Below are 83,098 nucleotides of genomic sequence, written 5' to 3'. Positions count from 1 at the left end.
GAGAAGAGCCCGTTACGTAAGTGACGGGCTTTTTGCTATCTGGAATTTGATAAAATACATATAGCGAAATGGCCCCACATGATCCCATTCCGAACTCAGAAGTGACCGCTCTTAGACATCCTGTCTTCGCGGAATTAGTGCATCCATGCACTTCAACGTGTTAGCGCCGGTGGTAAAGAGCGTGTGGGTGTTCTTCTCTTTTATGTGAGAGTAGGACACCGTTCCTGCACATCCATGTGCTCACGGCATTAGTGCATCCATGCACGTCATTGCTAGGCTTCTATTTAGAGAAACCCGTAGCTAACGCTACGGGTTTTTTGCTTTCTGTCGTTTGAAAAACAAAAATATAGCTATCAGTTTTGAGCTGTCAGCTGTCAGCTGTCAGTTTCAAGACTAAAGTCACTTATAGATCTTTACTGAAAGCTGACAGCTTATAACTTACAGCTTTGACTAAAGTCACTTATAGATCTTTACTGACAGCTTAGAACTTACAGCTTTGACTAAAGTCACTTATAGACCTTTACTGAAAGCTGACAGCTTAGAACTTACAGCTTTGACTAAAGTCACTTATAGATCTTTACTGAAAGCTGACAGCTTATAACTTACAGCTAACGTCTCCCTTCTACCTCTTTCAGATATTAATAATGTATAAAATTGTATTTTATCTTATTTAAACCTACGCAAATGGTGTCTGGCGAAGTAAAATAAGAAAAACAAAGTATTATATTTAAATTTATATGATAAACAGCCAACTTACTCAAGCACCTTTGATTAACTCCGATATAAAAATTGCCATTATTGGTGGTGGAGTTGCAGGCTCAACTATTGCCTTGCGTTTCGCAGAGTTAGGGATAGACACTACGTTAATTGAGAAAGGACAAAGTTTGGTTAACGGACCTCCATTTTGTCATTTACATGCTGGTGGCAATTTATATCGTGAAATTTCAGATCAACAGTGCTTAACACTTTTAGAGCAGTCGATAGATTCAATCAAGGTTTACCCACATAGTATTAATTATCGTCCTACTATAATTGCTTTACCAAAAAATGATCACGGTGAAGTTGCTGATCTTTTACCACGCTTACAAAAAATTAGTCAACATTATGCTAAATTAATAGCCGAAGATCTCAGTAACAAAGTCTTGGGTGAACCAGAAAATTATTTCTTATCATTTGACCGTAATACATTAGAGGGTCTTAAAAATGAAAAACTGCCTAAGCAGGCTAAATGTTTTCAAGACTGGTTGGTCGCATTTGCTCAACAAGTTGACTTAGATAAGTTGAAATATCCCGTACTTTTAGTTCAAGAGTATGGTTGGTCAGCTTTTCGTTTAGCCGCCATTGCAGCAATTGCGATTGAGAAGCTTCCTCGCTGTCATCTAAAGCTCGATAGTAAAGTATTTAATATTACTCAATTGCTTGAAAATGAGAAATGGCAGGTAAGTTATGTGGATAATAAAAGTGGCAGTAAAATTAGCTCTGATTTTGATTACATTATTAATGCCTGCGGTTTTAAAAGTGGTGAAATCGATGACATGCTTCAAGCTAAACGACAACGTATGGTCGAATTTAAAGCCGCGTATGTAGCTCATTGGCCTCAGTGTGAAGGACTATGGCCAGAAGTTGTTTTCTACGGTGAACGCGGCACACCTAATGGTATGGCTCAGTTGACCCCATATCAAAATGGTTACTTTCAACTACATGGCATGACACAAGATATTACTTTGTTTGAGAAAGGCCTTGTGGCAAGTAACGACGAAAGTGCACAACCATTATTAGCTAAGCGTTTTATTAATAAAATTGATCAAGATTGGCCTTTAGCATTAATAAACGACAGAACACTAGGTTCTATTGAGCACCTTGCTCGTTATATTACTAATTTTAGCCAAGCAAGTGTTGCCGCTAAACCTATGTTCGGTGCTCAACAAATTCCTGGAGATGACGCTACTTTGCGTGCTGCCGATGTTTCGTTTCACGGCAAACACTATGCGCGAACTGAAATAGTAAAAGCCTCTTCGGCGCTAGCTGCAGCAGATGCTATTTTACAAAACTTACAAGATGTTGGTTTAGTGAGCAAACAACCGTTAGGGGAATACCTACAAAAACATTATTTCCCCGTTACTTTAGAATGTACTGAAACCGAAGTCACTAACCTTGCTGTAAAACTTGCTTGTCAAAGGAACTACCCAGAAGAGTTAGCAAAAAACTTTATGTAATAATGGCAGTAGTTCAGGGAATGTGTCTAAACACCAGTCAGGCTTAAAAACGCTAATATCTTCTCCATAGTTATAACCATAAGTTAAACCTATACTTTGCATATTTGCGGCTCTAGCTGCAATAATATCGTTTTTAGAATCACCAATCATTATGCATTGGTCTACTGTTACGTCTAATACTTTGCAAGCATGTAGCAATGGAAGCGGGTGTGGTTTGCGCTCGGTTAAACTGTTACCACCCACTAATAATTCGAATAGCCCAGTTAGATCGTACCCAGCAATAATAGGTGTAATAAATTCGGCGGGTTTATTGGTAATAATTGCTAATCGATAGCCTTTGCCTTTTAACGCAATGAGTGTTTCTTTGACGCCTTTATATAATAAAGACTCACTACAAAGGTTGCGTTCGTAATACTTTAAAAATGTCGCTAATGCGCTACTTATTTCCGCTTCACTGAATGTTTTATTAAGAACATTATGCTTAATGGAATGCTGTAAAGCACGCTCAACTAAGGTTCTAGCACCATTACCTACCCAGCCGCGAATAACTTCCTGTGAGAACTCTTTTAAATTGAGTGTTACTAACATATGGTTTACTGCTTTTGCTAGATCTGGTGCGCTGTCAAGCAATGTTCCATCTAGATCGAATAACAGTACAGTTTTATTGTTTTGTTTCATCTGTACATTCCTGGAATTTTATAAGGTGTTGTATGTGTGTAATAAATTTATGTGGATTGAGTTCGAGCTTTTAGATTACTTTCTTTTATTGCCAAAACAGACACTTAAAAAGTGAAAGGGTAGTAAATACCTGCTCAGCTTAATACTTTAAAAACTATATTAACACTTTGGCGAAACCTTGAAGTAATTTTTTTTAGAGTGGGGCAAGTTAATCACGAAGAATGAAGTTTCTTAGTTCGTTTGTACTTATTCTATAACGCATTATAAGCACGGGTTCATTATCTTAGCCGGTATGAGGATAAAGATATAGCAAGTTGCTTTTTAATTTTGCCCAGGAAATTTGGTGCTATTAATGCTGATAACAGTATATCAAGAGGACAATTCATATTTCATTTAAGCTTTTGTATATAAACCTAAAGGTGAAGTAGATAAGCTTTGTTGTTATAAAGTTATATATTTAAATTTAAGCCAAAAAAAGGGAAAGCACAAAGTACTTTCCCTAATTACTACACTAGTTGGGTTCTAGTTATATCCCACTTATGGGTTATAAGTTACATCTAAGCTAACGCCGCTTGCAGCAGAATAGCCATAAATACCTATATGCCATGTATCAGCTGCTGGGTTAGTAAATGCACAAGCCTCTGTGTTGCCACTTTTATATGGGCGACAATCATAAGTTGATGTTGTTGGTTTAGCACCGCGACGAATATACAAGTCAGCATCTCCTGAACCACCACTCATATTAAAATCAAGTGTCGACATACCCGCTGGGATATCAACTGTATAGTAAGTCCAAGCACGACGTGCAACTGTAATGTCTGTTACAGATGCACTACCACCTGTAGCTGTGCCACCACCCGTTGAAGGCTCAGTAAAACTACCTGTTAAGTTAACACCAGAAAACGCGGAATAACCGATAACTTTTACGTGGTATGTTCCTGCTTGTGCCGTTGCAATTGGACAAGATTCAGCATTACCACCTTTGTATGGACGACAGTCATAACTTGATGTTGTAGGAGCAGAACCAAACTTAACATAAAGGTCAGCATCACCAGTACCACCAGCCATATCAAAGTTTAATGCTGTGGCACCTGCTGGTACTTCCATTGTAAAACTTAATTGTTGTGAAGCTGAGCCTGCTAAATTTGTTTTAGCCACGCCGTTGGCTAACACATTACCATTTGATGGTGGCGGTGTTGTTCCACCACAACTTGAAGCTAACGAGTCTGATGCAGCTTTTGCTTGAACTAAACCAAAACCAGTTTTATCGTCACGGCCAGCTGTACCTAAATCAATCGCGGTAGATTTTAATGCATTACGAACTTCTGTCGCAGTACAGCTTGGATTATTACTCCAAACAATTGCCGCTACACCCGCAACATGAGGGGTCGCCATTGATGTACCGTTGTAATAAGCATAATCCTGATCACCTACAACGTTCAAGTTAGCATTTGTACCAAGCTGTCCCATAAGTTGTAAACCTAAGTCACGATTTACTGATACAGTAGGAACAGTTACGTCAGTATTTGCATCAACTAAGAATGGGTTTTGAAGACCAGGACGAGCACTGTTACTGTAAACAATTACCCCAGAGGCACCAGCATCAGCACAAGCTTTTGCAGGGTTTATTTCCGGGTAGTTACTCCCTTTTTGGTTATCATTACGCTCAGCTAGACAAATGTTACCTGATACGTTTGAACAGCTATAGCTGCTACCTGAAAGTGTACAAGCGGCTAAAACGCCATTGGCTGAGCTATTAACGTTACTTACCGTAAAGCTACCACCACTTTGAATATAATGAGTTTGTGGTACAACTTCATCATTACCATATGTTGTAGAGCCTAGTGTGATGTAACCTAAACGGCCATCACCCGCAACGGTAGATAGAATTGCTTCACCGGGAGCTGAAATTTCAACTTGAGAGGTATACTGAGAGAACTCTGCATGTTGACGACCTTGGTCAAGTGCGCCTACCGCCATTACTGAATCGTAAGAAGCAGGGTAAGACAATGTAGCATCACCGTCGTTACCTGATGCTGCAATTAATAAAACACCCGCATCAGCTGCTGCCTGTAATGAATTACGTTCAGCGTTACTTGAACCTGCACCACCTAAACTCATATTGATAACTTTGGCGCCGTTATCTACACAAGTATCAACCGCATCAACTAATTCACCCGTGTAACCCCAGCCTGCAGCGTTAAATACTTTAACAATATGCAAGTTAACATTAGTGTTAGGCATAATACCCACAACACCTTCTGAGTTATTTACAGCTGCAATAGTACCAGCAACATGCGTACCGTGAGAGCCCCCATTTTGGTACCAGTTTCCTGTACCTGAATTGTTAGTACCTGATGCATTGTTAGCATTTAAATCTGGATTAGCACGTTCGTAACCTGAATCGATAACACAAACTGTCATGTTGGCAGCATCATCATCAGACAACAGGTCTGATTGCGTGTCAGCAATACCCCAAGGTTGATTTTGCGCCATTAAGTAACGTTTTAAATCTGGTTCAGCAAACTCAACATCTGCATGGCTGTTCAGCTCAAGCACCATAGCTTTTACATCATTAATATGTTTTTGTTTACCTAAGGAAATAATATGGCGGCCATTTTTAAGTTTCTTTAAATGCTTTAGGCTATGGCCAGCTTTTTTCGCTAAACCTTTTGGTAATACTTTTTCTGATGCAAAGCCACTTAATGCTTGTGCTTCGAAACCATTTTTATATTTAACAATTATGCGATCAGTGAAATTATGGTTTTGATATTTTTGATCTTCACGCCATTGGCTAAAATCTGCGTTTACGGCTGTTAGGGTGTTAACAGCACTTACAGGTGTAAGGTGTATTTCTTCTGCTTGAAAAGTTTGCGCGTTGCTCGTTGCAGCAATTATAGAAAGTGATAAAACACTTAACCCTAATATTTTGTTATTTCTCATCTAAAGGTAACTCCCATTATTTTTACGCTGAATCTAGTAACTAAATACCACATCGGACGTATTGTTTTTTTCGTAGGATGATTAATCATCGAAATTAAGCATGGCTTTTTCAAAGTAATGAAAATAGCAATTAAAAGACTTTTTTTGATAAATTTACGACAAGCGCTAATATTGATTATTTTTTTAGTTTACTGTTTTATATGGTTTAAATTTTTATTTGTCGTCTTTATGTGAAAAAAAGTCGTATTTTTGCTAGAGGCATTTTGAGTTGCTGATAGTATCGAGGAAAGTTTAAAGCGAACATTTTAAACCTTAAAAGTAACCAGTGTTAGTTAGCATGATATATAGCCGGATGAACTTAAAATACATATAAATTCAACCTCTATTATCGTAATGCCAAGCGCTACTGGTTTTATGATTAAGAAAATATCCAACTTTTTAGTTAGGATGGATATTTTTGTTTACTCAACATGAAAAACAAATACATATATCTAGTTAAAAGTTATTAAGTGGTGTGATAATGTTTACAAATCGCTTTATATGAAGCGATTAAATAGAGTGATATCGACATAACTTCAGTCGTTGTTAGTTATTGTAAATAAATATAGTTATTCACCTTACTGTTTTTAAATAAAGCTTTATAAGATGTAACGGGCAAAGGGGATTAAAATGTCGTTCACTTCGAACCAAAATAAGATAAGAAATTTTTCAATTGTTGCAGGTGTGTTTACCTTAGCAATGGTCATAGGTTTTAAATCGGTAGCTAATACCGATGAAACATCAAAATCATATATCATCAGTGCAAAGAATTTTTCTGTATTAAAAGGTAATTTAAAAGCATTAGGTGTGATACCAACACATGAGTTAAAAATTATTGACTCTGTGGCTGTTGATTTAACTGATGAACAACTAAGTAGCTTACAACAAAAGCAAACGGTAACAATAAATACTAACCATAAAGTTAAGTTAAATGGACAAACTTATGGTCAACGTAGATGGCAACCTAAGTCGGTTGTAACTGAACAAGTAGATGCTACCTATGTTCATCAAACTGGTAACTTTGGAGAAGGCGTAACCATAGGCTTTTTAGATACTGGCCTTGAGCATTTATCTGGTTTATCAACTGACTTATATGGTCGAGATAAAGCGTGGGGCACATATGATGCGATAAATGATACGGTCAGTAACCATGGTATTGAAGAAAGTGGGCACGGTACACATGTCGCTAGTATTGCAGTAAATAGTGATTACGATAGTTACGGACAAATATATGGTGTTGCGCCAAATGCTGCTCATGTTGGCATAAAAGCTTTTGACGCTGAAGGTAAAGCAACATATGCAGACGTTATACGTGGCATTAGTTGGGCATTGGATGTTAAAGAGCAAATAAATTTACGTATCTTAAATATGTCATTTAGTGGCCCTGTTCGTTCGAATTACTGGGAAGATCCATTAAACAAAGCGGTAATGAAAGCTTGGCAAGCTGGCGTAGTTGTTGTTGCATCAGCCGGCAATAAAGGCTCTGCACCAATGACAATAGGTGTTCCAGGGAATGTACCTTATATCATTACTGTTGGTGCAATGACAGATAACTATACTGCTTTTAATTATAATGATGATAAAGTAGCTACATTTAGTTCTGCTGGCCCAACTCCAGAGGGGTTTGTTAAGCCAGATATTATAGCTCCTGGTGGTCATGTTTCAGGGTTAATGGCTTTTGACTCACAAATTGTTAGCGAACATCCTGAATATCATGATGGTGGGCGTTATTTTGAAATGTCGGGAACGTCACAAGCTGCGGCTGTAGTTTCAGGTGTTGTTGCTTTAATGTTAACTGATAACCCTGAATTAACGCCAGATCAAGTTAAATGTAAGTTAATGGATAGTGCTTATAGCGCAGATAATCAAGACGGCAGTATGCGTTATAGTGTATTTCAGCAAGGTGCAGGCTTAGTAAGTGCTTATTATGCAATAGAGAGCTCAGCATTAAACTGTGCTAATAATACGCTAGATATTGCAAAAGACTTAAGTGATGAAGAGCATTTTTATGGTCCGGTAAATATTAACCAAGATGGTGACTTTTATGTTGAAGGGTTAGGACCTGACTTTATTTGGAAACTTGACCAAGAACAACTTAATGGTGATGCGTTAATTTGGAAAATGGGTTTTAATGATCCTAATATGGCAGCTCAATCAAATGCTTCCACAAGCGCGTTAATCTGGAAGATGGACTTTGAAACAGACGCTTTAATTTGGAAGATGAGTCTTGAATCAGATGCATTAATTTGGAAGATGAACTTTGATACTAACCAAGTAACGACAATCAACGTTAATAATTGGGTAGAGCCTCAATAATTCTATAACTTAAAAGACCATTATTCTCTAAGATAGTGGTCTTTATGCTTCAATATCAAAATCACTCCCCCATTTCATATTTTAAATTAGGTAGCTTATCTCATTGTGAAAAATATATTTTTGTTTCTTTATATGCTCTGCTTCAGCTGCTTAGTTGCCTCACAAGACATTAAGATGTTTAAAGGCTTTGGTGTTGATAACCCAATGTCATATAAGTTTGTCCGTACTATTGCTCAAGATAAAAATGGCTTTATGTGGTTTGGATCTTCTGAAGGACTATCTCGGTTCGATGGCCATAACTTTATAAGCTTTCATCATGATAATGACTTATCAAACTCATTAAGTTCAGATGTTGTTAGTCGAATTATCATAGATAAAGAAGAAAAATTATGGGTAGCAACATTTGGCGGAGGCTTAAATCTTTACCGTGAAAGTAGCCAAGATTTTCTTAGGTTCGATACAAAAACTAAAGCAACACCATTAACTAATGATACTGTAAATGCATTGTTTGATGATAGTGAAGGAAAAATTTGGATTGGTACTGAGAATGGTTTAAATATTTTATCAAATAATAACAATGTATGGTCAATAAAGCATATAAAGAAGGATTTGGGAAATACCAAGAGCCTCACTCATAATACTATTCATGCAATAATTGAAACCAAAGAACAAGAGGTATGGGTTGGGACAAATGGCGGTGGAGTTTCAATTTTTGATATTAATGGCAACTTTATAAAGTCACTAGAAAGTACTAAACCTAATGTAAAGTCAAATTCTATTCAATTTATAAATTCACTCTTTTATGATGAGGCAGGGGCTGTTTGGATTGGTACAGTAGAAAGTGGGGTATTGAAATTTAATTTAAATTTAAATACATACCAACACTATATGTTTGATGAATCTGATCTTAATTCTGTGCTAAGTAATACGATTGAAAAAATTTATCGAGATAGCCAAGGTAATATTTGGATAGCAACAGATAAAGGGCTATTAATATATGATGAAAATAATGATAACTTTCAAAGGTATAGACACTCTGCAAGTAATCCGCATAGTTTAAGTAATGATTTTGTTTTTACGCTGTTTGAGGATAGTAACAATATTATGTGGATTGGAACTTTCACTGGCGTAAATCGGTGGGATCCTAATATGACAACATTCAGTCAATTCAGTACTCAGACTTCAAGTGAGCTGAAAAATAATAACATCACAAGCTTTGCGCAACTTGATCAAGCTACTATATATTTTAGTACTTATAGCGGAGGTATTTATCAATTATCAATCAATAATAATAAAATAACACCAGCCTCATTTAATGACGATTTTACTAACTTTCGCGTGATGACCCTTTTTGAAGATGAAGGCACGTTATGGGTAGGAACGCGTTCTTCAGGTCTCTTTTCAGTTGATGTAAAAAACAATACTATAAAATCGTATCTACATGATGCAAAAAATCCATCTTCAATATCTGCAAATAGCATTACAGATATAATAAAAGATAGCGCGGGTAACTTATGGATATCAACATTCCATCGAGGAGTAAATAGACTGAACTCTAACGGCTCATTTACACGTTTTGAGTTAAATATTGATGAGCCTAAAAAGGGACCAAGTAGTAATCATGTTCTACAACTTTTAGAAGATGTTAGAGGAGATATTTGGTTAGCTACATTTGGTGGCGGTTTAAGTTTATATAGTCCTGATCAAGACTCGTTTACTCATATTAAACATGATGACAACAATCCAAATAGCATATCGAGTGATCTAGCTTGGATTATATTTGAAGATAGAGAGCTTAATATTTGGGTGGGTACTCAAGCGTCTGGTATGAATATAATATCGAGTCAAAACTTAAACTCTAAAAATTATACATTTAGACAATTAAATGCCAAGCATGGCATGAAAAGCATGGCTGTTTACGGTATTACCCAAGATCTTTCCGATAATATTTGGTTTAGTACAAGTAAAGGTATATCACGATACTCTTTAGCTGAGGAGAGTTTTAAACATTTTGATTTAACGCATGGTTTAGTTGATCTTGAATATACCCATTCATCAGTTTTATTAGGTCAGGATAACACTTTATATTTTGGTGCTGGAAAAGGAATTAGTGCTGTAAACCCAAATAAAATAAATATAAGTCAGGCAGCCCCTAAAGTTCATCTGACTAATATTTTAAACTTAAATGAGCCAATTAGCGTTGAAGGATCTATTTCTAATTTATCTGAATTAACTTTAGAGTATTACGATCGACTAATTTCCTTTGAATATGTTGGGCTTAATTACTCTAACCCTGAATCCACAAAATATAAATATCGATTACTTGGCTTCGATCAGGAATGGATAGACGCAGGAAAATCACGGCGTGTTACCTATACAAACTTACCTGCAGGTATTTTTCAATTACAAATAATTGCAGGTAATAGTGATAATGTCTGGAGCAATCCGGGCTATTCATTGGATATAACAGTAAAACCTGCACCTTGGAACACCTGGTGGGCTTATATTCTATACACTTCAATTGTTGCTTTAGCGTTACTGCTTTACTCTCGAATGTTAAATCGTAAGCTAGTTGTAGAGCAACAACAAAAACTTTACTTAGAGCAACAAGTGCACGAAAAAACTGAGAAATTCACCTCTAAAAACTTAGAGTTAGCGCAGGCGAATAAACAGTTAGAAAAAGCGGCTATTGTCGATAAAGTTACGGGTGTAAAGAGTCGTCGCTATTTAGATATCTATATTGAACAGACTAGCCAGCTTATGCACCAGATGCATCAAAATCTATTACCTGTGCAAAGAGAAATGCTGCCAAGACTTTATATTCTAATGGTACGAATTAAAAGTGATGAAGCTGTGAATAATAGTCAATTAATTAATTTAACGGATTTATTACATTACAGTAGAAACAATGATGATCTCGTTATTCGTTGGTCGAGCGATACTTTTGCGGTAATTGGATACGAAAAAGGGAATAATGCTAATGAACTCGCTGCACGTTTATCTGTTAGGTTAAATAGCGTGGTTAATATAGATGGGATTACAACTTTTAATATGGCTTATTCGTTCTTTCCATTTAGTCGAGAAAACCCGCTGCATTTGTCTTGGGATCAAATTAGCGTGATGATTGAACAAGCTTTAAATTATACAGATGAGAATAAACAGCTTTCATGGTTAGGCTTATGTGGGCCTAAATCAAAGTCTTTAGATTATCTACAATTAATGCAGCAAAGTAGTTTTGAAAACTTAAAAGAACAGATAATAATTAAGTCAGGCTTAACTTGATAAAGGTGGTTCTGTTTTCTGACTTTGTTGATATTGCTTAGGCGTACAGTTAAACATCTCTTTAAAACAACGGCCGAAGTAAGTTTGTGATGAAAAGCCAACATCAAGTGCTATACGGCCAATTTGAGAGCCATTTTTTAATAGCACTTTTGCTCTTTTAAGTCGAAACTCTTTAATATAATTATTAGGAGTTATACCTATTAAGGCTTTGATTTTACGTTGTAGCTGGCGCTCACTCATTGCCATTTTGGCGGAGAGTTTTATGATATCTAAGTCAGTGTCAGTATAAACTACAGCAGTGATAGCTTCTAATTTTTCTAAAAACTTACGATCAAGCGTAATGTCTTCTTCGCTTGTTTGCGCCAACTCAGCTGCATTTTCAAAGCTATTAACTTTCCTATTTTTTTGCAGATCTTTATTAAAATGTTGTAAATAACTTTTTTGAAGTTTATCTCTGCCAGTAATTAAATTGCCAATGCGAGTTAACAACTCTTGATGGTTAAATGGCTTACTTAAATATTCATCGGCTTGTAGGTTTAAACCAAGTAATCTACTGTCTAAATCAGAGCGAGCTGTTAATAATATAACAGGTATATGTGAAGTTAATTCGTGACTTTTTAGTTGCTTTAACACAGCAAAACCGTCAATGCCTGTAAGCATAATATCGCAGACAATTACATCGGGTATGTATTCTTGGGCAAGTGTTAGTCCTAACTCTCCGCTGCCGGCGAGTAAGGTGTGATGCTGTTGTTCAATAACTTGTTTTATATGACTTTGCATGTCTAAGTTATCTTCAATTACCAATACCACTTTCTGACTATGCTTTCGAGTATTATTAAGAGGCGTACTAGACTCTACAAGTAAAGCTGCTACCTCTGTTTGCGATATACTCACAGGCGCCGACATTTCTTGTTTAATTGGCGTTGCACATGGAATAGTTAACGAAAACTTGCTGCCTTTACCATAATCACTAACAACGCTTATTTGCCAATTATGTGCTTTTACTAACTCGTTTACTAATGATAAGCCAATACCTACACCAAAGACGCCTTGATTTTTTTCGTCATCGGCTCTATGAAAACGTTCAAAAATTTTGTCTTGTGATTTAATATCAATACCTATGCCGGTATCAATAATATCGAGAGTAAAGTTATCGCTATTACGATGAGCAATAACTTGAATGTTGCCTCCGCTAGGGGTGTATTTAATGGCATTGGTAATCAAGTTAAAAATAATTTTTTCAAACGCCTGCGCATCACAATCAAGCCATATATTTTCAGGAATATCACAGTGTAAATGCAAGTTTTTTTGTGTAGCTAAGCGACTGAATGAATCGGCGGGCATAGACATAAGAGTATGCAAACGGTATGTGGCAAGTGTTAGTTGCGGATTATCAGACAATCTAGACAACTCAAGAAGTTGCTCAACCATACGAACTAAACGCAGGCCGTTTCTTTTTGCCGCTTTTAACTCTTGTCCCTCCTCTTCAGAATGTGACTTCATTAAGTAGCGGTCTAAAATACCATTAATAATGGTTAACGGTGTTCTAAATTCATGCGAAATGTTTGCGATGAATTTATCTTTTAAATCTAAAGCTTGTTGTTCAGCAAGCTTACGAGCCGTGAGGTTGATGAATGTAATAACGACTAAGGGCTGCTCTTCTCTTTCTGCCCATTGTAACTCTGCTTGCACAGGAAATTGTGTATTATCTTTTCGTGTTGCCATGCACTCAACTGAAATACCGCTATCCTTGCGCTGTAAGGTATAAACATTACTTTTGAAGTCAAAAAAGTAATGCATTTGGTCGTCTGCTGAGAAAAATTCATTTACCCGAGTACCAATAATTTCTCGCTCTAAACACTGAAATAATTGCACTGCTGCCGGATTGGCAGATAATATCTTACCTTCAGTTGTCGTCGTTAAAATAGCATTACTAGATACATTAACAATCGCTTTATCTTCGCTATTAAGTAAGCTTTTAGTGAGTTGTTGGTTAAGGTTTACTAATGACTGCTGCACAGTATTTTGAAAAACAATTTGTTGTTGTTGTTTTTTATTTAAACGATGATTTCGATAATTTATTGAGCTTAGTAACACCAAGGCTATGGTTAACCAAATACCAATTAATAGTGATTGCAGATATGAATCAATATGGTAGTGCAAGTTTAATTCTATGCCGGCTAAATGCATCAAAATAGCACAGGCAATCAATAATATAAGATATAACTCAGATAAAGACGCTGGGCTTGTTTCAGATGGCGGCTCTGTTAACGCTAGAGAGTTATTAGCAGCAAAAATTAGAGCACAATAAGGCAGTAGAATGAGAAGTGTATGGAGATATAAAGGGAAGTATGCTGGTTCCCAATAAGTCATGTAATGAGCACAATGTTCAAGCAGCATGGCTCCTGCACCTATACTCAACACACTATAGATTTTGCGCCAAAATTTACTTTTGCACTGATAACTGTTTACAACTAATCGAATAAATATAAGGGCAGCGATTAATAAATGAAACAATTCAGCAGAAGCCGTTTTATCCGAGGTGCTAGCGGCAAACTCAATGGGTAGTAAAACCAAGTAACTAAAGCAAATAAGTGTGAAAAGTATTGCGGCAACCCGGCTACTGATATTCTTTGATACCTTAGCTTCGGTGATATGAGGGGTAGTTTCAATCGCAAGTAAAACAAAAAAATAGCAGAATAAAGTAAATAACTCACGCAAAAGCAAGTTGTTTTCTACAAGGTAAAAACTAAATAATAAATTTGAGGCTAATGATGATACAAGTGCGAGTGTAATAAATTGCCAAAACAGTTTAAGTGCTTTGGTTTTAATTTTTATATAACTAAAAATAACAAAACCGACACTGAGTACTTGAAGTAAAAGCAAAGGTCCTTTTTCTAGCCATGTATGACTATTAGGAATAACATCATGCATTAAGAAATAGGGCAATGAAAAAACAATGAGGCATAATGTTAAAAGTAATTTTCTTTTTTTTATTCGCAAATTTATAACCTAATGGCTTTTGTTACCATGTCAAAAATATGATGGGTATTTAATATACCTTCTTACAAATAGTATACCTTATGTTAATTTTTTGTGAATCATTGTGATTGAATCAAACGAAATAAGCGTTTATTAAAGACATCAGTAGCTTTTAGGCTTACTAAATGTGTTACTTTATTGCGCTGTTTAACGACTTATATTGTTTGCCGTTAGGCAGAGTAGGCGCAAAAATATAATGCTTAGGAATGTGCATTTGAGATCAACGTATATTAAAGTTTTTCACTTGTGATATCGGTTCAGCGTTTATTAGTGCGCTCGAACCTAATTGCGCGTAAAGCAAAGCAGCCGTTGAAATATAATCCCCAGAGACACGTTTAAATAAAATAACGCGCTAAGAAAATTAAATATTTATATTTAACGTGAGTAAAATTCAATATATGCACACTTTGAAAAGCCGCTCAATTTGGCGAAACGACGATGAATTAACACGCCAACATCGACCATAAGAGCACTGTTTACAACAAGCCTTATTGTAGTTTTGCAGGTTATGGCGTGCTACCCGTGTTTAAAAGCGTTGGCAAAACACCGCTTTGAAAAGAATTAAAATACCATTTTTTCGTTACGAGTCTTTTCGTTAGGAGTATATGTTGCCATTGTTTTCAAGTTCGGTTAAATAAATTCGTGTCATTAACTCAAGTTGATGATAATTAGGCAACATGTGTTCGCACAGCTTATAAAAAGCCTTGTTGTGTTGTTTTTCTTTAATGTGAGCTAACTCATGCACTAGGATCATTTGCAATAATGCTTCTGGTGCTTTCTTAAATACACTACCAATTCTGATTTCGTTTTTACTTTTTAGTTTATTGCCTTGCACTCGCGAAACATAAGTATGTAGACCAAGAGCATTATTAATAATATGAATTTTATCATCGTATTTAACTTGGCTCAGTGGTGCTGATTGTTTTAAATACTGCTGTTTATATGTTAAACAATATTGTCGTAAAGCCTTGTCAGTAGTAACACTATGTGGCTTAGGGAAGTGATTAAGTAAATAAGTTTTGAGCTTGTTTTCAACAATCAGCGTACGCACTTGCTGTTGTATGTCTTGTGAGTAATGAGAAAGGTACTTTAATGAAGTGGTCATTTTGTTTTTCTGTTTCATTAGCTTGCTGAGCAGTATATGGATAAACAAGTATTAATTTAATACGCAATTACTCGCAAATTATAAATGAAAATAGCGATAGTGATAATCGCTATTTTCATTTTTGGCTAAGTATATACATTAAAAGCTTGGTCGATTAACTTTTTCTCTTTAAATACCTTTATTCTGATGAATGGGTATATTTCTGATAAAAATTAATTAAGCCAGATGTTGAACTATCATGTTCTGCGCTAATATTGCCCGAGGATAATTCTTCTTGAATATTATTGGCTAAACCTTTTCCTAATTCTACACCCCACTGATCGAACGAACATATTTGTAAAATAATGCCTTGGACAAAAATTTTATGCTCGTACATAGCGATTAAACTGCCTAATGAATGAGGAGATATACGTTTCATTAAAATGGTATTGGTGGGGCGGTTACCTTTGTGCACTTTGTGTGGGGCAACTTTATCAATGTAGTCTTGCGAACGGCCTTTAGCTTTTAAATCTGCTCTAACTTGAGTCTCGTTAACCCCTTGCATAAGAGCCTGGGTTTGCGCAAAAAAGTTTGCCATTAAGGTTTCGTGATGACCCTGTACCGGTGTAACGCTTTCAACAGAGCCAATAAAATCTGCAGGTACAACATTATTACTTTGATGTAAGTATTGGTAAAAAGCATGTTGACCATTAATACCTAGTTCACCCCAAATAGACGGTACAGTAGGGTATGAAATAGAGTCCCCATCCCAAGAAACAGATTTACCGTTACTTTCCATTTCCGCCTGTTGTAAATAGGCTGACAACATATGTAAAGATTGATCATAAGGCAAAATTGCTTGGGATTGCGCACCTAAAAAAGTACAGTTCCACACACTTAATAATGCCAAAATAACCGGTGCATTTTCTGCTAAGGGCTTATTACAAAAATGTTGATCAATCTCATGTGCACCTTCAAGTAACTCTATGAAACGCTCAAAGCCTAAATCAATGGCAATAGGTAAACCAATAGCTGACCAAAGTGAGAAACGACCACCAACCCAGTCCCACATATCAAATATGTTTTCTTGTGCAATACCAAACTCAGTGGCATTTTTTTTATTCGAAGATACTGCGACAAAGTGCTGTGCAATGGCTGATTGATCGAAAGAAGATGATACTAACCACTTCATTGCGGTTCTAGCGTTGGTCATTGTTTCGGTGGTAGTAAAAGTTTTACTTGAAACAATAAAGAGCGTTTTTTCTGGGCTTAAAGGCCTGAGTACATTAGCGATTTGTGTGCCATCAACGTTAGAAATATAATGTACATTTACGCTGTTATCACTGTATTGATCGAGTGCTTCAGTGACCATTTGCGGGCCTAAGTTTGAACCGCCAACGCCAATATTTACCACATCAGTAATACGTTTACCTGAATAACCACTCCATAAACCTTGGCGAACTTTTTCACTAAAGATTTTCATTTTATCTAGCGCTGCTCGCACATCGATATTAATGTCTTCACCATCAAGCATTATCGGTTTATTGCTGCGATTTCGTAACGCTGTATGCAATACTGCGCGATCTTCAGTGCGATTAATGCGTTCACCACTAAACATTTTTTCTCGCCAAGCTTCCACATCACATTCTTTGGCTAAATCAAACAGCATATCCATTGTAGATGTCGATATAAGATTTTTTGAATAATCTAAGAGAAAAGGTGCAAGTTGAATAGAGAATTGCTCAAACCGGTTTGGGTTTTGTTTAAATAACTCACTCATATGTTGAGATTTCATCTCAAGTGCGTGATTTTGAAGTTTCTGCCAGCTAGGTAATGAGGTTCTGTCGTGCATTAGATATCCATTGTAATTAAGTTAATTATTATTGTTTGCTTAACGGCTATATTGAGCTAAATATAGTTTAGTAAAATTTTATAGCGCTGTTAAATAATAGAAGGTTAAGCTCGATAACATACTCGTACTATAACTCACTATTTACTATATTTAGCTCACTGGCTAATAATTAATTAGTATAGATAACTAGATAATGGTTATGTAAAGATGTAGATTTAAGTTACTGTATTAAAACAGGTAAATTTTATTGTGAAATTATAATGAAAATGTTTTTATCATGAAATGTTACAGTCAGGGTTACAAAAATCTACTCATAGGTTTTTTAGAGAAATACTTTTATTTTGAAAAAGTGATGAGTGAAAATGATTACTAATTTAATGGCATGAATAGCTGTTTTGAATAATATTAACACTATCATTATTTTCTATAACGATAATGTCATTAATCGGTTGAAGTCGCCGCTTTAAATACAGCCATTAAATTATCAACAAAAGCAATATTGTTTTGATTTGATGCCGCTATTGTTATACCAAATGGTGCGTAATGAAGAGTGTTAGCTAATTCATCTGATGTTAATCCGACTTTGCGTAATGATAAACGATTGGCCAATATTTCTTTTTCAATGCGAAAGCGAATGCTATTTTTAATAGAAATCTCTTCTTCTTGGATCAGATCTTTACAAAATGCTTGACCCGCATGTAGTAAATTTGATCTAACTAAGCTACTAGATACATCATTAAAAAGGCCCTCGCAAAGTTGAATAGTAAGTTCTTTTGTTTCCTGCCAAAAATTAGTTTCTGATTTTTTGTATTCTTCTACTAAAACGTTGTGCTGTTGAAAGTGTTGCTCTACAACGGCTCTAAATAATAACTCTTTCGACTGAAATTGTTTATGAATTGTCACTCGAGATATGCCAGCGTAGCGACTCACCATAGATATATTTGCAGTGTCATAGCCATGTTGAAAAAAACATTCCATTGCAGTATTTAATATTTTCTCAGTCGTACTTGGCAAAACTTATGCTCTTTCTAAATAATTTTTCCTATACTAACGTTAGTGGTGAGATTAAACAACAGGTTTACACTAGTTGTTAATGTGTAAACCTGTGCTATGATATGTTCACTTTTTTTAAATTAATTTATATTTTGAGGTTAACGTGAATCGAATTTTTATACTTGCCGCCGTTTTTGTACTGCAAGCTTGTTCTGAGTCAACGGAAGTAAAGCAAGAAGTTGCACCTGTTGTAGTACAACTTTCGAGCGCTCAAGTAACAAGTTTAGCTAATAATTATGAGTTTCCTGCGTTTGTTTCTGCAGTAAAAAACGTAGATTTAAAATTTGAGGTTTCAGGGCGTTTAATCTTTGAAAACTTAATTGAAGGAAGCAAAGTTAAAAAAGGACAAATTCTAGCTAAAATTGACCCTAAACCTTTTCAGCGTAAAGTAGAAGAGAGTAGGATTCGACATGAAGATGCTCAGCGAAATTTAAAACGAATTAAAGATGTTTTTGAAAAAAATGTTGCTTCTCAACAAGATTATGATGACGCAAAGTCACAATTTTCAATTACTAAAATTGCACTTGAAAATGCAGAGCAAGACTTAAGCTATTGCACCATTAGAGCACCGTTCGATGCTGTTGTAGGTGCTAGGTATATTGAAAATGACAGCTTAATTCGTTCTGGCGACTCGCTTGCTAATTTACAAGACAGGTCGGAACTCTACTTTACTTTTGAAGTGCCTGAACGAATTATGACCGCTAATGTTGGTAATCGAGATGTTAAAGCCTCTGCACACATAATTGGCCAAGAAGACAATGTTTACGATATACACTATGTTGAACATAAAACCACGCCTGATCCTATAACACAAACTTACGGTGTAACCTTTGCGTTAAAAGGAGAAGTGGCTAACGCTTTCTATCCTGGTTCGCGCGCTATTGTGAATATTATGCCTAACAACAACTCAGAAAGTGCCTTGCTTGTGCCATTAAGTGCTTTAGTGGGGAATAGCGATGCTGGTTTTAGTGTATGGCGCCTAAATGAACAAGACAGTAAACTAACGCAAGTGAAAGTAAAAGTTTCTAAATTACACGGTGAGTATGCTTTACTCTCCTCTGGTATTAAAGCTGGTGATAAAGTTGTTTCTGCTGCGGTAGGTCAAATGCGTGAAGGGTTATTAGTCAGAGAATATAAGGCGACGTATTAAGATGGATATAGCACGTTATTCTTTAACTAAACCAATTAATATTTGGCTCATGTCAATTTGTTTTATTATTGGTGGCATTGTTGCCATGAGTAAAATAGGACGTTTAGAAGATCCCGCATTTACCATAAAGCAGGCGGTTATTTTTACCTATTATCCCGGGGCAAGTGCTGAACAAGTTGAGAAGGAAGTTACAGAGCAGCTTGAAATCGCTCTACAACAAATGTGGCAGTTAGATATTTTAACATCGGTGAGTAAGCCGGGTTTTTCTCGAATTACTATGGAAATTCAACCTTATATTGACGGGCCATTGTTACCTCAAATATGGGATGAATTACGTAAGCGATTAAGAGATATTGAACGAGATTTACCGCTTGGGGCTAGTCCACCTGTAGTTATAGACGACTTCGGTGACGTTTACGGTATTTATTATGCTTTATCGGCGCCTGACTTTAGCGAAGATCAAATGCGAGAGTTTTCTCGTATAATTCGTCGAGAAGTTTTAACGGTCGATGGTGTAGCTAAAGTACAAGTGGGGGGCATTTTAGAAGAAGAAATTGTCGCTACTATTGATAGCTATCAAATATCAGGGCTAGGTATATCCTTTCCTGAGCTTCAGCAAGTTCTCGCCAGTAACCTGAAACCTTTTAGCGGTGGTAGGCTATATGTTGGTGACAAACAAATTAGAATACCGATTGAAAGCTCAACCAATAAAATAGAAGAAATCGAAAATTTATCCATTGTTGTACCCGGTAAAAATGCCTCGATAAAAATTAAAGATATTGCCACCTTAACCTTACAGCCAGTGGAAATTCCAAGTGGTTTAAAACGTTTTAATGGTGATAGTGCGGTTACACTTGCCATCTCTGCGCAAAATGATATCAACATTGTAGATGTTGGTCATAAAATTGATGATAAGTTAGCTGAAGTCTTAGCAAAACTTCCTACAGGTATTAATGTTTCAACAATCTATAACCAAGCAAAGATTGTAGATGAGTCTGTCGACGGCTTTATATTGAATCTTGAAGTATCCGTTGTGGTTGTAACTCTCGCCCTGTGTTTATTTATGGGCTGGCGTTCAGGTGTTGTTGTTGGTGGAACATTGCTCATTACCGTTTTAGGCACAGTATTAATTATGTGGCTATACAACCTTCAACTGGAGCGAATTTCTTTAGGGGCAATGGTTATCGCTATGGGTATGCTGGTTGATAACGCTATTGTTGTCGCAGAAGGGATGATGCTGAGAATGGAGAAAGGTAAGTCAGCCATGGAGTCTGCTAGCTTTATTGTTAAGCGTACTCAGTGGCCACTGCTTGGCGCTACTATCATCGGTATTGCTGCATTTTCTGGCATTGGTTTATCTGATGATGCGACTGGTGAGTTCTTATTCTCATTATTTGCAGTGGTACTTATTTCTTTAATGCTTAGTTGGATCCTTGCTGTAACGTTAACGCCATTACTGGGTAAGTATTTTTATAAAGTTGGAGATAAAGAAGGTGCAGAAGAATCACATTCTTTATTCCATAAAGCTTATTTAGTGGTTTTACGTAATGCATTACATTGGCGCGGAGTTACCTTAGCTCTTTTGGTTATTATTACTATTGGTGCTTACGCGAGTTTTGGGTTTATTAAACAAGGCTTTTTCCCACCTTCGAATACACCAATATTTTTTATTCACTATTGGGGACCACAAGACTCAGATATTCGGGCAACCGAAACTCATATGAAGGCTGCTGAGCAGTTAATCCTCGACACGCAAGGCATTGAATCTTTAGCCACGTTTATAGGTGAAAGTTCAGAGCGCTTTACGCTGGTATTTGCTCCTGAGTTACCTAACGAAAGTTATGGTTTGTTTTTAGTTCGTGCAGAAAATGCAGCTGATATACCTCAGTTAGCGCAAGGAATCTCAGCTAAATTACAACAAGCTAATCCCAAGGTTAACTTTTACGCTGAAATTATGCAGTTCGGTCCTGGTGCTGGCGCCAAAATACAGGCGAGATTTTCAGGTGAAGACCCCGCTATTTTAAGAGAGATCGCAGAGCAAGCAAAAGCAATATACTTTGACGATGGAAAAATCAGGGATATTCGCGATGATTGGCGCGATAAAGGCATTGTTTTAGCACCAGAATATGATGATATCGCAGCGGGTATTGCGGGGGTTTCTAGAAGCGACTTTAGTCAGGCAATAAAGTTCTATACCGATGGCTTACAAATTGGGCAATTACAAGATGGCGATTACCTTTATCCTATCATTGCTCGAAATAGCAATACAAGCTCAGATCAACTAGTTGCTTTGGAAAACAGCTTAGTGTGGAGTAGTAGTCAAAGAACTTATATACCTTTTAAACAAGTCAGTGGGAAAATGAATTTTTCAAGTGAAGAACTACTGATAAATCGACGAGATCGGGTGCGTACTATAACGGTTAAAGCTGAAGCTGGCTTCAATGAAACAACCGGGGAAGCCTTTAATCGTACACAAGTAAAAATTGAAGCGATTCCTTTGCCAACAGGTTACAAACTTGAATGGGGTGGAGAATTTGAATCGGCAGGTAAAGCACAAGCTGCTTTAGGGCAAGGTTTACCGCTTGGCTTTTTAGTAATGTTTATTATCAGTGTGTTACTGTTCGGTAGAGCAAGACAACCTATTATTATTTGGTTAATTGTTCCTATGGCTGTCGTCGGTGTTGTAGCCGGATTATTAATCGCAGACTTACCATTTGGCTTTATGTCTTTACTTGGGTTTTTAAGCTTGTTTGGCATGTTGATTAAAAATGCCATTGTATTACTCGAAGAAATAGACTTACAAATTCAAGAAGGTAAAGATAAGGCCGTTGCTATTGTTGAAGCAAGTCTCAGTCGTTTAAGGCCGGTTTCATTGGCTGCTATTACCACTATTTTAGGGGTAATGCCTTTAATACTTGACCCATTTTTTGCTGATATGTCAGTAACCATAATGGGAGGCTTAGCTTTTGCGACCGTTTTAACTATGATTGCGGTACCTGTGCTGTATAGTATTTTCTATAAAATCAGAGTTGAGAAAGTTTAATTTTATTGATTTATCATCATTAAATAACTCTACACTCTCTAAATCAATAAACGAGCCATGTTAAGGCTCGTTTTTTTATCCCAAAAAAGTATTTTCGTCTGTGTTAATGAATTAAGGGAATTCCTACTCAAGCCTAATTTAATTTTGATAATGTTATTCGTTTCAATACACTTACCGTTTTTAATTGGTCAAAATTGACAGGGTAGAATGGATGCTCTACTCTATGGGTAGAGCATCCATTCTACCATTGGGTTTATATGTTAAAAGAGCAAATTACTATTAGTCTTGAACACACATTTAGTCAGTATGGTTTTGCAGAACCGAGTGTTGCTGAGCTTAAAAATGCCTGTAATGTTAGTTTACGAACGTTATACAAATATTACCCATCAAAAGAGGCGATGGTTGTTGGTGCTTTAGCGTATCGCCATCAACGTTATCTTACTTTTCTACGAAATGAATCACCATTACCGGGTGTTGAAGCGGTGCTGCATATTTTTGATAAACTGGAGTGTTGGATGGAAAAGTTTGCGCCGCATGGCTGTTTATCAATGAACGCAATTTCTGCTTTTCCTGAGAACCTTTTAATCAATCAAGCTGTTGTAAAGCATAAAAAGGATGTACTCGAGTTTCTTGGTCAACAGAGCCAAAGAATTGATATGGCTAACACTATCTTTTTAATACACGAGGGTGTTTCAAATGCTTGGCCAACAATGAGAGAACAAGCGGTTATATCAGCTAAAAAGGCATTATTAACATTATTAACGGAAGGTAAATCATGAGTATTATCCCTAAAACTATGTCAGGAATACAACTTACAGGTCATGGCGGGCCTGAGGTACTTCAGTACAATAATAGCATTCCCGTTCCTACACCAACGCCAAATGATGTACTGATCAAAGTTTATGCCGCTGGAGTGAATAACACCGATATAAACACTCGTACAGCATGGTATTCGAAAAACAACAGCAATAGTGAAGATGCAGGATGGGCAGGTACGGCTTTAACGTTTCCTCGAATTCAAGGTGCAGATGTTTGTGGTGTTATCGTCGCTGTTGGTAATAATGTAAGCGAAAATCGTATTGGTGAACGGGTTATAATCGAGCCATGTCTTAGTGAAGCAAACAGCCAAGAACTAGAGTCTCCTTGGTATTACGGCTCTGAATGTGATGGTGGTTTTGCTGAATATACTGTTGTAGCAGCGAGACATGCTTATAAGGTGAATAGTTCGCTTTCGAATATAGAATTAGCATCTTTTCCGTGTTCGTATTCAACGGCTGAAAATATGTTAAGCCGAGCGAATGTTAGCGCGGAAGATATAGTCTTAATTTCGGGGGCTTCCGGTGGTGTTGGCTCTGCTGCTATTCAGTTAGCTAAAGCGCGAGGGGCATACGTTATTGCCATTACTAGCGCCAGTAAAAAACAGCAGGTTTTAGCGCTGGGGGCTGATAGAGTATTATCACGAGATATGGATCTAATTCAGGCGTTAGGCGAAAACAGTATCAATGTTGTTATAGATCTTGTTGCAGGAGAGCAATGGCCACAATTTTTAACATTGCTAAAGCCTGGGAGTCGATACGCAGTGGCTGGTGCCATTGGTGGAGCTTCAGTTGAATTAGATATTAGAACATTGTATTTAAAAGACTTAAGCTTTTATGGCTGTACTGTGCTTGCACCGAATATATTTCAAAATTTGGTTGATTATATTTCACAAGGAAAAATTAAGCCGATTGTTGCGCATACTTTTCCTTTAGAAGAAATTAACACAGCACAAGAAACCTTCTTACAAAAGCAACACGCAGGTAAAATTGTTCTTAAGGTTTCATCGTAATGTTGTAGTCACTTATTTGAAGAGCCATTGCTGAAATCGCGACTAAAAAACCTGTACAAACAATGGTGCAGGCTTTATTTTTTAGGCGTTTAGCGCAAGTAATAGCAGTAAAAATTAAGCTAAAGCTAAAATTAAAGTCAATTTATTAGGCTACTAAGTTAATAGATAGCCTAATGCATCAGTCAATCTCAAGTGCCTTTTTTAACGGGCCTAAATACGGCTCGAAATTACGCCATTGTTCTACCGCGCTTTTATAAATAGGTTGTCGAACCTGTTCAGAGCTTGGCGTTTTAATATTACGTTTGGTTTTATGAAAATCGACGCATGTTTGCTCAAACTCTAATCCGATAAAATTAAGCATTCTTCTTACCTGTGTTTCTAGGTCATTAACAACATCTTCATGATTTACTGTTAATACGAAGCCGGGCAATACATCTTCCCAATGTGCCATAAGTTTTAAATAAGCTTGGTAATAACGGCCAATGTCTTCAAGGTTATAACTAAAGTCTTGTCCTTCAGCAAATAGCTGTTTAAAGCCACTGAAACAACACGCCATGGGCGAGCGTCTAGCATCTATAATTTTAGCATTGGGCAGAATCAGCCTAATTAAGCCAATGTGTAGGAAGTTATTCGGCATTTTGTCGATAAACAGTGGCGCCTTATCTCGAAATACCTGAGTTTCATCTATAAACTGTTGACCAAAACGCTTGAAATAATCGGGGTTTATTTCCGCTAAATTTTTAGGGTATTGGGCTTCTTCATCACCTTGAATCTTGCTTCGGCCACGTAACCTTGATGCTAAACCTAAAATATTATGTAGCTCCATCGTGCCGTCGACTTGGCTATGAGAAGCCAATATTTGCTCAAGCAAAGTTGAGCCAGCACGAGGCAAACCGACAATAAAGATAGGATCAGGAGCGTTTAGCCCTAACTTACCGCGCAGGTCGAATAGCTCACGGGTACAATATTTAATTTGCTCTGCAACTTGTTGTTCTATTTTTGTGATATCAAAGCCACTATGCGCATGCTGTAATTCATTGCCTTGTTGGTATGATTTAAATGCTTGATCGTATTCTTTTCTGTCTTCAAAGGCTTTACCTGTAGCAAAATGAAGTTGAATTCTATCTACTAGCGCGAGATCTTCATTTTGTTGTTGCGTTTGCATTTGAGCAATTTCGTTATCACTAAAACGATAGGTTTTAGTATTGGCTAAACTCCAATAAGCATCGCCATACGTTGGGCTCAATTGATAAGCTTTTTGATAAGACAAAATAGCTTTCTCAATTTCACCTTTGGTTTTTAACGCATGCCCCAACTGTAAATGAAAACCCGGTACTTGATCGTTTTCTGCAACAACTTGTTCAAACAATTTTATCGCTGCTTCTATTTCACCTAAACCTGTTAAAGCACTTGCTTTGGCAATTTTAAAGCTTAAATTTTCAGGTTGTGCTTCAAGTAAGGTTTCAACTTGTTGTGCGGCAGTTTTGTACTTTCCTAAACGAATAAGTAAATTAAGGTACAGCGAACGTGCATGAATATGACTTGGCTGCAATTCCAGTGCACTCGCTAATAAAAACTCAGCATCGTCATAGATCTTTAGCTCTATGCCTATTTCAGCCAACATACACATACCGTCAACATGGCGTTGATTATTTTGTAAAAAATGTCGACATAATTGCTCTGCTTTTAAGAGCTTACCTTCGTGCATAAACTCAGTAACGGCAAGAAGTGCTGGCGGTAATTTTTTTAGACCTTCTAGATGATTCGCGGATTTTTGAACATCTGCTTGTTGTTTATCGTCACGATATAGGTGAATTAAAGCCTGCCAACTGGCGACTAAACTTGGGTTAAGCTTTACGGCTACCTCAAAAGATTGTTTTGCTAGCTTTGGCTCTTTCATTGCTAAATAGATAAAGCCTTTTTCTTGATTTGCGCGACTGTGTTTACTGTCAATGTTAAGTAGTTCATTAATACTGCTTAGTGCAAGTGTTAATGTTTTTGCATAGCGCTGAGCTACAGCAATTAAATACCATAGTTCAATGTTATCTTGCGAGTTCTCACTTTGAGCTAGTAACTGTTTAGATTGTTGAACAGCGTCTTCGAATTTTGTCGTTTGGATTAATTTCTGAATTGATTTTAATTGGCTTTCAATTGAAGGCTGAGATGTATTGTCCAATGACTTAGCTCCGAAGCAAATGAGAGGATTGATAGATTTTTGAATACTTTACAATAAAAAACCGTTTGATACAGATACCAAACGGTTTTTATTTCGATCATATTAACTTTTTAGATTTATATTACGGCTTAATAAAAGTCGTAAGAGAATCTAAAGCCAATGGTGCGAGGTCTATTCGATACAACTTTTGGCGTATATTGTTGAGTATCAACATACAAGATTGCACTTTTATCGGTTAAGTTATCGATGAAAACTTCAGCCTTCCATTCGTCGTTTGTCACACCAAAGCTAATGTTAGCCAAAACATAACTGTCTTGAACATAACGCCCACCAGCAAAGGTTTGGCCATTACTGCCTTGGTAATTTACCCCAGAAAAAACATCAGACTCTTTTTCGATACTTAAGCCCGAGCCTGTGCCATAAATTAAGTTGGTAGCATCTTCAATCATATAAGCATCCATCACCATGCCAGCAAGTCTTTCGCCAGTATAACTGATAGAACCGTTTACATAGCCAGTCATATCTCCCTTAATAGGGTAGAAGTACTGTGCTTGTAGGTTACCTGAAAACTTAGCTGAGTAAGGTAATCTACTACCTTCTGGTGGTGCAATACCATCTAACTGAGCATTAATTGAGGTTAACTCAGTATCCAAAAAGCTAAAGGCACCTGATATAACTAAGTTGTCTGTGGCTACCCAACTAAAGTCACCGTCAATACCTTTAATTTCAGCGTCACCTACGTTATCAGTAAATACTAAAAAGCTGATGTTGGTAGGGTCATAACGCGACGTTTGTAGATCCGATATTTTTGAGTAATAAGCGGTTGCATTAAAACGTAAACTTTGATCGAGTAGTGTTGATTTAAATCCTAACTCTATATTGTCTAAGCTATCTGTTGTTGAGTAAACAGGAATACGGAAACCTTCAAAAGCACCTTCTTGGTTAGCAGCAGAGCCGCCACCAACACGGTTAGTCACCGGCGGTCTAAAACCTTCTGAATATGATGCAAATACCATGACATCGTCATTAATTTTCCAATCAACTGAGGCTTTGATAATAGTGTCATCAACTGTTAATTTACCGCTACTATCAAGTAAATCAGTTTCTAATTGACCACTAGCTATAGCAGCTTGAATAGCCGCGGCTTCATCAGCACCAAAAAACTCAGTTAACGCTTCATCACTGCCGTCACCAAATGCACGTAATCGACCACTTACATCAGCGGTAGTTGTAGCACCTTTATAAATGTCGTCAATTTGATACCAACGGGCACCAAAGCTTGCAGTAACGGTATCAGTAATATCGTACTCTAATTGCCCAAATAGCGCGATTTGATCAATAGTATGTGTTACATCGTTAACAAAGCTGACTTCAGAAGAGAAAGGGCCGCCATTACTATTAATACCTTCACTACCGGCTAATTCTCTCGCTAAGTTAGGGAAAAGCTCTGTGTTGGCTATTTTAAATTGGCCGACAGTTGACAGCTCTTGTGTATCATAAAAAACACCAGCCGTAACACGCCAGCGATTTTCAGCTGAAGTATTCATGCGTAATTCGTGCGTAGTACGTGAGCTACTTGTTTCTTCTTTATAAAACTTAGTTGGGTCAAAACATTCTTGTGCATCGGGTGCACTTGCATAGTTACAAACGTAATAAGCAGAGAATTGACCACCGTTAGTGTAACCGGTGTAATCAATAGTTGAATTGATATCACGGTCTAAATAACCACCCGTATAAACAACGGTAAGGTGCTCAAGGCGGCCTTCTAAAGTCCAAGTCGTTAAACCAAAGTCATCATTGTTGTTTTCAGGCGTGAAACGGTTAGTTGAAGTTTCACCTTCAAGGTTAGGGTCGTAAGCAAATACACCTTCAGTGTCTAGAGACTGTTGAGTATGCTGAACTAGTAGATCCCATTCATTATTAATAATGTAAGATAAACCAAAACGTGCACCTGAGTAATCTGCCGTGTTGAAGTCATCTTCTACTAACGCATCATTTTGAGGAATTTGAACCGGTGTATTGGCTGGATCAGCTAATTTAGCAAAATTAGCTGAGATTCTATCAATAACAACAGCGCTACCCGTGTAACCACCATTGTTAGGATCATTTTGAATATTATCAATCCAACCACCTTGGTGATCATTATAAGCAGCAACACGTACAGCAAGGCTGTCAGTTAAAGACATATTAAAATATGCTTCAACCGAGTTACTCATGTCGCCGCCTTTAGTGGTGCTAGTGCTAGTATCAAAACCCGCAGCAAAACCATCATGTGTTGGCTTATTCGTTATTAAGCGTACCGTACCTGATTGCGAGCTAGCGCCAAAAAGCGTGCCTTGTGGCCCCGGAAGTACTTCTATACGTTCAACATCTGTTGCATAAATGTCTAGGTTACGACCTTGCATTGAAACCGGTTGCTCATCTAAATAAAATGCAACAGAAGGCTGTAAAGCTTGTACTGATGAAACAGAAATATTCGTTTGAGTTGTTGCTGCGCCACGAATATAAATTTCGTTTTGTCCTGGGCCTGTGCCCTGAAAAACAACGTTTGGCAAAAACTCAACATATTGGTCAAAATTAGAAACACCAAGGGTTTCTAAGCTGTTACCGGTTAACGCGGTAACCGTAACGGGTACATCTTGAATTGATTCAGAACGTTTAGTAGCGGTAACTTCAATAGTTTCTATTGATGCTTTCTTCTGAACTTCTTCTGCGTAGATATTACCTGACGCTGCTAGTGCTGTTAACACCGCACAGTGCAGTTTATTAAATTTCATATAGATATTCCCTAGGTATTTTTTTATAGATAAGTAGTTAGATATAGTTAGTGCTCTAATTATTAATATACTTAGAGTACTAACTATATTTAAACTGACGTAATGTTAACAAAAGATACATTTGTTTACAAAAAAACATAACTATTGTTGAATTACTTAATAAAACTAAAGCAATATTGTTTACATAGAAGGCTATTTACACCTTGATTAACAAGATATAATATCAATACAAATTAAAATAAGGGGAAGGTTTTGTCTCTAGCCGCTCGTAGTCAATTAAATAAAAAAGTATTCGTTAGCGCATCCGCTATTATTATTGCCCTTTTGCTATTCGCCGCAGCATTACCTAACCAGGCGCAAAGTTTATTCACGATTGTACAATCAAGTATTATCGATAATGGCAGCTGGTTTTACGTGCTTACGGTTGCATTTATATTCTTTTTTGTAATTTTCTTAGGATTTTCTCGATATGGAGACATTCGTTTAGGGCCAGATCACGCCACGCCTGATTACTCAATGTTGACTTGGCTTTCAATGCTATTTGCGGCCGGAATGGGCATAGGCTTGATGTTTTTTGGCGTAGCAGAGCCCTTAATGCATTACTTGTCGCCACCAACAGCAGATAAAGGCTCTGTTGCTGCGGTGCAAGAGGCAATGAAGATGACTTTTTTCCATTGGGGACTTCATGCGTGGGCAATTTACGCCATTGTTGCTTTAGTTCTTGCCTATTTTAGTTATCGTCATAGTTTACCGTTAACGTTACGCTCTGCGCTTTATCCATTAATTGGAGATAAAATTTATCAATGGCCAGGGCATATGGTTGATGTTTTTGCTGTTGTAAGTACCGTATTCGGTGTTGCTACTTCTTTAGGGCTTGGTGCCTCGCAAGTTAATGCTGGTTTTAATTATTTATTTGGCATTGATGTTTCTGTGACTAATCAAATACTCATTATGACAGGAGTTATCGGACTTGCTGTTATATCGGTGACTACAGGGCTTGATAAAGGCATTAAAATACTGTCTGAAACTAATATGATTTTAGCTGTTATTTTATTAATATTTATTTTTGTACTAGGCCCAACGGTATTTTTATTACAGGCTTATTTACAAAATATTGGCGATTACTTAGCAGATATTGTGCATAACACCTTTAACTTATTCGCTTATAAGAAAACCGATTGGATCGGCGGTTGGACAATATTTTATTGGGGCTGGTGGCTAGCTTGGGCACCTTTTGTTGGTTTATTTATCGCTAGAATTTCTCGTGGCAGAACGATTAAAGAATTTATTATTGGTGTTATGTTAATCCCAACATGTTTTACCTTGTTTTGGATGACAATTTTTGGCAATAGCGCCATTGATTTGGTGCATAACCAAGGTGTTGCAGAGCTCGGAGAAATGGTCAGTAAAGACTCATCAGTAGCATTATTTGTTTTCTTAGAGAACTTCCCAATATCAACATTACTGTCTTTTTTTAGCGTGTTAATGATCGTAATATTTTTTGTTACCTCGTGTGATTCTGGCGCTATGGTGGTTGATATGCTTTGTTCACATGGTAGTAATGACACGCCATTATGGCAACGTGTTTATTGGGCTATTGGTATTGGCTTAGTGGCGGGTATTTTATTGCTTGCAGGCGGACTTAACGCCTTGCAAACCATGACTATTGCCAGTGCTTTACCGTTTGCTGTGGTGTTGTTGCTCGCCATAGTTGGCTTAATTAAAGCCTTAAGGGTTGAGGCATTTAAACAAGAGAGCCAGTTAATATCAGCAGTTCCTCACGCTGGTAATGAAAGCAATGACAGCTGGCAGGTACGGTTAAAAAATATTGTTGATTACCCGAACAAAACTAATGTTAATAAATTTATTAATCAAATTATTGCTCCGGCGTTTGAAACTGTTGCGACAGAGTTGAAGAAGAATCAAGTCAATGTTGTAGTGTCGTATGAAGATGGGCTGAGCCTGACTGTTGATCATGGCGAAGAGCAAGCGTTTGTTTATCGTGTACTCGCTCGAAAGCACTCTCAACCCGATTTTGTCGTTGAAATTGACGAAGACGAAGATGAACAAAGTTACTACCGAGCTGAAGTGCATTTAGGTGAGGGCGGGCAAGATTACGACATTATGGGCTGGTCAAAAACGGCAGTGATCAATAATGTTATTGATCAATACCATAAGCATTTACACTTTTTACATTTACTACGTTAACTTTTAGGGGCGTCAGCTTTACTTATACTGCTGGCGCTCATTGCTTGTAATTCTAAAAGTGGTGCGGCATCTATTTCATCCGCATTCATCATTTCAGACAATCGTTCCATTGAAGAAAGTAATTGTGATTGTTCCCACTGGGCTAAGCTAGAGAACTTATTAATAAAGTGTTCTTGCAGTGCTTGTGGGGCACTCAATAATAATGCTTTACCGTCGTTAGTTAAAAATAAACCTACTTTACGCTTATCTTGTGTGTCACGTACTCTTGAAATTAAGCTTTTGTTTTCTAGTCTATCAAGAATATTAGTCACTGTTGCAGCACTTAAGTTAACGTTTTTCGCTACTTGGCTTGAGTTAATACCAGAGGCTTTATCAAGCTCTAACATAATTAATAATTGCGGGCTGGTTAAGCCAGATGTTTTATTAAGGTGTTTAGAATGCAAATCAATCGCGCGGATTACTTTTCTTAAAGCGATTAATAGTTCCTGATGTTTTTCCATAACAATAGGCTTATATGAGTTAATTGTGGTAGTTTAATCAAAATTATCAGATGCGACTAGAGTAAATGTATATTTAAGCGCTATTGTGAGAGCACTTGCGATAGCTGTGATACTGATACCATAGCTTTTCGTGGAATTTGGTTGTTTAGCTATGAAAGAAACAAGTGAATAAATTAGTTTTATTCTGGCAGTACTTGTAAATTCAGTAGAAACTTAAAAATAATAAAAAGGGTGTAAATATGAGGTTTCCAAAAATAGGGCCTGCATTTTTAGTCACAGCAGCGTTTATTGGGCCAGGTACCATAATCACTGCATCCATGGCTGGCGCTAACTATGGTCTTTCATTGGTTTGGACCTTGTTGTTTGCAATGGTGGCGACTATCGTTTTACAAGAGATGGCGGCAAGATTAGGTATTGTTAGCCAGCAAGGTTTAGGCGAAAACATTCGCCATGCGATTAAACAACCCGTAATTAAAGCCTTGGTTTTAATGCTTGTGGTTAGTGCTATTGTTGTGGGTAACGGCGCTTATCAAAGTGGCAATATTTCAGGTGCAAGTTTAGGTTTAGTCAGTGTTGTGGGGCAGCTAGGCTGGGAAGTTAATAATGCACACTACTTATTTCCTATCATTATTGGATTAATAGCTTTTTATTTATTAAGTACAGGTAGTTATAAGATTATTGAGCGAGCATTAATTGTTTTAGTTGGCTTAATGAGTGTTGCTTTTCTAGTCACTTTCTTTTTGAGTGAACCCAAATGGCATGAATTAATAACGAGCTTTGCTGCTTTTGAACTGCCCAATGGCGCAACGTTAACTGTAATCGCGCTGATTGGTACCACCGTAGTCCCTTATAACTTATTTTTACATGCTTCTACTGCCAGTCAAAAATGGCATTCAATTGATGATATATCAACTGCAAGAAAAGACCTATTTATTTCCATTCCGCTTGGTGCGTTAATTTCAGTTGCTGTACTCTCAACAGCTGCTTCAGCATTCTTCGGTAAACAGATAAGTTTGCAAAGTGCAGCAGATATAGCGCCGGCTCTACAACCTTTATTTGGTGATTCTGCAAGCATATTCCTTGGTTTTGGTTTGTTTGCGGCAGGTATATCTTCAGCAATTACTGCGCCTCTAGCAGCCGCTTTCGCACTTAGTGGTATTTTAAATTTAGATAAAAACTTGAACGCTTTTGGCTTCAAGCTGACATGGATGATTATTTTAATTATTGGTGTCGTTATCAGCAGTATAGGCTTTAAGCCCGTGTCAGTTATTTGGTTTGCTCAGGTAGCGAATGGTATTCTTTTGCCCTTAGTCAGTATCTTTTTGTTATGGATAATGAACACTAAGGTGTTAGGGGAACATAAAAATAATGTTTGGCAAAATATTGCAGCTGCAGCTGTTATTTTTGTTACCTTAATATTAGGCGGACGTAGCTTAATGTCAGCGTTTGGTTTGCTATAACCGCTGTAGGCTAACAGTAAGATTATACAAATAAGAGTAAAAGGTTAATGGTTTAGTTTTTGTTTTAATTTAACGTTTACTCTTATTAAAGTGCTGTTAAGTTGCTTATAGAAAATTAGATGGTTACTTCCTTATTAAAACAGCTTGTTTTCATTGTCAAAAGCGGCTTTCATGTTATTAGCAAAGGCGATAAATTTTTCTTTAATGGTTCTTTTAACCGCAATAGTTAATGATCCTAAAACCACATTACCCTCAATAGTAATTATAGGCGCTTGCTTATTTGCCATTGAAGGAGCTTTATTCTCAATATTACTAATAACACCAAAAGACTTACAAACAACATTAATATTTTCAGGTACGTAAATTTTGTTACTGCCTAATATGCAATTTAATTTAATTGTTACATGTTGATGCTGAAAAATAGCGTCAGTAAAGTCGAGTACTGCTTCGCCTAATATACTATGTATGATGATAGTTTTTGGTACATTCCATTGGCCACTGCGTTCAAGGTTACCTAAAATATTTTTCAGACTTAAATTTTCATCACTTTCTGCATGACTATAGCTAGGGGTAAATTGGTGTACTTTATTATCATTATATTGTGTGTCAGCTTTTAAGGTTAAGTCAGCAACGAGAGCAATAATTTCTTGGTGCTTATTGCTGTTCATCGCGTCATCTAAACGACGTTCAAACGCTTCTGCTGAAATAACACCGTGACTATAGTTAAATATTAACTGATCGATTGTTTCTTCGCGTACTTGTTCAATTGGTCGGTCTTCCAGAATTACTGACATGTTCCACTCCATTATTTATATTTTATTTTGTACTAATGTTTATGTAATAAATAATAGCAAAGATAACGCCAAAATTTAAAATGCATAAAATACAGTTAGTTATGAAATAAAGCTATGTTAGTTACTGTGAAATACGCCATTATTTAGTACAAAAGTTAATACTCATCGTGTTTGTGGTTAAATCTTTAGGCACCTTAGAATTGTAATTTAATCAGTAGCAATTTAATCAGTAGCAATTTAATTCTTTAGGTTATTCAGCCTGAATTTACTTAGCGTGCTAACTAATGTTATAATTTTATGTATTAGTTAGCACGCTAAGTAGTTGGAGGGGGTTATGACCACACAAGTTCCTTATTATGAATCTCTAAATTTAACACTGTGCGGTAATATGGGCCGTGTACATCGTCTATGTCGAGATGTAGTCACAATTGCTGTTGAGCCGCTAGGTTTAACACAATCTCGCTGGACAGCTTTAATACATATTCATATGCTAAAAGAAGGCGTTACACAGCATCAATTAGCTCAAAGTCTAGGAATAGAAATGCCTTCACTTACTCGTACAATAAAGCAATTAGAAGCGCAGTTACTCATTACCCGTTGTGTGGACGAACATGATAAACGCAGTAAGAATATTTATTTTACTGCGCAAGGTCACAAAACATTGCATACACTGAAAGAAAAAATAGCTGAAGTTAAAAGCCAACTCTATCAGGGGTTTACTGCTACTCAATTAGATGAAATGGCACAGGGCTTAATCAAAATGGAAAATAATGCTCAAAGCTTTATTGAAAATAGTCTCGCAAATAAGGTAAGTAAATGACACCAGATGAAAAGTTCACACGTTATGTAAGATTTTCCCTCATAGGGTTTGTGATCGTATTTATTTATTATTTAGTCGCCGATATTTACTTGCCAGTAACACCACAAGCACGGGTTTATCACCCGGTAGTGCAAATATCACCACAAATTAACGGGCGGGTAACTAAAGTGTTGGTTAGTAATAACCAAAGGGTAAAAGCTGGCGACGTACTATTTAACATAGACCAAGGCCCATATACCTTAGCACTTGAGCAAGCACAGTTAATGCTTGATGATGCCAAGCTTCAGAATAAACGTTTAGATACTAATGTTAAAGCGATTGAAGCGAACGTTAGCGCTGCAAAAGCTAAACAGCATGAGCAACAATTGTTAAAAGATAGAGGGGAAAAGCTTTATAAAAACAACTCAATATCTGAACAGTCATTTGAAACTATTCGAGCTGATTTCGAGGCCAGTAAAGCCAATGAAACAGCATTAACTGCACAATTAGTTGAAGCAGTTTTAGCGCGTGGTGAATTAGGTGAACATAACTTAGCAATCAGACATGCTGCTAATACACTTGCTCAAGCTGAGCTAAACTTATCTTATACGCAAGTTCGTTCGTTAAGTGATGGGGTAGTAACTAATTTACAATTACTCGATGGTGCTTATGCAGTAGCAGGAAAACCTTTACTGGCCATTGTGGCAAAAAAAGCCGACTTAGTGGCTGATTTTAGAGAAAAGTCACTAATGAATATGAAAGCCGGCGGCTTAGCTAGAGTGGTTTTTGATAGTCGACCAGGCGAAGTGTACGAAGCTAAAATATTGACTTTTGAAGCCGGTGTTAGCGATGGCCAACTTAGTGCGAATGGTATGTTAAGTACAACAGAAACCAGTAACCGTTGGGTACGCGATGCACAACGTCAACGAATTCACCTTAAATTATTAAATAATGAAGAAATGATCTCAAATATGCCAAGCGGCTCGCGAGCAACGGTGCAATTATTACCTGAATCAAGTTTTGGGCAATGGTTTGGCGCCGCACAAATTAGGCTTATTAGCTGGTTACATTACATTTATTAATAAGGGCATTATGAGTCAAGTTAAAAGTGGTGCGCCAGAGTTAAATGCTAATGGTTTGCGACAAGCGTTGCGAATTGCGGGAGGCTGCACTATAGGTTTTACCTTAAGTAAACTGATGAATTGGCCTAATGGTATATTTTTTACCGTTTACCCTATGCTGCTTTTAGGTATGGTGCCGACGCTAAACCGCAGCATTATTCGGCAATTCATTGCTTCAGCGGGGTTTAGTGCCTTTATGGTACTGATAATCCAAGGACTATTTTCTCATTTACCGGTAGTAATAACATTATTTACCTTTGGTGCATTTTGTTTTTTATTCCATAAAATGAGCAATGGTAGTGCATTTTTATTTGGTGCGTTAGGCGTTGTTAGCTTATCGATACAATTGAATTTTTCTAGCTATATTGATCAAAACAGCACTATTTATCCGATTATTTTAAGTAATGGTCTGGCCATTTTTATCACTGTGATTATTGCCGCTGCCATGCATGGTATATTCCCTGATGTTAGCGCACGAATACTGCCTAAAATGCCCACTAAAGCAAAAGAGAGTATTCGCCATGAAGTGTTACTTTGTGCGACTGTTGCTACGCTTTCTTTTGTTGTTTTTCAGGTGCTAGATTTAAAAGATTCTATTTCAGCGCAAGCTGCATCAGTGTTGATTTTGTTTTCTTTATGCTGGAAGGCAGCTGGCATGGCTGGTTGGCAACGCGCTATTGGCACATTAATAGGTTGTAATGCCGCGCTTTTATCGCAATTATTTTTATATAATCATAGCGATTTTTTATTATTTCCAGTTGTTATTTTATGGATATTGTCTTTTGTATTTTCTCGCTTTCATATCTTAGGGGGCGGTGCACCAGGTATAGGATTTGGCGTGTTAACGACCTTTGGAATTTTATTTGGGCAATCGTTAGGGCCAGGACAAGACTTAATATACAGTGCGCTATACCGTTTTTCATCAGTATCTGTAGCAATTGTTTTAAGCTTGTGTGCTATTTATATTATGCACCATTTTCTTAATCGCTTTAGCGTAACGCGCCACCATACTTTTGAATAAACTTGTTTCGCTTTGAAAATGTTGAAGGTTGTCGTTATTATTTTTTAAGTTTAAAAAAGCCGTTAAATCATAAGATGTAACGGCTTTTTATTCGCATTAGCTAAAGATTAAAAACCACACTGTTTACCTTGATTTTTCTCTTTCAACCAAGTTTGTAATGGCGCGAAATAGTCAAGAATAGCGGTTGCATCCATTTGTTCATTACCTGTTAACACTTTATAGGCTTCTTGCCATGGCTGGCTTGAGCCCATTTCAAGTACTTTGTTTAAAGCAGTACCGGCATCTTTGTTGTTATAAATAGAACAACGATGAATAGGATCTGTGTTACCTGAAATTTCACATAATGCACGATGAAATTCAAATTGTTGAATATGTGCTAAGAAGTAGCGCGAATAAGGTACGCCGCCGGGTACATGATACTTAGCACCAGGATCGAAGGCATTTGATTCGCGATCAATAGGCGCTCTAACGCCTTGGTATTTTTCACGTAGCTCCCACCAAGCCGTATTATAGTTTTCAGGCGTTACTTCGCCCGAGTAAACCTTCCAACGCCATTGATCGACCATTAAACCAAAAGGTATAAAGGCCACTTTATCTAACGCCATTTTCATCAGTAAGCCAATGTCTTTAGATTCGTCTGGAATAGTATCAATTAGGCCAATTTCTTTTAAGTACTTAGGTGTTACCGACAGCGCTATAGTGTCGCCAATGGCTTCGTGGAAACCATCGTTAGCACTGTTTTGATAATAAACCGGTTGGTTTTGGTATGCACGTTGATAAAAGTTATGACCTAATTCGTGATGAATAACAGAAAAATCTTCGCCAGTTTTTTGAATACACATTTTTATACGTATATCGTCTTTAGCATCTAAATCCCAAGCCGATGCATGACAAACAACATCTCTGTCTGCTGGCTTAGTAAATAGAGAACGCTGCCAAAATGTTTCTGGTAGAGCTTCAAAACCAAGTGAAGTGAAAAATGTTTCTGCCCCTTTAACCATTTTAATTTCATCGTAATTATTGGCGGCTAACTGTTTAGTAAGATCGTAACCAGGATCAGCATTCTCTGGCGCAACAACGTCGTAAATATTTCCCCAAGATTGTGCCCACATATTGCCCAGTAAATGCGCAGGAATTGGTTGATCTTGTGGCACTTTATCTTCACCATAAGTTTTACCTAACTCTGTGCGTACATAACAATGTAAATCATCGTACAAAGGTTTAACTTGTCCCCATAAACGGTCAAGCTCTTTGGCAAACTCATCTGCCGACATATCGTAGTTAGAGCGCCACATAGCGCCTAAATCTGCATAACCTAAACCTTGGGCACCTTCGTTAGCAAGTTCTGCTTGGCGTATATATAATGGTTTCATGTCAGGGCTAATAGTGCGCCAACCTTGCCACATTTCTAGTAATTCATCGTAGTTACGTGAGCTTGCCATTTTAGCCGTCATTTGGCCTAAACTCAGGGTTTCACCTGATTCAGTGGTGTAGTTTCCTTTACCATACATGCTATTTAATTCAGCGCCAATTTTTGCTAACTCGGCTGATTTAGCCGGATCTTGAGGCGCAGGCATTACTAAACTTTGCTTTAGAATATTAAGCTTACGTCGTTGGTCGGCGCTTACATCAACCGTGTCAAACTTAGCGGCCTGCATGGCAAACCTAACACCGGCTTCTGTTGATTTTTGGTCGGCAATTGCGGCAAGTGCAGATGTATCATCTGTAATAAAGTTAGAATTTATCCAGGCAGCACGACTACCTTCAATATTGAGTTGTACTAGCTCTTTCTCGGTAGCAGTTAAAAATGTATCAACATCTTGAGCAGTTAATGCCGTGTTGGCTTTGCTGACAGGCTTAACGTCATTATTTGTTGTTTTGTCTCCATTACAAGCACTAAGGCTTGTGGCAACGATAAGTGCTGCGGCGGTTAATTTAAACGTTGGTTTCATAAGTATCCATTTTTGTTATTTGTTAGCGATTTTTTCGCGTATTAGTCAACTTAATATAAGATCATAGCTAGTGTAAATTGAGATGAGTATATTGGCAACAGAATTGCTTTTATGGCAATTTTAATGGTGCTAAGTTTAACCGATGCTAAATTTTAGGCAAAAAAAAGCTCAGCGAAAGGGGTGCTGAGCCATTATATAAATATACTAGGGAAAGTATGAAATTTGCGTTTCACAAAGTTCTTCGTAGAACGCCAAAATATAATAGCGATTTCAGGTGTTTTTTACTGTGTTATTTGTGTAAAACTTTGTAATCATTTTATGGCTCAAGTACTATAAATAGGGCAGGTGCGGGCTAAACAAAATAAAGTTCATGAAAATAATTTAATTTTATTAATGGGCTCAATATTGTTACTTATATTTTATCATTGGGCGAGTAACATTTTGTAAATTCATTATGTTTAATTTAAATTTTTTAATACTTTATTCACCTTTAATTTTATCAGCTCTTTATTCTGAGTTGCGTTATTTAAAACGCTTGTTTAAACTGCCTGTATTAATTGTTTATTAAACCAGAGTTACGGCGCTATTTATTTATGAGTACGAAGAATAAAATACTAGATGCAGCAGAGAGCCTGTTTGCAGATAAAGGTTTTAATGGCACTTCTCTGCGTGAAATTACCAGTCAAGCTGAAGTTAACTTAGCTGCGGTTAATTATCACTTTGGTTCGAAAAAAGAATTGATTAAAGCTGTTATGTCACGTTACATGAATGAGCTATCTCCACGTTTAGAGTTGGCTTTAATTGCAGTGTGCGAGCAAGATTCACCCAGTTTAATTGAAGTATTCTCTGCTTTTATTGAACCCTTATTATCACTAAATGAGTTTAAAAATAATGGCACTAGTAATTTTTTACAGTTACTTGGGCGAGGTTATACTGATAGCCAAGGCTTTTTACGCTGGTTTTTAACTACTCAATACCCAGGTGTAATTGACAATTTTGTGATTGCCGTACAAAAAGCTTACCCAGCGCTTGGTGCTGAAGAAATGTTTTGGCGATTGCACTTTACTATGGGTACTGTTGTTTTCACTATGTCATCAAGTGATGCCTTAATCGACATTGCAAAAAGTGATTTCGAACGTGAATTACAAATATCAGATGTGATCAAAAATGTGATCCCTTATGTAGCTGCTGGTGTTGGCGCACCTATATCGGTAAATCACTCTCTATAGCTTTTTTGAACAGAGTTGTTTTCTTAATAGGGTTGTTTTGTATAAGTTAATACCAAGCTAAAGTAATAAAACAATGTTTGATAGCTGATATATTTAGCTAACCAACTTTGTTTATTGATTTTATTTAGGTAGAGTAGCGACATATTTACTTTTTAAAGTGTTGTTATGGGTCCAGTCATGCTTGATGTGCAAGGCACATCATTGTCTCAAGAAGATAAAGAAATTCTCCAACATCCATTAGTGGGTGGCTTAATATTCTTTACTCGCAATTATCATTCGCCTGAACAAATTGCTGACTTAAGTCAGCAAATTCGACAGGCAGCTAAAAGGCCATTATTAATTGCTGTTGATCATGAAGGTGGTCGAGTACAGCGTTTTAGAGACGGTTTTTCATTAATCCCTGCGATGGGAAAGCTATGGGAAATGTCGGAACACAGCCTTAGCTTAGCGAAAGAGTTGGCTAAACAAAGTGCAGTTTTAATGGCTTTAGAAGTACAAGCTGTAGGGATTGATATTAGTTTTGCACCCGTGTTAGATATTAATAATATTAGTGACGTTATCGGCGATCGATCTTTTCATCAACAGCCTGACTTCGTTACTGATTTAGCTGAAGCTTTTATTAATGGTTTACATCAAGTGGGTATGAAGGCGACAGGAAAGCACTTTCCAGGACATGGCAGTGTCAAAGCTGACTCACATATTGACTTACCGGTTGATACCCGACCAAAAGCCGATATTTTCCAACAAGATTTATTACCATTTAAGCAACTTATTGCGCGTGGTAAAGTTGATGCTTTAATGCCAGCACACGTTATTTTTCCTGATGTCGATAACCAAGCTGTTGGATTTTCTCGTTATTGGCTGCAAGATATTCTACGCGAAAATCTTGGCTTCAAAGGCGTGATTTTTAGTGATGATTTATCGATGCAAGGTGCGGCAAGTGCTGGTGGTTATGTTGAGCGCGCTGAAGCTGCACAAGATGCTGGCTGCGATATGCTATTACTATGTAATAACCGAGAAGGGTGTGTTGATGTATTAGATAATGCTAATATTGCGCATTCATCAACCAGTAATCAAAGACTGATGCAGTTATTGAAAAATAGCGATAACAACTGGCCATCACTTAAAAATAATTCAAGGTGGCAACACGCTAGCAAGTACTTGAAAAATTATTGTTAACTTCGCTGGTAGAAGCTTAACAAGTTAATTGCTAGCGCTATAAAAACTTTTTATTAAATAATATATTTTACCAAATAATAATAAAAACATTGGATAAATTTATGAAACTAACTCGACAGTTATTCATTCCGTTAGGCCCAATTTTAGCAATATGCTTTTACTTTTTATTGCAATCTTTGGGCATGGAAAGCAAAGCATCTATTGCCGCAGCTATCACGCTGCTAACAGTAATTTGGTGGGTAACTGAAGCACTGCCTATTCCTGCTACGTCATTAGTGCCTTTCGCCTTGTTACCACTCTTTGGTGTTGTTGATCATAAAACAGTCGCATCAGCCTTGGGGAGTCACGTAATACTGTTGCTAATGGGAGCATTTATGCTTTCCAAAGCTATAGAAAAAAGTGGTGCACACGAACGTTTAGCTGTTTATATGGTGAGAATGGTTGGTGTAGATAGTGGCAGGCGCATGGTACTTGGTTTTATGATCGCCAGCGCATTTTTGAGTATGTGGATATCTAACACAGCAACAACGTTAATTATGCTGCCTATAGCGTTGGCTATTCTTAAACATATTGATAACCAAAACCTTAAAGTCGCTTTAATACTTGGTATTGCTTATGCCGCAAACGTGGGCGGTGTGGGCACACCAATTGGTACGCCGCCTAATGTTATTTTTATGGGAATTTACGAAGAGCAAACTGGCATTGAATTTGGATTTCTAGAATGGATGAAAGTAGGCGTGCCGATAGTGGTTTTAGCTGTGCCGATTATGGCTTTTTGGCTAACTAGAAACGTAAAGCTTGAACAAGAAGTGCATTTACCTACATTAGGGGCATGGCGCGCCGAAGAAACTCGTACTTTATGGGTATTTGGCTTAACAGCATTAGCATGGATAACACGCTCTGAGCCTTTTGGTGGCTGGAGCGGAGTCTTTGGTGTTGAAATAGCTGGCGATAGTACCATTGCATTATTTGCTGTGGTATTAATGTTTATAGTGCCAAACGGTAAAGGTTCTAGATTATTAGACTGGGACAGTGCCAAAACTATTCCTTGGGGCATGTTATTACTTTTTGCCGGTGGCATAGCTTTAGCGAAAGGTTTTGTTGCTTCAGGTTTAAGTGATTTATTAGGACAATGGCTGGCAACATTCTCAAATTTACCTGCAATTATTATGATTTTAACCATTTGCTTAGTGGTTACTTATTTAACCGAAATAACCAGTAACACGGCAACGGCAACATTACTCATGCCTATTTTAGCGGCTGCGGCAATTGCCTCAGGTTATGATCCCAAAGTATTAATGGTACCAGCGGCGATATGTGCTAGTTGTGCTTTTATGCTTCCTGTAGCAACCGCGCCAAACGCAATAGCTTATGGTACCGGTGAAATAGAGATTCAAAACATGGTTAAAGAAGGGGCGGTACTTAGCTTTATTATTGCCTGCTTAGTGGGAATTACTTGTTATTTGTTGTTACTTTAAAAACAATGTATCGCTCATGTGACAAGCATTGTTTAAGTGGGAATACTTATATTTAAATCAAGAGCTACATTTGACGTATGAATAGAAAAGGTTAGGTTGGGATTATTTAAAGAATACATCAGCGTTTTTCCTCATGTTATAGTGACCAATACGTTTAAGTATTGGTCATTTTTTTCACATACCAAGTTAAATAATCAAATTGGTATAACTTAAAGCATTTTCTCTTTCAATAAACGAGCAAGCAAAACGATAGCGAACACCGCACTGTATACACCAAATATAGCCAGCATAACTTGTGGCATAGTAAAGCCTAAAAACTGCCACTTAATATCACCACAATCGCCACTCGCCTCAAATAAGGCCGGTAGCCATTCGTGTAAAGGTGCCCAAGTAGGAAAGTTTGGCACAAACTCACAGCTAAATAGAAATGACATAGTTGATGACTGCATATCAACATGTTCTAAAGCAATAATAAAGCCCCAAATTGCGCCTGTAGCCCACAATCCATAAGCGATGAACCGCATGATAAGGTTTTGACAACCTAAGGCACCAATAACGCCGGCTAAAAATATTCCCCATACGGCTGTGCGCTGATAAATACACATAATACAAGGTTCAAGCCCCATGAAATATTGAAAATATAATGCGATTAATTCGAAGCATAAAGCGCTAGCTGCGAGTAATTGCCATGCTCTTTGATTTAAAGGTAATTGGCTTAAAAAATTCACGAAATGATTCCTACTGCTGGGTTGTTGTTAATCCCAATTGGATTAAGGTTTAAGAAATGCTACGGCATGCTAGCAATAAACAAAAAGCGCCACAAGGGCGCTTTATTAGATAGATATTTCTTTATTATGATTTACAAATATTAGTGTCCACCGGGTGCTTTAGTCGCTGGCCCCGCAGTGTGATGCTGAATAATATTATTTTCATAAAATATTTCAGTATATTTTGACAGTTGGCCGGTAGAAATTGCAAGTAAACCAACAATGGTTAATACAATAGTATAAGGCAATGCCATAATAACCATACGTCCATAAGACAAGCGAATTAATGGTGCTAAAGCCGAGGTTAGTAAGAATAAGAAAGCAGCTTGGCCGTTTGGTGTAGCAACACTTGGTAAGTTAGTACCTGTGTTAATTGCAACAGCTAATAGATCAAATTGGTCACGAGTAATCTGTCCAGCAGCTAATGCTTTTGTGATCTCTGTTATGTATACCGTACCAACGAAAACGTTATCACTGACCATTGATAAGAAGCCATTTGCTAGATAGAACATAACAAGCTGCATGTTGCCTTCGTAGGTTAATACCCAAGTAATAACAGGCGTAAATAAGTTTTGATCAACAATTACCGCAACGACAGCAAAAAAAACTGCGAGTAAGGCAGTAAAAGGCAGCGCTTCTTCAAAAGCATGACCAATTTGATGTTCTTCTGTTACGCCAGTAAACGCGGTTGCTAAAATAATTACTGATAAACCTATGATACCAACAGGTGCTAAATGTAATGCTAAGCCAACAATTAACCAAATAGCGATAACGCCTTGAATAACTAGTTTTGCATTATCAAGGGTATTACGTTTTTCACTTTCAGCAATATCAAACTCATTTAAGATATTGTAAACATTTTCGGGTAAAGCAACACCGTAACCGAACCATTTGAATTTTTCTAAAAGCACACATGTCAACATACCAGCAAAAAATACAGGAATTGTTACAGGTGACATACGAATGGCAAATTCAACAAATTCCCAACCTGCTTGTTGGCCAATAACTAAATTTTGTGGCTCACCAACAATAGTACAAACACCACCTAAAGCAGTACCAACACCAGCATGCATCATTAGATTACGTAAATAACCACGAAATTGCTCTAAATCGTTACGAGAGTATTCAGCTAATTCGTTGTCACTGGTGTGGTCATGTTCAATTAACACATCTTTGCCTGAAGCAACTTTGTGGTAAACAGAATAAAAGCCAATAGCAACACTGATGATAACCGCGATTACCGTTAAGGCATCTAAAAAGGCTGATAAGAACGCACCAGAAAAACAGAAGAGTAATGAAACCATTACTTTGGAGCGTACTTTAGTGACTATTTTTGTAAATAAAAACAGCAACAAGCTCTTCATAAAGTAAATGCCGGCAACCATGAAGATTAATAATAATATTACTTCAAAGTTTAAAATCATCTCGTGCATTACTTGCCCAGGGGTTGTCATACCCATCGCAACAGCCTCAATAGCTAATAAGCCACCGGGTTGGAGTGGGTAACATTTTAGTGCCATGGCTAAAGTGAAAATAAACTCAATAACCAACGCCCAGCCGGCAATATAAGGGTCGACGACGAAAAATAAAACGGGGTTAATGACTAGAAATGAAATTATTGCGAGTTTGTACCATTCTGGCGAATTGCCGAGAAAGTTTTTGTAAAACGCATTCATGAATGATTGCTGCATATTGAACCTTTTGAAAAAGTAAGAGCCTGGGTTAGTGTAACTGTGCTTTTTTAATTATTTTATATAAATTTAATGCGTTTATGAGTTTAAGCGTAAAATTACCGCTTGTAAATATATGTGATTCACCAGTTTTAATGTGTAATGCATGAGAGAGCTTAGATTTAACTGAAAATATAGGCTTATAGTAAGTAAAGGTGTCAAATAAGGGTAGGTAATAGTAGGTATGAAAATAACTGGAGCTTGTATCAAACTTATTTATGGTGCTCAAAAATGTATTAGTCAACTTTAAGCTTTTAGAATTAACTAACGTTGAGATTAGAAAAATATTAATGAGCATCATCTTAAATAGCCTTTAACTGCAAGTTATTGATATTTAAATATACTATGGCTGTTGTGGCGATTAAGAGTTAGGTTCTACAGTACTGCTCTAGCGTTTAGTGTGAGTATTCTCTCAGCTATTATTTCAACACTTATTTTAAATTATTTTTACAACGCGCTTCATTTAACTTTACTTTTTTTAACTGAACTCCTTTATATATTAAGATATGTATATATAATATTTTGCATATATTGTTTTTCGTATGTAAAGTTTGGTTATCTAATGACTCATCTAAAAAAACAGAAAGTTCTTTTTCTTTGTACTGGCAACTCAGCAAGATCACAACTGGCTGAAGCACTATTAAGGCATAAAGCTGCTGACAAATTTGACGTGTTCAGTGCTGGTACTTCACCAGAAGGTATAGATTCACGAACGATTGAAGCTTTAAAAAGGTTTGGTTTACAGACTGAAAATTTAACGTCTAAAAATATAACGCTATTTGAAGGGCAAGTATTTGATTATGTGATTACCCTTTGTGATAAAGCCAATAGCGAATGCAGAAATTATCCTCATGCAGGTAAACAATTTGCGTGGGATTTCCCCGATCCCAAAACACGTACTGATAGCAACCCATTTTCAGCAACATTAAACGAATTAAACACTCGTTTAGCCATGTTTCTTTTAGTAGAAGCAAAATCTAATAGTGTAGATAATACTTCGCCAAAAAGCCTAGGTAATGATACAGCAGAATCACCATCCGATTTTTCTCCTATTACCTTCTATAAAAGTTTGACTGACGATATTCGATTAAAGTCATTGATGCTAACCCATTATCACGGCGAACTTTGTGTTTGCGAGTTAATGGCTGCGCTTGATGAAGACAGCCAACCTAAGGTATCACGCAACCTTGCCGTATTAAAAAAATCTAAAGTGATTACTGACCGAAAACATGGCCAATGGGTGTTCTATCGCATAAACCCTGAGCTACCGTTATGGGCAAAGACCGTAATTGCGCAAACAACTGAAAATAATGTTTTGTTGATTAATCAAGAACTTCAACGTTTAAGTAGTATGCAAAACAGACCAGATAAATCGAGTTTTTGTAAGTAGAGAAGTAAAGGACTGAATGATGGGAATTTTTGAGCGTTATTTATCGGTTTGGGTAGCTTTAAGTATTACCCTTGGGGTGATTTTAGGCTTATGGCAACCGGATGTTTTTCAGGTTATTGCTAACTTTGAAATAGCCCATGTTAACATTATTGTTGCAATGTTCATTTGGGTGATGATTTACCCTATGATGGTTCAAATTGATTTTTCAGCAATAAAAAATGTTGGCAAAAACCCTAAGGGGTTAGTGTTAACTATCATCATTAATTGGCTAGTTAAACCTTTTACTATGGCAGCGTTAGGTTGGCTGTTCTTCAACTATCTTTTTGTTGATTGGGTTGATCCCGCTTCTGCTCAAGAATATATTGCCGGCATGATTTTATTGGGTGTAGCACCTTGTACAGCCATGGTTTTTGTTTGGTCGCAGTTAACAAAAGGTGATGCTAATTATACCTTAGTGCAAGTTTCTGTTAATAACGTCATTATGATATTCGCCTTTGCCCCCATTTCAGCTCTATTGCTTGGGGTGAGTGATATTGAAGTCCCTTGGGAAACCTTAATTATTTCGGTGCTACTATATGTGTTACTGCCTTTAATGGCAGGTGTGATTACGCGTAAATTTTTAAATAATGGTAACAATACGCAATCATTGAATCATCTATTAGCACGATTAAAGCCTTGGTCGGTTGTTGGTTTGCTAGCAACCGTTGTTCTATTGTTTGGCTTTCAAGCTGAAACTATTATCGATGATCCCAAAACTATTGGCTTAATTGCCATCCCTTTGATGATACAAACTTACGGCATTTTCCTTATTGCTTATTTGGCCGCAAAGTGGATGAAATTGTCACATAATATTGCTGCACCTGCTTGTTTAATTGGCACCTCAAACTTCTTTGAATTAGCTGTTGCTGTCGCTATTTCACTATTTGGCCTACATTCAGGTGCCGCTTTAGCAACCGTTGTTGGTGTGCTGGTTGAAGTGCCGGTTATGTTGTCTTTAGTCTATTTTATTAACCGAACAAAAAACTGGTTTTGAGACCGTAATATTAAATTTTTAATGATAAAACCACATAGATAGTTATTGAGTAATTTAGCTTTTAAGATAGCGACGCTAATTTATAAGCCATATTTTTAAATTATTTTGAAAAAAATTAAGGATAAGTACATGACGATTAAAATTGGTATTAACGGCTTTGGCCGTATGGGACGTTTATCAATGCGAGCAGCATTTGATTGGGACGATATTGAAATTGTTCACATTAACGATCCCGCAGGTAATGCAGAAACTCTCGCCCACTTAATGACTTTTGATTCGGTACATGGCCGTTGGCATCACAACGCCTCGCATGACGGTGAGTCGATGGTTATTAATGGCAAAGCTATTCCTTGCACGCAAAATAAAGCGACTCAAGATACTGATTGGTCTCAGTGTGACGTGGTAATAGAAGCTTCCGGTAAAATTAAAACCAAAGCTTTATTACAAGCCTATTTAGAGCAAGGGGTAAAGCGTGTTGTTGTTACCGCGCCAGTTAAAGAAGCAGGCGTTTTAAATATCGTTATGGGGGTAAATGATGGGTTATACGATAAAGCCTTACATCGTATTGTCACTGCAGCGTCATGTACTACTAACTGCCTAGCGCCAGTTGTGAAAGTTATGCACGAAAAAATAGGTATTAAGCATGGATCTATGACCACGATTCATAACATTACTAATACGCAAACAATATTAGATGCTCCACATAAAGATTTACGCCGAGCACGTGCTTGTGGTGTGAGTTTAATTCCAACCACAACGGGTTCTGCAACCGCGATTACGCATATTTTTCCTGAGCTACAAGGTAAATTAAATGGTCATGCCATACGAGTTCCTCTAGCTAACGCATCAATTACAGACTGTGTATTTGAAGTGGAACGTGGAACATCAGTTGAGGAAGTTAATCAATTACTTAAAGCCGCGGCCGACAATGAACTCAAGGGGATTATGGGGTTTGAAGAGCGGCCATTAGTTTCTATTGATTACAAAACTGATCCGCGCTCAAGTATTATTGATGCTCTATCAACCATGGTAGTCAACGATACCCAAGTTAAGCTTTATGTTTGGTACGACAATGAATGGGGCTATGCAAACCGAACCGCCGAGTTAGCTCGCATGGTAGGTTTAGCCGATAAGGGTTAATGCTTCATTCAACAAAAGATCAATTATTCAATATCGTCCACTAAGGTTTAAATAATGATTAAGCAAGTAGAGTCTAAACAGGCTGGATCTAAACAAGTAATGTCTAAACAGGTAAAACAATACTTGGTGATCACAGGCAACTATTGGGCGTTTACCTTAACTGATGGCGCTCTGCGTATGTTGGTTGTGCTGTACTTTCACCAGTTAGGTTACAGTCCGTTAAACATAGCCATGCTGTTTTTGTTTTATGAAATTTTCGGTGTCATTACAAATCTTGTTGGTGGTTGGTTAGGTGCACGACTTGGCCTAAATAAAACCATGAATATTGGGTTAGGGTTGCAAATAATTGCCCTGAGCATGTTAGCAGTACCAGCTGAGATGCTAACTATTATCTATGTGATGGCAGCACAAGCTTTATCAGGCATTGCTAAAGATCTTAATAAAATGAGTGCGAAAAGCTCTATTAAGCTTCTGGTACCTGCAGGCGCTGAAAGTAAGTTATATCAATGGGTTGCTATTCTTACCGGCTCTAAAAATGCCTTGAAAGGTGTTGGCTTCTTTCTAGGCGGTTTGCTACTGACCTTATTAGGTTTTAAAGGGGCGATCATCTTAATGGCAAGCCTATTAGCTTTAGTGTGGTTATTTAGTTTATTCGCGCTAAAAGAAGATTTAGGTAAAGCTAAAAGCAAACCGAAACTCAAGGAAATATTCTCTAAAAGTCAGCCAATAAATATTCTTTCTGCTGCGAGGATGTTCTTGTTTGGTGCTCGTGATGTATGGTTTGTAGTAGCATTGCCGGTATTCTTAGCGGTAACTTTTAACTGGGATCATTGGTGGGTTGGTGGCTTTATGGCAAGCTGGGTTATTGGTTATGGCCTTGTACAATCACTTGCTCCTGTTATTACGGGCAATAAAACGAGTAGTGGAAAAACTACTGACAGTAGCCAAAATATTGCTCCGTCAGGTAGAGCGGCATTTTTATGGGCAAGTTACTTAACCTTAATACCGCTCGCTATTGCTTTAGCTCTGCATTTCGACTTTTATATTAAAGCTTCAATCATTATAGGCTTGCTGATATTTGGTGCTGTTTTCGCGATAAACTCATCCTTACATAGCTACTTAATTATCAGTTATGCTGGCAAAGACGGGGTTTCACTTGATGTGGGTTTTTACTACATGGCTAATGCCATGGGCAGATTAATAGGTACGGTACTCTCTGGCCTGGTTTATCAAGTATATGGTTTAAAAGCTTGTTTATGGATATCGAGTGCATTTATTGCTATTGCAGCGCTATTATCATTAAAACTTCCAAGGTAAAAAGGCAGTAGATAAATTTAGTGCCACAAAGAGTAAAAATCATCAAAAAACAGACCTAGCGAAGAAGCAGAATACGGCTTTTATAAAGCCCATAGTCAGTTAATTTAGTTAGGCTGTACTGTTTTAAAAGGGCGAGAGGTATTCCCAAAAAAAACGCTAACCTGCAGATTGGTTAGCGTTTAATCTTATATAAAGTGTTTATAGAACTTGAATTATTTGCTCTTTCGCTAAGCGAGACTTAGGTAACTTAGCATTATAGTCTTCAGAGTCGTCGTGGTAGCCAAGCACTAATGCTACGTCGCATATGTAACCATCTAATTCTTTTTCAAAAATTTCACCAATAAGTTCGGCATCTACACCTTCCATTGGGGTTGAATCAATTCCTAAACGCGCTGCAGCATGCATGGTATTACCTAAAGCAATGTAAGTTTGTGCTTTTGTCCATGTAGCATTATTGCCTTGCTCATCTGTGTTCATGTCAACAAAGGCATAAGCGCCAAATGCCTGCTCACGATTCTCTGCTTGTGTACGACCATTTTTAATATCGGCATCAATCACTTTGGCGTAATCATCACGAGTATATTTAGGGTTGTAAGCAAATAAAATAACGTGCGACGCTGTTTTAATGTGTGGTTGATTAAACTGAAATTTATTAGCAAAAGTATTATGCATGCGTTCTTTCGCTTCGTCGGATTCAATAACAATAAATTTCCAAGGTTGCGAGTTAATTGATGAAGGAGAAAGGCGCATTGCTTCAAAAACCACGTCTAGGTTCTCTTGAGAAATACGCTTGGTGGTATAGCGCTTAGAAGTATAACGTTTTTCTAGATCATTAATAATTGGATGAGTTGTGTTCTGTTGAGCCATGATGTTCTCCGTTAGGTGGCTTGTTTAGCCGATGTTTACTATGTTGAGCCGTTTTATTAAAAACAAAGCCTGAGTAACAATTAATTACTTTTTTGATCCGCCACGGGCGAGTTACTTCATATAAAACCAGAAGACTTTTACTCACTTAATAATAAGTGCAGCAATTATCATGTCTGAAAGTATAGCTTATCGACAACTCATTTAGGCATGCCTAAATGCGTTTAGCGTAAACAGGGTTAAATTAAAAAATTCAATAGAGCATTATGTGTAAAGCTGTAATGTTTTTATGCCTATTTTGGGTTGGTAATGAATAATCTTGTAAAGCTTTTTTAAGTTTAAACAAACCAACAAACCAACAAACCAAATTAATGTAAATGTAGGTTAAATAATCTACTTTAGGCACGCTACTTGTCATGTAAAGGTTTATTATAAATATTAAAATAACCACAACCTGCCACACATTCTCAACATAAGTGATGTTAGCGAAAAAGCTAGTTGACTTTATTGCGCTTGTGTCAATGATTTGTTCTGGTACAATCAGTTCTAATTTAAATCACCTATTATGCAATGTGGAGCCACATGGTTATAAAAGCGCACAGTCCTGCAGGATTTGCTGAACAATATATTGTTGAATCTATTTGGAATGGTGGTTTTCCACCGGGTACTATTTTACCCGCTGAACGTGAATTATCAGAACTGATTGGTGTAACTAGAACGACTTTACGTGAAGTATTACAGCGCTTAGCTCGTGATGGTTGGTTAACGATTAAACACGGTAAGCCAACAAAAGTGAATAACTTTTGGGAAACCTCTAGTCTAAATATTCTTGAAACTCTTGCACAGCTCGATCAAGAAGGTATTCCTGATTTAGTCGAAAATTTATTATCTGCAAGAACCAATATCAGTGCCATTTATGTTCGTGGTGCGATTAAAAATAATCCCGAAAAAACGATTGAGTTACTATCAGCTATTGAAGATGTGGAAGATACCGGTGAAGCTTTCGCCGAGTTTGATTATCAGCTCAATAAAGAGCTAGTGGTTGCATCAGGTAACTCTATTTACTTACTTATTTTAAATGGTTTTAGAGGCTTGTATTCTCGATTAGGTAGTTTATATTTTGCTCATCCTCGAGGTCGAGAAATCACTAGAACTTACTACAAAAAATTAATTGAATTAGCTCAAGCAAATCAATTTGATGAGTCAGTTTTTGCAGTGAGAAAATACGGTGTTGAATCCGGTAAACTTTGGTACGAGTTAAAAGACGAAGTATTAAAAGAACTCGCTGAGTAGTATAACTATTCTAAACAATTAATGTTTAAGATCAAATAAGGCAACTGTGCTTAATAAGCTAAGCAGTTGTCTTTTTTTATCTATGAAATTATTTTTAATTATCAATAATACTTATTAACCTGAACTCTGGATAATGAGTGCTTGATACTCAAGTGAATCAAAAGCTTAGGTGGTAAAGTAAATGCTATAGTAAGGTGAACATCACGAATTTACACCATCAATGCTTCATTTTATGCCATTTCCAAGGCAAAACGTTAATGAATAGTGGGCTATTTATTGACGTTTTAACGCAGGTAATGGCTTAAAAGGGAGGATTGAGCAAGTACTGCTTATCCAGAATTCAGGTTTATTACATAACTAAATTAGTGAGCCTTATTGAAGGGCTTTTAGGGAGAGGGCACAGTTAATAATCATTAATGCATATACGAACTTTTCAAAGGTCTGAAACAAAAAAACACCAATCATAATAATTGATGTTTTTCAGTGTTATAGAAACTTAAATTAAGATGTTGTCTTGAACCGACGGGAAACTAATCCTATTACTGCTAATGCAAAAATAGCAAGTGTAGATGGTTCCGTTACGGAAGTAGACTCTCTAACGGATTCAAATGCTACCACAGTGCCTGAATCTGAATTGTAAACTGCAGTGCCACCACTTAACGTGTTGTATGCATTAACGGAGAACGGGTTAAGCGAGCCCAGAGAGGTTGTCTCTGCATTGATGTTGCTTTGTTGAGCGCTGACACGAGCACCTGTGTATCTAATCGAGCTGCCAATTCCAGAGAGAAAAGTGTTAAAACTTGTAATGTTAGATGCCTCACTGATCATTAGAACAGATCCGCCACCGGTAACGAAGCCGGCAATTGAAGACATTTCACTAACAGAATAATTAAAGGGGTTATTGAAATTACTTGTTACAACAAGCAAATCAATCGTATTTAATATTGCAGAAGACAGCGTTGATGAGTTTTGCGTAGCTGTTACCCCTGATATACTATTGTAATGACTAAAAATTGAACTTTGTTGTGAAATATCTCTGGAAAATACTACATCTTGACTTGACCCCAGAATAGCATCATAGAAACTAAAATTGTTAGAGTTACTAGCATTAACATCGGCTACAACTGAAATTAAGCCTGCAGATGCTTGTTGCGATATTGAAAATGCAAATGCCACTATAACAAGCACATAACGAAAACCTCTTTTCTTGTTAATATCCATTATATTTACCTTGAGTTTTATGTTGAAAATCCCTTTTAAAATGCAAGAAATTTACCAAAAATTTAACTGTATGTATTTAAAGAGGTTATAAAACAGACAAGTTGTATTTGTAATTAAAGTGTAAATAATCCTGACATTATTAAGAAAAATATGCACAACTTGATAGAAAGCTAAAACTTTACTTGATTAGAGTTTTCTAGTGCCATTTGATGACATTATTTGAGTTAAAAAAAAGCCAGCAATTATGCTGGCTTTAGATACTAAAAATAAAAATTCTTTAGCGATTATGCGTAGTTTGCTGAGGCAAAATCCCAGTTCGCTAATGCCCAGAAACCTTCCATGTAGCTAGGGCGAAGGTTACGGTAATCAATGTAGTAAGCATGTTCCCATAAATCTACAGTAATAAGCGGTGTTACACCTTCATCAGTAAGTGGTGTTGCAGCGTTAGAAGTGTTAACGATTGCAAGGCTACCGTCAGCATTTTTAACTAACCAAGTCCAGCTTGAACCAAAGTTGTTAATTGCGCTGTCAGTGAATTTTGCTTTAAATTCAGCAAATGAACCAAAGCTAGCGTTAATAGCTGTTGCTAATTCGCCTGTTGGTTCACCGCCGCCGTTAGGGCTTAAGCTGTTCCAGTAGAACGTATGGTTCCAAATTTGTGCGGCATTATTGAAAACACCAGCAGAAGATGTTTTAACAATATCTTCTAAAGACTTACCTTCAAAATCAGTACCTTCAATAAGACCGTTTAACTTAACAACATAAGTGTTGTGGTGCTTACCATAATGAAACTCTAAAGTTTCTTGTGAAATATGTGGTGCAAGTGCATCCATTGCATATGGTAGTGCTGGTAATTCGATAGCCATTATATACTCTCCAGTATGTGATTATAAAAAATTATTCTAATGCTAATATAAAGAAGTAGTTTGTTTTTTTCTAAAACCTAGTAAACTACTCAGGTATTAAAGCTTCATATAGTCTACCCAATATATAGGTATTACCATAGGTTTTATCAAGGCTATTACGTTTTAATATATAAGTTTTTTGCTTTAGTATTTATTGTTCTGTTTATATTGGTCAGTTTTACTTTAAATATTGGGCACAATAATACCTAACTGAATAAATAACACTAACAAAGTGACGTGTTATTATTGGGTTAAATAGGTATAAGTATTAATTTTTGAGGATATTATGGAAACAATCGACCGCATTAAAGAACAGATCAGTGAAAACACAATTCTCCTTTACATGAAGGGGTCACCAAAATTACCGAGTTGTGGCTTTTCTTCACAGGCTTCTCAAGCGTTGATGGCGTGTGGTGAAAAATTCGCCTATGTTGATATCTTACAAAATCCTGATATCCGTGCAGAGTTACCTAAATATGCTGATTGGCCAACATTTCCGCAGCTTTGGGTTGATGGTGAACTTGTTGGTGGTTGTGACATTATTATGGAAATGTACCAACAAGGTGAATTACAAACCTTGATCACTGAATCAGCAGCGAAAAATAGTTCTGCAGAAAGTTCAGAATAACTATTGAATTATCACTTAACGCCACCATACTAGGTGGAGTTAACATTAAATAACTTAAATTTATTTTTAAAAATTGGAGAATATAATGAGTGTATTAGTCGGTCGCCCAGCACCAGATTTTACAGCCGCAGCAGTTTTAGGTTCAGGTGAAATCGTTGATAGCTTTAATCTTGCAGAAGCAATTAAAGGTAAAAAAGCCGTAGTATTTTTCTACCCACTTGATTTTACTTTTGTATGTCCTTCAGAATTATTAGCTTTTGATCACCGTATGGAAGAATTCAAAAGCCGTGGTGTTGAAGTTATTGGTGTTTCTATCGATTCTCAATTTTCTCATAACGCATGGCGTAACACAGCAGTAAACGATGGTGGTATTGGTCAAGTTCAATACACTTTAGTTGCTGATGTTAAACATGAGATTTGTCAAGCATACGACGTTGAGCATCCAGAAGCTGGCGTAGCATTTCGTGCTTCATTCTTAATTGATGAAGAAGGCAGCGTACGTCATCAAGTAGTTAACGATTTACCACTTGGTCGTAACGTTGACGAAATGATCCGTATGATCGACGCGTTACAATTTCACCAAGAGCACGGTGAAGTATGTCCAGCTGGCTGGAACAAAGGCGACAAAGGCATGACAGCTACAACAGAAGGCGTTGCAGCTTACCTTACAGATAACGCTGATAAACTTTAATTTAAAAGTTTATATTAGTAATAAAAAAAACCGCTTTAAGCGGTTTTTTTGTGCCTAAAAATTACTAAATTATGCAAAATTGTTGTTAATACCAATTGATTTAATGAATCGATCAATTTTAAACGAGGATAAATTTTCAGTAGCAAGGCGCTTGATTGATTAGGGCATGGATGCCCGTAAGTAGAACAATGCAGGAGCAATTATCGAGCAATAGCAGGCTATTGGGATTGAAAGCAACGTAGATACTGGATATTTAAACCGCTTTAGCATGATCGATTGTTTATATCAATTGGTATAACTAGCATATTACAGCTAAAGTAATATATAGAGCTCGAAGGAACGAAGCTTGCTTAGCTAGGATGTTTGGTTAGTCCATAAGGTAAGCTAATATCAAAAAAAGGATGCTTGATGTATTACCCTAAAATTATTTATGAAAACGTACCCTACGTATATTTTTTAACCTGCGGATATTTATTCGCTTTTTATGAGACTTGGCCAACAATTACCTCTGCAGCTTTACTTTATTGTGCAGGCAGTATTACTTTGGTTACTCGGTCTGAGTATCGTCGACTAGATCGACGAAAACCTGAGGTGAAAAACATCTCCACAAAATATAAGCTTCCTGAATGGCTATACGAGTATTTGCCTTACGGTTATTTTGCTTTTGCTATGATAATCATATTAAAAACAAGCTTACCTGGTTTACAGCTTTTTGCATTTTTTTTGATGATTTTAGCGTTAAAAAATTTGCTTTTCAGAGTAAACAATCGTCGAAAAGCAAAGTCTTTATTTTAATAACTAAACTGCCAGGTTGAATGATTTTTCTTAGCTTTCTTGGGCTGTAATGCTTTCTTCTGTTTGATCTGCGTCAATTAATGGCCAACCACCAAGTTGCTGCCATTTATTAACAATATAACAAAAGAGCTCTGCAGTTTTTTCGGTATCATATAATGCCGAATGTGCTTCATTATTATTGAAATCAATATTTGCTGCAATGCAGGCTTTTGCTAAAACTGTTTGCCCTAAAGCTAAGCCCGATAACGTAGTGGTATCAAAGCTGACGAAAGGGTGAAACGGTGAACGTTTAATTAAACAACGTTCGGTAGCTGCATTAAGAAAGCCTAAATCAAATGCCGCGTTATGCGCTACAATAACCGCTCGCTGGCAACCAACGGCTTTCATTTTTTTACGTACAAGTTTAAATATGTCCGTTATTGCCTTTTTTTCATCTACCGCACCGCGAAGTGGGTTCGTTGGGTCGATACCGGTAAATTCTAATGCAGATTGTTCAAGATTTGCACCTTCAAATGGGTCAACATTAAAATGTATTGTTTCATCTAAATTGAATTGGCCGCTGACTTCGTCTAACGTTAATGTTGTTGCAGCAATTTCCAATAAAGCATCAGTTTGTGCGTTAAAACCTCCGGTTTCTACATCAATAACTACCGGAAAGTAGCCTCGAAAGCGTTGAGCAAAGAGTGTTTTTTCAGCATTTTTATTTATTGCTGTAGAATTATCAGACATAAAATCATTGGTAATAGTTATTATAAATATTGCTAGGGATTATCGCAGAAATAATCACTTAAGGCATCACCGAAGATGAGAACAGTGATATTTAATTTTGGGTATTTATGAATAAACTGTTAAAGTTATTCTTGATTTTGTCGATAGTAAAGATGTCGCTATTAAATCCACATTAATTGACATGAAAATTAATTTTATGAAAAAAATTATAACGCTAATTACATTATCATTACTTATTTCCCAGACTAATGCCGGTATTAGGCAGTATAGTGCAGATATCGAAAATTCTTCATGGCAGCTAACTGATGATTCTCGGCTGCAATGCACGCTGTCACATCAAATTCCTCGTTATGGTGAAGCCAAGTTCTATAGCTCAGCAAGCCGTAAAATGAATATGGAATTTGAATTGGAAATGATGCGCTTACCAGACAGCTATTCATTAGCTGAAGTTCGTTCAGAAGCCCCTAACTGGCGGCCCGGTGTTGCTGGTAGAATGCTTGCAGACATGAAACTACATAAACAGTTTTCTCCTGGGTTACCGAAAAAAATTGCTTGGAATATGCTTAATGAGCTTGACCAAGGCATGAGCCCAACATTTTATTATAATGACTGGTATAGCGATAACGAAAAAATCACCGTGGGTTTATCAACGGCCCGCTTTCAAAAAGCGTATCAAGCGTTCGTCAGTTGTGTAAGTAACTTATTAGACTTTAGCTTTGATGATATCTCTTATACCGTGCTCAATTATCAATTTGGATCAGACAAGTTAACTAAAGCATCTCAAAAACGCATGAATATGATTGTTGAATATTTAACGTTAGATTCACAGCTAGAATTGGTATTAATTGATGGTTACTCTGATAGTTACGGTGGTCGAAATACCAACCTTAAAATGTCGGAACGTCGCGCAAATAAAGTACGTGATCTTATTGTCAGTAGTGGTATTGATGCCAGCAGAATTGAAGCCAATGGTTATGGTGAAAAACGTCATGTAGCTTCTAACGAAACCGTTATTGGTCGCAGTAAAAACCGACGAGTTGTTATTCGTATGGAACAACCATAAACAATTAGCTTAACATGCTAAATTGCTGTAATACCAATTGATTTAATGAATCGATCAATTTTAAACGAGGATAAATTTTCAGTAGCAAGGCGCTTGATTGATTCTTACATGGATGTAAGTCATTAGAGCAATGCAGGAGCATATTGTCGAGCAATAGCAGGCTATTGGGATTGAAAGCAACGTAGATACTGGATATTTAAACCGCTTTAGAATGATCGATTGTTTATATCAATTGGTATAATTAGCACTTGAAGAGGTCTGTAGATTCACTGTAATCTACAGGCCTCTTTTGTTTTGGATACATTTTATGAAATTCTCTACTCGTCTTATAGCCATTTTAAGTTGTGTTGTACAGCTCTCATGGCTTCAATCAGCTAACGCAGAAGTTAGCGACGCATTAACTTATGCTAACTATGATCAAGTTAAAATCAGCCATCTTTATTTGGATCTTGATGTTGATTTTGATAAAAAATCTTTAAAAGGTTTTGCTGAATTAAGCCTGAATTGGCTTAATGATGATGCTGTTGATGTAATTCTAGATACGCGCGATCTTGAGATCCATCGTGTAATGGCTAAAAATTCGAATGACCAGTGGGTAAAGTTAACTTACAAACTGGCTAAGCGTGACGATGTAATGGGCTCTAAACTGACCATCGCAACTACATTTAAAACACCAACAATTAGAGTGTATTATAACTCTCTACCACAAGCCTCTGGCTTACAGTGGTTGTCGCCTGAGCAAACGGCCGGTAAAGATAAGCCATTTATGTTTAGTCAAAGCCAAGCTATTCATGCCCGCTCTTGGATACCAGTGCAAGATACACCAAGTGTGCGTATGACCTACAACGCTCGCATAACTACCAGTGATGATTTACTTGCGGTAATGAGTGCTGATAACACACCCGATACAGCGCGAGATGGCGATTATTCGTTTGCTATGCCACAAGCTATTCCTGCTTACTTAATTGCTATCGCCGTGGGCGATCTAGAATTTAAAGCCATGAGTAAACAAACAGGTATTTATGCTGAGCACTATATTTTAGATAGAGCCGTGGCTGAATTTGACGATACGCAAGTGATGATTGATGAAACTGAAAAGCTTTTTGGTGCTTATCGTTGGGGCCGTTATGATCTTTTAATACTACCGCCTAGTTTTCCTTTTGGTGGTATGGAAAATCCTCGCTTATCATTCATTACCCCAACCGTTGTTGCTGGTGATAAAAGCTTAGTTAACTTGATTGCCCATGAATTAGCTCACTCTTGGTCAGGTAACCTAGTAACGAACGAAAGCTGGCGTGATCTTTGGTTAAACGAAGGTTTTACCAGCTATGTTGAAAACCGTATTATGGAAGCAGTATTTGGCGCTGACAGAGCACTAATGGAACGCGCTTTAGATGCACAAAACTTAAGTTATGAAATTGCAGAGTTAGCGCCAGGTGATACTCAACTGTATATTGATCTAGAAGGACGTGATCCTGATGATGCTTTCTCTGGTGTACCTTACACAAAAGGGCAGTTATTTTTAGTGTATTTAGAGGAAAAATTTGGCCGCGATAAATTTGATACTTTTATCATGCAATATTTTGATGATCATGCATTTCAAAGTTTAGGTACAAAGAATTTTGTTATTTATTTAAAAGAGAATTTAACCCATAAATTCCCTAACATTGTTAGCGATACCGAGCTTAATGAGTGGATTTACGAGCAAGGTTTACCTGCTTACACGCCTAAGCCACGCTCAAATGCTTTTGTAAAAATTGATAATATTATTTCAAAATGGACTAACGACCAACTTGAGTTAGCGCAAATTCCAACCAAAAAATGGACCTTGCATGAATGGCTGCATTTTGTAAATAACTTACCGTTAAACATTTCAAATGAACGTATGAAGAGTTTAGATGCAGCATTTAATTTAACTAACAGTACAAACGCAGAAGTTGCTCATGCATGGTATTTACTGGCATTACGTTCTGGTTATGACGCTGTTTACCCGGCTATGGGCAAATATTTAGAGTCGATAGGGCGTCGTAAGTTAATTGTTCCTTTGTATAAAGAACTTGCTACATCTGCGAAAGGCAAAGCCTGGGCTCAAGCCGTTTATGAAAAAGCGCGACCTGGTTACCATCCACTAGCCCAAGGCACAGTAGATGCTATTTTATTAAAGTAAATTAGTTTGAACCGCTTATTCGACCTAAGGTATTTAGCTTGGCTTATATTGTATTAGGTAAGGTTAAGTTGGTTCAGTTTCTGTTTTATCGGTTAGTTTTAGTTATAACCGCTAAAACATTTAGCTCAAAAAAAAACATCGCAAATAGCGATGTTTTTTTATATCGGTAAAACACTAAGAAATTTAAGTGAAGAACTTAAGGTTGCTTATCAACAATAACATCAACTTGTCGCATTTTATTTTGCGGTGAAATAACAACACGTATTTGCTGCTTCCCTTGTCGATAATTCAACGTTAAACGTCCGCGCTTTCGTTCGCGATCTTCAGGTTCGCCGTAACTTTTATTGTAAAAATCTATCACGCTATCTTTTGAATTAGCGGTAAAGTAATTAATCACCGCAGGCGTTTTGTCGTCAAACTTAGCAAATACACGTGCACCCTCGATAACAGGAATATTAACTTTATCCATCATTTGATCAACTGTACTCGTGGTCTGAGCGCTACTGCTAAAACTCATCATAAGCAGAAGTAAAGCAGGAGATAAAATTAAACTTTTTGGCATAAAACGCAATGCTGGCATCACCAGTTCCTTTTAAGTTTTCGGTGTTATTTAAATTTTAAGCACAGTTTTTAAGCGTGCTATGTAAAGTACTAATAGTATCTTGAGTGTGCACTTTGCTGAATTTACTGTCAAATTTTACTAAAAATAGCGAGTTTATATGGTGGTTTAATTTTAACCGCACGATCAAACAAACAACAAAATTCGTATGGTACGTAAACTTATTGTTCAAAAGTTACTAAGGTACTGATTGTTATTTGATTTACTATGCACGGTCAACAAATTCATCGCGGTAATGATCGACCCACAGCGCGGTAGCGCCACAAATTGCGACAGGCATAACCACTAAGTTGACTATTGGGATCATTGAGAAAACGGCAGTGGTTATGCCAAAGCTGTAACTTAACCCTTGGCGTTTTTTCAATGCTTGGCGCATTCGAGTAAAGCTAATTTTGTGATTATCAAAGGGATAATCTTTATATTGTACGGCCATCATCCAAGCAAGAAATAGAAACCAAAGTATTTGGCCCACAACCGGTAAAATCCAATAAAGTAAAAAGAAACCAACAGCTCGGGGTAAGTAATAGCCTAGTTTACTGACTTCACGGCTTAGTGTTCTTGGAATATCTTTTACCACATCAAAGGCGCTACCATCGTGTAATGGTTTGTCGGTTAATAAAGCTTCAACTTTCTCCGAGAGCAAACCGTTAAAAGGGGCTGCTAACCAATTCGCTACAGAGCTGAAAATAAATGAAAACACCACTAAAATAAACAGTATTGCTAATGGCCAAATAAAGTTGCTGAGCCAAGCAAGCGACTCACCAAGCCAATCTTCTAGGGTCAACATGTAACCTTCTAGCTGTAAAAACATATAGTAAAATGCATAGCTAAACAGCACTAAATTTACCGATAAAGGGATAAATACAAAGCGACGAATCCCCGGCGTACGGATCAATTCAAAGCCTTTGATAAAGTATCCGGCTCCACCGTTTGCTAAATGAGGTTTGCTATTATTGTTCATTGTTGTTTTATTAACCTAACTAGTTGATATTCATAGCACGATTATAGGATCCTTATCATGATATGAACAGTATTGTGATGTTACAAAATACATCAAACTCTGTTACAGTGGCGGCAGTTACTGATGTTTAATATTAATTCTATTGGTTTATAAATGCTTTTTGAATGTTTTTTAAGTAATTTATAAAGCTTTAACCTTTAGATACTTTGATTAGGTTTTTCGATTTAATGCGACTCAAGCATATAAAGTTGGCAGGTTTTAAATCCTTTGTCGATCCCACCAAAGTCCCCTTTGAACAACAAATGACAGCCATTGTTGGGCCAAATGGTTGCGGAAAATCAAATATTATTGACGCCGTGCGTTGGGTTTTGGGCGAAAGCTCAGCAAAAAATTTGCGTGGCGAAGCCATGACCGATGTTATTTTTAATGGTGCCGCTAGCAGAAAACCCATTGGCCAAGCCAGTGTTGAACTTGTGTTTGATAACACACAAGGTCGCATACAAGGTAATATGGCTGATCGTACAGAAGTCTCAGTGCGTCGAGTGGTTAACCGTGAAAGTGTCAATACTTACTTTTTAAATGGTACTAAGTGTCGACGTCGTGATATTACCGATATATTTTTAGGCACGGGTTTAGGGCCTCGCAGTTATGCTATTATTGAGCAGGGTACTATTTCACGCTTAATAGAGTCTAAACCTCAAGAGTTACGTATATTTATTGAAGAAGCGGCTGGCATTTCTAAATATAAAGAACGTCGTAAAGAAACAGAAACTCGAATTCGTCATACTCGCGAGAACTTAGCACGACTTAATGACATTCGACTTGAGCTTGATGTGCAAATTGATAAATTGCATCAACAAGCACAAGCGGCCAAACGCTTTCGTACGCTAAAACAACAAGAACGTAAATATAAAGCTGAGCTAGCAGTTTTACGCTGGCAAAAGTTTGATCAACAACGCGAACAGCATCAAACACGCATAGTTTCACTCGAAAACTCAGTGGCTAGCCAAAATGCTGAGCAAAGTCAGAATGATGTTTTGATCATCGAACTAAAAACGACAATAAATTCATCAAATGACAACAATCAAACATTACATCAACAAAAGCTAAATCTAACCCAAGATATAGCTCGTGCAGAGCAGCAAGTTAAATACTTAAAAGAGCAATCAGAAAAAACTCAAACTGATAACGAGTTAACTCAACAACAATTGGTCAATGCACAGCAATTAATTTTGGCCGAACAAACGCAGCTGCAATTATGCAATACGCTATTGAATGAACAACAGCCGGAGTTACAAAAAATAGAAACGGCTTTAACTGCTTGCCAAAAAGAATTAGCACAGCAACAAGTACAGCAAAAAGATTTACAAAGCTTGTGGCAACAACAACAGAAAAAGCATAATGAAAGCCAAGAGCAAAAAATAACACTGCACGCGAATATTACCCAACAAGAAACGATTATTGAGCATGTAGAACAACAAATAATTCAATTACGTGAGCAAATAGACTTACAGCCTGAAGTTGATAACAACGAAGTACAGCCGTTACAAAAACAAAAGAAAAACGTTTTCACTGTTTTAACAGCGCTTAGAAATAAGCAAAGTGAGTTAACCGAGAAAGAAGCTAAGTTGCAAACAACCGCTAGTCAGCTTAATCAACAATTTGCTGTCGCTTCAGCTCAATATACCGTTAACCATGAAAAAATTGCCGACTTACAGCTTAAACTATCTGACAAGTCACCTTGGAGTGAAAAACAGGCTTTATGGCTCACTAAGCAAAATATGGCCGATGTTGTCTCATTGCAGAATCAGTTAACTGTTGAGAATGGCTGGGAAAAAGCCACTGAAGTTGTTTTGTCTCATTGGTTAGCCGGGCACGTAATAAATACCTTACCTGACGCTGATGGCGAAGGTAATTTAAGTGCAAATAATTTATCTTTTGTTTATCAAAATATTGAGCAAAGCGCTGGGCATAAAGAAGTAGCGATAAAAGCAAATACTTTAGCCAGTAAAGTTAATGGTGTTAAGGTATTAACGGATTACTTCAATGGTATTTTTCTTGCTGATAATTACCTTGAAGCCAAACAACGATTATCAACTTTGGCGAGCCATGAGAGTATCATTTGTCCAGACGGTACCTGGTTACACCATTATAGGTTAACTAAAGGAAAGCTTGAACAAGGTTATGATTTTATTAGTTTGCAACGTCAACTGGCAACTGAGCAAAAGGCACTAGAAAAACTGCTTCAAAGCCAAGCAGATATTGAGCAACAACAAAATATAACGGCAGAGCAATTAGCTTCACTAATCAATGAAAAAAGCGTTAATGTTGAAAGTGTTGAAGAACATCAGGTGAAGTTAAATGAAATTGAAAATACAATTTCACTTAACGCTCAAGCACAACAGCAACAACAGCAGCAGCAACATAAATTAACAGAAGAATTAGCCGCGCTTTGTAAAAGAGAAGTAGCCGCGAAACAGAAACGACTTGAATTTCAAGCACAGTTAACGCAAAGGTTTGATGAAACAGAACATAATGTTGACGGCTTTTCAGAGCAACAAGCACTGTTGCAACAAAGCATAGAGGCTATACAAGAGCGAAGCCAAACGTTACACCAAAGTAGGCATCAGCTGAGCTTAGTGGTTGAGCAGCTGAAAAGTCAGCGCTTACAGCGTGAACAAAGTATTCGTTCAAATCAAGAAAACGTTAATTTACTCACTCAAAGATTAACCAGCAATAGCAAAGTTTTTACTGATAATAGCCAACCCATTCAACAATTTGAGCAGCAATTACCACAATGGTTAGATAACTTAACTGCGATAAATGAAAAGCTGCAATTTAATCAAAAAACCTTGAATGATAGTCAAACACGCTTGGCTGAGCTAGAAATACAGCAAAAGACTAGCCAAAATAAAATTAGTAATCTCAATGAACAACTGGCGCGTATAAAACTCGATAGTGAGGGCTTTAAATTACGGGCAGAGAGCGCACTAGAAGTTCTAGCTGAATTAAAGCAAAATATTGAAAGTGTGATCCAAGCAATGCCAGAAAACGCGAAAGAATCTATTTGGCAAGCACACTTAATTAAGTTAGCTAAAGATATTCAACTGTTAGGAGCAATAAATTTAGCTGCTATTGAAGAGTATGAAACACAATTTGAGCGTAAAAGTTATCTTGACCAACAAGATCAAGACCTTAATAATGCCATTACGACATTAGAAGCGGCTATTGCTAAAATAGATAAAGAAAGTCGTCATAAATTTAAACTAACCTTTGATCAGGTTAATAAAGACCTGCAGGTGCTATTTCCTAAGGTCTTTGGTGGTGGTCAAGCATATTTAGCGCTAACAGGTGAAGACCTACTGGAAACAGGGGTTACCATCATGGCGAGACCACCGGGGAAAAAAAATAGCACAATTCATCTATTATCTGGTGGAGAAAAAGCGCTGACCGCATTATCATTAGTGTTCGCGATTTTTCGGTTGAATCCAGCACCATTTTGTTTACTTGATGAAGTGGATGCACCTTTAGATGATGCAAATGTCAGTCGTTTTTGTAATCTAGTGCGAGAAATGTCGCAAACAGTGCAATTTATATATATAAGCCATAATAAAATAGCTATGGAGATGGCGTCACATTTAACCGGAGTTACCATGTTTGAACCAGGTGTTTCACGTATGGTAGCGGTTGATATTGACGAAGCAATCGCCATGGCAGAAGTATAAGAATAGGTTAACTAATGGAAGATAATTTCAGAAATACATTAATTATTATCAGTGCTATCGTAATAGCAGCCATTTTCATTCATGGTTATTGGACGATCAGAAAACAAAAGAACCCTTATAAATTAAAAGCTAAGGCAGAACCGATAGTGCCAGAAACCCGTGGTTTTGATGGCTCGGGCTTTGATCAAGACGGGGTTAGTAAACCAAAAGTTGTTGGTGCTAATACCTTAAAAAATGGTGCTTCAGTAAAATCTCACCAGCTTGAAGGGCGTGCTGACTTTCATAGCGATGAACCTATGCCTTTGGAGATACCTCCTCAAAGTTTTGAAGAGAAAACTCTTGTTCAGGCTGATAACTTTGGCGAATTGCTCAACGATACCGAGGCTGTGCCAGAGCACTTAAAGCAACAAGCCCTATCAGATGCGCCAAATTACGACGAAGATTTATTTCCCACAACAACGGATAGCCCACAAGAACATGAAGAAGTTATTGAAGAGGTTGTCGTTAAAAAACCGGTTTATTCTGAGCCGGTATATCAACAACCTGTTACCCAAGCAAAGCCAGAGGTATTGGTTAATAAACCCGTTGCTCGTAAACAGAATGTCCGTAAACCGGTTGTTAAGCGTAATCAGATGGAAATTAACTTTGAAGACGATACTGTAAAAGATATGCCGAGTATGTCGGCAACGAGTGAGAGTAAAAAAGCTACCCCTGCAGTGCAAGAGCCGCAAGTTATTGTACTTTCAGTGGTTATGCCAGAAGGGCGCACTATGTCAGGCGCAGCTTTATTACCTACATTACTAACTTTAGGGATGAAATACGGTGAAATGAACATTTTTCATCGTCATCAAGACAATGCTGGTAATGGTAAAGTTACCTTTAGCTTAGCGAATATGATGAATCCTGGAACCTTTAATTTAGACGATATAGAAAATTTTAGTACCCAAGGTATTACACTCTTTATGACCTTACCTAATCCTGGTGATGCGTTTGAAGTATTTGAGCAAATGTTAAATGCAGCAAAACAGTTAGCTGTAGAGTTTCGTGGCCAATTACTTGATCACAAACGTAGTGTAATGACTAAACAAACAGAGCAGCATTACATTGGTATAATTCGCGAATTTGAACGCAAAAGTCGTATAGGCTTACTGTAATATTAAGCTCGATAAACTTACCGTCAACAATGTGTAGAACTTTGAAACATGCATTGAAGGCGGTAAATTACTCACCTTCAAAGTAAAAAAAACTTATGTCAGAACAAACCGCTATTAATCGAATCGCCGAAATTTGTCAGTTAATCAATCACTATAATCATCAATATTACGTGCTTGATGAGCCCAGTGTGCCTGATGCAGAATATGATCGATTAATGCGAGAGTTAATCACTTTAGAAACACAACACCCTGCATTAAAAACAGTTGACTCACCTAGCCAAAAGGTTGGAGGCGCAGCGCTAAAATCATTTACTCAAGTAACTCATCAACTACCTATGTTGTCGTTAGATAATGTATTTTCTGAACAAGAGTGGTTGGCATTTGTTAAACGTTTAGGCGACCGATTAACCCGAAGCGGCGTTAAGTCAACAGTCGATTTCGCGATCTGTGCCGAGCCAAAGCTTGATGGTTTAGCAGTAAGTATACGCTATGAAAAAGGTGTTTTTGTGCAAGCGGCAACACGCGGTGATGGCATGGTTGGGGAAAATATTACCGAAAATGTTCGCACCATAAAATCGATTCCACTGCGTTTGCAAGGGCAGAGTTTCCCTGATGTTTTAGAAGTCCGTGGTGAAGTTTTTATGCCTAAAGCGAGCTTTGAAGCACTAAATAAACAAGCGATTAAAAAGGGCGATAAAGTATTTGCCAACCCAAGAAATGCTGCCGCAGGAAGTTTACGACAGTTAGATTCTAAAATTACTGCTAAGCGAAACCTAGCGTTTTATGCCTACGGTATTGGTTTTGTTGGCGCTATGCCTAAGACTGATGATTTAGCAGAAAATGCCGTGGCAAGTATTGATGAAAGCTGGCTAGCTAACTCTCATTTTCAGCGTTTATGCCAAATTAAAGCGTTGGGTATGCCGATGTGCCCTGAAGTTCGTTTATTGCAAAATGCCACTGAAGTAGAAGCTTTTTATCAAGACATTTTACAACAGCGCGAAAGCTTAAGTTATGAAATCGACGGTACCGTATTTAAAATAGATGATATTGCACTGCAAGAAAAACTAGGTTTTGTAGCGCGGGCACCACGTTGGGCTACCGCTTATAAATTTCCAGCGCAAGAAGAATTAACCATTCTCGAATCTGTCGATTTTCAAGTTGGCAGAACTGGCGCAATAACACCAGTTGCACGCTTAAAGCCAATATTTGTCGGCGGTGTTACGGTGAGTAATGCTACGTTACATAATCAAGATGAAATCGACCGCTTAGGTATTCAAATAAACGACACGGTAATTATTCGCAGAGCGGGTGATGTTATACCGCAAATTGTCAGTGTGGTTATTGAACGACGCCCTGAAAATGCAGCCGCTATTGTTTTTCCAAACGAATGCCCGGTATGTCAATCGGCAGTATTAAAAGCTGAAGGCGAAGCGGTATTACGTTGTACAGGCGGATTGTATTGTCAGGCACAACGCAAAGAAGCGATAAAACATTTCGCTTCACGTAAAGCTTTAGATGTTGATGGTTTAGGCGATAAATTGGTAGAGCAGTTAGTCGATGAAGGTTTAATTAAAACCCCAGCAGACCTATTTAAATTAACCGAACTTGATGTAAGTACCATGGAGCGCATGGGGCAAAAATCTGCGACTAATTTAATCAAAGGTCTAGAAGCCGCTAAAGCAACAACATTAGCAAAATTTATCTACGCATTAGGTATTAGAGAAGTGGGTGAAACTACGGCAGCAAACTTAGCGCAATACTTTTTAAATTTCGCAGCGATAAAATCTGCAAGCGCAGAGCAATTACAACAAGTGCCTGACGTTGGTGTAATAGTGGCAAAAAACATCGTTAGCTTTTTCGCTCAAGAACATAATGTGGAAGTAGTTGAAGAGCTTGAAAGTATTATGTCTTGGCCCGATATTGAACGTAAGAGTGATGATGAGTTACCGTTAAAAGATCAGACATTTGTGTTAACGGGTACCTTAAGTAAAATGGGCAGGAATGAGGCTAAAGCTGCTTTACAAGCCTTAGGTGCTAAGGTGTCGGGTAGCGTTTCTGCAAAAACACATTATTTAGTCGCAGGTGAAAAAGCAGGCTCTAAATTAGTAAAAGCGCAAGACCTTGGGGTGAGAGTGTTAACGGAAGATGAGATGATAGCGCTACTCGGCTAAACTAAGCTAAATTAAACAGTTAAGTGTTAAGTAATAAACTAGCCAAGGTGTTATATCGCTAACCGAATAAATGCATAAAGAAACAATATTATTGGCAAGGGTAATAAAACTGCAAATAGTATTGTTTCACACCATTCAATGGTTCGATAAAACTTAAACCAAGCAATATTTTCTTCTCGGGTTGATGGTAGTACCCCAAAGAAAAACATAAATGCCGCTACCACTAAGCTTTCAATGGCAATAAATAAAATTAGAATCGCAATCCAAACCAAAACACCCGGTGTTTTTAACTGAATTTGTGACTGTAAGCCAATAAATAATACAAAGAAAAAACAACTCCAAGCTAAAAGCTGCCATTTAAAGCGACCAAATGTAATAGCAATATAGTTAAAAAGTTCTGGACTGATAGAAGAAAGCATCAAATAAAAAACAGCTCCTGCTGGATATTTTTAAAGAAAGAAAACCAAAATTATCAACAAGCGAGATAAAACACATTGTCAAACGACAAATATCGTTTTGTAATATTGATAAACATTAACAAAATCTAGTATATCTATTAACGCGATGAAATGTCAGTGTTAGTATGAACCAGCGAGTAAAAATTTAGCTTTTGTTTAGTCGTTAAGGTAATTTTCGACATACGGGCGACCAATCTTAAAGTCGTAAATAACCTGAACTCTTGATAAGCAGCACTCATTATCCAGAGTTCAGGTTAAATATTAATTTGAATATTTAATCTTAACAGTATCATCTTAAACGCATCAATTTGAATGCATCATGAATCTAGGTAATTGAATGAACATTAATTTAAAACTTATCGGTATTTTTAGCCTCAGTGCTACGTTAACTGTTACAAGTATTGCAATAAATGCAGTTGAAGCTGTTAGCGTTCAACAAGGCAAAGCCGCTTTAACATCAACAGACAAAACATTGTTACATTCTGCTAAAGTTAACGATATCAAAGGTAAAGTTGAAAATATTAATTTAGAAGTGGTATCTAAACCAATGTCACCAATGGCAACAAAAGAAAAAAATACCCCTTTAGCTAGAGCATTAGCCCAGTCTGAAAACACAGCTGAACAAAGACCATTAAACGCAGATAAAACATTGAATTTAGAGATCAGTGAGCTTAAAGATAATAGTGGTTTAGTCTACTTAGGGGGCAAGGTTTCTGCAGCTGATCTCGACGCATATTTAGCGCAAATGAAAACAGATCTAGGCGAGTCGCAATTTAGCATTTTTCGCCAACATCAAGCTGCTCGTGATCACCAAACTTTTCATGTAACGCTAGTAAACCCTTATGAATATCAAACCATTGACAAAGAAAATTTTGAAATGCCAAATCAGTTTCGTGTTGTATTACATGGTTTAGGTAAGGTTGAAAATGAAGATAAAAAAGCATATTTCGTTGTCGCTTCTTCGCCAGATGGACAGTTTATTCGCCAAGGTTTATTGTTAAAAAATAAAGACTTTCATGTAACTTTAGGCTTTTATCCTGAAGATGTTTTTGGCGTAAGCAAAGGTCGAGACACGCTAATTAACAAATAAATTTCATTACTTTTAATTTATATAATTGTGATACATTTGTGATAACTCTGTGAAAATTTAGCAATGTTTTCTTTGCATACTGAATGTGAAATCATTTAGTCATCAAGGGAAACTTATGAAACTTATTAAAACCGCAGCAGCAATTGCATTAGCTTGCTCAAGCTCAGCGCTAATGGCGCAAACCATTCAAATTGAAATAACAAATCTAACTCATGCGCAACACTTTACACCACGTTTAGTCATAGCGCATGACAATTCAGTTGACGCTTTTGAACCCGGTGTTGAAGCGTCTTCAGCTTTAGCATGGTTGGCGGAAGCGGGTGTAATTGACGACGCTCAAAATCCTGATTCTTCAGGACAAAATTTTGAAGCGCTTTTAGGCCCTGTTGATACTGATAACACAAGCAACACTTGGCACCGATTTGGTGGTTTAGTACCGCCATCATCATCGCTAAGCTATCCATTTGACACCATGGATAAGCCTTACCTCTCTATCTTATCTATGTTGATCCCGACAAACGATGCTTTTGTTGGTTTAGATAGCGTAAAAATTCCAACAGAGCCAGGAACTTATACCTACATGCTCCATGCATATGATGCAGGCACAGAATTAAATGACGAATTAAACAGCATGCGTACTGATATTGTTGAGCAAGGTGGCACACCTCTTGGTGGTTACGGTGCGCCAGGTGTAGCCGGTGCCGGTGCATCTCCAGTGCCATTAGGTGTTGGCGGAACAGGTGTTGCAGTTAAAGTTGGTTTTGCACAAGACGGTACAGCCATTGGCGCAAATGAAGTGGTTGATGGCACTGATGGCCCAGTACATATTCATAGAAATGTTTTAGGCGACACTAGCCTTACTGACGGCGCTAGCGACTTAGTATCAACAGAGCATCGCTGGTTAAACCCAGTTGCGCGCGTAACCATTACCATCCCAGCATCTTAATTTAGGGAGTATAGATCATGAATATGAACAAATTAACGTTAGCTTTACTGCCTTTAGTTGCCGTTTTAGCTACAGGCTGTGGTGGCGATGATGGCGATAACGGCGCGACAGGCCCAGCAGGTAGTGCAGGTATAAATGGTACTAATGGCACTGACGGTGTTGATGGTACAAATGGTAGTGACGGCACTAATGGCAATCTTGCTGTTTTCACTGTGCAACTTACAAATTTAACTTATGCTCAGCCATTTTCACCTGCAGCAATTGTATTACATGAACCTGGCTTTAACACTTTTATCGATGGTGAAAGCGCCAGTTTAGGTTTAGAACAGTTGGCAGAAAGCGGTGACACATCTGGGATTATGTCTGAAGCTTTAGCTGCAACTCAATATTTAGATGCAGTGACTTCATCTGGTGCCACGCCACCAAAATCTATAGGTGGTGTATCAACACTTTTAGTGCCGCTTTTAGATGTTGACGATTTACGCCTTAGCTTAACCACTATGTTAGTTAACACGAATGACGCCTTTACCGGGTTAAATGCCGCTGACATCAGCAACATGGAAGTTGGTCAGTCAATGAGCTTTATGGCACCTAGTTGGGATGCTGGCACTGAGGCAAATACTGAAACCGCTGATACCATACCAGGGCCAGCAGCAGGTGCGGCAGGTGGTGGCGGTGCAAGTGCAGGCTTTAGTGCTGTGCGTGATGATCTTTTTGACCTTGTGCATTTTCATCAAGGCGTTGTTACAAACGAAAACGCAACTGATGCGAGTAAAGAAGGGTTAAGTAGCTCAATACTCACAGAAGCTGACCGCTGGGATAATCCTACAGCGCGTATAGTTGTAACACGAACGCGCTAAAAGCTAGCGGGATCTTATTAACATCTACTCATCGTTTTCAATGGTCACTTATTGATGCAATTGTGAGTAAACTAATTTATCTCGCTTTATTAGTTAAATGACGAAAGTATTTCTGCGCTTACATGTTCTTATAAACAGGGCGCAGAAATATATCGAATTTTCTATATGTAAGCTTAACGTTTTTACATGATATTAATATTCTTTTATTACCATTAAATAGATCTAACCTGTGCCAAGTTCTTATTAAAAATATAATAACGGAGCAGAACATGGATACAATTTTGGTGGTTGAAGACGAACAAGACATTGCGGATTTAATAACCTTAAATTTGCAAGAGATAGGCTTAACGGTTGAGCATTGCCTAACAGGTGAGCAAGCATTAGAGCAACTGGCAAAGAACGCCTACGATTTAGTCATGCTTGATGTAATGTTACCTGGCAAATCTGGTTTAGATATATGTCGACAACTTCGCGAACAAAAACCCGAGCAGGTAATTTTAATGGTAACTTCAAGAAACAGTGAAATTGATCGTGTACTTGGCCTTGAGCTAGGCGCTGACGATTATATGACTAAACCTTTTAGTGTTAGAGAGTTACAAGCAAGGGTGCGCAGTCAATTACGCCGAGTACATTTGTTATCCAAAATTAGCCAGCAACAAGCTGAAAAGCAATCACCAGAACAATACTTAACTTTAGGCACACTTAAAATAGATTGTATGTCGCATTTGGTCACACTCAACGGTAATAGTATTGAACTGACCTCAACTGAATTTGATTTACTTTTACATTTAGCTTCTCATCCTGATCAAGTGTTTTCTCGTGAACAGCTGCTAAGTTCAGTATGGGGATATCATCATAGTGGTTACGAGCATACGGTAAATTCTCATATCAATCGATTACGCAATAAAGTCGAAACTAATGCCACTAAGCCTGCCATTGTACAAACAGTTTGGGGTGTAGGATATAAGCTTTGTCGTCACGGTGTTGCGGCGTGAGACTATCACTTTACCACCGACTTTCGTTATCACTTTTAGTGGTTTTTATTGTCATTATTAGTGTCTTTTTTGTTTGGGCAGAACATTTAGAACAAAAAACACGCTATGAGTCAGAACAAAATTTACATCTTTCGCTAGCAGCTAATTTAGCCCGGGATAATCCTTTGTTACAAGAAGGGGTTTATGATCATCAAGCCTTAAAAAATCTTTTTCATACCCTAATGGTATTAGGACCTGCATTTGAATTTTATTTTGTTGATCCTACTGGCGTTATTTTAACGCACTCTATTACGCCATCATTAATCAAGCGCGACCGTATTGATTTAACCCCCTTAATTCAATTAACACAAAACCAAGTAAGTTTGCCAATTTACGGTGACGACCCTCAACATAAAACTCGTCAGAAAATATTTTCAGCAGCGCCTGTTTTCAGTGGTAGTGAGTTAATAGGCTACCTGTATGTCATTGTTACTGGCGAACGTTATGAGTCTGCGTATAACCGTGTCGACTCAGACCGACAAGCAGAGCTATCCATGGTAATGCTAGTAGGGGCTTTGGTATTTCTTTTCATCGTAATGTTAGGGATTTTTTATTACTTTACTCGGCCACTTCGTCGTCTTAACCATGATATGCAGTTATTAAAAAATGCAGGCTTTGATAAGTCAGCGTTAGCTTTAACACCATGGATGCCTAATAGCAGTAATGAAGTGCACCAGCTCGGTGTTGCTTTTGAGGAAATGGTTAATCAAATAAACGAGCAATTTAATCAATTACAACAAAGCGATGTTCGCAGAAGAGAGTTGCTAGCAGATATTTCTCATGATCTGCGAACGCCTTTGTCATCATTACAAGGCTATATCGAAATGATAGCCTATAAAGGTACAGCAATAACCGCACAAACCCGTGAGAAATACATTGATATCGTGCTTAAAAACACCCTGCAATTAAAGTTACTTATTGATCAAATTTTTGAACTAACTCATCTTGAAGGTGGGCAAGTTACTTTAAACTTTGAAACCTTTAATTTAGCCGAATTACTTTACGATATTATGGCCAAATTCAATTTGCAAACTCATGCTAAAAATATTGATATTTCAGTTGTGCCAACTAGTTCATATACTCAAGTACATAGTGATATTGCCAAGCTTGAACGCGTGATCAGTAATTTACTAGAAAACGCCATTCGTCACACCAGTAAAAATGGCAAAATTGTGTTGGCCATAGAAGAAATAAACGACACGCAATGCAAGCTCATTATTTCAGATAATGGCACAGGAATAAAAGCAGAAGAGCTATCGTATATTTTCGACACTCGTTATAGAGCCAGTAACGCTATACAAGATAAAAACAAGCATACCGGCTTGGGATTAGCCATCACTAAAAAGCTATTAGAGTTACTAAAATCAGACATCAAAGTAAAAAGTACTTTGGGTGAGGGCACAGAATTTTCGTTTAATTTAAAACGAGAGCCTGTCATAGGGCAAAGTAAGTAATGCATTAAGGCTGATGCAATAAAAATTAAAATTTTTAACTATCTGCTAGTTTTAAAATTCATATAATTTATAGATGGTATGAGAAATAACAGGCACAATAGTCAATTTTATCTTGCAGAACATCACACACCAGCAAACTATTACTTAATATCATAAAAGCTTATTTTTAATAAAAAATAGATATTTAACTTTTCATTCCTTAGAATAAGTCATTAAGATATTTATTTTAAAGTAAGTTCTTTTCAAGAGAGAACTTCTAGGGAATCAAATGAAAATTAAATTGGCAATATGTTTAGCGATAATGACTTTAACGGGTTGTACTAAGTCTTCAACAGGGCGATCACAGTTAATGATGATGTCTGCAGACGAACTGAACAAAATGGGCAGTGCGTCTTTTGAAGAAATGAAAAGCAAAGAAAAAATTAGTCAGTCTGTTGAAATTAATCGTTATGTACAATGTGTTGCTGATGCTATTACGGTAAACGTACCAAAGTCGGCCCATGATGGTGCATGGGAAGTGGTAGTGTTTGACTCTGAGCAAGTTAACGCTTTTGCCTTACCTGGTGGTAAAATTGGTGTTTATACGGGTATTTTAAAAGTTGCAGAAAACCAAGATCAACTAGGCGCTATTATTGGCCATGAAGTCGGCCATGTTATAGAGCAACACTCGAACGAGCGTTTATCATCAAGCCAAGTTAGCCAAATGGGCCTTTCAATTGTTAGTGTTGTGCTTGAAAGTCAAAACGTTGAAAGTCGTAACATGATGATGGCTGGTTTAGGTCTTGGTGTACAGTATGGCGTATTAATGCCGTATGGTCGTAGTCATGAAAGTGAAGCAGATATTGTTGGACAAGACTTAATGGCAAAGTCAGGTTTTGATCCAAAAGGTAGCATAAAGCTTTGGGAAAATATGGCGAAAAACTCAACGGGTGCGCCACCTGAATTTATGTCTACTCATCCTTCAAACGAAACCCGTATTAAACAGTTAACAGAGCATTTACCTAAATCATTACCTATTTTCAAAAAATCAACAGCGCCAAAATGTAATAGGCCTGCTATTTAGTATTATTTGTAAGTGGTTACATGAATAACAAAAGCCCGAATTATCGGGCTTTTGTTATTTGGGGGCAGTAAAGGGAATATTATTTTGCTAATTTGATTAATGAGCTGTTCATTCTTACTCATCAGAAAGCAGCTCAATTAATCAAAAGGTTATTACTTTTTAGTAATTCGCCAAAAAGCAAAGCAAGCGACAAAAAACAAAATCATCGGGTAATAGGCATTTGCCACTACTTCTACAGGGGATATTTTTAACGTCGCGCCAAGTAATAAGGCTTGTGCGCCATAAGGAAGTAACCCTTGGTTTATACAAGCAAAAATATCTAATAAACTGGCGGAGTGAGCAGGGCTAAGCTCGCCATCTTTTGCTAAGTTTTTTGCGGTGTCACCGGTAATAATAATCGAAACCGTATTATTCGCGGTGAAAAAATTACAACAAAATGCTAAAGCACCAATACCAATACCTGAAGCACGCTTTTTATTATTTGGACTAACCTTATTTGTTAAGCGTTCAATACTTGATGTAAGAGCACTTAAGCCACCTTGTCGCTTAATTAGTTCACTTAAACCGCCAATGAATAATGACAAGATAAAGATATCTTGCATGCTGGCAAAGCCTTTATTGATATCACTCACCCAAGCTGCTAATTGGTAATCATTATTAAACATGCCAATAACCGCCGCTAAAACAATACCTATAATCAGCACCATAAATACATTCATGCCTGATAGCGCTAGGGCTAAAATAACGATATAAGGTAAGAAACCTAAAATATCGAGTTCTTGGCTAGCTTCGTGGTTAATTGTAACGCCATTAGCTGCAAGTATTGCTAAACAAATAAGTGCCGCGGGAACAGCAAATTTAAAGTTTACCTTAAATTTATCTTTCATTTGTGCGCCCTGACTGCGAGTCGAGGCTATTGTAGTGTCAGAAATTATAGATAAGTTATCACCAAAAATAGCACCTGATATTATACAGCCAGCAATCAAGCTAGCATCAACATCGGCAGACTCAACAAACCCTAAAGCAATTGGTGCAATCGCTGCAATTGTCCCCATAGAGGTTCCCATCGCCGTAGCTAAAAATGCCGAAACTAAAAATAAGCCTGGTAATAGAAAGTAGTCAGGAAATACCGACAAGCCTAATTGCACGCTCGCATCAACACTGCCTGTGGCTTTAGCAACAGATGCAAAAGCGCCAGCGAGCAGGTAAATAATACACATGGTGATAATGTTTTGATGGCCAGCACCAGCGATAAACTGGTTTATTTTCTCGTTTACCGTTTCTTTACCCATGTAAATAGCAAGTAAAATGGCTGGAATAATGGCGATACTTGCGGGAAGTTGGTAAAAGGCAAACTCTGCGCCTTGTAGTGAAAGTACGATACCAGTACCTAAAAATATTGCCAAAAAAACGCCAAAAGGAAGTAGGCTTTTTAAACTTTGTGGCGAACTAGTTTCTTTTAATCGATTGGAAGTCGATGTTGGTAAATTATTATCGGTCATTAATCTGGTCTTTTTCGTTATTATTTTTAGTCAAAGTAAACAATAACTTTTTCTCAAGAAATGTCTATGTTGGATTGTATTATATGGTGTTTAAAGTCTGTGTCAATCTAGACGTCTAGAAGTTTAAATCGAGTGGTGTTATTAATTATTAAACTTTGCTTAACTAGAGGCAATTTAGGCAGAATTTATTACTATAGGCAGATTAAGATTAAAAAATCATCTGATAAATATAAGATAATTGATGCTAATTTTATCGGCGTGTTTGAATATGTAACGTAAAAAATTAAGTATTATTTTACAACCTAGAAATAATGTTAGCTAATTCGTGTTACCAACATACTCGCCACATATTTTATTAAGATACAAATTAAACCAAGAAATTTACTATATTAATTTGCTATATTGTTATTACCAATATCTATAGTTGACGGCCATTTAATAGCTAGATTTTATCTGTGATATTTATGGCTTTATTTCATTTTATTCAACCTCATTGCATTTTAGTTACTGTATCTATTGATTAAAGTTTTTCTGTTTTTATCGGGGGAAGTTAATTATTTTTTGTTGAGGAATTAGAGTAACAAAAAAATATTTTTGTATTACCAAGTTGTTAGTGATTGAAATGGTTTTTGGTAATATAGATTTGTAATGTAGGATTGTAATGCAAATGTAACCAATGTATAAATGTTATCTTGATTGAAAATTTGTCTATTTTGAGTAATACCGCTTTATCAACTAATGGTGATAGTACTTACAGAGTTAATTTGGAATTAACCTAATTTAATTCTCGTAAATAAAGAATCAAATCTACAATAGTTATACAATAGAAGCGCTAAAATACATACAATGGATATAAAGCATAATGTCAACTAACGGAGTTAATAACATGACATCAATAAAAAACAATATTGCCCCAGGTGTAATTACCGGCGATGAAGTTCAGCAGCTTTTTGCTTATGCAAAAACTAATGCTTTTGCTTTACCAGCAGTAAATGTAACTGGCAGTAATACGATTAATGCTGTGTTAGAAACCGCTAGCGAAATTAACTCTCCAGCTATTATTCAATTTTCCGGTAGTGGTGCGGCTTTTTATGCTGGTAAAGGCTTAAACAACGATAACTTACGTGCTTCTATTGCGGGTGCGGTTGCGGGTGCTAAGCATGTACATGATTTAGCTCCTGTTTATGGTGCTCGAGTAATGACCCACACCGATCACGCGGCAAGAAAGTGGCTACCTTGGATAGATGGTTTGCTTGATGCCGGCGAAGCTTATTTTAAACAGCACGGTAAACCCCTGTTTTCATCGCACATGATTGATTTATCTGAAGAGCCGCTCGAAGAAAACATAGAAACCTGTAAACGCTACCTTGAGCGCATGAACCGTATGGGCATGACTTTAGAAATTGAACTCGGTATTACTGGCGGTGAAGAAGACGGTGTAGATCATTCTGATGTAGATAGTTCACGTTTATATACCCAACCTGAAGAAGTCGCTTACGCTTACCAAGAACTTGGGCAGGTAAGTAACCGCTTTACTGTGGCGGCAGCTTTTGGCAACGTTCATGGTGTTTATAGCCCAGGAAACGTTGAATTACGTCCAACAATTTTAAAAGATTCACAACAGTATATTCAGCAAAAATTTGCCACAGCAGAGCAACCGGTAGATTTTGTTTTTCATGGCGGCTCAGGCTCTAGTGCTGAAGATATTAAAGAAGCGATAGGTTACGGAGTAATAAAAATGAATGTCGACACTGATTTACAGTGGGCGTTTTGGAATGGCGTAAGAGAGTACTCAGAGCAAAAACACGCTTTTTTACAAAGCCAAATTGGTAACCCTGATGGTGAACATAAGCCTAACAAAGGCAATTATGACCCAAGAGTTTGGCTTAGACATGCCGAACAATCTTTTAAAGAACGATTAACGTTGATCTGTAAAGACTTAAATAATATCAACTCATTAGGTTAAGTTAGTAGCAGTTTTAGCAAGTTTTAATCCGTACATTAAGTTATAAATAGCAAATTAAGATGGTATTTTAAAGTGAATAAAGAAATAGAGCTGGAATTACTCGCTGAAGAATATCCTTCAATTACTGCTGTCAGTAATGCGATTAAAGCACTTGAAAACGAACTGGAATTACCCAAAGGCACAGAACATTTTGTTTCTGATTTACATGGTGAATTTGAATCATTTTCTCATGTCATTAAAAATGGCTCTGGTTCAATCGCCGAGGTAATTAAGCAATTATTCAGCAAGCAATTAACTGCACTTGAACAACATCAGCTAACGGCATTGATATGTTATCCAGAGCAAGTGCTTTCGTTTAAAGGCGACGCTATAAACCAAGAGGCACTTTGCTCAGCTCAGTCACTTTTGAACTTGGTTAGTATTTGTCGCAGCTATAGCCATGGTTATACTCGCGCCAAAGTTCAATCATTAATATCAAGTGCTTTTAAACCAGAAATTGAAACGTTATTATTTCATACTAAAGCTGATTCTGCTCCAGCTGATTCTACTATAGAAAGCCCTCCTAAGGCGTTGAACCCGCTTAACCAAGATATCATCGATAGTGTGATAGCTTCAGGCCAAACTAAAAATTTTATTGTTGCTCTTGCTGAATTAATTCAGCAATTGGCGATTTCAAAACTTCATGTTATTGGTGATATTTACGACCGCGGACCCGGCGCTCATCATATTATGGATTTGCTCATGCAATACCACAGTGTTGATGTACAGTGGGGTAATCATGACATTCTATGGATGGGGGCAGCTGCAGGTAGTGAAGCCTGTATGGCCACCGCAATTCGTATTGCATTGCGCTATACCGACCTTGAAACCATTCAAAGTGGTTATGGCATTAATTTGCTGCCGCTTGCAGCCCTTGCTGTAGAGCTTTATGGCGATGACCCTTGTGAAAGGTTTCAGCCTAAAGTGCCAGCTGATCAATCAATATCGGATCATGAGCGTCGTTTACTAGCACAAATGCAAAAAGCGATAGCAATAATTCAGTTAAAACTTGAAGGGCAAATTGTTAAAAGACGGCCACAATATCAAATGCAAGATCGTTTGTTACTCGACAAAATAGATCTCCAGGCCGGAACAATAAATATCGACAATATTACTTACCCGTTAATTGAGCATCACTTTCCTACCATTTCAGCTCAAGCACCCTATAGCCTTACTGAAGCTGAGCAAGAGCTTGTTGAGCAGCTTAAAGAGCAATTTTTTCAGAGTAAAAAATTACAACAGCATATACGTTTTCTTTATAGCCATGGTGCTATGTATCATGTCAGTAATAACAACTTATTATTGCATGGTTGTGTGGCAATGAATGAGGATGGTTCGTTTAAATCATTTAAAGTTGCAGGAGAAGAATACGCCGGTAAAGCTTTTGTTGACAGAGTAGATACCTTGGCAAGGCAAGGCTATTTTTCACCGCCAGGTTCGGCTGAAAAAGCTTACGGTGAAGATGCGATGTGGTATTTGTGGTGTGGAGAACAATCGCCATTATTTGGTAAGCAGAGAATGGCGACATTTGAGCGTTATTTTATCGCCGATAAATCGACACATTCAGAAGGGCGCAATGCCTACTATGATATGCGCAACACCCCAGTTTTAGCGGAAAAAATATTACTCGAGTTTGGTATTTCTTCAGAGAGTGGTCGACTTGTTAACGGGCATGTTCCGGTTAAGGTTAAAAAAGGCGAAAGCCCAATTAAAGCTGAAGGTAAACTACTTGTTATTGATGGCGGCTTTGCAAAAGCTTATCGTGACACAACCGGAATTTCTGGCTACACATTAATTTCTGATGCTAAAGAGCTGTCACTTGTTGCACATAAACCTTTTCTGTCAATTGATTCATATATTCAGCGTGGCCCACAGGTTGATTTTGACATTGAATGTATTGCAACGCATAAAATTGCGTTAAAAGTGCGTGATTGTGATGAAGCTCTTTCGATTAACAATAAAATTGCAACATTAAAGCAATTACATAAAGCCTATCAAGATAAACAACTTAAACCACATTAGCGATCGTACTTTATGTGTACTATAGATATTACTGCTATTAACTTTAATAAGCTAAGCTAATACTTAACTATTCATTTAACTGGCCGTAATACTTTTGTGACAGTTTGATGACATTCTTAATAGACAAAAACCGTACACAATACTAGTCTATTATAGTTACTTTAAATATTGAGAGCTTATCATTCGTTTTATACTGCTTTTTCTTTGCTTTTTTAGTCTTTGTGCTAATAGTAAACCTCTTGAATTGTCTACTGTTCCCGATAAATTATTCATTAATCAACAGTTAGCTATTCTTCAAGAGAGTAATGAGCGCTTGTCATTAAAAGACGCATTAAACCAATATAAGATAGGGAACTTTACTGAAAACAGTGATGGTAAGGTTAGTTTTGGCTTTACTAACGACGTAATTTGGGCATCGTTGTTAATTCAAAACTCGTCCATTAAAGCAATCGAAAAAGTATTATATTTGGACTCTGCATGGTTAGATCACGCAGACTTTTACTTTATCCATGAAAATGAAATTAGAGAAAGCGTTTTTCTTGGTGATACGCTACCGTTTAATGCAAGAATTAATAAAACACGCATGTTGTCTTTACAACACCGCTTTAAAACGGGCACAACTCAAGTGTTGATGCGCTTTAAATCAAAAGACCCGTTACTCATCCCCCTTTACTTATCTTCTACAGAAACAATACAAAGCGATTTAAATCTTTCAAGCTACTTTTATGGCTTTTTGTATGGTGCTTTTTTTATTTTATTGGTTTATAACGTTTTACTTTCTGTCAGTTTGAAAGACAGGAGTTATTTATTCTATTCTTTATATTTATTGTCTTTTTTGAGTTTAAATGTTGCCTATACCGGCCACGGTTTCAAGTTTATATGGCCTGATAGTGTGATTTTTCAGAAGTGGGCGATGATCGTTTTTTTACATTGTTATAATCTTTTTGGGATTGCTTTTTGTTTCGAGTTTCTTAAGTTAAAGGTGTATTTACCCAAAGTAAATAAGTTGAAAAATGTAGTATATGCAGGCTTAGTCGTTTCATCACTGTCTTTGTTTGTTAATGGTGATCCATTATTGGCA

At 37.3% G+C, this 83,098-nt stretch carries 58 protein-coding genes (1 of these 58 running past the window's edge); 37 read left to right on the top strand and 21 right to left on the bottom strand.

Annotation, left to right across the window (positions count from 1 at the left end; genetic code table 11):
• Positions 1 to 737 precede the first annotated feature (737 nt).
• The gene (locus AC27H3_RS11635) at positions 738 to 2,216 is read left to right on the top strand and encodes an FAD-dependent oxidoreductase (protein ID WP_487106392.1); all 1,479 of its coding nucleotides are present in this window, start codon (positions 738 to 740) and stop codon (positions 2,214 to 2,216) included.
• On the opposite strand, the gene AC27H3_RS11630 is transcribed toward AC27H3_RS11635, so the two are convergent.
• Both AC27H3_RS11630 and AC27H3_RS11625 read right to left on the bottom strand, forming a co-directional pair.
• On the bottom strand, positions 2,196 to 2,894 hold the full coding sequence (locus tag AC27H3_RS11630) for a phosphoglycolate phosphatase (RefSeq protein WP_487106391.1): 699 nt from the start codon (positions 2,892 to 2,894) through the stop codon (positions 2,196 to 2,198). The genes AC27H3_RS11635 and AC27H3_RS11630 overlap by 21 nt on opposite strands.
• 537 nt (positions 2,895 to 3,431) lie before the next feature.
• The gene (locus AC27H3_RS11625) at positions 3,432 to 5,837 is read right to left on the bottom strand and encodes a S8 family serine peptidase (RefSeq protein ID WP_487106390.1); all 2,406 of its coding nucleotides are present in this window, start codon (positions 5,835 to 5,837) and stop codon (positions 3,432 to 3,434) included.
• A 669-nt stretch (positions 5,838 to 6,506) separates the two neighbouring features.
• Between AC27H3_RS11625 and AC27H3_RS11620 the strand changes: the two genes are divergently transcribed.
• Both AC27H3_RS11620 and AC27H3_RS11615 read left to right on the top strand, forming a co-directional pair.
• Complete coding sequence (locus tag AC27H3_RS11620) at positions 6,507 to 8,192, top strand: S8 family peptidase (protein ID WP_487106388.1); 1,686 nt, start codon at positions 6,507 to 6,509, stop codon at positions 8,190 to 8,192.
• A gap of 174 nt (positions 8,193 to 8,366) precedes the next feature.
• Positions 8,367 to 11,474 carry a two-component regulator propeller domain-containing protein gene (locus AC27H3_RS11615; protein WP_487106386.1) on the top strand — a complete coding sequence of 1,036 codons (3,108 nt, stop codon included), beginning with the start codon at positions 8,367 to 8,369 and terminating at the stop codon, positions 11,472 to 11,474.
• Here AC27H3_RS11615 and AC27H3_RS11610 read toward each other — a convergent pair.
• The 4 genes from AC27H3_RS11610 to AC27H3_RS11595 all read right to left on the bottom strand — a co-directional run bounded on the left by AC27H3_RS11610 (position 11,466) and on the right by AC27H3_RS11595 (position 18,466).
• A complete protein-coding gene (locus AC27H3_RS11610; RefSeq protein ID WP_487106384.1) occupies positions 11,466 to 14,477 on the bottom strand; it encodes an ATP-binding protein in 3,012 nt (1,003 codons plus the stop codon). The two genes, AC27H3_RS11615 and AC27H3_RS11610, sit on opposite strands and share 9 nt — an antisense overlap.
• Positions 14,478 to 15,111: 634 nt before the next feature.
• On the bottom strand, positions 15,112 to 15,621 hold the full coding sequence (locus AC27H3_RS11605) for a YgjP-like metallopeptidase domain-containing protein (RefSeq protein ID WP_487106382.1): 510 nt from the start codon (positions 15,619 to 15,621) through the stop codon (positions 15,112 to 15,114).
• Between the two features lie 178 nt (positions 15,622 to 15,799).
• Positions 15,800 to 17,452, bottom strand: coding sequence for a glucose-6-phosphate isomerase (gene pgi / locus AC27H3_RS11600; protein WP_487106380.1), 1,653 nt, complete (start codon positions 17,450 to 17,452; stop codon positions 15,800 to 15,802).
• 441 nt (positions 17,453 to 17,893) lie between these two features.
• Complete coding sequence (locus AC27H3_RS11595; RefSeq protein WP_487106378.1) at positions 17,894 to 18,466, bottom strand: TetR/AcrR family transcriptional regulator; 573 nt, start codon at positions 18,464 to 18,466, stop codon at positions 17,894 to 17,896.
• Between the two features lie 142 nt (positions 18,467 to 18,608).
• On the opposite strand from AC27H3_RS11595, the gene AC27H3_RS11590 reads away from it, so the two are divergent.
• The 4 genes from AC27H3_RS11590 to AC27H3_RS11575 all read left to right on the top strand — a co-directional run bounded on the left by AC27H3_RS11590 (position 18,609) and on the right by AC27H3_RS11575 (position 24,526).
• Complete coding sequence (locus tag AC27H3_RS11590; RefSeq protein WP_487106376.1) at positions 18,609 to 19,655, top strand: efflux RND transporter periplasmic adaptor subunit; 1,047 nt, start codon at positions 18,609 to 18,611, stop codon at positions 19,653 to 19,655.
• A gap of 1 nt (position 19,656) precedes the next feature.
• On the top strand, positions 19,657 to 22,698 hold the full coding sequence (locus AC27H3_RS11585) for an efflux RND transporter permease subunit (RefSeq protein ID WP_487106374.1): 3,042 nt from the start codon (positions 19,657 to 19,659) through the stop codon (positions 22,696 to 22,698).
• Between the two features lie 257 nt (positions 22,699 to 22,955).
• Entirely contained in the window at positions 22,956 to 23,477 is a 522-nt protein-coding gene (locus AC27H3_RS11580; RefSeq protein ID WP_487106372.1) for a TetR/AcrR family transcriptional regulator, read from the top strand.
• Positions 23,474 to 24,526, top strand: a complete 1,053-nt coding sequence (locus AC27H3_RS11575) for an alcohol dehydrogenase family protein (RefSeq protein WP_487106370.1) — start codon at positions 23,474 to 23,476, stop codon at positions 24,524 to 24,526. Before AC27H3_RS11580 ends, AC27H3_RS11575 begins: the two co-directional genes overlap by 4 nt.
• A gap of 178 nt (positions 24,527 to 24,704) precedes the next feature.
• On the opposite strand, the gene AC27H3_RS11570 is transcribed toward AC27H3_RS11575, so the two are convergent.
• Positions 24,705 to 26,702: a tetratricopeptide repeat-containing sulfotransferase family protein gene (locus AC27H3_RS11570; RefSeq protein WP_487106368.1), complete on the bottom strand. Its 1,998-nt coding sequence runs from the start codon at positions 26,700 to 26,702 to the stop codon at positions 24,705 to 24,707.
• A 128-nt stretch (positions 26,703 to 26,830) separates the two neighbouring features.
• On the bottom strand, positions 26,831 to 29,479 hold the full coding sequence (locus AC27H3_RS11565; protein WP_487106366.1) for a TonB-dependent receptor: 2,649 nt from the start codon (positions 29,477 to 29,479) through the stop codon (positions 26,831 to 26,833).
• A gap of 252 nt (positions 29,480 to 29,731) precedes the next feature.
• On the opposite strand from AC27H3_RS11565, the gene AC27H3_RS11560 reads away from it, so the two are divergent.
• On the top strand, positions 29,732 to 31,687 hold the full coding sequence (locus AC27H3_RS11560; protein ID WP_487106364.1) for a BCCT family transporter: 1,956 nt from the start codon (positions 29,732 to 29,734) through the stop codon (positions 31,685 to 31,687).
• On the opposite strand, the gene AC27H3_RS11555 is transcribed toward AC27H3_RS11560, so the two are convergent.
• Positions 31,684 to 32,187, bottom strand: coding sequence for a MarR family winged helix-turn-helix transcriptional regulator (locus AC27H3_RS11555; protein WP_487106362.1), 504 nt, complete (start codon positions 32,185 to 32,187; stop codon positions 31,684 to 31,686). The genes AC27H3_RS11560 and AC27H3_RS11555 overlap by 4 nt on opposite strands.
• 239 nt (positions 32,188 to 32,426) lie before the next feature.
• On the opposite strand from AC27H3_RS11555, the gene AC27H3_RS11550 reads away from it, so the two are divergent.
• The gene (locus AC27H3_RS11550; protein ID WP_487106360.1) at positions 32,427 to 33,647 is read left to right on the top strand and encodes an Nramp family divalent metal transporter; all 1,221 of its coding nucleotides are present in this window, start codon (positions 32,427 to 32,429) and stop codon (positions 33,645 to 33,647) included.
• A 134-nt stretch (positions 33,648 to 33,781) separates the two neighbouring features.
• Here AC27H3_RS11550 and AC27H3_RS11545 read toward each other — a convergent pair whose 3' ends face one another.
• Complete coding sequence (locus AC27H3_RS11545) at positions 33,782 to 34,441, bottom strand: LiaF domain-containing protein (protein ID WP_487106358.1); 660 nt, start codon at positions 34,439 to 34,441, stop codon at positions 33,782 to 33,784.
• Positions 34,442 to 34,775: 334 nt separating this feature from the next.
• Here AC27H3_RS11545 and AC27H3_RS11540 point away from each other — a divergent pair, with 334 nt between their 5' ends.
• From AC27H3_RS11540 to AC27H3_RS11530, 3 genes are read left to right on the top strand one after another with little or no spacing between them, the layout of a single operon-like run.
• Positions 34,776 to 35,261: a MarR family transcriptional regulator gene (locus AC27H3_RS11540; protein WP_487106356.1), complete on the top strand. Its 486-nt coding sequence runs from the start codon at positions 34,776 to 34,778 to the stop codon at positions 35,259 to 35,261.
• Positions 35,258 to 36,322 carry an HlyD family secretion protein gene (locus AC27H3_RS11535; protein ID WP_487106354.1) on the top strand — a complete coding sequence of 355 codons (1,065 nt, stop codon included), beginning with the start codon at positions 35,258 to 35,260 and terminating at the stop codon, positions 36,320 to 36,322. Before AC27H3_RS11540 ends, AC27H3_RS11535 begins: the two co-directional genes overlap by 4 nt.
• A 10-nt stretch (positions 36,323 to 36,332) precedes the next feature.
• On the top strand, positions 36,333 to 37,382 hold the full coding sequence (locus AC27H3_RS11530) for a DUF2955 domain-containing protein (RefSeq protein ID WP_487106352.1): 1,050 nt from the start codon (positions 36,333 to 36,335) through the stop codon (positions 37,380 to 37,382).
• Positions 37,383 to 37,489: 107 nt separating this feature from the next.
• On the opposite strand, the gene AC27H3_RS11525 is transcribed toward AC27H3_RS11530, so the two are convergent.
• Positions 37,490 to 39,334 (bottom strand): M2 family metallopeptidase, encoded by a 1,845-nt coding sequence (locus AC27H3_RS11525; protein WP_487106350.1) that lies wholly within the window; start codon positions 39,332 to 39,334, stop codon positions 37,490 to 37,492.
• A gap of 593 nt (positions 39,335 to 39,927) precedes the next feature.
• Between AC27H3_RS11525 and psrA the strand changes: the two genes are divergently transcribed.
• From psrA to AC27H3_RS11510, 3 genes are all read left to right on the top strand, one after another.
• Positions 39,928 to 40,563 carry a TetR family transcriptional repressor PsrA gene (gene psrA / locus AC27H3_RS11520; RefSeq protein WP_085302844.1) on the top strand — a complete coding sequence of 212 codons (636 nt, stop codon included), beginning with the start codon at positions 39,928 to 39,930 and terminating at the stop codon, positions 40,561 to 40,563.
• A 165-nt stretch (positions 40,564 to 40,728) separates the two neighbouring features.
• Positions 40,729 to 41,742 (top strand): beta-N-acetylhexosaminidase, encoded by a 1,014-nt coding sequence (gene nagZ, locus AC27H3_RS11515; protein WP_487106348.1) that lies wholly within the window; start codon positions 40,729 to 40,731, stop codon positions 41,740 to 41,742.
• A 101-nt stretch (positions 41,743 to 41,843) separates the two neighbouring features.
• Positions 41,844 to 43,220, top strand: a complete 1,377-nt coding sequence (locus AC27H3_RS11510) for an SLC13 family permease (RefSeq protein WP_487106346.1) — start codon at positions 41,844 to 41,846, stop codon at positions 43,218 to 43,220.
• Positions 43,221 to 43,429: 209 nt separating this feature from the next.
• Here AC27H3_RS11510 and dsbB read toward each other — a convergent pair whose 3' ends face one another.
• Both dsbB and nhaB read right to left on the bottom strand, forming a co-directional pair.
• Positions 43,430 to 43,948, bottom strand: a complete 519-nt coding sequence (gene dsbB, locus AC27H3_RS11505) for a disulfide bond formation protein DsbB (protein ID WP_085302841.1) — start codon at positions 43,946 to 43,948, stop codon at positions 43,430 to 43,432.
• Between the two features lie 140 nt (positions 43,949 to 44,088).
• Complete coding sequence (gene nhaB / locus AC27H3_RS11500) at positions 44,089 to 45,678, bottom strand: sodium/proton antiporter NhaB (protein ID WP_487106344.1); 1,590 nt, start codon at positions 45,676 to 45,678, stop codon at positions 44,089 to 44,091.
• A gap of 601 nt (positions 45,679 to 46,279) precedes the next feature.
• Between nhaB and AC27H3_RS11495 the strand changes: the two genes are divergently transcribed.
• From AC27H3_RS11495 to arsJ, 4 genes are all read left to right on the top strand, one after another.
• The gene (locus AC27H3_RS11495; RefSeq protein ID WP_487106342.1) at positions 46,280 to 47,107 is read left to right on the top strand and encodes a metalloregulator ArsR/SmtB family transcription factor; all 828 of its coding nucleotides are present in this window, start codon (positions 46,280 to 46,282) and stop codon (positions 47,105 to 47,107) included.
• Between the two features lie 19 nt (positions 47,108 to 47,126).
• Complete coding sequence (gene arsB / locus AC27H3_RS11490; RefSeq protein ID WP_487106398.1) at positions 47,127 to 48,140, top strand: ACR3 family arsenite efflux transporter; 1,014 nt, start codon at positions 47,127 to 47,129, stop codon at positions 48,138 to 48,140.
• Positions 48,141 to 48,269: 129 nt separating this feature from the next.
• Positions 48,270 to 49,280, top strand: coding sequence for an ArsJ-associated glyceraldehyde-3-phosphate dehydrogenase (locus AC27H3_RS11485; RefSeq protein WP_487106340.1), 1,011 nt, complete (start codon positions 48,270 to 48,272; stop codon positions 49,278 to 49,280).
• 54 nt (positions 49,281 to 49,334) lie between these two features.
• Positions 49,335 to 50,597, top strand: coding sequence for an organoarsenical effux MFS transporter ArsJ (gene arsJ, locus AC27H3_RS11480; protein WP_487106338.1), 1,263 nt, complete (start codon positions 49,335 to 49,337; stop codon positions 50,595 to 50,597).
• Positions 50,598 to 50,795: 198 nt separating this feature from the next.
• Here arsJ and AC27H3_RS11475 read toward each other — a convergent pair whose 3' ends face one another.
• On the bottom strand, positions 50,796 to 51,464 hold the full coding sequence (locus AC27H3_RS11475; protein ID WP_487106336.1) for a nitroreductase family protein: 669 nt from the start codon (positions 51,462 to 51,464) through the stop codon (positions 50,796 to 50,798).
• 579 nt (positions 51,465 to 52,043) lie between these two features.
• Between AC27H3_RS11475 and fadR the strand changes: the two genes are divergently transcribed.
• Positions 52,044 to 52,754 (top strand): fatty acid metabolism transcriptional regulator FadR, encoded by a 711-nt coding sequence (gene fadR / locus AC27H3_RS11470; protein ID WP_487106334.1) that lies wholly within the window; start codon positions 52,044 to 52,046, stop codon positions 52,752 to 52,754.
• Between the two features lie 501 nt (positions 52,755 to 53,255).
• Here the strand turns inward: fadR and AC27H3_RS11465 are convergent.
• Positions 53,256 to 53,942 (bottom strand): PEP-CTERM sorting domain-containing protein, encoded by a 687-nt coding sequence (locus tag AC27H3_RS11465; RefSeq protein ID WP_487106332.1) that lies wholly within the window; start codon positions 53,940 to 53,942, stop codon positions 53,256 to 53,258.
• A gap of 317 nt (positions 53,943 to 54,259) precedes the next feature.
• Entirely contained in the window at positions 54,260 to 54,841 is a 582-nt protein-coding gene (gene sodB / locus AC27H3_RS11460; RefSeq protein ID WP_085302831.1) for a superoxide dismutase [Fe], read from the bottom strand.
• Positions 54,842 to 55,166: 325 nt separating this feature from the next.
• Between sodB and AC27H3_RS11455 the strand changes: the two genes are divergently transcribed.
• The 3 genes from AC27H3_RS11455 (at position 55,167) to AC27H3_RS11445 (ending at position 56,994) form a co-directional block, all read left to right on the top strand.
• Positions 55,167 to 55,508, top strand: coding sequence for a Grx4 family monothiol glutaredoxin (locus AC27H3_RS11455; protein ID WP_487106329.1), 342 nt, complete (start codon positions 55,167 to 55,169; stop codon positions 55,506 to 55,508).
• Positions 55,509 to 55,593: 85 nt separating this feature from the next.
• Complete coding sequence (locus tag AC27H3_RS11450; protein WP_487106327.1) at positions 55,594 to 56,199, top strand: peroxiredoxin; 606 nt, start codon at positions 55,594 to 55,596, stop codon at positions 56,197 to 56,199.
• Positions 56,200 to 56,607: 408 nt separating this feature from the next.
• Entirely contained in the window at positions 56,608 to 56,994 is a 387-nt protein-coding gene (locus tag AC27H3_RS11445) for a hypothetical protein (protein ID WP_487106325.1), read from the top strand.
• Between the two features lie 30 nt (positions 56,995 to 57,024).
• Here AC27H3_RS11445 and rnt read toward each other — a convergent pair whose 3' ends face one another.
• Positions 57,025 to 57,723: a ribonuclease T gene (rnt, locus tag AC27H3_RS11440; protein ID WP_487106323.1), complete on the bottom strand. Its 699-nt coding sequence runs from the start codon at positions 57,721 to 57,723 to the stop codon at positions 57,025 to 57,027.
• A gap of 196 nt (positions 57,724 to 57,919) precedes the next feature.
• On the opposite strand from rnt, the gene AC27H3_RS11435 reads away from it, so the two are divergent.
• Together AC27H3_RS11435 and AC27H3_RS11430 are read left to right on the top strand one after the other, a co-directional pair.
• Positions 57,920 to 58,786 (top strand): OmpA family protein, encoded by an 867-nt coding sequence (locus tag AC27H3_RS11435; protein ID WP_487106321.1) that lies wholly within the window; start codon positions 57,920 to 57,922, stop codon positions 58,784 to 58,786.
• 307 nt (positions 58,787 to 59,093) lie between these two features.
• Positions 59,094 to 60,953, top strand: a complete 1,860-nt coding sequence (locus AC27H3_RS11430; protein ID WP_487106320.1) for a M1 family metallopeptidase — start codon at positions 59,094 to 59,096, stop codon at positions 60,951 to 60,953.
• A 196-nt stretch (positions 60,954 to 61,149) separates the two neighbouring features.
• Here AC27H3_RS11430 and AC27H3_RS11425 read toward each other — a convergent pair whose 3' ends face one another.
• Entirely contained in the window at positions 61,150 to 61,533 is a 384-nt protein-coding gene (locus AC27H3_RS11425) for a hypothetical protein (protein ID WP_487106318.1), read from the bottom strand.
• A 244-nt stretch (positions 61,534 to 61,777) separates the two neighbouring features.
• Positions 61,778 to 62,533, bottom strand: coding sequence for a sulfate transporter CysZ (gene cysZ, locus AC27H3_RS11420; RefSeq protein ID WP_487106316.1), 756 nt, complete (start codon positions 62,531 to 62,533; stop codon positions 61,778 to 61,780).
• A 227-nt stretch (positions 62,534 to 62,760) separates the two neighbouring features.
• Between cysZ and smc the strand changes: the two genes are divergently transcribed.
• The 3 genes from smc to ligA all read left to right on the top strand — a co-directional run bounded on the left by smc (position 62,761) and on the right by ligA (position 69,583).
• Complete coding sequence (smc, locus tag AC27H3_RS11415) at positions 62,761 to 66,258, top strand: chromosome segregation protein SMC (protein ID WP_487106314.1); 3,498 nt, start codon at positions 62,761 to 62,763, stop codon at positions 66,256 to 66,258.
• Between the two features lie 14 nt (positions 66,259 to 66,272).
• Entirely contained in the window at positions 66,273 to 67,412 is a 1,140-nt protein-coding gene (zipA, locus tag AC27H3_RS11410; RefSeq protein WP_487106312.1) for a cell division protein ZipA, read from the top strand.
• Positions 67,413 to 67,507: 95 nt separating this feature from the next.
• On the top strand, positions 67,508 to 69,583 hold the full coding sequence (gene ligA, locus AC27H3_RS11405; protein ID WP_487106310.1) for an NAD-dependent DNA ligase LigA: 2,076 nt from the start codon (positions 67,508 to 67,510) through the stop codon (positions 69,581 to 69,583).
• 50 nt (positions 69,584 to 69,633) lie between these two features.
• On the opposite strand, the gene AC27H3_RS11400 is transcribed toward ligA, so the two are convergent.
• Positions 69,634 to 70,002 carry a hypothetical protein gene (locus AC27H3_RS11400; protein ID WP_487106308.1) on the bottom strand — a complete coding sequence of 123 codons (369 nt, stop codon included), beginning with the start codon at positions 70,000 to 70,002 and terminating at the stop codon, positions 69,634 to 69,636.
• A 376-nt stretch (positions 70,003 to 70,378) separates the two neighbouring features.
• Between AC27H3_RS11400 and AC27H3_RS11395 the strand changes: the two genes are divergently transcribed.
• The 6 genes from AC27H3_RS11395 to AC27H3_RS11370 all read left to right on the top strand — a co-directional run bounded on the left by AC27H3_RS11395 (position 70,379) and on the right by AC27H3_RS11370 (position 76,488).
• Positions 70,379 to 71,131: a hypothetical protein gene (locus tag AC27H3_RS11395; RefSeq protein ID WP_487106306.1), complete on the top strand. Its 753-nt coding sequence runs from the start codon at positions 70,379 to 70,381 to the stop codon at positions 71,129 to 71,131.
• A gap of 115 nt (positions 71,132 to 71,246) precedes the next feature.
• Positions 71,247 to 72,077, top strand: a complete 831-nt coding sequence (locus tag AC27H3_RS11390; protein WP_487106304.1) for a spondin domain-containing protein — start codon at positions 71,247 to 71,249, stop codon at positions 72,075 to 72,077.
• A gap of 17 nt (positions 72,078 to 72,094) precedes the next feature.
• A complete protein-coding gene (locus AC27H3_RS11385; protein WP_487106302.1) occupies positions 72,095 to 72,937 on the top strand; it encodes a spondin domain-containing protein in 843 nt (280 codons plus the stop codon).
• Positions 72,938 to 73,206: 269 nt separating this feature from the next.
• Entirely contained in the window at positions 73,207 to 73,932 is a 726-nt protein-coding gene (locus tag AC27H3_RS11380; RefSeq protein WP_487106300.1) for a response regulator, read from the top strand.
• Positions 73,929 to 75,425: a sensor histidine kinase gene (locus tag AC27H3_RS11375; RefSeq protein WP_487106298.1), complete on the top strand. Its 1,497-nt coding sequence runs from the start codon at positions 73,929 to 73,931 to the stop codon at positions 75,423 to 75,425. Before AC27H3_RS11380 ends, AC27H3_RS11375 begins: the two co-directional genes overlap by 4 nt.
• A gap of 268 nt (positions 75,426 to 75,693) precedes the next feature.
• Positions 75,694 to 76,488, top strand: coding sequence for a M48 family metallopeptidase (locus AC27H3_RS11370; protein ID WP_487106296.1), 795 nt, complete (start codon positions 75,694 to 75,696; stop codon positions 76,486 to 76,488).
• A 152-nt stretch (positions 76,489 to 76,640) separates the two neighbouring features.
• Here the strand turns inward: AC27H3_RS11370 and AC27H3_RS11365 are convergent, their stop codons facing one another.
• Positions 76,641 to 77,990, bottom strand: coding sequence for a Na+/H+ antiporter NhaC family protein (locus tag AC27H3_RS11365; protein WP_487106294.1), 1,350 nt, complete (start codon positions 77,988 to 77,990; stop codon positions 76,641 to 76,643).
• 886 nt (positions 77,991 to 78,876) lie between these two features.
• On the opposite strand from AC27H3_RS11365, the gene fbaA reads away from it, so the two are divergent.
• From fbaA to AC27H3_RS11350, 3 genes are all read left to right on the top strand, one after another.
• A complete protein-coding gene (gene fbaA / locus AC27H3_RS11360; protein WP_487106293.1) occupies positions 78,877 to 79,956 on the top strand; it encodes a class II fructose-bisphosphate aldolase in 1,080 nt (359 codons plus the stop codon).
• Between the two features lie 72 nt (positions 79,957 to 80,028).
• Positions 80,029 to 82,017: a fructose-1,6-bisphosphatase gene (locus tag AC27H3_RS11355; protein ID WP_487106291.1), complete on the top strand. Its 1,989-nt coding sequence runs from the start codon at positions 80,029 to 80,031 to the stop codon at positions 82,015 to 82,017.
• A 244-nt stretch (positions 82,018 to 82,261) separates the two neighbouring features.
• Positions 82,262 to 83,098 carry the beginning of a diguanylate cyclase gene (locus tag AC27H3_RS11350; protein ID WP_487106289.1) on the top strand. 837 nt of this gene lie beyond the right edge of the window, so 837 of the gene's 1,674 nt are visible here — the first part of the coding sequence; its start codon is at positions 82,262 to 82,264; its stop codon lies beyond the right edge, outside the window.

The organism is Colwellia sp. NW0002-52-1 (assembly GCF_057550865.1).
This window is presented reverse-complemented; position numbering and strand designations above follow the sequence as displayed.

Excerpts from the sequence above, each read along its gene's own strand:
- AC27H3_RS11635 (WP_487106392.1), top strand. The coding sequence starts at position 738 with ATGATAAACAGCCAACTTACTCAAGCACCTTTGATTAACTCCGATATA.
- AC27H3_RS11630 (WP_487106391.1), bottom strand. The coding sequence starts at position 2,894 with ATGAAACAAAACAATAAAACTGTACTGTTATTCGATCTAGATGGAACA.
- AC27H3_RS11625 (WP_487106390.1), bottom strand. The coding sequence starts at position 5,837 with ATGAGAAATAACAAAATATTAGGGTTAAGTGTTTTATCACTTTCTATA.
- AC27H3_RS11620 (WP_487106388.1), top strand. The coding sequence starts at position 6,507 with ATGTCGTTCACTTCGAACCAAAATAAGATAAGAAATTTTTCAATTGTT.
- AC27H3_RS11615 (WP_487106386.1), top strand. The coding sequence starts at position 8,367 with ATGTTTAAAGGCTTTGGTGTTGATAACCCAATGTCATATAAGTTTGTC.
- AC27H3_RS11605 (WP_487106382.1), bottom strand. The coding sequence starts at position 15,621 with ATGACCACTTCATTAAAGTACCTTTCTCATTACTCACAAGACATACAA.
- pgi (WP_487106380.1), bottom strand. The coding sequence starts at position 17,452 with ATGCACGACAGAACCTCATTACCTAGCTGGCAGAAACTTCAAAATCAC.
- AC27H3_RS11585 (WP_487106374.1), top strand. The coding sequence starts at position 19,657 with ATGGATATAGCACGTTATTCTTTAACTAAACCAATTAATATTTGGCTC.
- AC27H3_RS11580 (WP_487106372.1), top strand. The coding sequence starts at position 22,956 with ATGTTAAAAGAGCAAATTACTATTAGTCTTGAACACACATTTAGTCAG.
- AC27H3_RS11575 (WP_487106370.1), top strand. The coding sequence starts at position 23,474 with ATGAGTATTATCCCTAAAACTATGTCAGGAATACAACTTACAGGTCAT.
- AC27H3_RS11565 (WP_487106366.1), bottom strand. The coding sequence starts at position 29,479 with ATGAAATTTAATAAACTGCACTGTGCGGTGTTAACAGCACTAGCAGCG.
- AC27H3_RS11555 (WP_487106362.1), bottom strand. The coding sequence starts at position 32,187 with ATGGAAAAACATCAGGAACTATTAATCGCTTTAAGAAAAGTAATCCGC.
- AC27H3_RS11550 (WP_487106360.1), top strand. The coding sequence starts at position 32,427 with ATGAGGTTTCCAAAAATAGGGCCTGCATTTTTAGTCACAGCAGCGTTT.
- AC27H3_RS11545 (WP_487106358.1), bottom strand. The coding sequence starts at position 34,441 with ATGTCAGTAATTCTGGAAGACCGACCAATTGAACAAGTACGCGAAGAA.
- AC27H3_RS11540 (WP_487106356.1), top strand. The coding sequence starts at position 34,776 with ATGACCACACAAGTTCCTTATTATGAATCTCTAAATTTAACACTGTGC.
- AC27H3_RS11535 (WP_487106354.1), top strand. The coding sequence starts at position 35,258 with ATGACACCAGATGAAAAGTTCACACGTTATGTAAGATTTTCCCTCATA.
- AC27H3_RS11530 (WP_487106352.1), top strand. The coding sequence starts at position 36,333 with ATGAGTCAAGTTAAAAGTGGTGCGCCAGAGTTAAATGCTAATGGTTTG.
- AC27H3_RS11525 (WP_487106350.1), bottom strand. The coding sequence starts at position 39,334 with ATGAAACCAACGTTTAAATTAACCGCCGCAGCACTTATCGTTGCCACA.
- psrA (WP_085302844.1), top strand. The coding sequence starts at position 39,928 with ATGAGTACGAAGAATAAAATACTAGATGCAGCAGAGAGCCTGTTTGCA.
- nagZ (WP_487106348.1), top strand. The coding sequence starts at position 40,729 with ATGGGTCCAGTCATGCTTGATGTGCAAGGCACATCATTGTCTCAAGAA.
- AC27H3_RS11510 (WP_487106346.1), top strand. The coding sequence starts at position 41,844 with ATGAAACTAACTCGACAGTTATTCATTCCGTTAGGCCCAATTTTAGCA.
- nhaB (WP_487106344.1), bottom strand. The coding sequence starts at position 45,678 with ATGCAGCAATCATTCATGAATGCGTTTTACAAAAACTTTCTCGGCAAT.
- AC27H3_RS11495 (WP_487106342.1), top strand. The coding sequence starts at position 46,280 with ATGACTCATCTAAAAAAACAGAAAGTTCTTTTTCTTTGTACTGGCAAC.
- arsB (WP_487106398.1), top strand. The coding sequence starts at position 47,127 with ATGGGAATTTTTGAGCGTTATTTATCGGTTTGGGTAGCTTTAAGTATT.
- AC27H3_RS11485 (WP_487106340.1), top strand. The coding sequence starts at position 48,270 with ATGACGATTAAAATTGGTATTAACGGCTTTGGCCGTATGGGACGTTTA.
- arsJ (WP_487106338.1), top strand. The coding sequence starts at position 49,335 with ATGATTAAGCAAGTAGAGTCTAAACAGGCTGGATCTAAACAAGTAATG.
- AC27H3_RS11475 (WP_487106336.1), bottom strand. The coding sequence starts at position 51,464 with ATGGCTCAACAGAACACAACTCATCCAATTATTAATGATCTAGAAAAA.
- fadR (WP_487106334.1), top strand. The coding sequence starts at position 52,044 with ATGGTTATAAAAGCGCACAGTCCTGCAGGATTTGCTGAACAATATATT.
- sodB (WP_085302831.1), bottom strand. The coding sequence starts at position 54,841 with ATGGCTATCGAATTACCAGCACTACCATATGCAATGGATGCACTTGCA.
- AC27H3_RS11455 (WP_487106329.1), top strand. The coding sequence starts at position 55,167 with ATGGAAACAATCGACCGCATTAAAGAACAGATCAGTGAAAACACAATT.
- AC27H3_RS11450 (WP_487106327.1), top strand. The coding sequence starts at position 55,594 with ATGAGTGTATTAGTCGGTCGCCCAGCACCAGATTTTACAGCCGCAGCA.
- AC27H3_RS11445 (WP_487106325.1), top strand. The coding sequence starts at position 56,608 with ATGTATTACCCTAAAATTATTTATGAAAACGTACCCTACGTATATTTT.
- rnt (WP_487106323.1), bottom strand. The coding sequence starts at position 57,723 with ATGTCTGATAATTCTACAGCAATAAATAAAAATGCTGAAAAAACACTC.
- AC27H3_RS11435 (WP_487106321.1), top strand. The coding sequence starts at position 57,920 with ATGAAAAAAATTATAACGCTAATTACATTATCATTACTTATTTCCCAG.
- AC27H3_RS11430 (WP_487106320.1), top strand. The coding sequence starts at position 59,094 with ATGAAATTCTCTACTCGTCTTATAGCCATTTTAAGTTGTGTTGTACAG.
- AC27H3_RS11425 (WP_487106318.1), bottom strand. The coding sequence starts at position 61,533 with ATGCCAGCATTGCGTTTTATGCCAAAAAGTTTAATTTTATCTCCTGCT.
- cysZ (WP_487106316.1), bottom strand. The coding sequence starts at position 62,533 with ATGAACAATAATAGCAAACCTCATTTAGCAAACGGTGGAGCCGGATAC.
- smc (WP_487106314.1), top strand. The coding sequence starts at position 62,761 with ATGCGACTCAAGCATATAAAGTTGGCAGGTTTTAAATCCTTTGTCGAT.
- zipA (WP_487106312.1), top strand. The coding sequence starts at position 66,273 with ATGGAAGATAATTTCAGAAATACATTAATTATTATCAGTGCTATCGTA.
- ligA (WP_487106310.1), top strand. The coding sequence starts at position 67,508 with ATGTCAGAACAAACCGCTATTAATCGAATCGCCGAAATTTGTCAGTTA.
- AC27H3_RS11400 (WP_487106308.1), bottom strand. The coding sequence starts at position 70,002 with ATGCTTTCTTCTATCAGTCCAGAACTTTTTAACTATATTGCTATTACA.
- AC27H3_RS11395 (WP_487106306.1), top strand. The coding sequence starts at position 70,379 with ATGAACATTAATTTAAAACTTATCGGTATTTTTAGCCTCAGTGCTACG.
- AC27H3_RS11390 (WP_487106304.1), top strand. The coding sequence starts at position 71,247 with ATGAAACTTATTAAAACCGCAGCAGCAATTGCATTAGCTTGCTCAAGC.
- AC27H3_RS11385 (WP_487106302.1), top strand. The coding sequence starts at position 72,095 with ATGAATATGAACAAATTAACGTTAGCTTTACTGCCTTTAGTTGCCGTT.
- AC27H3_RS11380 (WP_487106300.1), top strand. The coding sequence starts at position 73,207 with ATGGATACAATTTTGGTGGTTGAAGACGAACAAGACATTGCGGATTTA.
- AC27H3_RS11370 (WP_487106296.1), top strand. The coding sequence starts at position 75,694 with ATGAAAATTAAATTGGCAATATGTTTAGCGATAATGACTTTAACGGGT.
- AC27H3_RS11365 (WP_487106294.1), bottom strand. The coding sequence starts at position 77,990 with ATGACCGATAATAATTTACCAACATCGACTTCCAATCGATTAAAAGAA.
- fbaA (WP_487106293.1), top strand. The coding sequence starts at position 78,877 with ATGACATCAATAAAAAACAATATTGCCCCAGGTGTAATTACCGGCGAT.